General features: G+C 59.8%; 107 protein-coding genes (1 of these 107 running past the window's edge). 56 read left to right on the forward strand and 51 right to left on the reverse strand.

The window, feature by feature from the left end:
- Positions 1–374 precede the first annotated feature (374 nt).
- The 3 genes from GIW48_RS10415 to GIW48_RS10425 all read left to right on the forward strand — a co-directional run bounded on the left by GIW48_RS10415 (position 375) and on the right by GIW48_RS10425 (position 3274).
- Positions 375–1784, forward strand: a complete 1410-nt coding sequence (locus tag GIW48_RS10415; protein WP_017135520.1) for a circularly permuted type 2 ATP-grasp protein — start codon at positions 375–377, stop codon at positions 1782–1784.
- 2 nt (positions 1785–1786) lie between these two features.
- On the forward strand, positions 1787–2737 hold the full coding sequence (locus tag GIW48_RS10420; RefSeq protein WP_017135519.1) for an alpha-E domain-containing protein: 951 nt from the start codon (positions 1787–1789) through the stop codon (positions 2735–2737).
- Positions 2738–2845: 108 nt separating this feature from the next.
- Complete coding sequence (locus GIW48_RS10425) at positions 2846–3274, forward strand: nuclear transport factor 2 family protein (protein ID WP_017135518.1); 429 nt, start codon at positions 2846–2848, stop codon at positions 3272–3274.
- Between the two features lie 122 nt (positions 3275–3396).
- Here GIW48_RS10425 and msrA read toward each other — a convergent pair whose 3' ends face one another.
- The 3 genes from msrA to msrB form a co-directional block, all read right to left on the reverse strand.
- Positions 3397–4092, reverse strand: coding sequence for a peptide-methionine (S)-S-oxide reductase MsrA (gene msrA, locus GIW48_RS10430; RefSeq protein ID WP_170038333.1), 696 nt, complete (start codon positions 4090–4092; stop codon positions 3397–3399).
- Between the two features lie 148 nt (positions 4093–4240).
- Complete coding sequence (locus tag GIW48_RS10435; protein ID WP_186616950.1) at positions 4241–6001, reverse strand: cytochrome c biogenesis protein DipZ; 1761 nt, start codon at positions 5999–6001, stop codon at positions 4241–4243.
- 38 nt (positions 6002–6039) lie between these two features.
- Positions 6040–6540 carry a peptide-methionine (R)-S-oxide reductase MsrB gene (gene msrB / locus GIW48_RS10440; protein ID WP_236460704.1) on the reverse strand — a complete coding sequence of 167 codons (501 nt, stop codon included), beginning with the start codon at positions 6538–6540 and terminating at the stop codon, positions 6040–6042.
- A 281-nt stretch (positions 6541–6821) separates the two neighbouring features.
- Here msrB and GIW48_RS10445 point away from each other — a divergent pair, with 281 nt between their 5' ends.
- Together GIW48_RS10445 and GIW48_RS10450 are read left to right on the forward strand one after the other, a co-directional pair.
- The gene (locus tag GIW48_RS10445) at positions 6822–7532 is read left to right on the forward strand and encodes a response regulator transcription factor (protein ID WP_017135515.1); all 711 of its coding nucleotides are present in this window, start codon (positions 6822–6824) and stop codon (positions 7530–7532) included.
- Complete coding sequence (locus tag GIW48_RS10450) at positions 7529–8995, forward strand: sensor histidine kinase (protein ID WP_017135514.1); 1467 nt, start codon at positions 7529–7531, stop codon at positions 8993–8995. The genes GIW48_RS10445 and GIW48_RS10450 overlap by 4 nt, the downstream gene beginning before the upstream one ends.
- Before the next feature lie 94 nt (positions 8996–9089).
- Here the strand turns inward: GIW48_RS10450 and GIW48_RS10455 are convergent, their stop codons facing one another.
- Positions 9090–9794, reverse strand: a complete 705-nt coding sequence (locus GIW48_RS10455) for an SDR family oxidoreductase (protein WP_170038339.1) — start codon at positions 9792–9794, stop codon at positions 9090–9092.
- Positions 9795–9896: 102 nt separating this feature from the next.
- Here GIW48_RS10455 and GIW48_RS10460 point away from each other — a divergent pair, with 102 nt between their 5' ends.
- Positions 9897–10799, forward strand: coding sequence for a LysR family transcriptional regulator (locus GIW48_RS10460; RefSeq protein WP_236461599.1), 903 nt, complete (start codon positions 9897–9899; stop codon positions 10797–10799).
- 81 nt (positions 10800–10880) lie between these two features.
- The gene (locus GIW48_RS10465; RefSeq protein ID WP_017135511.1) at positions 10881–11888 is read left to right on the forward strand and encodes an aldo/keto reductase; all 1008 of its coding nucleotides are present in this window, start codon (positions 10881–10883) and stop codon (positions 11886–11888) included.
- A 50-nt stretch (positions 11889–11938) separates the two neighbouring features.
- On the opposite strand, the gene GIW48_RS10470 is transcribed toward GIW48_RS10465, so the two are convergent.
- Positions 11939–13183: a hypothetical protein gene (locus GIW48_RS10470; RefSeq protein WP_236461601.1), complete on the reverse strand. Its 1245-nt coding sequence runs from the start codon at positions 13181–13183 to the stop codon at positions 11939–11941.
- Positions 13184–13526: 343 nt separating this feature from the next.
- Here GIW48_RS10470 and rarD point away from each other — a divergent pair, with 343 nt between their 5' ends.
- Positions 13527–14408 (forward strand): EamA family transporter RarD, encoded by an 882-nt coding sequence (rarD, locus tag GIW48_RS10475; protein ID WP_017135509.1) that lies wholly within the window; start codon positions 13527–13529, stop codon positions 14406–14408.
- Positions 14409–14464: 56 nt separating this feature from the next.
- On the opposite strand, the gene hppD is transcribed toward rarD, so the two are convergent.
- Positions 14465–15541: a 4-hydroxyphenylpyruvate dioxygenase gene (gene hppD, locus GIW48_RS10480; protein WP_017135508.1), complete on the reverse strand. Its 1077-nt coding sequence runs from the start codon at positions 15539–15541 to the stop codon at positions 14465–14467.
- Positions 15542–15786: 245 nt separating this feature from the next.
- Positions 15787–16710 (reverse strand): DMT family transporter, encoded by a 924-nt coding sequence (locus GIW48_RS10485; protein WP_236461604.1) that lies wholly within the window; start codon positions 16708–16710, stop codon positions 15787–15789.
- Positions 16711–16787: 77 nt separating this feature from the next.
- Between GIW48_RS10485 and GIW48_RS10490 the strand changes: the two genes are divergently transcribed.
- On the forward strand, positions 16788–17687 hold the full coding sequence (locus tag GIW48_RS10490; protein ID WP_017135506.1) for a LysR family transcriptional regulator: 900 nt from the start codon (positions 16788–16790) through the stop codon (positions 17685–17687).
- On the opposite strand, the gene GIW48_RS10495 is transcribed toward GIW48_RS10490, so the two are convergent.
- The 4 genes from GIW48_RS10495 to GIW48_RS10510 are packed head-to-tail and all read right to left on the reverse strand — an operon-like array spanning position 17678 to position 22771.
- Positions 17678–18763: a fimbrial protein gene (locus GIW48_RS10495; protein ID WP_236461607.1), complete on the reverse strand. Its 1086-nt coding sequence runs from the start codon at positions 18761–18763 to the stop codon at positions 17678–17680. The genes GIW48_RS10490 and GIW48_RS10495 overlap by 10 nt on opposite strands.
- Entirely contained in the window at positions 18763–21369 is a 2607-nt protein-coding gene (locus GIW48_RS10500; protein ID WP_236461610.1) for a fimbria/pilus outer membrane usher protein, read from the reverse strand. Before GIW48_RS10500 ends, GIW48_RS10495 begins: the two co-directional genes overlap by 1 nt.
- A gap of 2 nt (positions 21370–21371) precedes the next feature.
- Positions 21372–22151 (reverse strand): fimbrial biogenesis chaperone, encoded by a 780-nt coding sequence (locus GIW48_RS10505; protein WP_236461613.1) that lies wholly within the window; start codon positions 22149–22151, stop codon positions 21372–21374.
- Between the two features lie 59 nt (positions 22152–22210).
- A complete protein-coding gene (locus GIW48_RS10510; RefSeq protein ID WP_236461616.1) occupies positions 22211–22771 on the reverse strand; it encodes a fimbrial protein in 561 nt (186 codons plus the stop codon).
- Positions 22772–23068: 297 nt separating this feature from the next.
- On the opposite strand from GIW48_RS10510, the gene GIW48_RS10515 reads away from it, so the two are divergent.
- Positions 23069–24610, forward strand: coding sequence for an EAL domain-containing protein (locus tag GIW48_RS10515; protein ID WP_236461619.1), 1542 nt, complete (start codon positions 23069–23071; stop codon positions 24608–24610).
- Between the two features lie 199 nt (positions 24611–24809).
- Complete coding sequence (locus tag GIW48_RS10520; RefSeq protein ID WP_017135500.1) at positions 24810–25172, forward strand: histone-like nucleoid-structuring protein, MvaT/MvaU family; 363 nt, start codon at positions 24810–24812, stop codon at positions 25170–25172.
- Between the two features lie 104 nt (positions 25173–25276).
- Here GIW48_RS10520 and GIW48_RS10525 read toward each other — a convergent pair whose 3' ends face one another.
- Positions 25277–25813, reverse strand: coding sequence for a DUF4946 domain-containing protein (locus tag GIW48_RS10525; RefSeq protein WP_017135499.1), 537 nt, complete (start codon positions 25811–25813; stop codon positions 25277–25279).
- A 193-nt stretch (positions 25814–26006) separates the two neighbouring features.
- Between GIW48_RS10525 and gloA the strand changes: the two genes are divergently transcribed.
- Positions 26007–26528 (forward strand): lactoylglutathione lyase, encoded by a 522-nt coding sequence (gloA, locus tag GIW48_RS10530; protein ID WP_017135498.1) that lies wholly within the window; start codon positions 26007–26009, stop codon positions 26526–26528.
- Positions 26529–26633: 105 nt separating this feature from the next.
- Here the strand turns inward: gloA and ahpF are convergent, their stop codons facing one another.
- The 3 genes from ahpF to GIW48_RS10545 form a co-directional block, all read right to left on the reverse strand.
- Entirely contained in the window at positions 26634–28199 is a 1566-nt protein-coding gene (ahpF, locus tag GIW48_RS10535) for an alkyl hydroperoxide reductase subunit F (protein ID WP_138452488.1), read from the reverse strand.
- A 127-nt stretch (positions 28200–28326) separates the two neighbouring features.
- Positions 28327–28890 (reverse strand): alkyl hydroperoxide reductase subunit C, encoded by a 564-nt coding sequence (gene ahpC / locus GIW48_RS10540; RefSeq protein ID WP_010210361.1) that lies wholly within the window; start codon positions 28888–28890, stop codon positions 28327–28329.
- Between the two features lie 133 nt (positions 28891–29023).
- Positions 29024–29956 carry a site-specific integrase gene (locus GIW48_RS10545; RefSeq protein WP_017135496.1) on the reverse strand — a complete coding sequence of 311 codons (933 nt, stop codon included), beginning with the start codon at positions 29954–29956 and terminating at the stop codon, positions 29024–29026.
- A gap of 170 nt (positions 29957–30126) precedes the next feature.
- Here GIW48_RS10545 and GIW48_RS10550 point away from each other — a divergent pair, with 170 nt between their 5' ends.
- Positions 30127–31134 (forward strand): DNA-binding protein, encoded by a 1008-nt coding sequence (locus GIW48_RS10550; RefSeq protein WP_099549864.1) that lies wholly within the window; start codon positions 30127–30129, stop codon positions 31132–31134.
- On the opposite strand, the gene gorA is transcribed toward GIW48_RS10550, so the two are convergent.
- Both gorA and galU read right to left on the reverse strand, forming a co-directional pair.
- Positions 31135–32493, reverse strand: a complete 1359-nt coding sequence (gene gorA, locus GIW48_RS10555) for a glutathione-disulfide reductase (protein WP_236461626.1) — start codon at positions 32491–32493, stop codon at positions 31135–31137.
- 97 nt (positions 32494–32590) lie between these two features.
- Positions 32591–33430 carry a UTP--glucose-1-phosphate uridylyltransferase GalU gene (gene galU / locus GIW48_RS10560; RefSeq protein ID WP_003212579.1) on the reverse strand — a complete coding sequence of 280 codons (840 nt, stop codon included), beginning with the start codon at positions 33428–33430 and terminating at the stop codon, positions 32591–32593.
- 308 nt (positions 33431–33738) lie between these two features.
- Between galU and GIW48_RS10565 the strand changes: the two genes are divergently transcribed.
- Complete coding sequence (locus GIW48_RS10565; protein ID WP_017135493.1) at positions 33739–33927, forward strand: hypothetical protein; 189 nt, start codon at positions 33739–33741, stop codon at positions 33925–33927.
- 144 nt (positions 33928–34071) lie between these two features.
- Complete coding sequence (locus GIW48_RS10570) at positions 34072–34356, forward strand: hypothetical protein (RefSeq protein WP_017135492.1); 285 nt, start codon at positions 34072–34074, stop codon at positions 34354–34356.
- A gap of 9 nt (positions 34357–34365) precedes the next feature.
- Here the strand turns inward: GIW48_RS10570 and GIW48_RS10575 are convergent, their stop codons facing one another.
- The gene (locus GIW48_RS10575; protein WP_017135491.1) at positions 34366–34596 is read right to left on the reverse strand and encodes a hypothetical protein; all 231 of its coding nucleotides are present in this window, start codon (positions 34594–34596) and stop codon (positions 34366–34368) included.
- A 210-nt stretch (positions 34597–34806) separates the two neighbouring features.
- The gene (locus GIW48_RS10580) at positions 34807–35157 is read right to left on the reverse strand and encodes a hypothetical protein (protein WP_065929976.1); all 351 of its coding nucleotides are present in this window, start codon (positions 35155–35157) and stop codon (positions 34807–34809) included.
- 213 nt (positions 35158–35370) lie between these two features.
- Here GIW48_RS10580 and GIW48_RS10585 point away from each other — a divergent pair, with 213 nt between their 5' ends.
- From GIW48_RS10585 to GIW48_RS10635, 11 genes are all read left to right on the forward strand, one after another.
- Positions 35371–35673 carry a DUF1883 domain-containing protein gene (locus GIW48_RS10585; protein WP_003173824.1) on the forward strand — a complete coding sequence of 101 codons (303 nt, stop codon included), beginning with the start codon at positions 35371–35373 and terminating at the stop codon, positions 35671–35673.
- Between the two features lie 26 nt (positions 35674–35699).
- The gene (locus tag GIW48_RS10590; protein ID WP_017135489.1) at positions 35700–35858 is read left to right on the forward strand and encodes a hypothetical protein; all 159 of its coding nucleotides are present in this window, start codon (positions 35700–35702) and stop codon (positions 35856–35858) included.
- Positions 35859–35861: 3 nt separating this feature from the next.
- Positions 35862–36527 (forward strand): DNA oxidative demethylase AlkB, encoded by a 666-nt coding sequence (gene alkB, locus GIW48_RS10595; RefSeq protein WP_176992268.1) that lies wholly within the window; start codon positions 35862–35864, stop codon positions 36525–36527.
- 75 nt (positions 36528–36602) lie between these two features.
- Positions 36603–37655, forward strand: a complete 1053-nt coding sequence (ada, locus tag GIW48_RS10600) for a bifunctional DNA-binding transcriptional regulator/O6-methylguanine-DNA methyltransferase Ada (RefSeq protein ID WP_169985897.1) — start codon at positions 36603–36605, stop codon at positions 37653–37655.
- Between the two features lie 280 nt (positions 37656–37935).
- Positions 37936–39000, forward strand: coding sequence for an NAD(P)H-dependent flavin oxidoreductase (locus GIW48_RS10605; RefSeq protein ID WP_176992270.1), 1065 nt, complete (start codon positions 37936–37938; stop codon positions 38998–39000).
- Positions 39001–39113: 113 nt separating this feature from the next.
- Positions 39114–39887 carry a molybdate ABC transporter substrate-binding protein gene (modA, locus tag GIW48_RS10610; protein ID WP_236461630.1) on the forward strand — a complete coding sequence of 258 codons (774 nt, stop codon included), beginning with the start codon at positions 39114–39116 and terminating at the stop codon, positions 39885–39887.
- Positions 39884–40570, forward strand: a complete 687-nt coding sequence (gene modB, locus GIW48_RS10615; RefSeq protein ID WP_169986425.1) for a molybdate ABC transporter permease subunit — start codon at positions 39884–39886, stop codon at positions 40568–40570. Before modA ends, modB begins: the two co-directional genes overlap by 4 nt.
- Positions 40571–40575: 5 nt before the next feature.
- Complete coding sequence (gene modC, locus GIW48_RS10620; RefSeq protein WP_236461633.1) at positions 40576–41655, forward strand: molybdenum ABC transporter ATP-binding protein; 1080 nt, start codon at positions 40576–40578, stop codon at positions 41653–41655.
- A 74-nt stretch (positions 41656–41729) separates the two neighbouring features.
- Positions 41730–42770: a DNA topoisomerase IB gene (locus tag GIW48_RS10625; protein ID WP_099549872.1), complete on the forward strand. Its 1041-nt coding sequence runs from the start codon at positions 41730–41732 to the stop codon at positions 42768–42770.
- Between the two features lie 133 nt (positions 42771–42903).
- On the forward strand, positions 42904–44538 hold the full coding sequence (locus tag GIW48_RS10630; protein ID WP_236462717.1) for an ABC-F family ATP-binding cassette domain-containing protein: 1635 nt from the start codon (positions 42904–42906) through the stop codon (positions 44536–44538).
- A 69-nt stretch (positions 44539–44607) separates the two neighbouring features.
- Complete coding sequence (locus GIW48_RS10635; protein ID WP_017135480.1) at positions 44608–45312, forward strand: YoaK family protein; 705 nt, start codon at positions 44608–44610, stop codon at positions 45310–45312.
- A gap of 145 nt (positions 45313–45457) precedes the next feature.
- Here the strand turns inward: GIW48_RS10635 and GIW48_RS10640 are convergent, their stop codons facing one another.
- The 5 genes from GIW48_RS10640 to GIW48_RS10660 all read right to left on the reverse strand — a co-directional run bounded on the left by GIW48_RS10640 (position 45458) and on the right by GIW48_RS10660 (position 51955).
- On the reverse strand, positions 45458–45811 hold the full coding sequence (locus tag GIW48_RS10640; protein WP_017135479.1) for a hypothetical protein: 354 nt from the start codon (positions 45809–45811) through the stop codon (positions 45458–45460).
- Positions 45812–46125: 314 nt separating this feature from the next.
- Positions 46126–49647: a molybdopterin cofactor-binding domain-containing protein gene (locus GIW48_RS10645; RefSeq protein WP_236462714.1), complete on the reverse strand. Its 3522-nt coding sequence runs from the start codon at positions 49645–49647 to the stop codon at positions 46126–46128.
- Positions 49644–50135, reverse strand: a complete 492-nt coding sequence (locus GIW48_RS10650; protein ID WP_017135477.1) for a (2Fe-2S)-binding protein — start codon at positions 50133–50135, stop codon at positions 49644–49646. Before GIW48_RS10650 ends, GIW48_RS10645 begins: the two co-directional genes overlap by 4 nt.
- A 143-nt stretch (positions 50136–50278) precedes the next feature.
- Positions 50279–50713 carry a MarR family winged helix-turn-helix transcriptional regulator gene (locus tag GIW48_RS10655; RefSeq protein WP_026013564.1) on the reverse strand — a complete coding sequence of 145 codons (435 nt, stop codon included), beginning with the start codon at positions 50711–50713 and terminating at the stop codon, positions 50279–50281.
- 189 nt (positions 50714–50902) lie between these two features.
- Positions 50903–51955, reverse strand: coding sequence for a 2,5-dihydroxypyridine 5,6-dioxygenase (locus GIW48_RS10660; RefSeq protein WP_170038372.1), 1053 nt, complete (start codon positions 51953–51955; stop codon positions 50903–50905).
- A gap of 307 nt (positions 51956–52262) precedes the next feature.
- On the opposite strand from GIW48_RS10660, the gene GIW48_RS10665 reads away from it, so the two are divergent.
- The 6 genes from GIW48_RS10665 (at position 52263) to GIW48_RS10690 (ending at position 58467) form a co-directional block, all read left to right on the forward strand.
- Positions 52263–53396 carry an FAD-dependent monooxygenase gene (locus tag GIW48_RS10665; RefSeq protein WP_017135474.1) on the forward strand — a complete coding sequence of 378 codons (1134 nt, stop codon included), beginning with the start codon at positions 52263–52265 and terminating at the stop codon, positions 53394–53396.
- A complete protein-coding gene (locus GIW48_RS10670) occupies positions 53393–54193 on the forward strand; it encodes an alpha/beta fold hydrolase (protein ID WP_236462710.1) in 801 nt (266 codons plus the stop codon). The genes GIW48_RS10665 and GIW48_RS10670 overlap by 4 nt, the downstream gene beginning before the upstream one ends.
- A 10-nt stretch (positions 54194–54203) precedes the next feature.
- Positions 54204–54956 (forward strand): maleate cis-trans isomerase family protein, encoded by a 753-nt coding sequence (locus GIW48_RS10675; RefSeq protein WP_017135472.1) that lies wholly within the window; start codon positions 54204–54206, stop codon positions 54954–54956.
- 171 nt (positions 54957–55127) lie between these two features.
- The gene (locus tag GIW48_RS10680; protein WP_138454287.1) at positions 55128–55760 is read left to right on the forward strand and encodes an N-carbamoylsarcosine amidohydrolase; all 633 of its coding nucleotides are present in this window, start codon (positions 55128–55130) and stop codon (positions 55758–55760) included.
- 278 nt (positions 55761–56038) lie between these two features.
- Complete coding sequence (locus GIW48_RS10685) at positions 56039–57349, forward strand: MFS transporter (RefSeq protein ID WP_177034646.1); 1311 nt, start codon at positions 56039–56041, stop codon at positions 57347–57349.
- A 29-nt stretch (positions 57350–57378) separates the two neighbouring features.
- Positions 57379–58467, forward strand: a complete 1089-nt coding sequence (locus GIW48_RS10690; RefSeq protein ID WP_236462326.1) for a nucleoside hydrolase — start codon at positions 57379–57381, stop codon at positions 58465–58467.
- A gap of 107 nt (positions 58468–58574) precedes the next feature.
- On the opposite strand, the gene pdxR is transcribed toward GIW48_RS10690, so the two are convergent.
- Positions 58575–59942 carry a MocR-like pyridoxine biosynthesis transcription factor PdxR gene (gene pdxR / locus GIW48_RS10695; RefSeq protein WP_236462323.1) on the reverse strand — a complete coding sequence of 456 codons (1368 nt, stop codon included), beginning with the start codon at positions 59940–59942 and terminating at the stop codon, positions 58575–58577.
- Between the two features lie 133 nt (positions 59943–60075).
- Between pdxR and GIW48_RS10700 the strand changes: the two genes are divergently transcribed.
- The 5 genes from GIW48_RS10700 (at position 60076) to GIW48_RS10720 (ending at position 66225) form a co-directional block, all read left to right on the forward strand.
- Positions 60076–60552, forward strand: coding sequence for a carboxymuconolactone decarboxylase family protein (locus GIW48_RS10700; protein ID WP_017135467.1), 477 nt, complete (start codon positions 60076–60078; stop codon positions 60550–60552).
- On the forward strand, positions 60542–60985 hold the full coding sequence (locus tag GIW48_RS10705) for a GNAT family N-acetyltransferase (RefSeq protein WP_236462320.1): 444 nt from the start codon (positions 60542–60544) through the stop codon (positions 60983–60985). The genes GIW48_RS10700 and GIW48_RS10705 overlap by 11 nt, the downstream gene beginning before the upstream one ends.
- Positions 60982–61575: an FMN-dependent NADH-azoreductase gene (locus tag GIW48_RS10710; RefSeq protein WP_099549886.1), complete on the forward strand. Its 594-nt coding sequence runs from the start codon at positions 60982–60984 to the stop codon at positions 61573–61575. The genes GIW48_RS10705 and GIW48_RS10710 overlap by 4 nt, the downstream gene beginning before the upstream one ends.
- A gap of 59 nt (positions 61576–61634) precedes the next feature.
- Positions 61635–62780: a MalY/PatB family protein gene (locus GIW48_RS10715; protein WP_236446509.1), complete on the forward strand. Its 1146-nt coding sequence runs from the start codon at positions 61635–61637 to the stop codon at positions 62778–62780.
- 94 nt (positions 62781–62874) lie between these two features.
- Positions 62875–66225: a hypothetical protein gene (locus tag GIW48_RS10720; protein WP_236462317.1), complete on the forward strand. Its 3351-nt coding sequence runs from the start codon at positions 62875–62877 to the stop codon at positions 66223–66225.
- Positions 66226–66700: 475 nt separating this feature from the next.
- Here GIW48_RS10720 and GIW48_RS10725 read toward each other — a convergent pair whose 3' ends face one another.
- Positions 66701–66916, reverse strand: coding sequence for a TOBE domain-containing protein (locus tag GIW48_RS10725; protein ID WP_003173733.1), 216 nt, complete (start codon positions 66914–66916; stop codon positions 66701–66703).
- Between the two features lie 318 nt (positions 66917–67234).
- Here GIW48_RS10725 and GIW48_RS10730 point away from each other — a divergent pair, with 318 nt between their 5' ends.
- Genes GIW48_RS10730 through GIW48_RS10740 form a run of 3 tightly spaced genes read left to right on the forward strand, consistent with a single transcriptional unit; the run spans position 67235 to position 69751 of the window.
- Entirely contained in the window at positions 67235–68200 is a 966-nt protein-coding gene (locus GIW48_RS10730) for an aliphatic sulfonate ABC transporter substrate-binding protein (protein ID WP_236462314.1), read from the forward strand.
- 10 nt (positions 68201–68210) lie between these two features.
- Positions 68211–69038 (forward strand): ABC transporter permease, encoded by an 828-nt coding sequence (locus GIW48_RS10735; RefSeq protein ID WP_017135461.1) that lies wholly within the window; start codon positions 68211–68213, stop codon positions 69036–69038.
- The gene (locus GIW48_RS10740) at positions 69035–69751 is read left to right on the forward strand and encodes an ABC transporter ATP-binding protein (protein ID WP_017135460.1); all 717 of its coding nucleotides are present in this window, start codon (positions 69035–69037) and stop codon (positions 69749–69751) included. Before GIW48_RS10735 ends, GIW48_RS10740 begins: the two co-directional genes overlap by 4 nt.
- 231 nt (positions 69752–69982) lie before the next feature.
- Here the strand turns inward: GIW48_RS10740 and GIW48_RS10745 are convergent, their stop codons facing one another.
- Complete coding sequence (locus tag GIW48_RS10745; protein WP_017135459.1) at positions 69983–70903, reverse strand: FecR domain-containing protein; 921 nt, start codon at positions 70901–70903, stop codon at positions 69983–69985.
- Positions 70900–71418 (reverse strand): sigma-70 family RNA polymerase sigma factor, encoded by a 519-nt coding sequence (locus tag GIW48_RS10750; RefSeq protein WP_138453395.1) that lies wholly within the window; start codon positions 71416–71418, stop codon positions 70900–70902. The genes GIW48_RS10745 and GIW48_RS10750 overlap by 4 nt, the downstream gene beginning before the upstream one ends.
- A 173-nt stretch (positions 71419–71591) precedes the next feature.
- Here GIW48_RS10750 and GIW48_RS10755 point away from each other — a divergent pair, with 173 nt between their 5' ends.
- Together GIW48_RS10755 and GIW48_RS10760 are read left to right on the forward strand one after the other, a co-directional pair.
- Positions 71592–72557 (forward strand): threo-3-hydroxy-L-aspartate ammonia-lyase, encoded by a 966-nt coding sequence (locus GIW48_RS10755; protein ID WP_236462311.1) that lies wholly within the window; start codon positions 71592–71594, stop codon positions 72555–72557.
- Entirely contained in the window at positions 72554–72934 is a 381-nt protein-coding gene (locus GIW48_RS10760) for a RidA family protein (protein ID WP_236462310.1), read from the forward strand. Before GIW48_RS10755 ends, GIW48_RS10760 begins: the two co-directional genes overlap by 4 nt.
- On the opposite strand, the gene GIW48_RS10765 is transcribed toward GIW48_RS10760, so the two are convergent.
- Positions 72922–73548 (reverse strand): helix-turn-helix transcriptional regulator, encoded by a 627-nt coding sequence (locus tag GIW48_RS10765; protein WP_017135455.1) that lies wholly within the window; start codon positions 73546–73548, stop codon positions 72922–72924. The genes GIW48_RS10760 and GIW48_RS10765 overlap by 13 nt on opposite strands.
- A 70-nt stretch (positions 73549–73618) precedes the next feature.
- Between GIW48_RS10765 and GIW48_RS10770 the strand changes: the two genes are divergently transcribed.
- The gene (locus GIW48_RS10770; protein ID WP_236462309.1) at positions 73619–74722 is read left to right on the forward strand and encodes a DSD1 family PLP-dependent enzyme; all 1104 of its coding nucleotides are present in this window, start codon (positions 73619–73621) and stop codon (positions 74720–74722) included.
- A gap of 357 nt (positions 74723–75079) precedes the next feature.
- Here the strand turns inward: GIW48_RS10770 and GIW48_RS10775 are convergent, their stop codons facing one another.
- From GIW48_RS10775 to GIW48_RS10830, 12 genes are all read right to left on the reverse strand, one after another.
- The gene (locus tag GIW48_RS10775; protein WP_099549894.1) at positions 75080–76690 is read right to left on the reverse strand and encodes a GMC family oxidoreductase; all 1611 of its coding nucleotides are present in this window, start codon (positions 76688–76690) and stop codon (positions 75080–75082) included.
- Between the two features lie 27 nt (positions 76691–76717).
- Entirely contained in the window at positions 76718–77935 is a 1218-nt protein-coding gene (locus GIW48_RS10780) for a mandelate racemase/muconate lactonizing enzyme family protein (RefSeq protein WP_099549895.1), read from the reverse strand.
- Between the two features lies 1 nt (position 77936).
- The gene (locus GIW48_RS10785; RefSeq protein WP_056860322.1) at positions 77937–79244 is read right to left on the reverse strand and encodes an MFS transporter; all 1308 of its coding nucleotides are present in this window, start codon (positions 79242–79244) and stop codon (positions 77937–77939) included.
- Between the two features lie 76 nt (positions 79245–79320).
- Positions 79321–80745 carry an aldehyde dehydrogenase gene (gene aldA / locus GIW48_RS10790; protein WP_236472900.1) on the reverse strand — a complete coding sequence of 475 codons (1425 nt, stop codon included), beginning with the start codon at positions 80743–80745 and terminating at the stop codon, positions 79321–79323.
- Between the two features lie 174 nt (positions 80746–80919).
- On the reverse strand, positions 80920–82335 hold the full coding sequence (locus tag GIW48_RS10795; protein ID WP_138452807.1) for a TolC family protein: 1416 nt from the start codon (positions 82333–82335) through the stop codon (positions 80920–80922).
- Positions 82332–84506, reverse strand: a complete 2175-nt coding sequence (locus GIW48_RS10800; protein ID WP_138452804.1) for a peptidase domain-containing ABC transporter — start codon at positions 84504–84506, stop codon at positions 82332–82334. Before GIW48_RS10800 ends, GIW48_RS10795 begins: the two co-directional genes overlap by 4 nt.
- 11 nt (positions 84507–84517) lie before the next feature.
- Complete coding sequence (locus GIW48_RS10805; protein WP_236460962.1) at positions 84518–85774, reverse strand: HlyD family secretion protein; 1257 nt, start codon at positions 85772–85774, stop codon at positions 84518–84520.
- A 73-nt stretch (positions 85775–85847) separates the two neighbouring features.
- Complete coding sequence (locus GIW48_RS10810; protein WP_236460937.1) at positions 85848–86834, reverse strand: tetratricopeptide repeat protein; 987 nt, start codon at positions 86832–86834, stop codon at positions 85848–85850.
- Positions 86791–88020: a retropepsin-like aspartic protease gene (locus GIW48_RS10815; RefSeq protein WP_138453462.1), complete on the reverse strand. Its 1230-nt coding sequence runs from the start codon at positions 88018–88020 to the stop codon at positions 86791–86793. The genes GIW48_RS10810 and GIW48_RS10815 overlap by 44 nt, the downstream gene beginning before the upstream one ends.
- The gene (locus GIW48_RS10820; protein WP_138453463.1) at positions 88007–88399 is read right to left on the reverse strand and encodes a hypothetical protein; all 393 of its coding nucleotides are present in this window, start codon (positions 88397–88399) and stop codon (positions 88007–88009) included. Before GIW48_RS10820 ends, GIW48_RS10815 begins: the two co-directional genes overlap by 14 nt.
- Positions 88400–88446: 47 nt before the next feature.
- Positions 88447–88665 (reverse strand): bacteriocin, encoded by a 219-nt coding sequence (locus GIW48_RS10825; protein WP_138453464.1) that lies wholly within the window; start codon positions 88663–88665, stop codon positions 88447–88449.
- 94 nt (positions 88666–88759) lie between these two features.
- Positions 88760–89647 (reverse strand): Fic family protein, encoded by an 888-nt coding sequence (locus GIW48_RS10830; RefSeq protein WP_138453465.1) that lies wholly within the window; start codon positions 89645–89647, stop codon positions 88760–88762.
- Positions 89648–89825: 178 nt separating this feature from the next.
- On the opposite strand from GIW48_RS10830, the gene GIW48_RS10835 reads away from it, so the two are divergent.
- On the forward strand, positions 89826–90338 hold the full coding sequence (locus GIW48_RS10835) for a DUF6932 family protein (protein WP_138453466.1): 513 nt from the start codon (positions 89826–89828) through the stop codon (positions 90336–90338).
- Between the two features lie 408 nt (positions 90339–90746).
- Here the strand turns inward: GIW48_RS10835 and GIW48_RS10840 are convergent, their stop codons facing one another.
- Both GIW48_RS10840 and GIW48_RS10845 read right to left on the reverse strand, forming a co-directional pair.
- A complete protein-coding gene (locus GIW48_RS10840) occupies positions 90747–91097 on the reverse strand; it encodes a hypothetical protein (protein ID WP_138453467.1) in 351 nt (116 codons plus the stop codon).
- Between the two features lie 69 nt (positions 91098–91166).
- A complete protein-coding gene (locus tag GIW48_RS10845; protein ID WP_176992280.1) occupies positions 91167–92096 on the reverse strand; it encodes a LysR substrate-binding domain-containing protein in 930 nt (309 codons plus the stop codon).
- Between the two features lie 285 nt (positions 92097–92381).
- On the opposite strand from GIW48_RS10845, the gene GIW48_RS10850 reads away from it, so the two are divergent.
- The gene (locus tag GIW48_RS10850; RefSeq protein ID WP_236460938.1) at positions 92382–93614 is read left to right on the forward strand and encodes an MFS transporter; all 1233 of its coding nucleotides are present in this window, start codon (positions 92382–92384) and stop codon (positions 93612–93614) included.
- Here GIW48_RS10850 and GIW48_RS10855 read toward each other — a convergent pair.
- Positions 93552–94466: a LysR family transcriptional regulator gene (locus GIW48_RS10855; protein WP_236460940.1), complete on the reverse strand. Its 915-nt coding sequence runs from the start codon at positions 94464–94466 to the stop codon at positions 93552–93554. The genes GIW48_RS10850 and GIW48_RS10855 overlap by 63 nt on opposite strands.
- A 105-nt stretch (positions 94467–94571) precedes the next feature.
- Here GIW48_RS10855 and GIW48_RS10860 point away from each other — a divergent pair, with 105 nt between their 5' ends.
- The 8 genes from GIW48_RS10860 (at position 94572) to GIW48_RS10895 (ending at position 104404) form a co-directional block, all read left to right on the forward strand.
- Complete coding sequence (locus tag GIW48_RS10860; RefSeq protein ID WP_200434183.1) at positions 94572–95453, forward strand: HalD/BesD family halogenase; 882 nt, start codon at positions 94572–94574, stop codon at positions 95451–95453.
- Positions 95454–95504: 51 nt separating this feature from the next.
- Entirely contained in the window at positions 95505–96731 is a 1227-nt protein-coding gene (locus GIW48_RS10865; RefSeq protein WP_099550108.1) for a M24 family metallopeptidase, read from the forward strand.
- Between the two features lie 294 nt (positions 96732–97025).
- On the forward strand, positions 97026–98660 hold the full coding sequence (locus GIW48_RS10870) for an ABC transporter substrate-binding protein (protein ID WP_236460942.1): 1635 nt from the start codon (positions 97026–97028) through the stop codon (positions 98658–98660).
- Positions 98661–98723: 63 nt separating this feature from the next.
- Complete coding sequence (locus tag GIW48_RS10875; protein WP_236460943.1) at positions 98724–99677, forward strand: ABC transporter permease; 954 nt, start codon at positions 98724–98726, stop codon at positions 99675–99677.
- Positions 99674–100510: an ABC transporter permease gene (locus tag GIW48_RS10880; RefSeq protein WP_099550110.1), complete on the forward strand. Its 837-nt coding sequence runs from the start codon at positions 99674–99676 to the stop codon at positions 100508–100510. Before GIW48_RS10875 ends, GIW48_RS10880 begins: the two co-directional genes overlap by 4 nt.
- Positions 100511–100512: 2 nt before the next feature.
- Positions 100513–102150 (forward strand): dipeptide ABC transporter ATP-binding protein, encoded by a 1638-nt coding sequence (locus GIW48_RS10885; protein WP_236460945.1) that lies wholly within the window; start codon positions 100513–100515, stop codon positions 102148–102150.
- Positions 102151–102232: 82 nt separating this feature from the next.
- Positions 102233–103402, forward strand: coding sequence for a hypothetical protein (locus tag GIW48_RS10890; RefSeq protein WP_017135439.1), 1170 nt, complete (start codon positions 102233–102235; stop codon positions 103400–103402).
- Positions 103403–103528: 126 nt separating this feature from the next.
- Positions 103529–104404 (forward strand): LysR substrate-binding domain-containing protein, encoded by an 876-nt coding sequence (locus GIW48_RS10895; protein WP_017135438.1) that lies wholly within the window; start codon positions 103529–103531, stop codon positions 104402–104404.
- Here the strand turns inward: GIW48_RS10895 and GIW48_RS10900 are convergent.
- From GIW48_RS10900 to GIW48_RS10920, 5 genes are all read right to left on the reverse strand, one after another.
- Positions 104351–105727 carry an MFS transporter gene (locus tag GIW48_RS10900; protein ID WP_138454051.1) on the reverse strand — a complete coding sequence of 459 codons (1377 nt, stop codon included), beginning with the start codon at positions 105725–105727 and terminating at the stop codon, positions 104351–104353. The two genes, GIW48_RS10895 and GIW48_RS10900, sit on opposite strands and share 54 nt — an antisense overlap.
- Before the next feature lie 168 nt (positions 105728–105895).
- Complete coding sequence (locus tag GIW48_RS10905; protein ID WP_236460947.1) at positions 105896–107329, reverse strand: NAD-dependent succinate-semialdehyde dehydrogenase; 1434 nt, start codon at positions 107327–107329, stop codon at positions 105896–105898.
- Positions 107326–108360 (reverse strand): aldo/keto reductase, encoded by a 1035-nt coding sequence (locus GIW48_RS10910; protein ID WP_017138436.1) that lies wholly within the window; start codon positions 108358–108360, stop codon positions 107326–107328. Before GIW48_RS10910 ends, GIW48_RS10905 begins: the two co-directional genes overlap by 4 nt.
- Positions 108361–108370: 10 nt before the next feature.
- Entirely contained in the window at positions 108371–108883 is a 513-nt protein-coding gene (gene fae, locus GIW48_RS10915) for a formaldehyde-activating enzyme (RefSeq protein WP_017138437.1), read from the reverse strand.
- 116 nt (positions 108884–108999) lie between these two features.
- Positions 109000–109467, reverse strand: a complete 468-nt coding sequence (locus GIW48_RS10920; protein WP_017138438.1) for a GNAT family N-acetyltransferase — start codon at positions 109465–109467, stop codon at positions 109000–109002.
- A 248-nt stretch (positions 109468–109715) separates the two neighbouring features.
- On the opposite strand from GIW48_RS10920, the gene GIW48_RS10925 reads away from it, so the two are divergent.
- Together GIW48_RS10925 and GIW48_RS10930 are read left to right on the forward strand one after the other, a co-directional pair.
- Positions 109716–110966: a ribonucleotide-diphosphate reductase subunit beta gene (locus GIW48_RS10925; RefSeq protein WP_005788524.1), complete on the forward strand. Its 1251-nt coding sequence runs from the start codon at positions 109716–109718 to the stop codon at positions 110964–110966.
- A gap of 130 nt (positions 110967–111096) precedes the next feature.
- Complete coding sequence (locus GIW48_RS10930; RefSeq protein ID WP_170038392.1) at positions 111097–111585, forward strand: DUF1289 domain-containing protein; 489 nt, start codon at positions 111097–111099, stop codon at positions 111583–111585.
- 8 nt (positions 111586–111593) lie between these two features.
- On the opposite strand, the gene GIW48_RS10935 is transcribed toward GIW48_RS10930, so the two are convergent.
- Entirely contained in the window at positions 111594–112202 is a 609-nt protein-coding gene (locus GIW48_RS10935; protein WP_236460948.1) for a LysE family translocator, read from the reverse strand.
- Between the two features lie 112 nt (positions 112203–112314).
- On the opposite strand from GIW48_RS10935, the gene GIW48_RS10940 reads away from it, so the two are divergent.
- Positions 112315–113178 (forward strand): LysR family transcriptional regulator, encoded by an 864-nt coding sequence (locus GIW48_RS10940; protein ID WP_236460949.1) that lies wholly within the window; start codon positions 112315–112317, stop codon positions 113176–113178.
- Positions 113179–113185: 7 nt separating this feature from the next.
- Here GIW48_RS10940 and mdeB read toward each other — a convergent pair whose 3' ends face one another.
- A protein-coding gene (gene mdeB, locus GIW48_RS10945) for an alpha-ketoglutarate dehydrogenase (RefSeq protein WP_236460950.1) crosses the window boundary here: on the reverse strand, positions 113186–113954 show its 3' portion. Its footprint extends 1910 nt past the window's final position; 769 of the gene's 2679 nt are visible here — the last part of the coding sequence; the start codon falls outside the window, past its right edge; its stop codon occupies positions 113186–113188.

Raw genomic sequence — 113954 nt, forward strand, 5'->3', positions numbered from 1 at the left:
CCCCACCTTGGGGGGGGGGGGTTTTTGGGGCCACCCGTTTTTGGGGGGGGGGGGGTTTCCCGGGTTGGGGCCGCGAGCCGCCCAAAAAAAAGGCGGGGCCGCTGCGCGCCCCAGCGCGAGCAAGCTCGCTCGCCACAAAAGCTCGCTCGCCACAGGGGAATAACTGCCTTGAACACCGTTCCGGCACAAGCATTGCTTAATGCATTCATCTGCCCGGATACAGGAGCATTCGTTACCCCCCGACCCAGAGCCGACCCCATAAGAAAGTAAGGACCAGGCCCGTTGGCACCCTCAGCCACAGGCTCATAAAAATATGCGTTTTTTTAAGCGGCAGTGCCACCCAAGGCAACCCTGGGCACTGACAAGGTACTGGAATGGCTCGATCTTTCTTTGATGAAATGAATGACGCAAACGGCGCCTGCCGTGCGCACTATCAGGACTTCTCCCGCTGGCTGGCCAATACGCCGCCGGAACTGTTGGCCCAACGGCGTCGCGAAGCCGATTTGCTCTTCCACCGCGCCGGGATCACCTTCACCCTCTACGGCGATGAACAAGACACCGAGCGCTTGATCCCCTTCGATATCATCCCGCGCAGCATCCCCGCCAGTGAATGGGCCATGATCGAACGCGGCTGCATCCAGCGCGTCAATGCGTTGAACATGTTCCTTGCCGATATCTATCACGACCAGCGCATCATCAAGGCCGGGATCATCCCGGCGGACCAGGTGCTGGGCAACGAGGGTTATCAAAAGGCGATGGTCGGGCTGGACCTGCACCGTGACATCTACTCACATATTTCCGGCGTGGACCTGGTACGCGACGGCGACGGCACCTACTACGTGCTTGAAGACAACCTGCGCACCCCCAGCGGCGTGAGCTACATGCTCGAAGACCGCAAGATGATGATGCGCCTGTTCCCGGAAGTGTTCGCCAAGCAGCGCATCGCGCCGGTGGACCACTACCCCAACCTGCTGCTCAAGACCCTGAAAAGCTCGAGCCGGCTCGACAACCCCAATGTGGTGGTGCTGACGCCGGGGCGTTTTAACAGCGCGTTCTTCGAGCATGCGTTCCTGGCCCGGGAAATGGGCGTGGAGCTGGTGGAAGGCGCCGATCTGTTCGTGCACGACCTGAAAGTGTTCATGCGCACCACCGACGGTCCTAAACCAGTGGACGTGATCTACCGGCGTATCGACGACGCATTCCTTGACCCCCATGCCTTCAACCCGGACTCCATGCTTGGCGTGCCCGGCCTGGTCGCCGCTTACTGCGCCGGCAATGTGGTGCTGGCCAACGCCATCGGCACCGGCGTGGCCGATGACAAGTCCATCTACCCTTACGTGCCGGAAATGATCCGCTTCTATCTGGACGAAGAGCCGGTGCTGCAAAACGTACCGACCTTCCAGTGCCGCAAACCGGATGAACTGTCCCATGTGCTGGCGCATTTGCCGGAACTGGTGGTCAAGGAAACCCAAGGCTCCGGCGGCTACGGCATGCTGGTTGGCCCGGCTTCAACGGCTGCCGAAATCGAGGACTTCCGCCAACGCATCAAGGCGCGCCCTCACGCCTACATCGCCCAGCCGACGCTGAGCCTGTCCACCTGCCCCACCTTCGTCGAAAACGGCATCGCGCCACGGCACATCGACCTGCGCCCGTTTGTGCTCTCGGGCAAGGAAACCCGCCTGGTGCCTGGCGGGCTGACCCGTGTAGCGTTGAAGGAAGGCTCGTTGATCGTCAACTCGTCGCAAGGCGGCGGAACCAAGGACACCTGGGTGGTGGAGGGCTGAGTATGTTGAGTAGAACCGCCGCAGATCTGTACTGGATGTCCCGTTACCTGGAACGTGCCGAGAACCTGGCGCGCATGCTGGAAGTCAGTTATTCGCTGTCGTTGATGCCCCAGGCCGGGCGCAGTGACGGGCTGGATGAATTGGCCATGTCGCTGCTCAGCAGCGGCACACTGGACAGCTACCTCGAACGCCATAAACAACTGGACGCCGAACGCATGCTGCACTTCTTCGCCCTCGACGAAGAAAACCCGGCCAGCATCTACAACTGCCTGCGCGCCGCCCGTGGCAATGCCCACGCCGTGCGCGGGCGCATTACCGCCGACATGTGGGAAAACCTCAACGCCACCTGGCTGGAAATGCGCAGCATCGCCGCCGGCGGCCTGGCGCGCCATGGCATCAGCCACTTTTGTGACTGGGTCAAACAGCGCTCGCACCTGTTTCGCGGGGCCACCTCCGGCACCATCATGCGCAATGACGCCTACCGGTTTATTCGCCTGGGCACTTTTGTCGAGCGTGCGGACAACACGTTGCGTCTGCTGGACGCGCGTTATGAAATGTTCGGCGAAGAATCCGAAGAGGTCAGCGACCTTTCGGCACGCGGCTATTACCAGTGGAGCGCCCTGCTCCGTGCGTTGTCGTCATTTGAGGCTTACACCGAGCTGTACCCGAATGCGCTGAATGCGCGCTCGGTCTCGGAGTTGCTGCTGTTGCGCAGTGATGTACCGCGCTCACTGCACGCGTGCATCGAGGAGTTGAGCCATATCCTCGCCGACCTGCCCGGCAGTTACGGGCGCGAGGCTCAACGCCTGGCGGCCGAGTTCGAAGCGCGGCTGCGTTATACCGGCATCGATGAAATCCTGGAGGACGGCTTGCACAGCCGGCTCACGGACTTTATCGACACGGTGCGCGAACTGGCGCGGGCAATTCACAGCTCGTACCTGGAAGTGGTGTGAGTGCATTCGGGTTACTTATCTGTCAATTCGGGTGATTGACCCTGCTTGAGTGCCGCTCTTATGTTGGGCAGGTGAACGACCTTCCCAACATAAGAACAGGTACAGCCCATGTCCGAACTCCACCTTAACCCCGCCGCCGCCCACACCCTGCAACGCTGGCACGCCATGCTGGCCGCACGCGACCTCAACGCCCTGCCCGAACTGCTCGCACCTGACGCGGTGTTCCGCTCGCCCATGGCCCACACGCCCTACCCCGGCGCGCCGGTGGTGTCGATGATCCTCAACACGGTGATCAAGGTGTTCGAAGACTTCGCCTATCACCGTGAACTGGCGAGTGCCGATGGGCTTAACGTGGTGCTGGAGTTCAGCGCGCGCGTGGGTGAAAAACAGCTCAAGGGTATCGATATGATTCGCTTCAATGAACAGGGGCAGATCGTCGAGTTTGAAGTGATGGTGCGCCCGTTGAGTGGGTTGCAGGCGCTGGGTGAGGAAATGGGCCGCCGGCTGGCGCCGTACCTGGCCAAGGCCAAATCCTGAAGACGATCGTTCCCACGCTCCGCGTGGGAATGCCTCTTGTGACGCTCTGCGTCACGTCTTGGGACGCGGAGCGTCCTGGGCTGCATTCCCACGCAGAGCGTGGGAACGATCAGTCCGGGTGGTTATTGGTTTTTGACTAACACCGGCTCTGCGCGGTACTGGTCAGGGAACAATTTTTTGAGCTGCGCCACCTTGGGCAAATCATTGATCACGATGTACGGGTAAGACGGGTTCTCGGTCAGAAAATCCTGGTGATAGGACTCCGCCGGGTAGAACGTCTTGCCCATCTCGACCTTGGTAACGATCGGCTTGTCGAACGCTTTGGCGGCGTCCAACTGGGCGATATAGGCCTGTGCGACTTTTTGCTGTTCGGCATTTTGCGCAAAGATTTCCGAACGGTACTGGGTGCCGCTGTCCGGGCCCTGGCGGTTCAGTTCAGTGGGGTTGTGGGCCACCGAGAAGTAGATCTGCAACAGCTTGCCGTAGCTGACTTTGCTCGGGTCGTAAGTCACCGACACCGATTCGGCGTGGCCGGTATCGCCGTCGCTGACCGACTCGTACTGGGCCGTGTTTGCAGCGCCGCCGTCATAGCCGGATACGGCGTTTTTCACGCCTCGCACATGCTGGAACACACCTTGGACACCCCAGAAGCACCCCCCGGCGAACACCGCGGTTTGCAGGTTGCCGGGCTCGGCGGGCAGGTCCATGGCCGGTGGTGCGATCATCACCGCGTCGTCGGCACCACCGAAGGAGAACGCCGAGCTTTGGCCGACGAAAGCGGCGAAGGCCAGTGCGGGTAAAATCTTGAGAAGCTTCATAGAACTCACTCCAGTACGCGGTCAAGTGTGGGAGCTGGCTTGCCTGCGATGGCACCGGCAGATCCAACATCATCGTCGGCAGGTACACCGCTATCGCAGCGATGCGGCGACCCGACAAGCCAGCTCCCACATGGATCAGGTTTTCACTTCAACCGAAGGTGAAGGCATACGCCGACACATGCGGGTCGAGAAATTCGATGCTGAAGGTGCGGTCCTGCACGGCGCCGCTCTGACGCACCAGTTGGTAAAGGCGCTGCTCGGTCACCGTACCGCTGCCATCCGGCGCCACATCGGTGCCATGAGCATCGCCTGGCGCCTGGCCATCAATCGTCACCTTGAAGCGCACCGGCTTGCCATCGGCGCCAGGCCCCAGCACCAGGTGCAGGTCACGGGCATGAAAGCGGTAAACCACACGCCCGCCGGCCTGGTCGAGGGTGGCTTGCTGACCGCCGACATTCCATGGGCCTTCCAGGGTCCAGTTGTTCAGGGCCAGGTGGCCGGCCGCCGGGTAATTCACCACTTTGTCGGTGCCCAACGTGCCGGTGGTGACGAAGTTTTCTGCACGCTGGAAGCCCAGGTAGGTTTCCGGCGATTGCACCTCGTTCATGTCCGGCGCTTGCTGCACACCCTTGGCATCGGCCTCGATCAAACCACCGGCGACGGTGGTCGCGCCGGCCTCACGCAGCAGTTGCTGAATCACCCGCTCCGACTCGGCGTAGTCGCCTTCACCGAAGTGGTGATAACGAATCTGGCCCTTGGCATCGGCAAAGTAATGCGCCGGCCAGTATTGGTTGTTGAAGGCGCGCCAGATCTTGTAGTTGTTGTCGATCGCCACCGGGTAGGTGATGCCCAGGTCTTTCATGGCCTTGGTGACGTTGTTCACGTCGCGTTCAAAGGCAAACTCCGGGGCGTGTACGCCGATCACTACCAAGCCCTGGTCTTTGTATTTCTCGGCCCAGGCTTTGACGTAAGGCAAGGTGCGCAGGCAGTTGATGCAGGAGTAGGTCCAGAAATCCACCAGCACCACTTTGCCCTTGAGTGCTTCGGCGGTCAGCGGCGGGCTGTTGAGCCATTGCACCGCGCCCTCCAGCGGCGGCAGCGTGCCTTCGATAGGCAGTGTGTCGCTGTGGTTGGCCGCCGCCATCATGGCGCCACCGGCCATCATCGCCCCGCTCTTCTGTGCAGGTTTGGCGCTCAGTGTGTCGACCAGGCTTTGTTCAAGGCCACCGGTTGAGGCGGTCGACAAGCGCGACAACACGCCCGTGTCCAGGCCCAAGGCGATGGCGGCCACACCGGCCAGCATCAGCGCACCCAGGCCACGGCGCAGCCATTCGCCGGCGCCCAGGGATTTTTTCATCAAGCCAAAGACTTTACCGCCGACCAGCAAGGCCAAGGCCAGGGAGGTGGCAGCCCCGGCGGCGTAGGCCAGCAAGAGCAAGGTAGTGCCGATGCTGGCCCCTTGCAGCGCGGCGCCGGTCAGCACCAGCCCCAGGATTGGCCCGGCGCAAGGCGCCCAGAGTAAACCGGTGGCCACGCCGATCAGGAACGACGCGCCCGGACGCGGTTTGGCATCGGCCCCGGCGGCCTCCGACAAACGACTGCCGGCGGCCACCAATGGCCGCGTCAGTCGCTCCGAGAGTTTCGGCAGCAACAGCGTGAGCCCGAACAGGGCAACGCACAGCAACGCGAGCCAACGCCCGTATTGATTGACTTGCACCACCCAGCCGCCGCCCACCGCAGCCAGAGAGGCCACCAGGGCGAACGTCACCGCCATCCCCGCTAACAGCGGCAAGCCACTGCGCATAAACGGCTGCCCGGTGCGAGCGAAGACAAAAGGCAGAACAGGCAGGATGCACGGGCTGACAATTGTCAGCACGCCGCCCAGATACGCGAGAACCAGCAGCCACATGGAATCGACCCTTATACGAATTAAAAATGGACATCGGCTTAAGCCGCCGTGAACGTCATGGCGACGCCATTCATGCAGTAGCGCAGGCCTGTGGGCGCCGGGCCATCGTCAAAAACGTGCCCTTGGTGACCACCGCAACGGCGACAATGAATTTCCTTGCGTACCACGCCATACGAAGTGTCGACGTGGCTGGCGACCGCGTTGTCCAGCGGCTGCCAGAAGCTTGGCCAGCCGGTGTGGCTGTCAAACTTGGTGGTCGAGGAGAACAGCGGCAATGCGCAACCGGCACAGGCAAAGGTGCCAGCACGGTGTTCATCATTGAGTGTGCTGCTGTAGGGGCGTTCGGTGCCCTCCTCGCGCAGCACGTCAAATTGCTCAGACGTCAGCAGGCTGCGCCACTGAGCCTCGGTATGGCTGACCTCAAAGGCCTCGGCCGCTTCGACTTCGGTGACCATGTTGAGCTGTTTCAGCAGGCCACCGGCCAGGACGGCGACACCCAGGCCACCACCGGCCAGCAGCATTTGTCGACGTGAGTACATACGATTCTCCTCAACCCATAGGCATTCATGGCGAGCGTGCTTGTTGTGGCGAGCGGGCTTGCCCCGCGTTGGAGTGCGCAGCGCTCCCGCTTTTTTGGGGCCGCTACGCAGCCCAACGCGGGGCAAGCCCGCTCGCCACATAAAACCCATCCGCAGCAACAATGTCGCCATCCTGAGCCTTGGGCGGTCGCGAAATCCTCACGCAGAGTTAAACAATTCGTGATAACTACACTGTGGCAAAAGCCGCACAATGCGCGGACTACAAGCGAAGGTTTTCTTATATGGATCAGCCCAAACGCGTCCTGGTGGTCGAGGACGATGCCCATATTGCCGACTTGATCTGCCTGCACCTGCGCGACGAGCAGTTCGAGGTGGTGCACAGCGCCGATGGCACCGAAGGCCTGGGCCTGCTCGAACAAGGTGGCTGGGATGCACTGATCCTCGACCTGATGCTGCCCGGCGTCGACGGCCTGGAGATCTGCCGCCGTGCCCGTGCCATGGCGCGCTACACACCGATCATCATCACCAGCGCGCGTTCCAGCGAACTGCACCGCATCCTCGGCCTGGAGTTGGGTGCTGACGACTATTTGGCCAAGCCGTTCTCGATGCCGGAGTTGGTGGCGCGGGTCAAGGCACTGTTGCGCCGGGTGGACGCGATGGCGCGCAACCTGAAGATGGACGCCGGCAGCCTTGAGCTGGGCGCGTTGTTCATCAACCCGCTGACCCGTGACGCCACCCTGCAAGGCCAGCGCCTGGACCTCACGCCGCGCGAATTTGACCTGCTGTACTTCTTTGCCCGTCAGCCGGGTAAAGTCTTCTCGCGCATGGACCTGCTCAACGCCGTGTGGGGCTACAGCCACGAGGGCTACGAGCACACCGTGAACACCCATATCAACCGGCTGCGCGCCAAGGTCGAGGTCGACCCGGCCAACCCGGCGCGCATCCTCACGGTGTGGGGCCGTGGCTACAAATTCGCCGAGAGCGCCGCATGAAGTTGACCCTGACCCAACGCCTGTCGGTGGTGTTTGCCGTGTTGCTGGTGATCTGCAGCGGCACGTCGGCCTGGCTGCAGGTACGTTCCAACCACATGCATGAACTGGAAGTGGTGCAAGGCCTGTCCCGCGACCTGGCGGCGCACATTGCCCGCGATACCCAACTGATGGACGCCGACGGCCTCAAGCCGGATGCCGTGCGCAACCTGTTCAACCAACTGATGCTGGTTAACCCGAGTGTCGAGGTGTACCTGCTCGATATTGACGGCCGTGTGGTGGGTAACGCCGCACCCAGCGGGCATTTGCTGCGTGACCATGTGGACCTCGCGCCGGTCCGACGCTTTCTCAGCGGGGCCATGCTGCCGATCCTTGGCGATGACCCGCGCAGCGTCGACGGGCGCAAAGTATTCAGCGCTGCGCCGCTCAAGGCCAACGGCCAGCAAACCGGCTTTCTGTACGTGGTGCTGCTGGGCGAAGCCCATGATGTGTACGACGCCAAGGACGCCACCGGCATGGCCTTGAAGATCGCCCTGTGGTCCATCGGCCTGGTCGCCCTGCTCTGCCTGATGGCGGGCCTGATCGCCTTTGCCTGGATCACCCGGCCACTGCGTCAACTGACCGACAAGGTCGGCCAGTTCGACATTAACGGCGCGCCGAAAGCCGCCGAAACGGCTGTTCCCGAACTCAACAGCGGCGATGAAATCGCCGTGCTCGACCACGCCTTCGTGCAGATGGAAAACCGTTTGGGCGAGCAATGGCGCGCCATCACCCATCAAGACCAGGAACGGCGGGAGATGGTCGCCAATATTTCCCACGACCTGCGCACGCCATTGGCGTCGTTGCATGGCTACCTGGAAACCCTGTCGCTCAAGGATGCGAGCCTGAGCCCCGAAGAACGCCGGCGCTACCTGGGCATTGCGCTGGACCAGAGCCGTAAAGTCGGCGGCCTGGCCCAGTCCCTGCTGGAACTGGTGCGCCTGGAGCACGGTTTTGTGCAGCCGGTGATAGAAGGCTTCTCGCTGCCGGACCTGGTGCAAGATATCTTTCAGAAATTCGAACTGACCGCTGAAGCCCGTGCCATCACCCTCATCGCCACCCTGCCGCCCCAGGTGCCGACGGTGATGGCCGACCTGGGCCTGATCGAACGGGTGCTCACCAACCTGCTGGACAACGCGTTGCGCCATACGCCGGTGAATGGAGAAGTCGAGGTGATCCTGGCGCCCGAGGCCGGTGCCGTAGCAGTCATGGTCAGCGACAGCGGCCCCGGAATCGATGCCCAATTGCGCGAAGGCTTGTTCCTGCGCGCCTTCACCATCGGCGGCGCGCGCCGCGATGGCGGCCTGGGCTTGCGCATCGTGCACCGCATTCTGCAACTGCATGGGCGCAGTATCGAACTGGTGGAGCGCCCAGGGCATGGCGCGACGTTCAGGTTCTCCCTGGAAACCCGAGCCTCAACGCGTTGACTTGCGACTAGGCTGGCATGGCGGCCTGTGCCGCCATACCTTTTTTGCACTGCCTGCGCCCTTTGCGAACCAGCCCTACACTTTTGCTCAGTGTTTACAGCAGGCCTCCGCCGTCGATATCAATTACCGCGCCGGTGACAAAGCCATTTTCCATGGCCAGTACATAACCCGCCGCCACTTCATCCGCCTGCCCGACTCGCCCCACTGGCAACGCCGTGCCGGCCTTGGCGAACATCGCCAGGCGTTGCTCTTCTGCCAACCCCGCATACGCCGGAGTGTCGATCACACCTGGGCTGATCACGTTGACGCGCCGTGGTGCCAACTCTTTTGCGAGCTGCTTGCCCAGCGCTTCAGTCGCAGCATTGATACCCGTCTTGATGAACTGCCCCGCCATCAACTTACGGCCCAGTTGGCCCGAGGTCAGGCTGATGCTGCCGTGCTCTGCCAAAAATGGCAGCGCTTGCTGAATCGCACGCAATGCACCCCAGAGTTTCACGCTGAAATTGTCCTGGGCCTCGTCCAGATCGGTCTCGACCAGCGGTTTTGCCCGCACTGACGGGCCGGAGGTAAACACCAAGTGGTCAAAACGCCCGACCGTCTCGAACAAACGTTGCAAGGAGGCGCTGTCGGTGACGTCGACCGGTTCGCTGCGCACAGCGTTTTCGACACCCGAGGTCAAACGCCGCCCGGCCAGCACCACGTGTGCACCACGGGCGCTGGCGGCCTTGGCCACGGCGGCACCGATGCCGCTGCTGCCGCCGATCACGATAACGGTTTTACCGCTGAGGGAAGATGTCATTGGGGTTACTACCTGGCTAAAAAAGTGAGCGTTGATCTTCTCAGCTTGGCAATCGGCGAAAAATCCCGGTAAAACGACAAGATCTTTAAAGGATTTTTACAAATGAGCTCGACCCTGGACCTTGAAGTGTTCGTGCGCACCGCCGACACCGGCAGCCTGTCGGCGGCGGCGCGCAGCCTCAACCTCACCCCGGCGGCGGCAAGTATTGCGCTCAAGCGCCTGGAAACCCGGCTGGGCATCCGCTTGCTCGCCCGCTCGACGCGTAGCATGCGCCTGACCGAAGAAGGCCGGCGCTACCTCGACAGCGTGCGCGTAGCCCTCGAAGCGCTGGCCGAAGGCGAGCAGGCGATCAAGCAACAAGGCCAGAGCTTGAGTGGGTTATTGCAACTGGCAGCACCTTCGGACTTCGGCCGCAATGTACTGCTCGGCTGGCTGGATGAGTTCAAGCTTGCGCACCCGACGATCCGCCTGCAGCTACTGCTCAACGACAGTAACGCGGATCTGTTCCGCGACACCGTCGACATTGCCCTGCGCTTTGGTGTGCCGAGGGATTCCAGCCTGGTGGCGCTGCCCGTGGTACCCGGCCACCATCGTATCCCCTGCGCCAGCCCCGACTACCTGGCGCGCCATGGCACACCGCGCACGCCAGCCGACCTGGCGCAGCACAGTACATTGCGCTACATGCGCCGTGGACAGGCAAATAGCACCTGGTACTTTCGCCAAGGCGCCTTGCTGCAGGAGGTCGAGGTGTCGGGTGATTACCTGAGCGATGACGGTGAAATCGTGCGGCGCTGGGCGCTGGCGGGCCACGGAATCGCCTATAAGGCCAACCTGGATATTGCCGGCGATATCAAGGCTGGGCGGTTGGTGCCGCTGCTGCCCGACTGGCAAGGCGAGCCCACGCCGTTCAACCTGATGTGCCCACATCGCCTGCAAGTGTCGGAACGGGTGAAAGTGCTGCATGGTTTTTTACAGCAGCGCTGCCAGACCTTGCTGAGTGCATGAAGAAACGCGCGCAGGGCTTGTTCCAGAGCCGCCGAGTCTGGTATTGCATGGGTAACGTTTCCCTGCCATGAGGAGCTTTGCATGATTTACCGCACATTGGGCCAGTCCGGGTTGAAGGTCAGCGCACTAACCCTGGGCACCATGATGTTTGGCGAGCAGACCAACACGGAAGACTCGCTGCGCATCATCGACAAGGCCTGGGACCAGGGCATCAATTTCATTGACACGGCCGACGTCTACACCGGTGGGCGCTCCGAGGAAATCGTCGGCGAGGCCATTGCCCGCCACCGTTCGGATTGGGTGCTGGCCACCAAAGTCGGCTTTGGCCCGGTGGACGGCCTGCCAAACCGCAGCGGCTTGAGCCGCAAGCGCATGTTCAATGCACTGGAAGCCAGCCTTAAGCGCCTGGACACCGACTACCTGGACATTTATTACCTGCACCGCGAGGACCACGACACGCCGCTGGAAGTCACCGTGTCGGCGATTGGCGACCTGATCCGCCAAGGCAAGATCCGCTATTGGGGCCTGTCCAACTACCGTGGTTGGCGTATCGCCGAAGTGATTCGCGTGGCCGAGCGTCTGGGGGTCGACCAGCCGATCATCAGCCAGCCGCTGTACAACATCGTCAACCGCCAGGCCGAGGTCGAGCAACTTACCGCTGCAGCCGCCTATGGCTTGGGCGTGGTGCCTTACAGCCCACTGGCCCGTGGCGTACTCAGTGGCAAATACGCCCCCGACGTGACGCCCGAAGCCGGCAGCCGTGCGGCGCGCCAGGACAAGCGTATCCTGGAAACCGAATGGCGGGTGGAGTCATTGCGCATTGCCCAGCAGATTCAGCAATACACCCAAGGACGGAGTGTGGGAATGGTCGAGTTTGCAATTGCCTGGGTGCTGAACAACTCCGCGGTCAGTTCGGCGATTGTCGGGCCGCGTACCGAGGCGCAGTGGGATGCGTATACCGGGGCGCTGGCGGTGAAGATCACGGCAGAAGATGAGGCGTTTATTGACTCGCTGGTGACGCCAGGGCATTCGTCTACGCCGGGGTTTAATGACGTGAGCCATTTTGTGTCAGGGCGTATTAGTCGGTAGTCATACCCCGCCCACCGTCGCCAGTGTGGGCGGGTTTGTTGGTTACCGAGTTATAGTTTTATATCCGCTTTTACACCTAACCCATGGGCGGCTTCCCTGGCCTCTTCTTGTGTCACAGGTTGTTGTTTTAATATCTTCGCCAGCACGGCGGCGACAGATCTGTAAGTACCATAGCCAGGCACAAACCCCTGAGCGGCAGTCGCAAAGTTGGTAAGTATCGCGTTCATTTCACTTTTTGGCAGACCGAATACCCTGCCGATATCGTTGTTCTTATTCAAGAAAAGCAACACGGCATTGACGGGGTTATCCAGGCCGCGTTCGACGGTATCGGCAGTTGCTTTGTCGACTCCAAGCGCTTGCAGGAGCGTTGAGACCCCGGAAAATGGACTTTCTAGAAAATTGGCGAAGGCGTTGACCACAGAGTTCAGGTCACCATTGCCCCTGAAGACGAGCTCTCTTAGTTGTGGCAATGTGATGGGAACCAGTGGCAATTGACTATGGGCGCCATTTTTAAGGAAGTAAAAACTCCCCTTGTCACCCGAACCCAGCAAGTTGCCGTGAAAGTCGTACCGATAGACCACTTTCTCTCCATTGGGCCGCACGCCGCTAAAGGTCGGCCTGCCGTGATCGACCGATTCCAATTGCTGATTGACAAGCCCGTTGACAAACCTGATCGTCGTAGGGTTTTCACTGGTTCGATCCAAGTGCTCAAACACATTCCCTACGATCTGCTGGCCTGGTCCTATCAGCATATTGGGTGCGCTGCCTTGCGTTGCGGATGCACGCGCCTGTACTGCTGTTCTGACAGGGGAAGTCGCTGTCTTGTCGACAAAATGGGCAAGAAACGCGTTAAAGGCGTCAGTCTTTTTCGGTAAACTTTTCAGAAAATCGTCGATTGCCTGATAACTGTTAAACTCATAACTTGATTTAAAGTCCTTCTCCGGCATCCACAATACAAAATTCACGGCGCCCTGCACGATCGGTTCGCGTTTGACAATAAAACTGTCCCTGGCCGAATAAGGACCCACGTTGAAGCAATAAGCACTGACGCGAGGTTGTTTAGAAGTATCTGGAGAGGCAACCGCGTCCAGTAATTCCTTACCGTCCGCCGTGAGTACGCCGCTGTTGTTATCCCTGGCGACCGACTCGAAAAAAGTCTTATAGGTTTCAAGTTTTTTCCAGGACGGTGTGTCACCTTTCGGAAACGCAACGCTTTCGCCGAACCTGCCTATAATGCCGGGCAAACCGTTGAAGGTAGCAGGTGAAGAGCCATAATAGGGGGAAATGCCATGCATAGAGTGGACCTCATTATCTAATGTCTTAGTCTGCAACCCTCTGAACCACTCCTTGCCAGAGCCATGGTTATCATCACGCAATGATGACGCCCACCAAAGTCGCGCTTACTAACTTATTTCCATTAGTTGATGTTTTTTGCAGAGCATTAATAAGCCATGCAAAACTTTCCATGCAAAACCAAGCGCAGTCATGCTAGCCGCGAAAAGTCATACTTGTGTGGCACGGGGGTAGGAAGGTGTTCCATTAAAATGTTGTAATCGGCGTGACAAAGAGTGTCACGAACCCTATATTCCCCACCTAAGTTCCCCTTCTTCTGTAAAAATCAGCTTTCGCGAGGACAGTGTGTCTAAAGGTGTTGTTTTATCGGTCTTGGCCTCGGTGTTGTTTGCCGTGATGTATTACTTCACCTCGCTGCTCACGCCCTTGAGCGGCCTGGAGATTTTTGGTTGGCGCATGCTGCTGACCGTGCCGTGCATGACGGTGTTCATGATCGTCAGCGGTGAATGGCGGCGCGTGTGGGAGTTGCTGCGAATGCTGGCGGCCAGGCCGCGGCTGATCGGCGGCGTGGTGCTGTCGTCCGCCCTGCTGGGCGTACAGTTATGGCTGTTTATGTGGGCACCGTTGAACGGGCGCAGCCTGGATGTGTCGGTGGGGTATTTCCTGCTGCCACTGACCATGGTGCTGACCGGGCGCCTGGTCTACGGCGAACGCTTGTCGCGCTTGCAGCAGATCGCGGTATTTTTTGCCGCGCTCGGGGTGCTTAATGAGTTGTACCAGGCCGGTGGTTTTTCCTGGGCCACGCTGGTGGTAATCATTGGGTACCCGATCTACTTCGTGGTACGCAAATACCTGAGCACCGATCACCTGGGTGGCTTGTGGCTAGACATGGCGCTGATGCTGCCGGTGGCCTGGTGGTTTGTGCAGCATGGCGAACAAGGTTTTGCCGTGCTCGAGCTGCACCCCAAGCTCTATGCGTTGATTCCAATGCTGGGTTTGATCAGTGCCTCGGCGCTGGTGAGCTACATCATCGCCAGCCGCTTATTGGCCTTCAGCCTGTTCGGCTTGCTCAGCTATGTGGAGCCTGTGTTGCTACTGTTCGTGGCCTTGTTGCTGGGCGAAGGCATCAAGGGCGGCCAGTGGCTGACGTATATCCCGATCTGGCTGGCGGTGATGGTGCTGGTGTATGAAGGTTTCAAGCATCTGCTGCGTCAGCGCAAAGCCTGATGCGCAGGCAATAAAAAGCCCGGCCGGGGGTTAACCTCGGCCGGGCTTTTTTGTGCTTAGTCGGTGGTCAGTACACCACGACGCACCTGGTCACGCTCGATCGACTCGAACAGTGCCTTGAAGTTGCCCTCGCCAAACCCATCGTCGCCTTTGCGCTGGATGAATTCGAAGAACACCGGCCCCATCAGGGTTTCCGAGAAAATCTGTAGCAGCAGGCGTTTGTCGCCCTCGATCGAGGAGCCGTCCAGCAGAATACCGCGCGCCTGCAGTTGGTCCACCGGCTCGCCGTGGTTTGGCAGGCGGCCTTCGAGCATTTCGTAGTAGGTGTCCGGCGGCGCAGTCATGAAGCGCATGCCGATCTTCTTCAGCGCATCCCAGGTCTTGACCAGGTCTTCGGTGAGGAACGCCACGTGCTGGATGCCCTCGCCGTTGAACTGCATCAGGAACTCTTCGATCTGGCCGGCGCCTTTGGACGATTCCTCGTTCAGCGGGATGCGGATCATGCCGTCCGGGGCACTCATGGCCTTGGACGTGAGGCCGGTGTATTCACCCTTGATATCGAAGTAGCGTGCTTCACGGAAGTTGAACAGTTTCTCGTAGAAGTTGGCCCAGTAGACCATGCGGCCGCGATACACGTTGTGGGTCAGGTGGTCGATGACCTTGAGGCCTGCTCCTACCGGATTGCGGTCGACACCTTCGAGGTACACGAAGTCGATGTCATAAATCGAGCTGCCTTCACCGAAACGGTCGATCAGGTACAGCGGCGCACCGCCAATGCCTTTAATGGCTGGCAGGTTGAGCTCCATCGGGCCGGTTTCGATATGAATCGGCTGGGCGCCCAGTTCCAGCGCGCGGTTGTAGGCTTGCTGCGAGTCTTTGACGCGGAACGCCATGCCACACACCGACGGGCCGTGTTCGGCGGCAAAGTACGACGCCAGGCTGTCGGGCTGGTTGTTGAGGATCAGATTGATCTCGCCCTGGCGATACAGGTGCACATTCTTGGAGCGGTGGGTCGCGACTTTGGTGAAGCCCATGATCTCGAAGATCGGCTCCAGGGTGCCTGGAGTCGGCGATGCGAATTCAATAAATTCAAAGCCCATCAGGCCCATCGGGTTTTCGTATTGGTCGGCCATTTCGGCACCTCATCATTCTTGTAAGTAGCAAGCAGTCAATTACAGGCAAGGATGAGGTTGCAGGGTGGCGCGCACGAGAGACCCCGCACGCTGCGGGCGAGGAAGTCACCAAAGATCAGGGGGGAGCCGAGTAGCTTCATGATTACATCAGTCTCTGACGGCCGAGGCTTGCGTGAGCGCAAGTCCATATTCTTGTATGCGTAAATCGATTCTACACAGCGTAACAGTATTTGTCCGCACTCTCATCAAATCCCTATTGCCCTGGGCTGCGCAAGGGGTTTGTTGCACAGATAGATGCCCAACAGGATCACCGCGCCACCCAGCGCCATGGGTAACGTCAGTTGTTCGCCGAGCAGCAGCGCGCCGCAGATCACCGCCGTCAGCGGGTTAAGCGCGATGAACACGCCCGCGCGGGTCGCGCCGATACGCCGGATGCCATCGTAATAGCCGATGTACGCCAGCGCGGAGCCGAGCACACCCAAATACAACAGGCTCACAACCTGCGGCCAGTGCAGGCTGACGACCCCTTGTACGGTGAAACGCCCGGTGAGCGCGGTGGCCAGTGTCAGCATCAGGGTGCCGAGCAATACTGACCACGTGACGGTTTGCAACGGCCCCAGGCTTTGATTCAACGCGCGGGAAAACAACGAGTAAATCCCCCACCCCAGCACACAGCCAAACACCAGCACGTCGCCCTGCCAGGTATTCGATACACCTTGCAGCAGTTGCGGGTTACGACTGACGATCACCGCCGCAGCGCCGGCCAGGCACAACGCCATGCCCAGCACCTTGGCAGCGCCGAGGCGCTCTTTGAACAACCACCAGGAAGCCAGGCCGATCACGGCCGGATTCAACGCCACGATCAACGAAGCGCGCGAGGCATTGATGTACTGCAGGCCGTAGAAAAAACACAGGTTGTAGAAAAAGATCCCGAAAAAACCCAGCACTGCCAGACGTAGCAGTTGCCGGGGACGTGGCCGCGCCAGCGGGATGCGTGCACACAGCATAAACAGCAGCAGCGCCAGGCTGGCCAGGATAAACCGCAGGCTGGCGGCCAGCAGCGGGTCTACTTGATGGGCCAGGTAGCGTCCGGCGACAAAGGTGCCACCCCAGATCATGGTCACAGCGGCGAGCTTCAGGTAGGTGAGGCGATCAGACGAATGATGCATTAGCAGTTGCTCGACAGGTGGCAGGGTTGGCATATTCTTCGACTAATGTTCAGTAATCGTAAAATGAGCCTTTACTCATGACCTTGACCCAACTGGAAATTTTTTCACTGGTGGCCGAGCTGCAAGGTTTCACCAGTGCGGCTCACCGCCTGGGCATCAGCCAGTCGGCGGTGTCCCATGCGGTCAAGGCCTTGGAGCAGGAGCTGGGCGTGGAATTGTTTCGGCGCCACCAGACGTTGGTGGAGCTGAGCGATATCGGCGCGCAATTACTCGGGCGCGCCCGTGCCATGCTCGGCCTGGCCGCGACCTTACAGCAGGAAGCCGCCGACGCCCGTGGCATGAAGCGCGGCACCTTGCGCATCGGCTCCTTCGGCCCCACTGCGTCGGTGCGCTTGTTGCCAACAATCCTCAGCCATTTTCGGCAGGCCTACCCGGGCATTGAAGTGCATGTGGACGAGGGGCCAGACCGGCAAGTCATCCAGTGGCTGGACGAGCGGCGTGTCGACGTGGGTTTTGTGGTGCTCGCCGACACGCCAACAGACAGTGAGCGTTTCGACACCGTGGCGTTGTTCGAGGATCAGCTTGTCGTGTTGTTGCCGGCCACCCATGCGCTGGTTGCCAGCACATCAGTACCTTTGCAAGCGCTGTGTGACGATCCGTTCATTCTCACCGAAGCCGGCTCATCGGAGCTGGTGATGCGCTTGTTCAGCGACGCGCGTTTGCGGCCCAACGTGCGGTATCGCTGTGCCCAATTGCTCAGTACGCTGGAAGCCGTCAGCCGTGGCGACGGGCTGAGCATCGTGGCGCAGGCATCGTTGCCCGAACGTGTCGACAGTCGTTATGTGGCACGGCCATTATCACCGCCGGTGCCGCGCCGGATCGGCCTGGCGGTGTTGGACCGGCGCCAGGCCTCACCTGCTGCCCTTGCGTTCCTCACACTCGCGCAAGGGCTGCAACACACCGGCACTCACCGATAACTCATGGTGAACGAGGCCAACCCGTTGGCCGTACCGGGTCGGATCATTTTTTCGGTTTGCACATAACGAGCAGTCAAAGGGATCGTGATGGTGCCGTTGCTCGTACTTGTCACCCGCCATTGGTTCAGGTTGTCGACGGCCGAAGAGTCGGCGCCATAGTTGAGCACTGAGGCGCCACTCAACAGCTGTATTGCCACACCCTTGGCTGTCGAAGTACGCGTCAGCGACAACTGATTGCCGCGATTTGCGGGGTTAGTCTGGTCGGTCACCGTGACCCAGATATCCAGGCTGCCACCAGTTCCCCCGGCACAGTCCAGCCTGATGTTATGGCTCACGCTTGCAGCGTAGCTGCCTACACCCCTGAAATCACGGCTGGCCACAGGCCCCATCGGCATAACAACCGAAGGTGTCGAAACATGGCAGGTAGGCCGCAGCGGCGGCGCTATGACCGCGTTGCTGAGGCTTACCGAAGCGTAGCCCGGGCCTGAGGTCGTGACATTGGTCAGCGTGTAGTTGGCAAACGTGCGCGCAGTGATCGTGCCGGCCGAGACAGGGCCGGTAGCCACCAGGTAGATCCGCCCCTGGAGCCCCCACCCATTGGGCTTGTTGTGTTTGACGGTTAATAACGCCGTGGTGCCGTGATGGAGTGGGTGAAAAGGCTGGCCGGGGTCCCTGGCCATCACCGCGAATCCCACTCCGGGCAGGTTGGTGGCGTAGACCGGCATCGAGAGGCCGGACGCACTGAACGTGATCCCCGTAGCCGGCGAATTGACTATGCTTATGTTCGCTGTCACGGGTTGTTCGATAGGCCAATCCTTGTATTGACAGCGCATTACATAGCCATTGCCACTATCGAAGTTGTAGCCGTTTGCCGCGCCCAGGGCCTGCCCGATCTGTACGTTGCCCTGCAAGGTGATGGGCGCAATCGAGACATTCAGGTTTGCCTGGGGCGAACAATCGCCAGCATTACCAAAGTGCGCTTGGGCAGGCATTGCGAAAGCCCAGCCGCTCAGCAGTGCGACGACGCCAGAAAACCTGATCGTGAAGCGTTGAGCACCGTTCATCGTGTGATTCATCAGGTGCTCTCCTCGTAGCGACACTGGCTGACCAATTGATCTGTATTTTCCTGGCGGCGACCGGGTTCACGGGCAGGTAGATGGTAACGAATGAAACACCGTTCGCCCGCCGCCTCAGCCCACTGCACGGTCAGCCTGCCGTGGTCGGCAACCCCGCGTACAAAAGCCTTGCCCGCCTGGCCAACCACCCCGACTTCGTTGCCCTGCTCGTCAAATACCTGGGCTGCGAACGGCAGGGGTCTGCCGTTCGGGTGGGTGGCTTTGATCACTACCGCCCGGCCGCTGACGGTCTCGAATTTGACCAGCGATATTGCGCCCAGGGTCGGTACCACGGAACGGTTCGACTCCTTTAATTCCACGTCCATGGGCATGCCTTGCGGGTCGATGTCCACGGCGTTGGGCTGGTACGCCCGCAAAGAAGGCATGACCCCGTAACCCTGCTTGTCGATACGCACCCCGGAACCGCCGAGCTGCGCTCCCTGGGCATCCGGCGCATACACCAGCGCCGAAGCTTCACCGAGGTTTTGCGCCAGGGTGACGCCACCGCTGTGGGCGATCAGGCCGCCGTCGACGCTCATGGACACTTGCGCATTGCCCTGGCGCTGGCCATAACCGCCGCGCAGGTTGGCTGCGTTACTGCGATAGCCCGCGTAAGCGTTGAAGCTTGAGCCGCCGTGATCGCCGGTGCCGCGACTGCCGACCAACCCGTAATGGGTGTGCGCCGTATCCCCCAACAAACCATTGATGCCGACTTGTTGCTGACTGCCGCGCGACTCACCTGCATCCCGCGACAGTGAACTGCTCAGGGTCGGTGCGCGCGTGCCCTCGCCCAATGGCATGGAGAGGCTCAGCACCCAGTGATTCTCAACGCGTTCGGTTCGCGTCGAGCGGCCGAAGAAAATATCCTCACCGCGTTCGCGGTCGCTCGCCCGATACAGCTCGCTGACTCTCGAACGCTGCGCCGAGAGGTTCCAACTCAGCGACTTCCAACTGGCCCCATAACTGGCGGTGAACGACGTCTGGCGCCCTTGCTGCCCGGCCCAGTAGTCAGTGGAGCTGCCATACAAACTCAGGGTGCCCTCCCCCAGCTGCTGGCTGATCGTCAGGTCCAGGCGGCTCTTTTGCCGGGCATAGCTGTCCAGGTTCCCGCCGTGACGGCCCAGGTCGCGCACATTCAATGCGTCCGGCAGGTTCAGGTAGCCATCGGTCGAGAAGCGATAGGCGCCGAGTGCAAAATGCGTTCCCGAAAACGGCACATTCTTGTTGTAGGCCAGGCCAAGGCTTTGTCCGCGGGCCAGGGCTTGCCCCTGCACCTGTGTGCGCGAGTGGGTAGTGTCCAAGGCGAATGCACCAACAGGCGTACTCATCGCCAGGCCCGCCTTGCCTTGGCTATAGCCCTGGGAAAGCGTGGCGCCGCCATAAACGGTGAGGTTATCGACTAGCCCATGTTGCAGCGTGCCTTGAAACACTGAAGCGTTGGCATCACGCACACCATGCTGCTGCACCTGACCCACCGTTGCGCTGTAGTGTGTGGCGCGGTAACGCAACAGTTGCGGGGCCACCGAATAAGGCACGACAAAGGTGCTGCGTCGCCCGTCTACCTCGGTGACACTGACGTCGAGGTCGCCTCCGTAGCCCGTGGGGTAGAGATCATCGATCACAAAAGGCCCAGGCGCCACAGTGGTTTCGTAAAGGGTGTAGCCGTTCTGGCGCACCGTCACCGTGGCATTGCTGTCGGCAACGCCGCGCACCTGAGGCGCATAGCCTTGTTGCGACGGCGCAAGCATACGGTTATCAGTGGCCAGCGTAACGCCACGCACGCGCACGCCATCAAGGATCTGACCGCTGCTGAAACTGTCACCTACGGTCAGTTGCGACTGCCAGGCTGAAACGGCGCGTTGCAAGTAGGTGGCCGTGGCTTGATAAGGCAAGTGGCTGCTTCGCGAAGCCCAGGCTTGCCCGCCCTGGTGGCGCAACCGCCAGTCACCCAGGTTGACCCCGCCGTCCAGGCCAAGATAACTGCGGTCTTCACCCGCACCTGATGTCACCGCAGCGGCGCTGTAGGTGTAATTGAGCAGTGCGGCATCAACGCCCGCGTCCCATTGGGCGGGGTCAATGTAGTCGCGTGCGGAGCCATTGATGTAGACCTGCGGGATGCTGACATCCAGGGTCAGGGACTCGACATCGACATGGCTGCTGGCCATGGGCATCCATGCGGTGAAATCGCGACAATCCTCCTCGGCGCCTGCCTCGAAGTTGCGCAGTACTACTCCGAGTTCGGCCAGTTGTTGCGCGCTCACACAGGGTTGCGCAGCGTCCTGTTTGTCTAGGTTTACGAAGGTGATCGGGCGACGGCCCAGCGATTGCCCGTTGAGTATCACGTCAACGCGATAAACCCCTGGCGTCAACACATTGCTGGTATTGAAGCGTGAGAGATCCGCCGGGCTGGACACACCGCTGGTAAAGGCCTCCAGGTCAAACAATAACGGGGCAGCCTCGGCCGATAACACGAGCGTGCTCAGCAGGCCGAACAACAGCACCAGCCGAGGGTGGGAAAACAGCCAGGCAGTGCCTTGGCAAAACGTGAATGGCAACAAGGCAGGCATAGTCAGAACTTCAGAGGAGCACGCTGCGGCGCGGAAAACGTGCCGTAGTCATTGATGTATTTGAAATGCACCCGGGCATCCGCAGGGATGGGCCGCACGGCCTTGTGCACCCTCAGGGTCAGGTTGCCGCCTGGCGGCACCATGCCCTCTTCCGCCGGCAGCAGCGGCGCGTCTTGCTGCGGGCCCATGGCCAACGCCACCTCGTTGAATGTCACGTGATAGGCCGATGGGTTGTGCACGTCCAGCAGCGCCCCCTGGGTACTGCGGCGCAAGGACCAGCGTAATTGCGTGTGCGCTTCGTTCGGGCTGCCAGGCAGATCGGCGGGGCGAAAAAACACTTTGGTACGGATACGAAAGGCGAATTGCAGGTGATTCGCCGGGCCAACCTCTGCATCGGCCTCGGTGTTGACCTTGGGCGGGATCTCCAGCGCATTCAGCCAAAACAACGATTCCCGATCAGCCGGCAGTGGCTCTTGGGTGTAGACCAGGCGCACGGCCTGGCTTTTCTGCGGGTTCAGGCGAAACACCGGGGGCGAAAGGCTGAAAGGCACCTCGCTGTTAGAAGGGTCTGACGCCGGGTCACCCTGATCCAGCCATACCTGGACCAGGCGCGGAGCCCGTTCGTCGTCGTTGGTCAGGCGCAAGGTGATTTCGCGGCGCTGTTGCGGGTAAATGTGCCGCGTGCCATCGATCACTACGCCGGCATGGGCAACGGATGGCCATCCGCTAACCATCGAAATGGCGAGCAGCAAGGCAATTGCGAACATGAGTCGGGCAAGCATGGGGCGGTCCTCCAAGGCGCTGTCCAGTGCCTGGCGAACCGCCAGGCTCCGGGCCTTGATCAGGGAAACGTGACGGAATACAGCACCTGCGTACTTACCGGGCCTGGGGTTGCGGCGCCGGTGGCGAAGTACTGCGCGGCGAACGGCAGCGACACCTCACCGTTGTCGGGGACTTTTGCACTGCTCGAATTGAGTGCCAGGCGCAGGTCCATAGGCTTTTGGGTAGTGCCGTCGACAATCTGCACCTCAACCAGGCCGGCAGGCACTGGTTTGGCCGGCGCTTGATTCTTCAAGTTGCCGGTAGCCGGGTTGATCGCCGGGCTGCTGCTCTCGAACAACACCGCCACCGTCGTATCCTTGGGGCACGCACCCACACGCACAACAAATGGGGTGGTGCCGGCCGTCTGGCCTTTTGCCTTGAGCGCGCTGGCCTGGACCTTGTTGAGCACAACGGCGAAGTTCGGGCTGGCGCCAGGCGCGGAGCCTGCCCCGCCACTGATACTGCAGGTGGTGCCGGTGATTTCACCGGTCAGGCTGATGGTACCGTCTGCGGCAAAAGCAGGCAGCGCGGCGACGCCGGTAGCAGCCAGGAAAGCAGCGGCCAATCGGATGTTGTTCATTGCAGGTAATTCCTTATCAAGTAGCGTTAACGGGTTACGAAACGAATTTCAACAATTGAAAGACGAGGGTCGACCGTCCCGCCAGAAGTGGGCTGAAACGGCTGAGAGAGAGGCTGGAAGGGTCGGTGCTCCGAAGTCTCTTACTTTTTGCAACGATGTTTATCTTGCCAAGTTGAGACAATCGCAACAACTGACCGAACGGCTAGGTCAATTCGCGCCAAACAAGTGAGCGGCACTGCGCAATGCCAACTATCATCGGCACACACCCGTCTTTTTATTCTGTTATTGGCTGCCTCTATGCCCCTCAATGCCAAAGGCCCCCGAAGCCGAACTGCACGCGCGCTCATCAGCAGTGTCTGCGGCCTGGTTCCCGTTTTATTGGGGGTTGTGATTCTTCATTGGCAAGCCGAACGCACCCTTGAGCAAAGCACCGCCCAAACCGCGCTGGAGGCTGTGCGCCAATTCGATTTAATGCTCGACAACACCGCCCTCGCCGCCCAGGCATTGCTGCCGCTGGCCGGCCAACCGTGCGACAACGGCGCGCAACTGGCACTGCGCGAACAGGTCACGCGGCGCCCCTTTGTGCGGGCAACGACCTTGTCCTGGCAAAAAAACATCTATTGCAGCTCGTTGTTCGGCGGCAGCTACCAGTCACCGGTCAACCCGGACGATTACGTAGCGGGCACGCTGTGGTTGATGAACGGCAACCCGGTAACGCCCGATACCGCGTTGTTGGTTTACCGCCTGGTCGATGGCGATAAAGCCGCGTTTGCCTCGGTTGACGGCTATCACCTGACCAACGCCTTGCGCCTGATCAGCCGCTACGCACACCTGATCCTGCAAGTGGGAGCCAACTGGCTGGACGCTGACGGCAAGGTGCACACCACTGCAATGCCGCAGTTTGCAGTGGCCCATCAGCACCTGAACTCTGAGCGTTACCCGTACAGCGTCGATGCCGGCATGCCTGTCGGTGAGGTCTGGCGGTACATGGAGGCGCGCTACCCGGCGCTGTTCAGTCTGCTGGTGTTCTTTGGTGTGCTGGCGGGCGTGTTGGCGCACTGGCTGCAAAAGCGCTCGTCCGCGCCGACCCATGAGTTGCAGCGGGCATTGGGGGCCAATGAATTCATTCCGTATTTCCAGCCAGTGGTGCGTGGCGACACCCGCGAATGGGCCGGCTGTGAAGTATTGATGCGCTGGCGGCACCCGAAGGAAGGCTTGGTTCGCCCTGACCTGTTTATACCGTTGGCCGAACATTCTGGCCTGATCGTGCCGATGACCCGCTCGTTGCTACGCCAGACCGCTGCGCAACTGGCCCCGCATGCCGGGCGCTTCACCCCGGGCTTCCATATCGGCGTGAACATCACCGCCAGTCACTGCCAGGACCTCGACCTGGTGCAGGACTGCCGGGAGTTTCTCGCTGCGTTCGCCCCCGGCCAGGTGACGCTGGTACTGGAGTTGACCGAACGTGAACTGATTCAGCCTACCGACACCACCGCCCGCCTGTTCGACGCCCTGCATCAACTGGGGGTGATGATCGCGATTGATGACTTCGGAACCGGCCACTCCAGCCTGGGTTACTTACGCAACTTCAACGTCGACTACTTGAAAATCGATCAAAGTTTTGTCGCCATGATTGGCGCCGATGCACTCTCACGGCATATTCTGGACAGCATCATAGAACTCAGCGGCAAGCTGGACCTGGGTATTGTCGCCGAGGGCGTGGAAACAGCAGAGCAATGCGAATACCTGGCGGCCCAAGGTGTGGATTTCCTGCAGGGCTACCTGTTCGGCCGGCCGTTGCCCTGTGAGGAATTCATTAAGTCGCTGAGCAGCCATTGAATAGCCATCTAGTGCGCTGGATGAAATAATCTTATTTAGGTAACGCCGTGATTTACTCGCGCGGCATTAACTACTACAATTTTTCCTGCCTGTGCTGAACTCGCAGAAAGGCCTCTTTCTTTGAGTTACCTTAAAGCTCCTGGCTTACACGCTTTATCTGCAGTTGATATCAGCCAACTACACTATTGGAGTACAGATTTTGTCCAGACTCGCCGAATTTCGCGCAGCAGAAAAAGCCCTTCAAGAACAGCTGGCTCAGCTGGAATCCTTGAAGAACGACGCCGGCCTGAAAAAAGAAATCGAATTCGAAGAAAAGCTGCAAGGGCTGATGAAGCACTACGGCAAAAGCCTGCGCGACATCATCTCGATCCTTGATCCTAACCCTGGCAAAGCCAGCGCTGCTGCCGCCGCACCAAAACAGCGCCGCGCACGTGTGGTCAAGGTTTACCACAACCCACACACCGGCGAACTGATCGAAACCAAAGGCGGCAACCACCGCGGCCTGAAAGCCTGGAAAGAACAGTATGGCGCTGCCACAGTAGATTCCTGGTTGCGCGGCTGATCAAAAGACGCTGCAAAAACCCCGCTGATGCGGGGTTTTTTTTTGCTTCGAAAACGAACTTAATCAAGTGTTCACTTTGTTCAAAAACGAGTGAGATAACCCGTTCAAAGTTTAAGGCTATCACGCACTGAACTGACTTCAGCCTTACTGGCTTCATAGGCCTCGGCCTGACCGGCGAAGGAAAAGACATAGGCTTTATCGCTATCAACTGCGCCGACCAATGTTTGTGACAATATGTGCCGACCGTTCTCGGTAATCACGCAAGTAGTTTCCAGCGCTTCAAGACGGCTCAATGTGCTGGTGTGCATTTTGGTGCACACGCTTTGATAACCGCTGCCGGCAAAATCCTTCTGGATGGATTTGCGCATTTCCAGCAGTACGCCTTGAAGATTAACTTTATGGCCCGCCTCAATCGGTGTACCGGTCAACTCCATGACCATCAAGGTGTTGCCGTTTTCATCATTCTTGATTGCGCGTTGGCGGGACACCGCCTGAGGTTTTACCGGCGCTTCGTCGTCGGGCACTACTTCCTCGACTTGCCAGCCGCTGGGCCAATGAATTTCCGGGTCGGCCGCCAACACAAAGGGGCTGCCCAGCAACACACATACAGCGCTCAACAACGGCTTACGAAATTCAATCATCAAGAAAACACCCAAGGTTCAAGCGTCGAAGTTTGAGCCTGACACCCTTGGCTCGCAAGGGCTGAGTAACCTTTTTCATTTGGCTCGGCCGGCAACGCTTGCGTATCATGGCGGTGCGGCACGGATGCCGGCCGCAAGCCAAGGGACCACTCAAGTCACGAGTCGCGTTTGCCCCATTTTTTCTGGAGGGCCCATGAGCCTGCACGATCTGAACACTTTCCCGGGCGTCACCGCCCAACCTGACACCGCCACGTCGAACTTCGTGTTCAACCACACCATGCTGCGGGTCAAGGACATCACCAAATCGCTGGACTTCTACACCCGCGTATTGGGCTTTTCCCTGGTTGAAAAGCGTGACTTCCCGGAAGCCGAATTCAGCCTCTACTTTCTGGCCCTGGTGGACAAGGCCCAGATTCCAGCCGACGCCGCCGCGCGCACGCAGTGGATGAAGTCGATCCCTGGCATCCTCGAACTGACCCACAACCACGGCACCGAAAACGACGCCGACTTTGCTTACCACAACGGCAATACTGACCCGCGTGGCTTTGGCCATATCTGCATTTCGGTGCCGGATATTGTCGCCGCTTGCGAGCGTTTTGAAGCCTTGGGCTGTGATTTCCAGAAGCGCCTGAGCGATGGCCGCATGAAAAGCCTGGCGTTCATCAAAGACCCGGATGCTTACTGGGTTGAGATTATTCAGCCGGCGCCGCTGTAAGCGTTCTGCGTGACGCGGAGCGTCACCGGATGCATTCCCACGTAGAACGTGGGAACGAGAAAACCCCATGATCACTCATGGGGTTTTTTATTTTCGCAGCCGGATTTAAGCGGGTGCCGAGGTACGGATCAGGTGATCAAAAGCACTCAGCGAAGCCTTCGCGCCCTCGCCTACCGCAATCACGATCTGCTTGTACGGCACGGTCGTCACGTCACCGGCAGCAAACACGCCCGGCAGTGAAGTTTCGCCACGCGCATCGACGATGATCTCGCCGCGCGGGGTCAATTCCACCGTGCCCTTGAGCCAGTCGGTGTTGGGCAACAAGCCGATCTGAACAAAGATGCCTTCCAGGTCGATGGTCTTGAACTCGCCGCTGTCACGATCCTTGTACGCCAGACCGGTGACCTTCTGGCCATCGCCTTTGACTTCACTGGTCAATGCGCTGGTGATCACATCCACGTTCGGCAGGCTGTAGAGCTTGCGCTGCAACACGGCATCGGCGCGCAACTTGCTGTCGAACTCGAGCAAGGTCACGTGGCTGACGATACCGGCCAGGTCAATGGCTGCTTCAACGCCGGAGTTACCACCGCCGATCACTGCCACACGCTTGCCTTTGAACAACGGGCCGTCGCAATGCGGGCAGAAGCACACGCCGCGGGCCTTGTATTCCTGCTCGCCCGGCACACCCATCTCGCGCCAGCGGGCACCGGTGGCCAGAATCACGGTTTTGGACTTGAGGGTCGCACCGCTTTCAAAGCGAATTTCGTGCAAGTCACCGGTATTTTTTGCCGGGATCAGGCGGCTGGCACGCTGCAGGTTCATAATGTCTACGTCGTACTGACGCACATGCGCCTCCAGGGCGCTGGCCAGTTTCGGCCCTTCGGTCTCCTGCACGGAGATGAAGTTCTCGATGGACATAGTGTCCAGCACCTGGCCGCCGAAACGCTCAGCTGCCACGCCGGTGCGAATACCTTTGCGTGCGGCGTAGATAGCTGCGGCAGAACCGGCTGGGCCACCACCGACCACCAACACATCAAAAGCCTCTTTGGCGCTGATTTTCTCGGCGGCCTTTTCGATACCGCTGGTGTCGAGCTTGGCGAGGATCTCTTCCAGGCCCATGCGGCCCTGGCCAAAGTTCACACCATTGAGGTACACACTGGGCACTGCCATGACCTGGCGTTCATCGACTTCAGCCTGAAACAGCGCGCCGTCGATGGCGACGTGGTGGATGTTCGGGTTAAGCACGGCCATCAGGTTCAGCGCCTGAACCACGTCAGGGCAGTTCTGGCACGACAGCGAGAAGTAGGTCTCGAAGCTGAACTCGCCTTTCAAGGCACGAATCTGTTCAATCACTTCGACACTGGCCTTCGACGGGTGGCCACCGACTTGCAGCAGGGCCAGCACCAGCGAAGTGAATTCATGGCCCATGGGGATGCCGGCAAAACGCAGGCTGATATCGGCACCCGGGCGGTTGATGGAGAACGACGGCTTGCGCGCATCATTGCCATCGGTTTTGAGGGTAATCAGCGTGGTGAGGCTGGTTACGTCCTGTAACAGGGCAAGCATTTCCTGGGATTTCGCACCGTCGTCGAGGGAGGCGACGATCTCGATCGGCTGGGTGACCCGTTCCAGGTATGACTTCAACTGAGCTTTAAGATTGGCGTCCAACATACGGGCGATTTCCTGTTAATTCGGTTTATTGCAGACAAAAAAACGCCCGAGCGAATCTCGCCCGGGCGTTTTGAGGGCGGTGCAGCTTACTTAAGGTGCGGCAACCCGCCCTTGATGTTTCACAGACTTAGATCTTGCCGACCAGGTCCAGGGACGGAGCCAGAGTAGCCTCGCCTTCTTTCCACTTGGCTGGGCAGACTTCGCCCGGGTGAGCAGCGACGTACTGAGCGGCCTTGATTTTGCGCAGCAGCTCGGAAGCGTCACGGCCAACACCGCCGTCGTTCAGTTCAACGATCTTGATTTGACCTTCCGGGTTGATCACGAAGGTGCCGCGGTCTGCCAGGCCAGCTTCTTCGATCAGCACGTCGAAGTTGCGCGAGATGGTCAGGGTTGGGTCGCCGATCATGGTGTACTGGATTTTGCCGATGGCTGGCGAAGTGTTGTGCCAGGCAGCGTGGGCAAAGTGGGTATCGGTGGACACGCTGTAGATTTCGACGCCCAGTTTCTGGAATTCGGCGTAGTTGTCAGCCAGGTCTTCCAGTTCGGTTGGGCAAACGAAGGTGAAGTCGGCTGGGTAGAAGAAGACTACGGACCATTTGCCTTTCAGGTCAGCGTCCGATACGTCTACGAAGTTGCCGTTTTTGTAGGCGGTCGCTTTGAACGGTTTTACTTGGCTGTTGATGATAGGCATCGGTGACTCTCCGTCAGTGGTTGAAAAGTTGATGAGATGAATCCTACTCACTCTTTCCGTCGGTGGCTCATTGGCAAACCTGATGCTGACGATTGGTTTTCCCTATCAGGTATCTGTATTAATAGAAGAAATCTCAAAGCAGCGGTGGAGTCGCCAAGGTCATGCCCAAAAAGGGTGTCGCTTCAACATAGCGCATGGCGGATTTCATGTCGCTCCAGCCGACGTAACTCATCAGCGACTTGATGTCCCAGCCACTGCGATGGGCCCAGGTGGCGAAACCGCGGCGCAGCGAGTGACTGGTGTATTGATCAGCCGGAATGCCCGCACGCTCCAGAGCCTGGCGCAGCAGCGGGATCACGCTGTTGGGGTGCAGCCCCTCCTCGCCCAGGTTGCCCCAGCGATCAATCCCCCGAAACACCGGCCCCCGCACCAGGGCCGAGGCACTTAGCCAGTCGCTGTAGGCCTGCACCGGGCACAAGCGCAGCAGCGCCGGCGTCTGGTAGGTTTTGCCGAGGTTGTCGCGGTCACTTTTGCTGCGCGGCAGGTACAGACTGATGCCGGCGCCGGGCACCGCTTGCACGTGTTCGATGCTCAGGCGACATAACTCGTCGCTGCGAAAGCCGCGCCAGAAGCCCAGCAGGATCAACGCAGTGTCGCGCTTGGCGCGCAGCAAGCGCGGCTGATCCCGCGCTTCAATGGCCTGCCTGGCTTCAACCTCAAGTGATGCCACCACCTGTTCAAGGTGCTTGAGCTGCAAAGGTTCGGCCTGCTTCTCCCGTGCCGGGTGCACCGCCCGAATGCCCTTGAGCACCTTGCGCACCACCGGCGCCTTGGTCGGGTCCGGGAAACCCTGGCTGGTGTGCCACTGCGCCAGCGCCGAGAGCCGCAGCTTCAAGGTGTTGACCGCCAGCACCCCGGCATGGGCCACCAGGTAGCGCGCCACGCTGTCGCTGGTGGCTGGCAGGAACCCGCCCCAACTCACTTCGAAATGCTCGAGGGCTGCGCGATAGCTGCGCCGCGTGTTGTCGCGGGTGGCGGCGTTGAGGTAACGGTCCAGGTCGCTCATGAAAGGCCTATTCGTACTGCTGGCGGGTGTATTAACGGTTAAAACGGCTCTGACACGGGATAATACGCCAATATCCCATCTGTTAAATCATGAATTTAAACGGGTTTTTATTCATGATAAAGTATGTATCTACATACCATGTACCACAGTACTAAATCGACGGAGACTTCATGGCGCGCGGCGGCATAAACAAAGCAGTGGTTCAAACGGCACGCCTGGCGATCCTGGCCCGTGGCGAAAACCCGAGCATCGACGCGGTGCGCATCGAGATGGGCAATACCGGCTCGAAAACCACGATTCATCGCTATTTGAAGGAACTCGATGACAGCGAAACCCGGCTGACCATTACCCAGGCGCCCATCGACGATGAACTGGGCGAGTTGGTAGCACGGCTGGCTCAACGCCTTAAAGACAAGGCCCAGGAGCCGATTGACGCGGCACTGGCGCAGTTCGAGCAGCAAAAAGCCGCCCTGCTCGCCCAGGTGCAAACGCTTGAAGAAGCCCATGGCCAGCTCAAGCAGCAATTGGATATCCAGGCCGCCGCACTGGCCGAAGAAAGCGCCGCCTTGCAGACCGCCAGCACCAGCCTGCAAACCGAACAAACTCGCAATGCGGGGCTCAGCCAAGCGTGCAGCGATTACGAGTTGCGCATGAATGACAAGGACGAGCAGATTCGCTCGCTGGAAGACAAACACTTGCACGCCCGCGACGCGCTTGAGCACTACCGCAATGCGGTGAAGGAGCAACGCGAGCAAGAGCAACGGCGCCATGAAGGCCAGCTGCAGCAGGTGCAGGCCGAGCTGCGCCAGGCGCAACAAAGCGCCATGGTGCGCCAGGATGAGATCACCCAGCTGCATCGCGATAATGAGCGGCTACTGATCGAGCACCGCGTGACCAGCAAGGAACTGACCGCCCTGCAGGAGCAATCACGCAAGGAACAGGCGCAGCAGCAAACACTCAGCGAACAGCTGGGCCGCATGGAAAGCGAACGCACCCTGCTTCAGGAGCGCTTGCGGGTTGCGGTAGAGGAAAGTCAAGCGCGCCAGGCAGCGCTGAGTGAGCAACAGCAGGTGAGCAAAACCCTGGAACTGGACCTGATCAAGGCCCAGGCCAGTATCGAGGCATTGCGCCTGGCGGCCGTCGTTGCAACGCCGCCAGAGGCAACCGCCGACGCCTGATCAGCCCGCTACAGGCGTGCGCATGGTGACGAACTCTTCCGCCGCCGTAGGGTGCACGCCGATGGTTTCATCGAAATGCTGCTTGGTCGCGCCGGCCTTGAGCGCGATCGCCAGGCCCTGGACGATCTCACCCGCATCCGGCCCGACCATGTGGCAGCCCAGGACCTTGTCGGTGTCGGCGTCGACCACCAGCTTCATCAGGGTTTTTTCCTGGCAATCGGTCAACGTCAGCTTCATCGGCCGGAAGCGGCTTTCGAAGATCTGCACGTTATGGCCGTTTTGCTTCGCATCTTCTTCGCTCAGGCCCACGGTGCCGATATTCGGCAGGCTGAACACCGCGGTCGGGATCATCGCGTAATCCACCGGGCGGTATTGCTCAGGCTTGAACAGCCGACGCGCAACCGCCATGCCTTCGGCCAGCGCGACGGGCGTCAATTGCACCCGCCCGATCACATCGCCGATGGCCAGGATCGAGGCTTCGGCGGTCTGGTACAGGTCGTCGACTTCGACAAAGCCACGCTCATCCAATTTGACGCCGGTGTTTTCCAGCCCCAGGTTGTCGAGCATCGGGCGGCGGCCGGTGGCGTAGAACACGCAATCGGCTTCGAGCACGCGGCCGTCTTTTAGGGTGGCCTTGAGGCTGCCGTCAGCCTGTTTGTCGATGCGCTCGATATCGGCATTGAATTGCAGGTCGAGGCCGCGCTTGGTCAGCTCTTCCTTCAGGTGCGTGCGCACTGCGCCGTCAAACCCGCGCAGAAACAGGTCGCCGCGATACAGCAAGGTTGTGCGCGCGCCCAAGCCATGGAAGATGCCCGCAAACTCGACGGCAATGTAGCCGCCGCCCACTACCAGCACGCGCTTGGGCAGCTCTTTGAGGAAGAACGCCTCGTTGGAGCCTATGGCGTGCTCACGGCCCGGGATTTCCGGGATCTGCGGCCAGCCGCCCGTCGCGATCAGGATGTGCCTGGCCGTAAAGCGCTCGCCATTGATCTCCACCTGGTGCGGATCAACCAAACGCGCATGCCCTTCGTGCAGGGTCACGCCACTGTTAACCAGCAGGTTGCGGTAGATGCCATTGAGGCGGTTGATTTCGCGGTCTTTGTTGGCGATCAGGGTCGCCCAGTCAAAGTTCGCTTCACCCAACGACCAGCCGAAACCGCTGGCCTGCTCAAAGTCTTCGGCGAAATGCGCGCCGTACACCAGCAGCTTTTTAGGCACGCAGCCAACGTTCACGCACGTACCACCCAGGTAACGGCTTTCAGCTACCGCCACCCTGGCGCCAAAACCCGCAGCAAAACGCGCCGCGCGAACACCGCCGGAACCGGCGCCAATTACATACAGATCAAAATCGTAGGCCATTTCACTCTCCTCGGCAGGGCACCAGCATACCGACTTACATGGGGCTGAAAAACGAAAAAGCCACCCGAAGGTGGCTTTTTGGGCGGGCTACCGTGAATCAGTAAGCCTTACCGGTCTTGTAGAAGTGCTCGTAGCAGAAGTTGGTGGCCTCAATGTAGCCTTCAGCGCCACCGCAGTCGAAGCGACGGCCTTTGAATTTGTAGGCGATCACGCAGCCATCTTTGGCTTGCTTGAGCAGGGCGTCAGTGATTTGAATCTCGCCGCCTTTGCCTGGCTCGGTTTCTTCGATCAGCTTGAAGATGTCCGGCGTCAGGATGTAACGACCGATAATCGCCAGGTTCGACGGCGCATCTTCCGGCGCTGGTTTTTCAACCATGTCACGCACGCGAATCAGGCCATCACCAATATCGTCGCCGGCGATCACGCCGTACTTGTTGGTTTCCTGAGGGTCGACCTCTTGAACAGCAACGATGGTGCAGCGGTATTTCTGGTACAGCTTGACCATCTGGGTCAGTACGCCGTCGCCTTCCAGGTTGACGCACAGGTCATCAGCCAGCACCACGGCGAACGGTTCGTCACCGATCAGCGGGCGGCCAGTGAGGATGGCGTGGCCAAGGCCTTTCATCTGGGTTTGACGGGTGTAGGAGAACGAGCACTCGTCGAGCAGTTTACGGATGCCGACCAGGTATTTTTCCTTGTCGGTGCCCTTGATCTGGTTTTCCAGCTCGTAGCTGATATCGAAGTGGTCTTCCAGCGCGCGCTTACCGCGGCCGGTAACAATGGAAATTTCGTTCAAGCCGGCATCCAGTGCCTCTTCGACGCCGTACTGAATCAGTGGCTTGTTCACCACCGGCAGCATCTCTTTGGGCATGGCTTTGGTCGCTGGCAAGAAGCGAGTGCCGTAACCGGCTGCTGGGAACAAGCATTTCTTGATCATATAAGTCCTTACAAAGGGCTGTGCGTACGGAATTCGGCGCAGTCTAATCAGGCCGCAGTCACCTTACAATGGGTCCTGCTGGCGTTGCGATGTCAACATAGAGAAAAAATGTGCGCGTAAGTTCCGCTGATCCTACGAAGAGCATTCACTCAGGGCGCGACATAACCAGCCATCGCCCCTTTGCTTACGAGCGCCTCAATGGTTTTAGCACGCTTTTCGCGGCAGGGCACTGACCTGCAACAACTTGCGCGCCTCGGGGCCAATTGGCGCTATCATTACTGGCTTGAACCAGACTACGAGATTGATAGATGTCAGAACCAAAAGGCGTAAACGGCTACCTGATCACCAAGCGTGCGGACGGCTGGCACCTGATCAACTTCCACGGCGACAGCGTCGCCGGGGTATTCGCGAGCGAAAGCATGGCCGTTGCGGTGGCTGAAGTGTTTGTGGACGAAGCCGGCCACGCATCGAGCAAGCGCCCCAAGGACAAAAAGTAAGCGTCATTGCTTGCGCACAAAGCCCCGGTCAACGGGGCTTTTTTGTGTTTGTCTGTACCTTGATGGCCGTTCGCTATAATCTTGCTACGAACGCCCCACGACAGTGTCTGCGCCCCTCCTACACCCTCGACGACGACCCAACACATGAACAAGATTCTGGCACTGACTGCGGCCCTGGCGCTGATGACCGGCTGCACCACCACGTCCGACACCTACCTGAAAAACGGCGAGCAAGGCCTGACCATCGACTGCTCGGGCGAGGCCAATTCATGGGCCAGTTGCTACGAAAAAGCTGACGCTTCGTGTGCGGGCACCGGTTACCGCATCGTCGGCACCGAAGGTACGCCGGCACTCAAGGAGAGCGACAAGACCCTGGGCAAAGACGTAGGCAACTTCAAGAGCCGCAGCGTCGTCGTGGTGTGCAAGTAATACTGCGTACTACAGATGAACCTCGGCGAACTTGAGCCCCAGGCCACGCAAGGTCTCGATCAGGTCATCCAGGCGCGGGAATGACTCAACCTCATCCTGATCGTCGACCAGAAAGTAACTGCGGCCGCCGCTCTTCTTGAAAAATACGATCCACTCGCCCAGGTCGGCGGGGTTCTGGATAACATGGGTGGCCGATATTTGGCCTTCGGCATGTCGGGCTTTGACGTGTTCTCGTTTCATGACGGGCTTTCCAGGAAGGACTAATGCCGCGCAAACTCAAAGTTTGAGCGGCATCTTTGCATTGAATGGCCGACAGTTTAACGGATGCCCTGCCCGATCAGCACTCCCTCTACAAGCGACAACACCCGAATAAACGCAAAAAAAAGCCTGACGCTGCAACGGCAGGGTCAGGCTTTTTTATCGGGTTCAGTACGCGGATAAACCAAAGGCTCAGCCGGAGATGCAATCCTCCCCGGCTTTCTTGATGTCGCCTGGGCGAATCGGCACATTTGACATGCTTTCATAGAGCTTGATACTGCTGCCGCTGGAGCGTTCTTCGATCTCGAAGATCGCCGAAGGGTCGGCCGAGAATTTCTGCGGAACAATCACCTGTACACCGTCCTTATGCGGCTCAATCTGCGGCGGCCGACGCGTCGCCTCCAGTTTTCGGACCACACAGGCAGCATATTCAGGCGGTTTTTTGCCTGAAATAACCACCAGGGTTGGCGGGGTCTGCTTGATATCTGCAACCGAAGCACATCCACCTAACGCCAAGGCCAGAACCAACACACTCCACTTCATACTTAAACCTCCGATAAAGACCCTACGACCGCGAAGAGAGGAAATTTCTCCCGCCCATGTGGGATTTATCTCTGAAAACTTGGGAAATAACTGTTTTAAATTGTCGAAGTCGTCGACGACGACCCGATAATAATCGCGTCAGGGCTGATAAACTCTATCTTAACCTACGTATCATTCTGATTTTTCAGAAAAAGCCCTTCTGGAGACACCCCCATGAAATTCATCCACCAGCGCGAGCACCTCAACGAGGGCGACATCGTTGTCATCGAATGCTCGCAGACCTGCAACATTCGCCTGATGAGCGATGCCAATTTCCGCAGTTTCAAGAACGGTGGCCGCCACACTTACCACGGCGGCGCGTTCGACAAATTCCCGGCAAAAATCACCGCACCCAGCACCGGGTTCTGGAACATTACCCTGGATGTGGTCACGCGCCGCGCCATCAGCGTGACCCGCAAACCTGCGTTGTCCCACAAGATTCGCATTGTTCGCCGCACCAGCACCAAACTGAGCTGAGCCGAACCCTCGACAGGAAAACCGCTGTGACTAAATACGTTATGAAGTACAAGCTCAATGGCGAACGTCGCTTTGAATTCGCCCTGCTGCAATCGGGAAGCGTTGAAGAAGCCAAAGAAGCCCTGGCAAAAATCCACGATGCCACCGATGAAATCACCGACATCACCGTGAGCAAGGCCCTGTAACCCATGCCAGGCCCGACGACTGATCTGTTCGCTGAGGATGCCTTGCAGCAACCGGCGGGGCGCGAGCAGATTGGCGAAGAGTCCTACGTACTCAGGGGCTTCGCCCTGCCCTGGATTGAACGCCTGCTGCCTGAACTGCGACGGGTGTTGGCCCAATCGCCGTTTCGACAAATGGTCACACCCGGCGGCTTCACCATGTCGGCCGCACTCAGCAGTTGCGGCACATTGGGTTGGACCACCGACAGCACCGGCTACCGCTACAGCCCGATTGACCCCCGCAATCAGCAGCCCTGGCCGGCTATGCCCGAAACGTTGCGTGAACTGGCCACGCTTGCCGCAGCCGAAGCTGGCTTCAGCGCATTTGCCCCGGATGCCTGCCTGATCAACCGCTATGTGCCGGGCGCCAAGATGTCCCTGCATCAGGATAAAAACGAACGCGCCTATAGCGCCCCTGTGGTTTCAGTCTCTCTGGGCCTGCCGGCGATCTTCCTGTTTGGCGGCCATGAGCGCAGCAGCAAAACTCAAAAAGTTTCACTGTTCCACGGCGACGTGGTGGTCTGGGGCGGCGTTGATCGCTTGCGTTTTCATGGGGTGATGCCGATTAAAGAGGGCGTGCATCCGGTCATGGGCCCGCAGCGCATCAACCTGACCTTTCGCACCGCTGGCTAATTTGACCGCAAGCTTCAGAGTGCCGGCCATCTGCAACGCGGTTAATCTGGCCGTGATCCGTCAAGAGTGCAGGCCATGACCACCGAACAAGACCCCCGCTGGGCCGCCATCGTCGCCCGTGATGCCAAGGCTGACGCCGTGTTTGTCTACGGCGTTAAAACCACCGGCGTGTATTGCCGCCCCAGCAGCGCCTCGCGATTGCCACGCCCGGAGAACATCGAATTCTTCGACACCCCTGCCCAGGCTGAAGCGGCGGGTTATCGCCCAAGCAAACGCGCGGCCGGCGACCAGACTCAATTGGCGGCCCTCCACGCCCAACGGGTGGCCGAGGCGTGCCGGCAGATCGAGCAGGCCGAAACCGCGCCCAGCCTGGAAGCACTCGCCAGTGGCGCCGGGCTGAGTTCATTCCATTTTCATCGCATATTCAAAGCGGTGACCGGCCTGACGCCCAAGGGATATGCCAGCGCCCTGCGTTCGCGCAAAGTTCGCCACGGCCTCAAGGGCGAGCATTCAGTGACCGATGCGTTGTATGACGCGGGCTTTAATTCCAACAGCCGCTTTTATGAATCAGCCAACCGACTGCTCGGCATGAAGCCCAGCGACTACAAAGCCGGCGGCACCAACAGCACGATTTTGTTTGCCGTGGGCCAATGTTCACTTGGGGCGATTCTGGTGGCGCAAAGCCAACGCGGCGTGTGTGCGATTTTATTGGGCGATGACCCGGACACCTTACTGCGCGACCTGCAAGACCAGTTCCCCAAAGCCGAACTGGTCGGCGCAGATCATGAGTTCGAACAATTGATCGCTCAGGTCGTGGGTTTTATCGAAGCCCCTGCCCTGGGGTTGAATTTACCCCTGGACCTGCGCGGCACCGCCTTTCAGGAACGGGTGTGGCAGGCACTGCGCGACATCCCGGTGGGCAGCACCGCCAGCTACGCGCAGATTGCTGTGCAGATCGGCGCACCCAAATCGTTTCGCGCGGTGGCCCAGGCCTGTGGCGCCAACAGCCTGGCGGTGGCGATTCCCTGCCACCGCGTGGTGCGCAGTGACGGGGCGTTGTCGGGCTACCGCTGGGGCGTAGAACGCAAGCGGCAACTGCTGGAGCGCGAACAGTCGGTGAAACGCTAGCGAACACCGATACACACCAGCGCCACATCGTCAGCCTGATACATTTCGAATGTCAGTCACAAAGACAGCCTCACGCTGTACCCGGCGTTCCAGGCGTTTTTTCAAGGCCACGCAGGCGACAACGCGAACGCCGGGCGCATCCATGCGGTGTTGGGGCACGCCATCGACGCATGGCAGCGCACGAAATTACCCCCTCGTCCAGTGAATAAAACAGACTGGCCGGGTGCCAATGGCCCTGTTAAAACAGCGCAAAGTCTTATTCACGCTGGAGACGCATCCCATGAGCACCTGGCCAGACACCCGAATTCTCGACCTGCTGGGCATCGACGTGCCTATCATCCAGGCCCCGATGGCCGGCGCCACCACCACAGCGATGGTCATCGCCGCCAATCAAGCCGGCGCCTTGGGCTCGATGCCCGCCGCAGCGCTGAGCATCGAGCAACTGCGCGACGCCTTGAACACCATTCGCCAGGCCAGCGCGAGCCCGATCAACGTCAATTTCTTCTGCCATCAACCGCCAGCAGCTGATAACGCGCGTGACCACCGTTGGAAAACGTTGCTGGAGCCCTACTACCGCGAGCTGGGCGCTGATTTTGATGCACCAACACCGGTGTCCAACCGTGCGCCGTTCGACGAAGCCGCCTGCAAAGTCGTCGAAGAATTTCGCCCCGAGGTGGTGAGTTTTCACTTTGGGCTACCGGAAAAAGCCTTGCTCGACCGGGTAAAAGCCACCGGCGCCAAGGTGCTGTCCTCGGCCACCACCGTTGAAGAAGCCATTTGGCTCGAACAGCATGGCTGCGATGCAATCATCGCGATGGGCATTGAAGCCGGTGGGCACCGAGGGATTTTCCTCAGTGACGACCTCGACACCCAAATCGGCTTGATGGCGCTGGTGCCGCAAATTGTCGACGCGGTGAAGGTGCCGGTGATCGCCGCAGGCGGCGTTGGCGATGCACGCGGCATCGTCGCGGCATTGGCCCTGGGTGCCTCGGCCGTGCAAATCGGCACTGCGTACCTGTTTACTCCCGAAGCCAATGTCAGCGTGTCCCACCACTATGCCTTGCGCCATGCCCAGGCCAGCGAAACCGCGCTGACCAACCTGTTCACCGGCCGCCCGGCGCGCGGCATCGTCAACCGGGTGATGCGCGAACTCGGTGCGATCAACCCGTCTGCCCCCGCATTCCCCACTGCCGGCGGCGCCTTGATGCCGCTCAAGGCCAAGGATGAAGCCGGCTTCAGCAACCTGTGGGCAGGCCAGGCGCTGCGTCTGGGTAGAGATATTTCTACGTATGACTTGACCCGCCAGTTGGCCGAACAGGTGCTGGCCAAGCTCAAGCGCCACTGACACTTGGGGCAACTTTGCACTGTACCGGCAATGGCCAACCGCTATATATTCCCATACATAGCGGTAAGTCCTTCTACCTATAACAAGCCGTACAACCCCCAAGGAGCTGCTTCATGACGATCCGCGCCTCACGCCTGGCCCCTACTGCCCTGGCCACCCTGATTGCCGCTTTTACTTTTGGCTCAGCCCACGCCGATGAAGTCCAGGTGGCTGTCGCCGCCAACTTCACCGCGCCGATCCAGGTGATTGCTGCCGATTTCGAAAAAGACACCGGCCACAAACTGGTCGCCGCCTACGGCGCTACCGGCCAGTTCTATACCCAGATCAAGAACGGTGCGCCGTTCGAAGTGTTCCTCAGCGCCGATGACACCACCCCGCAAAAACTTGAAACCGAAGGCGATACGGTCAAAGGTTCGCGCTTCACCTACGCAGTCGGCACCCTGGCGCTGTGGTCGGCCAAAGAAGGTTACGTGGATGCCAAAGGCGAGATGCTGAAGAAAAACGACTTCAAACACCTGTCCATCGCCAACCCGAAAGCGGCACCTTATGGCCTGGCGGCCACTCAAGTGCTGGCTAAAGAAGGCTTGACCGAGCAGGTCAAGGACAAGCTGGTCGAAGGCCAGAACATCACCCAGGCGTATCAGTTCGTGTCCACCGGCAACGCCGAGCTGGGCTTTGTGGCGCTGTCGCAGATCTACAAGGACGGCAAGGTCACCAGCGGCTCGGCGTGGATCGTCCCGGCGGCCATGCACGACCCGATCAAACAAGACGCGGTCATCCTCAACAAGGGCAAGGACAGCGCTGCCGCCAAAGCCTTGGTTGAATACCTCAAGGGGCCAAAAGCCGCTGCCGTGATCAAGTCCTACGGTTACGAGCTGGCTAACTGAATATGCCGCTGTCGAGTGCCGATTTTTCCGCCATCTGGTTGACCATCAAACTGGCGTCACTGACGACTGTGATCCTGCTGATCATCGGCACTCCGATCGCCCTGTGGCTGTCGCGCACCCACTCCTGGTGGCGCGGCCCCATAGGCGCGATTGTCGCGTTGCCGTTGGTGTTGCCACCGACGGTCATCGGCTTTTACCTGTTGTTGACCATGGGTCCCAACGGCTACTTCGGCCAGTTGACCCAATGGCTGGGCCTGGGCACCCTGACCTTTAGCTTCGCCGGGCTGGTGATCGGCTCGGTGATCTATTCCATGCCGTTTGTGGTGCAGCCGTTGCAAAATGCCTTCTCCGCTATCGGCACGCGCCCATTGGAAGTGGCGGCGACGCTGCGTGCCAACCCATGGGACACGTTTTTCACGGTGATCCTGCCCCTGGCCCGCCCCGGCTTTATCACCGCCTCGATTCTTGGCTTTGCCCACACCGTCGGTGAGTTCGGCGTGGTGCTGATGATCGGCGGCAATATCCCCAACAAAACCCGCGTGGTCTCAGTGCAGATCTACGACCACGTCGAAGCCATGGAATATGCCCAGGCGCACTGGCTGGCCGGCTCCATGGTGGTGTTCGCTTTTCTCGTATTGCTGGCGCTCTATTCCAGCCGTAAAACCAAGATGGGCTGGAGCTGACCGCCATGATTGATGTACGCCTGAACGTGAAGTACCCAGGCTTCGCCCTGGACGTGGACCTGCACCTGCCCGGCCGTGGCGTGACCGCGCTCTACGGGCATTCCGGCTCAGGCAAGACCACTTGCCTGCGCTGTATCGCCGGGCTTGAGCGCGCTGAAGACGGGTTTATCCAGGTCAACGAAGAGGTCTGGCAAGACAGCCGTAACGGCGTGTTTGTGCCGCCGCATAAGCGCGCACTGGGGTATGTGTTCCAGGAAGCGAGTCTGTTTCCCCACCTGTCGGTGCGTGCCAACCTGGAGTTCGGCCTCAAGCGTATTGCCCGCCCGCTTCGCCGTGTGGACATGGCCCAGGCCGCCGAACTGCTGGGCATTGGCCACTTGCTTGAACGCCACCCGCAGCACTTGTCCGGCGGCGAACGTCAGCGCGTCGGCATCGCCCGCGCATTGCTCACCAGCCCGCAGTTGTTGTTGATGGATGAGCCGCTCGCGGCCCTGGACAGCAAGCGCAAAAGCGAGATCCTGCCCTACCTCGAACGCCTGCACGATGAGTTGGATATTCCGGTGCTGTACGTCAGCCATGCCCAGGATGAAGTGGCGCGCCTGGCCGATCACATCGTGCTATTAAGCGACGGCAAGGCGCTGGCCAGCGGCCCCATCGGCGAAACCCTGGCTCGCCTGGACTTGCCGATGGCGCTGGGCGATGACGCCGGCGTGGTCATCAATGGCAGCGTGATTGCCTACGATGAACACTATCAACTGCTCACCCTGCAATTGCCCGACAGCCCGTTGCAAATGCGCGTGGCTCACGCTCCGCTGGCGTTGGGCAAACCGTTGCGGGTCAAGGTGCAAGCACGCGACGTCAGCCTCAGCCTGCACGCCGAAGAAGCCAGCAGCATCCTCAACCGCCTGCCGGTGACGGTCACCCAGGAAATAGCGGCGGACAACAGCGCCCACGTGCTAGTGCGCCTGGATGCCGGCGGTACGCCACTGCTGGCGAGGATTACCCGCTTCTCCCGCGATCAGTTGCAACTGCATTCGGGCCAGGTGTTGTGGGCGCAAATCAAGGCGGTGGCCGTACTGGCGTAAGTATTTGGCACGCGCGTAAAACCCTGCGGTCAATCAGGTATACCGGCCTGATCTGTTGCCAAGGAACTTGCACCATGCCCGACTCTGCGCTGCCTGCCGACCTGCCCCGCGACCTGCATTATGTTGACGACACCCAACCCGGCATCCGCCGTAAAAAACTGCGCGGCACGTTTCAGTATGTCGACCCCAAAGGCCAGCGCATCACCGATGCCGATGAAATCAAGCGCCTGAATGCGTTGGCCGTACCACCGGCCTACACCGACGTGTGGATCTGCGCCGACCCGCGCGGCCACCTGCAAGCCACCGGCCGTGATGCGCGGGGCCGCAAGCAGTACCGCTATCACAGCCGCTGGCGCGAAGTGCGCGACACCGACAAATACTCGCGCCTGCAAGAGTTCGGCAAGGCCTTGCCCAAATTACGCAAACAATTGGAAGCGCAAATCGCCGCGCCTGGGTTCACCCGTGAAAAAGTCCTGGCCACCGTGGTGATGCTGCTGGACGCCACATTGATCCGCGTCGGCAACACCCAATATGCCCGCGACAACAAATCCTACGGGCTGACCACCCTGCGCAACCGCCATGTGGACATCAAGGGCAGCGAAATCCAGTTCCAGTTTCGCGGCAAGAGTGGCGTCGAGCACCAGGTCAGCGTCAAGGACCGGCGCCTGGCCACGGTGGTCAAGCGTTGCCTTGAACTCCCGGGCCAGAATCTGTTTCAGTACCTGGACGAAGACGGCGAGCGCCACACCGTCAGTTCCCACGACGTGAATGCCTATTTGCACAGCCTCACCGGCGCCGATTTTACCGCCAAGGACTACCGCACCTGGGCCGGCACGGCGATGGCCCTGGCGGTGTTGCGCGAATTGGAATGGCAGCCCGAATCCGATGCCAAGCGGCATGTGGTGGCGATGGTCAAGGATGTTGCCAAGCAGTTGGGCAATACGCCAGCAGTGTGCCGCAAGTGCTATATCCACCCGGCGGTGTTGGAGCATTTCAGCCTGGGCGAGCTGTCCAAGCTGCCCAAGCCACGGATGCGCAAAGGCCTTAAAGCCGAAGAAGTCGCGCTGGCGATGTTCCTGGAGCAATTGGCCGCCGACTTGCCCAAGCACGCCTAGCTGAGTTAGCCTGCGGGTCCTTTCTGACTCACGGGATGAGCGCCGACGTGAACAACTAAGCCTTCCAGAATGTATTTGCAACGAGCCGCCTGGCGCGCTTGTTGGCCTGTTCGACATTTTTTTGGAGGTGCTGATGACTGACGTCAAACGCCTGCCCGTATTGGTTTCCCTGCAACACGTGTCGTTCCAGTTCGCCAATGGCGAAACCTTGCTGGACGACCTCACCCTGTCCATTGATTACACACCCACCGGGATTGTCGGCCGTAATGGTCGCGGCAAAAGTATCCTGGCGCGCTTGCTGGCCGGCGTACTTGCGCCCTCTTGCGGTACGCTCGATGGCAAGGCCCGCGTAGCCTACGTCGCACAGAGCCTGACGCTGCAACCGGGAGCAAGCCTTGCGCAGATCACCGGTACTGCCCAGGCATTGGCCGCGCTTGAGCGCATGGCCCGCGGCGAGGCCTGGGCCGGTGACCTTGAGCTGATTGACGATCGCTGGGACCTTGCCGAACGCTTGCGTGCCGCACTTGATGACGCGGGTTTACACGCACTCGGTTTTGAAGCCCCAGCCACTCAACTGAGTGGCGGCCAACTGGCCAGGGTTGTCGTAATCGGTGCGCTATTGGCCGCGCCGGATCTGCTGGTACTGGATGAGCCCACCAACCACCTCGACAGCCATGGGCGCGAGTGGCTGCTGCGGGTTTTGAGCAACTGGCGCGGCGGCTTGGTGGTGGTCAGCCATGATCGACAGCTGCTCAATACCCTGGCGCGTATCGTCGAACTGTCGCCCCTTGGCATGCGTGTGTATGGCGGCAATTACGCTGCCTATCGCCAGCAGCGCGATACCGAACAACACGCTGCCGCCATGGCACTTGAGCATGCTCGCCTGCAACGCAACCGCGAGCGCAAGCGCCTGCAAAAGGATCACGACAGCCTGCAACGCAATGCCGCACGCTCACGCAAGCATGCCGAAACCGCCAACGTTGATCGCTTTACCAAAGCCCGCTGGAAAGGCGCCGCCACGGAAATCGTCAGCACGGTGCGCAGCGCTCACCACGCCTATAAAAATGAGCTGGATGGGCAGGTGCGCCAAGCCTATGCGCGTGTCGTCGATGAAACCCCCACGTTGCTCGCCCTGCCCGGCTCGGCCTTGCCCAACGGCCGCCACGTACTCACCCTGGAAAATGCCCAACTGCCGTGGCTCGACCCACACCAGCCAGCCACTTACCTGACGCTCAACTTGAACGGCCCGGTACGCGTGGCCGTGCGTGGGCCAAACGGTTGCGGCAAGTCCACGCTGCTCAAGCTGCTGGCCGGCCAATGGCAAGCGGTCAGCGGCGCCTGCACGGTGTCGATACCCGCCGCGTATATCGATCAGCACCTGGCGCTGCTGATGGATGAGCGCTCCATCGTCGAACAACTCAACCTGCTCGACACGCCCCTGGCCGAAGCCGAGCTGCGCACGCGCCTGGCCTTGTTGCAACTGGACGCCCTGCGCGTCACCCAGCCCACCGGCCAACTGAGCGGTGGCGAACGCTTGAAAGCCGCCATGGCGATCGCCTTGTGGCGCGATGCCCCGGCGCAACTGCTATTGCTGGACGAGCCCACCAACCATCTGGACCTGGAATCGGTACTGGCCTTTGAACAGGCGCTGCGCGGGTTTAGCGGGGCCATTGTTGCGGTGTCCCATGACGAGGCGTTCATTAACGCGATCCGGCCGACCCACCACTTGATCTGGCAGCACACCGGCTGGCGACTGGAAAGTGCCTGAGGTCATTGCATGCACCGCCAAAGCGTCCTACGGTAGTGGCCGAATAATCTCACCGCGGAGCCCGATCCTATGTTGCCTTCGTCCCAAAGGCTTTATGCCAATGCAGCGCTTGCCCATCGCCAACGCTGGCGCGGGCGGGTCGGCTTGATGCTGGTGGCCAGCCTGTCGGTGCTGGCGGGCATGACCGATGCGATTGGCTTTATGGCCAGCGGGGATTTTGTTTCATTCATGAGCGGCAACACCACGCGCCTGGCGGTGGCAATCAGCGCCGGTGACCTGGGCCTGACCGGGCGCCTGCTGTTGCTGGTGGCGGTATTTGTGCTGGGCAACGCCTTGGGGGTGGTGGTCAGCCGCTTCAGCCGCCGGCATGCGCTGCCTTTGCTGCTGTGCATCGCCGCCTTGTTGTGCGGCGCGGCGCTGTGGCCCTTCGACGATACGTTGCCGGCGCTGCTGGCGGCGATCCTGGCCATGGGCATGCTCAATGCGGCCGTGGAAGAGGTCAACGGTTTGCCGGTGGGCCTGACCTATGTGACCGGCGCGCTCTCACGTTTTGGTCGCGGGTTGGGGCGCTGGATAATGGGGGAGCGGCGTAACGGTTGGCGGGTGCAACTGGTGCCGTGGGTCGGCATGTTCGTGGGCGCCGTGATCGGCGCGGTGCTGGAGCACCAGCTCGGGCTCAAGGCGCTGCTGGTGAGTGGCGCATTGGCCGCCGTGCTGGGGCTGGTGTCACTGAAGATTCCCCGGCGCTGGCACTTGGGCTACATGCCGCGATAGGAAGGAAACGAGGCCCGCTCGACGATCAGGCCTCGACGTCCGTGTACTGGTAAAGAGCCATCGCGTCGAGCGAGCGGGAGGAATAATAAGCCAATGTCCGGCGGCTGTCCCGCCGGGCATTTCCGAAAAATGCTAAGGAGACAGCCTACAGACAGGTGGCCAGTGCGGCCAACCGCCGCTTGGCCGGCATCGTGTCCTGGGCGGCATAGTATTTGACGCTGGAGCCGCCACCGGCTACGCGCACATCGGCAAAGTAGTCACCGCCCGTGGTGTAGACGGTAAAACCGCCTGTTTCGAGCGGCTCTTTGAAGCCACCGGCATCCACGCCGAACACGGCCTCGTCCTGCCAGCCGAACTGGATGCATTGGGCAACCACCAATGTGGCCTTGTCCGACGCAAGGGTCTTGTAGGGCTGGCCGCTGCGCGCGTCCTTCATCTTCGAGCCCGCACAGCCAGACAGTGCGGCCACTGTCAATGCGCCAATTACCAGCTTTCGCATGCCATCGCTTCCTTGAAAAAAATGCGACTCTACCACTCTCCGGTGATTGTCTGATGCCTGCATGAATTTTGTTTCACTGTAAAAGGGGCGCCTGGCACCTATAGTCGGCAGGCTCATTTTTAAGAAGTATCCCTTCTGCCCGCTCTCCCGCGGGCTTTTTTTTGCCTGGTTATTTTTAGTGATTTGTGGGGGCGATTTCAGATCAAGATCAAAAACGCAGATCAAGAGACCGCTGACTTCGCCGGCGAAAAGGATGCAAGGGCCAGAGCAACAGCAACAGCAGAGCCAGCTCCCACAGTTTTAACCGCGTTCTGTCAGTGCGTGCCGGGGTTAGCGCGCAAGTGCGCTACCTTTTGTTCCAGGCCTTTCCACGCCGGCGCATTCGGCGCAAATTGCCCGCGCAGGTAGTCGACCAGATCCGCCACCTGGCCATTCGACAGGCTGTCCTTGAAGCCCGGCATATACCCCAAGTCCTGGGTCGCCGGGCTGCTGATCCCTTGCAAAATCACCTTGATCAAATTATCCGGCTGGTCGCTGAACACATTGGTATTGGTCGCCAATGACGGGCTCACCCCGAACAGCTTCGGCCCCAGGCCATCGGCATGACAGGCTTTGCATGAGCCTTCGAATACACGTCGGCCATTGGGGTTGGGCAGCGACACCGTCGCCACCGTTTGCGCCTCGGCAGTGGCCTCGCCATTAAGTGACGCCAGGTACACCGCCATCGCACGAATATCGGCCTTGGGCAGCTTTGACAACTCACTCACCACCGGCCCCATCGGGCCAGCCGCCACGCCATGGGCATCGGAATAGCCAGTGCTCAGGTAGTTGAACAACTGGTCCTCGGTCCACGGCGTCGGTGCCTTGGACAAGCCCGTCAACGCGGGCGCCTCCCAGCCATCGACCATGCCCCCGGCCAGAAAGGATTTGCCGCCCTTCTGCGCGCCCATCAGGTTGCGCGGCGAGTGGCACGCGGCGCAGTGCCCGAGGCCATTGACCAAGTAATTGCCGCGATTCCATTGCTCGCTGCGCTCAGGCTGCGGGGTGATTTCACCACGCCGCAGGTTCAGTGCATTCCAGCCGGCCATCAATGGTCGGATATTGAACGGAAAGCGCATGGCATTCGGCGTCGGCGCCTGGCTGACCGGCGCCTGGGACATCAGGTAGGCATACAACGCCTGCAGGTCGGCATCATTGATATTGCGAAACGCCGTGTAGGGAAATGCCGGGTACAGGTTGCGTCCATCGCGGCCAATGCCGTCACGCATCGCCCGCTCGAATGCCGGGTAGGACCAGGCGCCGATGCCGGTTTTTACGTCTGGGGTGATATTGCTGCTGTACAGCGTGCCGAACGGCGTTTGCATCGCCAGGCCGCCGGCATTGGTCGCGCCACCCGGCGCGGTATGGCACACCGCGCAATCGCCGACAGCCGCCAGCAAGCGCCCGCGTTCCAGGGTGGCCTTGGACCAGGTGCCCGCGCCGGGCGGCGCAATCGGTGCGATTTCAGGGTGAAACGGCCAAGCGGTGGCCAGCGCTGCGCCCAAGGTGGCAAACAGTGCACCGAACCACCACTTTCTGCGTTTTTCCGGCGACTTGGCAGGCTCGCCAAGGCTGCCTGCATTCAGCGCCGCCAATACCCGTTCGGGCGTTATCGGCAGCTCGCGAAAACGAATGCCGGTGGCGTCATAGATCGCATTGGCAATCGCCGCCGCACTCGGCACCGAAGCCGACTCACCGGCGCCCATGGGCGGCTGGTCCTGGCGCGGCATCATCAGCACGTCGATCCTGGGCACTTCGGGGAAGGTCAGGATCGGGTAGCCGCCCCACTCCTTGCTCGCCACCGTCGACTCCTCAAAGGTCACCCGCTCCTTGAGCACACGGCTGGTGGACTGGATCACATTGCCGTGGATCTGATGCTGCACGCCCGCCGGGTTGATCATCATCCCCGAGTCATGGCCGATCACCACCCGCGTCACCGACACATCGCCGGTGTGTTTGTCGATCGCCACGTCCGCCACCCACGCCGCCCACGCCGCGCCGAAACCGGGGAACTTGCTGTGGATATAGCGCGCATAGGCAAAACCGCGACCGCGTAACAGGTGGTCTTCGTTGGCGGTTTGCATCGGCGCCGTGCGCGGTGACCAGTTGGCACGTTCGGCGGTGGATTTGACCAGCTCGATGGCGCGCTCGTCCTTGAGGTAACGCAGGCGGTATTCCACCGGGTCGACGCCCGCGGCAAACGCGAGTTCGTCGATATAGGATTCATGCGCAAAGGTGTTGGGCAGCGCCGATACGCCGCGCATCCACGAGGCGCGCACGATGGGTGCCATGTCGTTGATAGTCACGCGCATATCGTCGATGGCATAGGGCGGGATCGAGGTGCGGTCGCCCATCTCGAACATCGCCGCCACCGGCTCCACCCGGCCAGTCAGCAACAGCGCCAGGGTCGGCGCGCCGTTGGACGGGTAGCTGGTTTCAAAGTCATAGGCGGCAATGCTGCCGTCGGCATTGAGCCCGCCGTCAACATCCATCAACTGCGCGGTGCCCTTGGGTTCCCACAGGTGTTCCTGTTCGCGGGTCAGTTGCACGCGCACCGGCTTGCCCACCGCGCGCGACAGCAGCAAGGCATCGGCGCACACATCGTCCGCACAGTTGCGCCCGTAACAGCCGGCGGCTTCCATGCGGATCACGTCGATCAGCGCTTCGTCGCATTCCAGCAACCACGCAAGGTCTGCGCGCAGCAGGTGCGGGTTCTGGCTGCCCGACCACACGCGGCTGCCGGTTGCTTGATAGTCCGCCACGCCGCACGAAGGCCCGATCGAACCATGCATCTGGTACGGCCACAAATAGCTGCGCGGCATGCGCTGGCTGGCGCCCGCCAAGGCTTCGTCGACGTTGCCCTGATCGAGCACCGTGCGGCGTACCCGTGGGTTGTCGCGGATGGCCTGCTCGACATCGCTCATGTCCGGCAAGGCGTTGTTCCACGGTTTCCAGTGCACCTGGAGTTCGTGGGCGGCCTTGATCGCCTGTTCTTCGCGCATCGCCACTACACCGACAAAATCGCGAATCACCACCACCGCGACAATGCCGGGGATATGCGCGATGGACGCCTCATCCACACTCAGCAGGCTGTTGCCGACAAACTCACCGCAGTCGAGCCCCGCATACGGCGGGCGTACCACGCGGCCATGGAGCATGTCCGGCACGCGCATGTCGTGCACATAGGTCAACTCGCCGGTGGCCTTGCCGGGAATATCCACGCGCGCGGCGCCCTTGCCGACCAGGCGGTAGTCCTCAACAGGTTTTAACGGCGCGTCACCGCTGATGCGCAACTGGTCATGCTGGCCGCTGACCAACTCTGCGTAGGTCGTGGTGCGCCCGTCGGCAGCGTGGACAACCCCGGCTTCAACCTTGAGGCTGCCCGTGCTCACGCCCCAGCGTCCCGCTGCGCGCGCGAGCAAAAAGCGCCGGGCTTCGGCGGCCGCGTTACGCAGCGGGATCGCCGAAATCTGCAAGGTCGCGCTGGCGATGGTTGCACCCTGGTTGGGCGCACGCTCGGTATCGCCCAGAACCATCTTGACCTGCTCCATGCTCAGGTCCAGCTCTTCGGCCACAATCTGCGCCAGCGACGTGCGAATGCCGGTGCCCAGGTCCACATGGCCGTTAAAGGCATACACCAGGCCGTCATCGTTTACCGCAATGAACAACCCCAGTTCCTTGGGTTTCACGGTCGGTGTGCCGCCCTTGGCCACCGGGCCTGAAGGTGGCAGTACATCATCGACAATCAATAAGACGCCCGACTTGGCCAGCCATTGGTCACGGGAAATATCAGTCATGGTCGGCCTTCCACGCTCAAGAGGTGCGCAGCACGCAGTACGGCGCGCAGGATTTCGATATGGGTGCCGCAGCGGCACAGGTTGCCCGACAACTCATTGCGCACCTGGGCTTCGCTGGGGTTGGGGTTGCGGTCGAGCAACGCCTTGGCAGTCATGATCATGCCGTTGAGGCAATAACCGCATTGTGCCGCCTGCTCCTCGATAAAGGCTTGCTGCACGGGGTGCGGCGCCTGGCGTGTGCCGAGCCCTTCAAGGGTGACAATCTCGCGCCCGGTTGCACCCGCCAGCGGAAACACGCACGAGCGCGCCGCCACACCATCGATGATCACGGTGCACGCACCGCACTCGCCCAGGCCGCAGCCGTACTTGGGGCCGTTAAGCTGCAAGTCATTGCGCAACACCAGCAGCAGCGGCGTATCCGCCATCGCACTGACTTCGCGGATGTGGCCGTTGACCTTGAGGGCAACAGTGATGGGTGGGCTGATCATTCGCTTCGCCTGTATCAGTTGATGAAGCAATCACTACACGAAACAGCCAAAAAAAAGCGCCGCGGAGTTGGGGCCTCGCGACACACTTGGCACGTGAAGTGACTACTACATGAACTCAGAGCAAAAACGATGCCAGCGCCGGTTTATTCCTGCGGGTCGTCGATCATCTTGCGCAGCAGAAACAGCACCGCCACGCGCTCGGCGGGGTTGAGGTTGCTCATGGTCAGCTCGCTGATCTGCGCGGCACGCGGCGCGGTTTGCGCGACCAGTTCGGCGCCGGCTGGCGACAGGTCAACCACCACCTTGCGCTTGTCCTGGGGATCTGGTTCCAGGGTAATCAGCGCCTTGGCCTTGAGCCGCTCGACGATACCGCGAATGGTCGCCTGGTCGACGGCCGTGGCCTTGACCAGTTCGGTGAGGGAACTTGCACCGTGATCGCGCAGCGCACACAGGGTGACGAACTGCACGGCGGTGAGTTGTGAGTCGCCGACATTCTGCTGAAAAATCGCCAGGTGGCGCTGGTAGGCCTTGCGCAGCAGGTGGCCAACTTGTTCAGAGAAAACGTAGGAATCAGGCACGGCGTGGCTCGGTGGGTGATTAGCGATGGTCGGCATGATGGCGGGGATAGTGAACGGACTCAAGCCTCAAACTAAAGGAGCACGCTCAAACTGTGGGAGCTGGCTTGCCTGCGATAGCGCCGGATCAGCTAGCCGTGATGTGCCTGCCAGACCGTTATCGCAGGCAAGCCAGCTCCCACACTTGAAAACTCAGCGTGCCAGGGACGCTTGCGGTGCAACGACATCGCCGCCGATCACCACCGCCTCATCATCCAGGTACACATCACAATTACGCAGCGGAATATCCATATGGCATGGCGTCTTGCGCGTGCCGCCCACTTCGGTATTCGGCCCGGTGGAGAACAGGAAGTTGCCGTAGAACGCCCGCGCATCCATGCACATGCCATCGTTTTTGTCGTGCAAGCCCATGGCCGTCCACTGCGCCTTTGGCTGCAAGCCCCAGCCGATATGAGAGATGCCATACACCTCCGGGTCATTGAAATACTTCATGTAATCGCGCAGGTACTCGGCCTCGAAACCGCCGTGGATCTTGGTGATAAAGCCCTTCTCGATCTCCAGGGTGATCTTCTCGCGGGTGTAGGTCTTGAACGGCAGCAGGATGTCACCGATATCCAGCACCAGCACGCCCTCGGCGGTTTCTTCGTTGGGCCAGGAGAACAGGAAACCACTCGGCCAGTGGTCCCAGCGCCCAGGCTCGTCGGCAAAACCGTACTCGGTGACCGACGGGTATTGGCCCAGCGCTGCACGGAAATCACTGCCTGCGCGGGATTTGACGTGGATCGAGCGCGCCTTCTTCAGCAACTGCTCGGCCGCCAGCACACGCACCTTGTCGGCTTCGGTGGGCAGCATGCGCGCCAGCACTTCCGGCGGTTCCACCGCCAGCAGGATACGCGTGCCGGTCTTGAGGATCTGCTCCTGCTCCGGCGAGTGCAGCAGCATCATGGTGTCGACGATCAGGTCGGCGGCCTCCAACGCGCGCTGGGCAGCGATATTGCCGGTGAGTGCGGTGTCGCCGCAGTAGGCGGTCATGTCGTTGCCCATCGCTTTGGGATGGTTGAACGACGGCAGTTCCACCGCATACACCTTGGCCCCCAGGCGCTGCGCCGCGTCCATCGCAGCACGCACGGTACGCGGGTCCGAGTAATGGCTCTTGAGCACGGCGACGCTCTGGGTCGGGTCGACCTTCGACAGTTTCAACACGTGTTCAAACATCTGGGTCAGTTCGCAATCGCTTACCGGCATTTTCCTGTCTCCTGTGGGGCTGCACCAAGTTCAAGCACCGCGCTTCACCCTAGTGCATTTTTATAGTGTGTACGCCAATTAATAACGATAAGACCCGAATTAAAGACGAACTGCAAGTAGCACACCAAAACGTTACCAAACCACACAAACACTACAGATAAAGGCAAAAACCCGTTACACAGGATAAATACGGCCAAAAAATAAAATTATGAACGTAGGCTTCCCATTTCAAAAAATGAGCGTATACACTTTAAAAACCTTGCGGACAGATGCCGCCAAAAATCAAAAAGAGAGAGGTTCACGCCCCATGGGAAGCACACAAAAAATCGCCATCGTCGGTGCCGGCCTGGGCGGCGCGGCGGCGGCCACACTGCTGCAGCAAGCCGGTTTCGATGTCGATATCTATGAACAGGCGCCGGAGTTTTCCCGCTTGGGTGCAGGCATCCACATGGGGCCTAACATCATGAAAATCTTCCGCCGCATGGGCATCGAAAAACAGCTGGACCTGATGGGCTCGCACCCCGAGCACTGGTTCAGCCGTTGCGGCGAAAGCGGTGACTACCTCTCGCGTATTCCACTCACCGGCTACGGCGCTTCCTACATCACCGTGCACCGTGGCGACTTGCATGCATTGCAGATGTCGACCCTCAAACCTGGCACCCTGCACTTCAACAAGCGCCTGGAAAACCTCGAAGAAACCGATACCCAAGTGCGCCTGACCTTTGCCGACGGCGAAGTGACCTACGCCGATATCGTGATCGGCGCCGATGGCATCAACTCCAGGATCCGTGAAGAGCTGCTCGGCGTGGAAAAACCGCTGTACAGCGGCTGGGTCGCGCACCGTGCGCTGATCCGTGGCGACCAGTTGGCCAAGTACGACTTGAAGTTCGAAGACTGCATCAAGTGGTGGACCGAGGACCGCCACATGATGGTCTACTACACCACCGGCAAGCGTGACGAGTACTACTACGTGACCGGCGTGCCCCATGCCGAATGGGACTTCCAGGGCGCGTTTGTCGACAGCAGCCGCGAAGAGATGTTTGACGCCTTCAAAGGCTACCACCCCACCGTGCAGGCGCTGATCGAGTCCACCGAAAGCGTGACCAAATGGCCGCTGCGCAACCGTAACCCGTTGCCGCTGTGGAGCCGTGGCCGCCTGGTGTTGCTGGGTGACGCCTGCCACCCGATGAAACCGCATATGGCCCAGGGTGCCGGCATGGCCATCGAAGACGCGGCCATGCTCACCCGCTGCTTGCAGGAAACCGGTATCAGCGACTACCGCACGGCGTTCCAGCTCTACGAAGCCAACCGCAAGGAACGTGCGTCCCGCGTACAAGCGGTGTCCAACGCCAACACCTGGCTGCGCACCCAGGAAGACCCGGCCTGGGTGTACGGTTATGACCTGTACGCCCAGGAACTGAAATCGGGGGTGGCCGCGTGAGTACCTTCCTGTATGGCGCCAATGTGCAAGCCAATGGTATTCGCCAGCACTACCTGCGCTACGGCGGCAAAGGCCCGGCGCTAATTTTGATCCCGGGCATCACCAGCCCGGCGATTACCTGGGGTTTTGTGGCTGAGCGTCTTGGCACCCGGTTCGACACTTACGTGCTGGATGTGCGCGGGCGCGGCTTGTCGTCCACAGGGCCGCAATTGGACTACAGCGCAGACACCTGCGCCGAGGACATTGGCGCGTTTGCCGATGCGCTTGAGCTGGATAGCTACCACCTGGTCGGCCACTCCATGGGCGCGCGGTTTGCCGTGCACAGCGCGGTCATGCGCCCCCAGGGTGTAAACCGCGTGGTGCTGATCGACCCGCCAGTGTCCGGGCCTGGCCGCCGTGAATACCCGAGCAAGCTGCCATGGTACGTCGACTCGATCCGCCAATCGCTGGTCGGCATGGACGCTGACGCGATGCGCGCCTTCTGCGCCACCTGGACCGTCGAGCAACTGCAGCTGCGCGCCGAATGGCTGCACACCTGTTATGAGCCCGCCATCGTGCGTGCTTTCGATGACTTCCACACGGTCGACTTCCACCAGCACCTGCCCAAGCTCAAGGCCCCAGCCCTGTTGATGGTGGCCGGGCGCGGCGGCGTGATCCTGGATGAAGACATCGCCGAAATCCAGGACCTGCAGCCCGCTATCCAGGTCGCCCGTGTACCGAACGCCGGGCACATGATTCCGTGGGATGACCTTGAGGGCTTTTTTGCCGCACTCGACGGCTTCCTCACACAACAATAAGGGAACCACCATGCTCAAGCCTTACCGTATCGGCCAGATCGTGCCGAGTTCGAACACCACCATGGAAACCGAGATCCCGGCGATGCTTAACGCGCGCCAGGCGATCCGCCCCGAACGCTTTACCTTTCACTCCAGCCGCATGCGCATGAAGCAGGTGCGCAAGGAAGAACTGGCGGCCATGGACGGCGAGTCCGACCGCTGCGCCATCGAGCTGTCCGACGCCAAGGTCGACGTGTTGGGCTATGCGTGCCTGGTGGCGATCATGGCCATGGGCCTGGGTTATCACCGCAATTCCGAACAACGTTTGCGTAAAGCCACCGCCGATAACGATGCCAACGCCCCGGTGATCACCAGCGCTGGCGCCTTGATCGAAGGCTTGAAAGTGATGGGCGCCAAGCGCATTGCCATCGTCGCGCCGTACATGAAGCCGCTGACCGAACTGGTGGTGAACTACATCCGCGAAGAAGGCTTTGACGTGGTGGACTGGCGCGCCCTGGAGATCCCCGACAACCTCGAAGTGGCGCGCCACGACCCGGCCAACCTGCCGGCCATCGTCGCCGGCATGAACCTGGAAGGGGTGGACGTGATAGTGCTCTCTGCCTGCGTGCAGATGCAGTCGCTGCCGGTGGTGGCCAAGGTTGAAGCGCAAACCGGCAAACCGGTGCTCACCGCCGCCATCGCCACCACCTACGCGATGCTCAAGGCCTTGGACCTGGAACCTATCGTGCCCGGTGCCGGCGCCTTGCTGTCCGGCGCTTACTGACACTCGTGGTGAATGAGCTTATGTGGCGAATGAGCTTGTTGTGGCGAGCGAGCTTGCTCGCGCTGGAGTGCGCAGCGCTCCCGCTTTTTTGGGGCCGCTTCGCAGCCCAGCGCGAGCAAGCTCGCTCGCCACATAAGCTCGCTCGCCACACAAAAATGAGGGGTTGAGAAGATGAACAACCAATCCGCCGACGCCAACTACCAGGGCGTCTGGGGCAATCGCATCGGCTTCGGCAAAAAATCTGCGCTGCTGATGATTGACTTCATGCAGGGCTACACCACCGAAGGCGCGCCGCTGTATGCCCCCGAAGTGGTGGTGGCCGTAGCTGAAAGTGTCGAATTGCTGGCCACCGCTCGCCGACACGCAATTACGGTGGTGCACACTAATATCCGCTACCATCCCGGCCATTTCGCCGACGGCGGTATCTGGGTCAAGAAGGCGCCGGTGATGAAGGACATGGTCGAGGGCAACCCGCTCGCAGCGTTCTGCCTCGAGGTATTGCCCCAGGCGGATGAAGTGGTGATCACCAAACAGTACGCCAGCGCCTTCTTCGGCAGCAGCCTGGCCCCGATGCTGCACGCCCAGGGCATCGACACTGTGGTGCTGGCCGGCTGTTCCACCAGCGGCTGCATCCGCGCCACGGCCGTGGATGCGGTGCAGCATGGGTTTCGCACCATTGTCGTGCGCGAATGCGTCGGCGACCGACACCCGGCGCCCCATGCAGCCAACCTGTTCGACATCGACAGCAAGTATGGCGATGTAGTGAGCAAGCAGGAGGCGATGAGCAAGTTCAGGGAGCAATAAAGGTTACGAAGAACTGCGCCATAGAGCGCGGTCTTGCACAAAACTGTGAGCCGCCCCCGCCCAACGGTGGGAGCTGGCTTGCCTGCGATGACGGAGTGTCATGCAGCATAATTGTTGCTGATCCACCGCTATCGCAGGCAAGCCAGCTCCCACATTAAAAAGCCGGTGCAGCTTTCAGTCTTCTGACACTGCCTTTGGATGTCGCTTTTACAGCACTCCGAAGTGCTGGAAAAAAGCGGCTGTATAAAAACCATAAGTCACCGCCAGGAGACACCCCAATGCCCATTGCGAATGCAGCGCCCGCGACCACGGTCGCCGACCCCGTTACCACGCTCTACCACAAGATCACCTGGAAGCTGATTCCGTTCCTGTGTTTCTGCTACCTGGCCGCCTACCTGGACCGCATCAACATCGGCTTCGCCAAGTTGCAGATGCTCGACCAGTTACACTTCAGCGAAACCGCGTTCGGCCTCGGTGCCGGCTTGTTTTTCGTTGGCTACATCATCTTCGAAGTCCCCAGTAACCTGGTACTCGAACGAGTGGGCGCGAAGATCTGGATCGCGCGCATCATGATCACCTGGGGCCTGCTCTCGGCCTGCACCATGCTGGTCACCTCCACCACCCAGTTCTACATCCTGCGCTTTCTGCTCGGCGCCGCCGAAGCCGGGTTTTTGCCGGGGGTTTTGTATTACCTGACCACTTGGTTCCCGACGCACCGACGCGGGCGCATCATCGCGCTGTTCATGATCGGCCTGCCGCTGTCGAGCGTCATCGGCGGCCCGCTGTCAGGCTGGATCATGGGCCACTTCGACAACATGGGCGGCCTGCGTGGCTGGCAGTGGCTGTTCCTGATCGAAGCGGTGCCCAGCGTTTTGCTCGGCGTGCTGACTTTCTGGGCGCTGCCCAACACCTTCCAACAGGCCAAATGGCTGTCGGACGAAGAAAAGGCCCTGCTGGAAAGCGAACTGCGCAAGGACGAAGCCGACGCCACCGGCAGCAAGCACAGCTTCCGTGACGGCTTCTTCAACCTCAAAGTGTGGATGCTCGGCGGTATCGACTTCTCGATCCTGCTCAGCGCCTATGCCATGGGGTTCTGGATGCCGACCTTCATCCGCAATGCCGGAGTGACCGACACCTTCCATATCGGCGTGCTGACTGCATTGCCCAGCGTTGCGGCGCTGCTGGGCATGCTGCTGATCGGCGCCAGCTCCGACAAACACCGCGAACGCCGCTGGCACATCATCGTGCCGTTCTTCATCGGTGCGGCGGCCATGGCCACCAGCACGTTCTTTACCCACAGCGTGGTCGCCACCGTGTTGCTGTTCGCCATTGCCTCAGCCGCGATCATCGGCGCCGTGCCGGTGTTTTTCAGCCTGCCGGCAACCTTCCTCAAAGGCACCGCAGCGGCGACCGGCTTTGCCCTGGCCTGTTCGGTGGCGAATATCGCAGGCTTAGTGAGCAACTCGTTGATGGGAGTTGCCATCGACGTCACCGGCAGCAGTGCGGGTGCCTTGTGGTTTTTCGCCGGCTGCCTGATCCTCAGCAGCTTCCTGGTCATCGCCTTGCCGGCGAAACTGGTGAACCGTTAATAACAACAATTTTTTGCGGATGAATCACCATGCAAGGTTTTCTTAAAAGCTGCGCGTTGCTTGTCGCCGTCGGCCTGTGTGCCGGCACGGCACAGGCAGCGCAAACCGCGCCTGAAAAAGTCATCTTCGACACCGACTTCAACGTGCTCAATGATGACGGCCAAGCCTTTATCATGCTCGCGCAGTTGCACGCGCAAAAACGCATCGACCTGCTGGGCATGACCCTGGTCAGCGGCAATGCCTGGGTCGACCAGGAACAGGTCGACGCCCTCAAGGCCGTAGAGCGCATGGGTGTGGAAAAACAGGTCGGCGTCTACTCCGGCGCCGCCTACCCGTTGCTGCATGACTACGCCACCTACGAGGCAGAAAAAGCCCTGTTTGGTTCAGGCTGGCCGGGCGCGTTCAAAAACCCGCGCCCGACTTCACCCGCGCAGCTGGTCGCGCCACCGGATGGCCTGGCCACCCACACCCAGCTGCGCAGTGAAACCGCCGCGCAGTTCATTGTGCAAAGCGTGCGGGCCAACCCGCACCAGGTGACCATTCTGGCCGTCGGCCCGCTGACCAACATCGCCCTGGCGATTCGCTCGGCGCCGGATATCGTGCCGCTGATCAAGCGCATCGTGTACATGGGCGGAGCCCTGGAGATTCCGGGCAACACCACGCCGGCGGCGGAGTTCAACTGGTGGTTCGACCCGGAGGCCGCGAAGATTGTGTTGCGCTCACCCATCGAACACGTGATTTTCCCCAACGATGTGTGTGAGAAAGTCACCTTCGACACGTCGGTGTACCAGCGCGTGATAGCCCACAAAGGTGCGATTGCCGATCTCTACAAGCACGAGTTCGGGCCGCTGTTCGACAATGACCCGAGCTACCACAGCTTTACCTGGGACAGCTTGCCGGCGCTGTTTCTGGTGAGCCCGGAGATTGTCACTGAGTCTCGCGACCTGTGGGTGGATGTGGACGCCACGTTTGGCGCCGACTACGGCCGGGCGCTGGGCTACAAAAAAGGCGCGCCGGTGGGCACGCAAAAAGCCAAGGTGGTGTTTGGTGTCGACCAGCAGAAATTCTGGGATGGCTACGTCAACCTTGTAACCTTGCCAACACCCGTAAAACCCTGACGTTTTAAAGCTGAACACGATCTAAATGTGTGGGCGGGCTTGCCGTGGCGAGCAAGCTTGCTTGCGCTGGGGTGCGAAGCGCCCCCAAAAAAGCCGGCTCCCACACTTTACGGGTGACATGCCCGCAGTATCTGCAACAGCCTCAATCCCAGCTCATTAGCCTGTGCGGCCGTCGCCACATTGGTAAAGCCCATCAACAACCCCTGCCCACCTCTCGGCTCAAGGGTCCACGCTGACAATGCGTTAACCGCCAACCCCGCCTCATTGGCTGCCATGGCAACTACCTGATCCGGAACAGGCACCCGCAACCGCGCCAACAGGTTAATCCCCCCGGCCTGTTCATCCACGCGTAAAAAATCCGCGCAATGGGCCTGTAACGCGGCGACCAAAAAACCCCTTCGCAGCGCATACAACTGACGCATCTTTTTCAAGTGCCGGGTGAAATGGCCCTGCTCGAGAAAATCCGCCGCGGTCAGTTGCAACAACTGCGCACCGCGCTGCTGCAAGGCCTCGGCGCTGCGCCCAAACACCTCCACCAAGGCTGCCGGCACCACCAGATAGCCCAGGCGCAAGCCCGGAAACAGCATTTTGCTGAAGCTCCCGGCATGGATCACCCGGTCGTGCACATCCTGGCTCTTGAGCGCCGCCAATGGCTGGCCCTGGTAGCGAAACTCACTGTCGTAATCATCCTCCAGCACCCAACTGCCCTGCTTCTGCGCCCAGGCCAGCAAGGCCTGGCGGCGCGTCAGGCTCAACGCCACACCCAGCGGGCTCTGGTGGGCCGGCGTCACAATCGCCAGCCGTGCTTGCCGATCACGCTGGATGCCCTGCTCAACATCCAGCCCTTCACGGTCGACCGGTACCGGCACCAGCTCAACCCCTTGATGACTCAATAACTGCCGCGCATGCACATAGCCCGGGTCTTCGTACCAGCAACGTTGCCCGGCCATTTGCAGTGCATCGCACAACAGCGTCAGGGAGCCGGCATACCCCGAACAGATAAATACCTGCTGGGGCGTACACTCCACGCCTCGGTACAACGCGAGATAGCTGGCAATCGCCACGCGCAACGCCTGGGCGCCGCGCACATCGCCCATGGCCAGGCTGTCGGCGTCGGTGCGGCGCACTTGCTGGGTGACCAGCCGCGCCCATAGCTTGCGCGGGAAGGCATCCAGCGCCGGCTGGCCCATTTGCAAGGCTGGCGGCGCCGATGTCGGCGGTGGTGCGACGGGCTGGGGCTTCATCGCCACCTGCGGCAATGTCCGCGCAATCACGGTGCCCGCCTGCCCACGCGCCTCAAAAAAACCCTCACTGACCAGCAACTGGTAAGCCGCCTCCACGGTCCCGCGGGCGATCTTGAGTTCCAGCGCCAGGCTGCGCACCGACGGCACCCGATCACCGGGGCCGAGTTGGCCCTGGTCGATGGCCAGCCGGAAGCGGCGGTAGATTTCCTGATATTTGGGCAATGAAGACATCACAAGGGGGCTCGGCAGGACGACAAGGTGGAGTCTGATCATGTCCCAACCCACTTGTCCAATCATGCCCCTGTCGAGCAACCCGGCCACCACCGAAAATGGCGCATCTCTTAACGCAACCCAAGGATCACCCATGAAACACCGTCTCGATTACGGCAACGCCGCCCCCGCTGGTTACAAGGCCCTGGGCACCGTGCACAGCTATGTGCATGGCTGTGGCCTGGAGAAAGAACTGATTGAACTGGTGTACCTGCGGGTTTCGCAGCTCAACGGCTGCGCCTATTGCCTGGACTCCCATTCCCGCGGCCTGCTCAAGCAAGGCGCAAGCCTGGAAAAGATCATGCTGCTGGCCGCCTGGCGTGAAGCCTTGCCGTTGTTCACTGTGCGTGAACAAGCCGCCCTGGCCTGGGCCGAAGTGGTCACCCAGGTGGCGCAAACCCACGTGCCGGATGCCGACTACGCCGCCGTGGCAGCGGTGTTCAACGAGAAGGCAGTCGCCGACCTGACCCTGGCCATTTCCTTGATGAACGCCTTGAACCGCGTGGCCATCAGTTTTCGTAAAGTACCGGAGGCGATCAAGGCCCATCTGGAGAACCTTGATGACCAATGAACCCATTGAGTTCGCCCTGATGGAAACCGAGACCGACTGCCTCGCAAGCTTTGCCGTGATGCAGCAACTGCGCCCGCACCTGACCGACGTCGCCAGTTTCGCCGCGCAGGTTCAACGCCAGCGCCAGAACGGCTATCATCTGCTGGCCGCACGCGAACACGGCAAAGTCATTGGCCTGGCCGGCTACCGCCTGACGGAAAACACCCTGTACGGCAAGTTCATCTACGTCGATGACCTGGTGGTAGACGCCACCTTGCAGCGCCGACGCCTGGGCGAGCAGTTGCTCGACCGCGTCCGCGAAGAAACCCGCGCACGCGGTTATCGTTACCTGGTGCTGGACACCGGCCTGCATATGGCCCTGGCCCAGCGTTTCTATTTCCGCCAAGGCCTGCTGCCGCGAGGCATGCACTTTTCCCAGGACCTGAGCCAATGACCCGCGCCCTGCTCCTTAGCTTCAGCCCCCACGGCAAGGCCGCGCAGACCTTCAAGCTGGCCCGTGCCTTGCTCAACGACCTGGTGCCTGGCGCAGAGGTCATCGAACGCGACTACGGCAGCCAGGCGCTGGCGCCGCTGACCCGTGAATACGCGAATGCACTCACTACGCCTGGCGGCTTGAGTGGCAGCGCCACGGCGTTGTCGGAACAGCTGATCGTCGAACTGGAAGCCTGCGACCTGTTGATCCTCTGCACGCCGGTGCACAACTTCACCGTACCGGCGGCGCTCAAGGTCTGGATCGACCATGTGGTGCGCATCCATCGCAGCTTTACCATCAATGCGCAGTTCGAAAAAGTCGGCCTGCTCAAGGACCGCCGCACCTTCGTGCTGGTCAGCAGCGGCAATGCGCGCAAGGGGCATGAACCGGACTTTCTCACGCCTTACATGACCACCATCCTGTCTACGGTGGGCATCCACTCGGTGGATTTCGTCTACCTGGGCGCCATGGTGCGCGGTGAAGAAGCGGTCGCTCGGGCCGTGGAACAGGCACACCTGCAGCTATCGGCGGCAATCAGCACTGGCCTATAAAATTAATGGCGCTAGAATCAGCGCCATTCCTGCACCTGCCTCCCTGATACGAGCCACCCATGAGCTTTGATTTCGACACGATCCACCCCCGCCAAGGCACCGGCAGCACCAAGTGGAACCGTTACCCGCAAGACGTTCTGCCGATGTGGATCGCCGACATGGATATCGCCGCGCCACCCGCCGTCCTGCAAGCCCTGCACGCACGCCTCGACCAGCAGGTGCTCGGCTACAGCGTGGCTGGCGCGGATGTGCGCGAAGCCATCATCGCGGACCTGTGGGCCAAGTACGCCTGGCGCGTACAACCTGAAGAGTTGCTGTTCCTGCCCGGTGTCGAGCCTGGTTTCAATATGGCCCTGCATGCGTTCGTACAGCCGGGCCAGCCCGTGGTGCTGCAAACCCCCAACTACCGGCCGATTCGCCTGGCACCGGGCCACTGGAACCTGCCGCGTATCGAAGTGCCGTTCGAGTTGATCAACGGCGAGTACATGACGCCCATGCCCGCCATGCGCCAGGCGCTGAAGGGCGCCGGTGCGCTGCTGCTGAGCAACCCGCACAACCCAGTGGGCAAGGTCTTTGCGCGTGAAGAACTGTTGGCCGTGGCCAACGCCTGCGTGGAGAACGGTGCACTGATCATCAGTGACGAAATCCATGCCGAGCTGTGCTTTGACGGCCGTCGCCATATTCCCACCGCCAGCCTCAGCCCCGAGATCGCCCAACGCACCATCACCCTGATGTCGGCGAGCAAGGCCTATAACGTCGCCGGCCTGAAGACTTGCTTTGCCGTGGTGCAAAATGCCGAGGTGCGCGAGCGCTTTAACAATGCCCGCTGCGGCATGGTCGACAGCGTCAGCCCGTTGGGCCTGGAAGCCACCCGCGCCGCCTACAGCCAGTGCAGCGAATGGCTGGATGCGCTGGTGCAGTACCTGCAAGCCAACCGCGACTACCTGCTGCACGCCGTGCAAACCCGTTTGCCCGGCGTGGTGATGCACGCGCCACAAGGCACCTACCTGGCCTGGCTGGATTGCAGCGCCCTGGGCCTTGCCGACCCGCAGCAGTTCTTCCTGGAGCAGGCCAGGGTCGGCATGAGCGCAGGCATCGAATTCGGCGATGACAGCCAGCAATTCGTGCGCCTGAACTTCGGTTGCCCACGATCGATGCTCGAAGAGGGTTTGCAGCGCATGGAACGTGCACTGCGTCACCGCTAAAACGCATTTCACAACGTTTCGCAACGAGTGCCGAACCCCTGCTGTTACTGTTTTTGCCGACCCGTCCCACCGGCAACAGCAGGAGTTCCATGGCATGTCGACCCAGCCGCTTGATCGCTCGTCCGAGCCCAAAAGCCTTCCGCGCACCCTATCAACATCGGGCGAAGCATTTGCTGTGCTGCTCAAGAACAGCGCCCATAAAAAAGTCGAACCCCATGACAAGTCGCCATCGGGGCTCGATGCGAGCAAAAAAGACGGTTATGAACTCGCGGCCAAAGACGCCACGCCGCCTGCTGCCCTGGCCGACTACAAGGCCATCGGCCCGCCCGATGAAGTGGGTCCTGGGCTGATTCGTTATGAAACCCAGGACGGCAAGAAGATCATCGTCAGCGAGCACGACAGCCCGGAGCTGTTCAAGCAGGTCAGCCAGGACTTCAAGTCACTCTCTGGCGTGGTCGCCAGCCAGAACGCCGGTTATCAGAGCCTGGGCGCCGAGGGCACAGCGCCTGGTGCATTGGCCGATTACAAAGCCCTCGGCCCGCCCGATGAAACCGGCCCTGGCGTGATCCGCTACGAGACCCAGGACGGCAGCAAGTTCGTGATCAGCCAGCGTGACAACCCCGAGGCTTTCCAAAAGGCCAAGGAAGCTTATGAAAGTTTCTCCGGCCTCTCCAGCAGTGAAGATGCCGGTTACCGTCGCGCCACCGACAACGAAGTATGGCCACCCTACGGCGGCACTGCGGTAGGCCCGGTGGACGAAGTGGGTCCCGGGCTGATCCGCTACGAAAGCAACGGCGAAAAAGTCGTCGTCGCCCGTGAAGACAACCCCAAGTTGTTCGACTACCTGGCGGGCCTTAATACGGTGTACTCCGACCCCGGCAAAAAAGCCGTGATTGAAGGCGAACTGAACAACGGTGCAGCACTGGCCGACGCCAACACGCCCGTGCCCGGGCTCAACGACTACAAGAACTTCAGCTGGAACAACGACCAGAAAGACAGCGTCCTCACCTACGAATTGCAGGACGGCACCAAGGTGGTGGTGTCTGCCGACATCAGCCCCGACCTGTTCAAAAGCGTGGCCACGGCCAACGACACCTGGGCCAAGATCCACACCAGTGAAGACGCCGGCTATAAGCTGGCCGGGCCGAATGACTTCCTGAAAAACACCGACATCACCTTCGGCTCTCCCGATGAACTGGGCGACGGCCTGATCCGCTATGAAACCAGCGAAGGCAAGGTCATCGTCTCCAAGGAACTGAGCCCACAGCTCTATGATGACGTGCTGGCCAAATGGGAAGCCTTCAGCGCCAGTTCCATCGACGACACCCGCACCAAGCACAACCTGCCCAAGGCTGGTGACCTGGATGTGTTGAACATGGACACCGGCGTGCATTCGGACCCCAAGGACGACAAGTCGCCGACTATGAGCGTCAGTGAGTTGGCCACCACCCAACTGATCGACACCTACCGCGCTGGCGTCAAGGACGGCTCGATCCCCAAGGATGACCCACGGGCCAAGCTGGTGCGCGCCCTGGAAGCCCAGGCCGCGTACCAGAATGGCCATGGCATCACCGGCTATGAAGAAGCCAAACGCCCGTTCAACACCACCTGGCGCGAGTCGGATGACAAGCAAACCGAGCTGAGCGCGGCCGACATGCACGACATCATCGACGGCAAGGCCGTGCAAAAGCAGATCGGCGAGCTGTTCAACGACCCGACCATCCAGGCTGACTACAAGTCGAAAATGGACGACGCGCTCAACAAGTTGCCCAACAAGGATGAGGTCAAGCAGAAGCTGCTCGATCTCACCGCCAACCCCGACTACGTGCTGTACCTCAAAGACCTGCAAAACCAGGGCAAGTCCAGCGACGCGCAAAAGGACTTGAGTGACACCCTCACCTCGCTGTCGCTGTTCGACCCCGAAGCCGCCAGCAAGGCCGCGCAAAATATCCAGGCCGACGGCTTGACCACCGACCTTAATGCGATCCTCTCGGACCCGAGCAAAATCTCCGACGACAACAAGGAGCTGGCGACCAAAGACTTGTTCGGCCTGCTCAAGGGCGTGCTCAAAGGCAACCTGCTCGACCTGCCGCGCCGCACCCAGGAAACCCTGGAGAAGTTCCTCAACGAGGGGCTGCAAGGCAAGGAGAAATCGGCCGGTGTCACCAAGGCCCTGGAAGAACTCGGCGAGGTCTACAAGAACAGCGGCACCATCAGCGAAGCCGACGTCAAAAAGGCCCTGAGCAAACCCTATATTGCGGTAGCGGATCGCGGCATGCTCGGTGAGGTGTTCAACACCCTTAACAGCAAAGGCATCCTGGGCTCCCTTGGCGCGGGTGTGACGCTGTTTTCGGCGATTTACCAACTGGTGGGCAAAGGCGGCAAACTCGGCGAAACCCCGGCGCAGCGCATGAGCATCGCCAAGGACTTCCTGAGTTTTGCCGGTGGTTCCAGCCACTTCGTGCGCCTGGGTGACAAGATCGGCGAGACCCTGGGCAAGGGCGGCCTGGTGGACTTCCTGGGCCTGGACAAAACCTTGCCGGAAATCTGGGGCAAGGAAGGCGTGACCGGCAAAATGCTGGATTTTGGCCCCGGCGGCGAGATCGACGCCAAGGTCAGCAAGGAAATCTCCGCGGCGCTGGATGCGGTGCCTGACAGTCAGTACGACGGCATCAGCAAGTTGTTTGGCGAAGGCGATACGGCGGTCAAGCAAGCCACCGATGGCCTGGCCACGCACCTGGATGACGGCCTGGCTGCCGCCGGTGCGGCCAAGTTGGGCGCGTCCAAGTCTGCGAAAATCGCCGGTTCCGTGATCAAGGTGCTCGGCCCGGCCACGGACATCGTCGGAGGGTTTGCCGATATCGTGCTCGGCGCCTTGGCGATCAAGAGCGGCGTCGACAGCAAAGACCCGCTGGCTCAGGCCGCCGGTGGCCTGCAAGTAGCCGGGGGCGCGTTCGGTGCCTCGGCCGGGGTCCTCGGGGCGGCGGCACTGTTTGGCGCAGGCACCGCAGCGGCATTGACCGGGCCGCTGTTTCTGGTCGGCGTGGTGCTGGCGGTGGTGGGCGGGATCATCGGCTACTTTGTCGACCACAACAAAAAGCAGAAGGCCACCAACGCGGAAAACGATTGGTATCGCGGCTTGGCCAACGACGGTCTATTGCAAAACGACTGGGCGGAAAAAGTCGAGTACGCCCACTACGAAATCCACCACTATCACGGCCGCGACACGCCGACCGATGACAGCATCTTTCGCTTCCAGCAATCGGAATGGCAGCACTTTGAGGAGACGCCGAGCAAAGGCGGCTCCTCGAGCAATCGGCTGGATGGGGATTTGCACAAGCACTACGAAGACCCAAACACACCGCCAAAGAACCTGCCCAGCGATGCGCCACCGGACAAACCGCAGCCGCACCCGCCGGGCGGTGGTGGGCCGCACATCAACTGATGCATTGGGCAGGCTCCCACACATCGATGTGGGAGCTGGTTAATGTGGGAGCTGGCTTGCCTGCGATGCAGACACCTCGGTGTGTCAGGTACACAGAGTTGATGGCATCGCAGCGGTGCGACGATTCGACAAGCCAGCTCCCACATTAGTCCGAGTATGGCTTTGCTGTTGCAGTGGCCCTTACATCCTTTTCGATGACGAAGTCAGCGGTCTTTTGATCTGTGCTTTTGATCTTGATCTGAAATCGCCCCCCCCAAATCACTGGCGGATTGCGGGCATGCCGAGCCATAGCGAGGCACCGAGTGTTGGGGCGAAGACTTTTTGGTTACTTTTGACTGGGCCGGCATTCCGGTCCTTGCAAAAGTGACCCGCTGTAAGAGCTGAACCATAGGCAGCCGTTACCGCAGCAACAGATATGTACCCCGCCAAAAGCCCCCCATCACAGGCACCCCAGCTCTCACACTTGCGAACACATTTACAGCTTGGCAATCGACACTTCAGTCGACTTCACAAAGGCAATCACTTCACTGCCCACTTTCAATTCCAGGTCACGCACCGAGCGGGTGGTGATCACTGATGTGACGATGCCGGACGCGGTTTGCACATCAATTTCGGACACCACTTCCCCCAGCAAAATTTCCTTGATCACGCCCTTGAACTGGTTGCGCACGTTGATCGCTTTAATGGTCATGTCGGCTTTCCTTTTGGCTGTTGGGTCAATCCGCACGAATGCGCAGGCCCTCAAAATGCGTTATCGGCACCAACATTAAAAGGAATATATAAGTCTTTATTTATACGATACAGATATATATGAGGTGTTCGCCTGCCAACAGCCATTCAACACTTTGCCCTCTCCCGCCACAGCCGCCCCCATAGAAACCCGCGTAAAGACGCTGCGCACAAGGTGGCACAGAGACTGCATATTCCTTTAAAGCATGATGGAACATGCCGTTTCAATTTTCTGAATATAAGAAAAGCCTTCTCTCAACGCCTTGTCTGGAGCTGTTCCATGAAACCCTTTGCTTTATTGAGTGCCTGCGCCCTCGCCCTGTGCCTGCAACCCCAGGCCTTTGCCGCCGAAACCGACCCCGCCCAGGTCAACCTCGATTACGCCTACTATTCGCCCGTGAGCCTGGTGCTCAAGCATTTTGGCTGGCTCGAACAGGCGCTTCCCAACACCAAGGTCGGCTGGGTGCTGAGCCAGGGCAGCAACCGCTCGCTGGAATACCTCAACAGTGGCGGCGTCGACTTTGCCTCGTCTGCCAGCTTGTCGGCGGTGTTGAGCCGCGCCAATGGCAGCCCGATCAAATCGGTGTACGTCTACAGTCGTGCTGAATGGACCGCACTGGTGGTGCGCAAAGACTCGCCGCTCAAAACCGTCACAGACCTCAAAGGCAAAAAAATCGCCGCCACCAAAGGCACCGACCCGTACCTGTTCACCCTGCGCAGCCTGCAACTGGCGGGGCTGAAAAAGGATGATGTGGAGCTGGTGCATTTGCAACATCCCGACGGCCGCACTGCCTTGGAGAAAGGCGACGTAGACGCCTGGGCCGGCCTTGATCCACACATGGCTGCGAGTGAAATCCAGGCCGGTTCGCGCTTGCTGTATCGCAATAAAGACTTCAACAGCTACGGCGTAATCAGCGTCACCGAGCAATACGCCAAACAGCACCCACAAACCATCACCAAGGTCCTCGGGGCCTATGAGAAGGCGCGTGATTGGGCCGTGAAGCACCCGGATGAATTCGCTAAATTGCTCGTAGACGAAGCCGGCTTGCCGCTGGAAGTGGCCAAGCTGCAATTGTCGCGCACCGACTTGAGCAACCCGCTGCTGAGCGCCAGGGACGTGGCGTCATCCAAGGCCGCCGCGCCGATCCTGGTGTCTGAGGAATTAGTCCGTCGTGGCGTGGATGTCGACCCCGTGATCGATCAGTTGATCGACACTTCGTTTGGCCAAACCCTGCCCAAGCCTTAAGGGAGGCGTGATGACCGATAAAAGCCAAGCACTGCCGCTGCCGGCACCCGTGGTGATCAACCGAAGCGCCTGGCCAAAACGGCTCAAAGGCCTGGTGCTGCCGGTACTGATCCTGCTGGTACTGGAGGGCGTGGTACGCATCGGCTGGCTGCCGTCCTACCAGATGCCGGCCCCCAGCGACATCGCAGTGACCCTCACCGACCTGGCCGAAGGCGCGTTGTGGAAACACATCAGCGCCAGCCTGCTGCGGGTACTGGCGGGGTTTGCCATCGGTGCCAGCCTGGCGCTGGTGTTTGCCGCCTGGGTGGGGTTGAGCCGTGAAGCCGAAGCGTATCTGGAGCCGACCTTCGCCGGGCTGCGCTCGATTCCGAGCCTGGCCTGGGTGCCGCTGTTGCTGCTGTGGCTGGGTATCGATGAAACCTCCAAGGTCGTGCTGATCGCGATTGGCGCGTTCTTTCCGGTGTACCTCAACGGTGTCGCGGCGATTCGCGATATTGATCGCAAGCTGGTGGAAGTCGGGCAAATGTACGGTTTCAGCCGAGCACGCCTGGTGCGCCGGATTCTGCTGCCTGCCGCCCTGCCCGGCCTGTTCACGGGGCTGCGCAGCGGCTTGAGCCTGGCGTGGATGTTCCTGGTGGCGGCCGAACTGATCGCGGCCACCAAGGGTCTCGGTTACTTGCTCAGCGATGGTCGGGAAACCTCACGGCCAGACATCGTGCTGGCCGCCATTACCGTGTTGGCACTGCTGGGCAAGCTCAGCGATGGCCTGCTCGCAGCCTTGGAGAAACGCTGCCTGGCCTGGCGCGACACCTTCACAGGCGAAGGCGCGGAGCAATGAGTATGAAAGCGTTATTGGAGCTTCGCGTGGCGCGCAAAAGCTTTGCCGGCATTACGGTGCTGAACAACGTGCAGTTGGCGCTGCAACCGCGCGAAACCGTAAGCCTGCTCGGGCCCAGCGGTTGTGGCAAAAGCACGTTGTTGCGCATCGTCGCCGGCCTGGAGACCGACTTCCAGGGCGAACTGCGCAGCCCCGAAGGCGAAGTTGCCTTTGTGTTCCAGGAACCACGGCTGATGCCCTGGCTGACGGTGGAACAGAACATCGGTTTGCGCGATGACAACCACTATGACAAGGCCTGGGTTACCCAGTTGATCGCAGAAGTCGGCCTCACCGGCTTCGCCCAGGCGCTGCCCAAAGCCTTGTCCGGCGGCATGGCGCAACGCGTGGCCATTGCACGCGGGCTGTATTCACGCCCGCAGGTGTTATTGCTTGATGAGCCGTTCAGCGCAGTGGATGCCTTTACCCGCATGAAACTGCAGGACTTGCTGCTGCAACTGGCCGAGCACCATGGGATTGCCTTGCTGCTGGTGACCCACGATGTCGACGAGGCGCTGTACTTGAGTGACCGGGTGCTGGTAATGGACAACCGGCCGAGCAGTATTCGCCGGGAACTGGCAGTCGACCTGCCACACCCAAGGGACCGGCGTGACCCGGCGCTGGCTCAGCTCAAGGCACAGTCATTGACCGAGTTGCAGCGCGCGCATGTGATTTAGGCACTGAGCATTGAGTTGCCTTCCTGAGGCCAGTGGGACTGTTATGCCAGGCCCGCCTGTTGTGGCGAGCAGGCTTGCCCTGCGTTGGGTCGCGCAGCGGCCCCTTGGGTTCGCAAAGCAGAACATCTGGAAAATTGCGGTGACTGTTTTGGGGCTGCTTCGCAGCCCAACGCAGGGCAAGCCTGCTCGCCACAATAAGCCTGCTCACCGCTACGAACCTGGTGGCCAGCGTCAAGCCAGGGTTCGGCTGAGTGTCACCCAATACCGCGTGCGCGCTCGCACCTCAAACCCCAGGGTCTGGGCCAGCAGTGTGAGGATGCGGTCGGTGTCATCCAGGCGAAAGCTGCCGGTGACCCGCAGCGTTTCCAGGCTAGGGTCCCAGCGCAACACGCCAGGGCGGTAACGCTCCAGCTCACGCAGGAAATCCCCAAAGGGTTGGTTCTGTGCGGTCAATACACCGTCACGCCAGCCCAGTTGCTGCACATCAAACGCCGCCCTGGCACTCAGCCCGTGAGGCTTTAACGAGGCTTGCTGACCGCTGTTCAACGTCGTCAATTGCCCGGCCAGATCACGCACCTGCACCGCGCCCTTGAACACCGACACGCGGCAGCCGGACGCCAATTGCCGTACGCACACTTCAGCCTGGCTCACCTCTACCTGGCCGTAGCGCGTGTGCACACTGATCGCTGCCGCGCCCGGCACCGTCAGCGCCAACTCGCCGTCCACCAGCGTGATGCGCCGCTGTGCCAGGTCAACATCCACCGCCGTCGCCGTGTTGAGTTGCAAGCTGCTGCCATCGGCCAACGGCAGGCGTTTGCGCTCGCCGGTGGCGGTGTGCAAATCAGCCCGCCATGCCTCGATGGGCAACTGACGGCTGATCAGCCAGGCGGTCGGCACCAGCGCCGCTACGCCCAAGGCCCGCTTGAGCAACGCACGTCGCCCCGGTTGCGGGCGGTCGAGGCTGGCCATCGCCACGGCCTGGGGCAAGTCACGCAAGCGCTGGCGCAGCGACTGGGCTTTCTGCCAGGTCTGTTCGTGCTGAGGGTGGCTGTCGCGCCAAGCCTGCAAATTGGCGTGGTCACGCTCGGTGGCCGCTCCGGACTCCAACAACGCCAACCACTGCGCCGCAGCACGCGCAACCTCGTGACTCATAGGGCCACCAACAGGCAATGTTCATAGGCCTGGGCCATGTAGCGCTTGACCGTGCGCTCAGAGACGTCGAGCCGCTCGGCAATTTCGCGATAACCCAGGCCTTCCAACTGGCTCCACAGAAACGCGCGCCGCACCACCCGCGGCAAACCGTCGAGCAACTCATCCAGAGCGTGCAAGGTCTCCAGCACCAGCCAGCGTTGCTCGGGCGACGGCACGCAGGTTTCGGGCAAATTCGCCAGCGCCTTCAGATAGGCTTGCTCAAGGCTGCGGCGCTGATGAAAGTTGGCCAGCAAACGCTTGCCGACCGTCACCAGATACGCCCGTGGCTCCTGCATCTGCGCAATCGGCTGGGCACTGGCCAGCACCCGCACAAAGGTGTCCTGGCTCAGGTCCGCCGCATCCCAGGCATTGCCCAGGCGCCGCCGCAACCAGCTTTCGAGCCAGCTGCGATGGTCGCGGTACAAACGCGACAGGGTCATTTCGCCAGTATGGGTCGGGGCAACAGCATCAGTCATGAAAAGCAACCTGCGCAGCGCGAGTGAGTCTCAAATGAGATTCATTCTATTTAATATCGCTGCTGATCACCACGCTCTTTTCAACATTGCGTTTATGCACTGGGTGCCAAGCCATCCTTTACTATTTGTCTTGATATGGATATTTTATCCATATCCGCCCACGAGGTCCGCCCATGCAATTGCCTGACTATTCAGATGTCGTCGCCGCCGCCCAACGCCTGCAAGGCTTTGCCCATCAAACGCCGGTGTTTACCTCACGCACCCTCGACGCTGAAACCGGTGCCCAGGTATTCATCAAGTGTGAAAACCTGCAACGCGCTGGCTCGTTCAAGTTTCGCGGTGCGTTTAATGCCCTGTCGCAGTTTGACGCACACCAGCGCAAGGCCGGGGTGGTGGCGTTCTCCTCCGGCAACCATGCCCAGGGCATTGCGTTGGCCGCCCAATTGCTCGGCATGCCGGCGACCATCGTGATGCCCGCCGACGCGCCCGCCGCCAAGGTCGCCGCCACCCGGGAATATGGCGCCAGCGTGGTGCTGTATGACCGCTTCAACGAGGACCGTGAGCAAATCGGCCGCACCTTGGCGGTTGAGCATGGCATGACGTTGATCCCGCCTTACGACCACCCACACATCCTCGCCGGCCAAGGCACGGCCGCCAAGGAACTGCTGGAATTCACCGGCCCTCTGGACGCCCTGTTCGTCGGCCTGGGCGGTGGCGGCATGCTCTCGGGCACCGCGTTGTCGACCCGTGCGCTGGCACCCGATTGCCAACTGTTTGGCGTTGAGCCCGAAGCAGGCAATGACGGCCAGCGTTCATTCCAGACCGGCAGCATCGTGCACATCGACACCCCGGCGACCATCGCCGACGGTGCGCAAACCCAACACCTGGGCAACTACACCTTCCCGATCATCCGCGACAAGGTGACCGACATCCTCACCGTCTCCGACGCGCAATTGGTGGCCTCGATGAAGTTCTTTATGCAACGCATGAAAATGGTGGTCGAACCCACCGGCTGCCTGGGCCTGGCGGCGTTGCGCCAGCTGGGCGAGCGGTTCAAGGGCCAGCGCGTGGGCATTATCGTCACCGGCGGCAACGTCGACATCGCGCGCTATGCCGCGCTGCTCAGCGAGGCACCATGAATATCATCCACACCGAGAACGCCTCGGCGCCTGCCGGGCATTACTCCCAGGCCATCAGCCACGGCGACACGCTGTATATCTCCGGGCAATTGCCGGTCAGCCCGGATGGGCGCCACAACCTTGAAGCATCGTTTGCCGAACAGGCCCAGCTTGCGCTGGCTAATCTGCTGGCCATCCTGAAAGCCGCCGGTGGCTCGCCGCAGGATCTGGTGAAAGTCACGGTGTATGTGGCCGGGGTGCAGCATTGGGCGCAATTCGACCGTATTTACGCCGCCGCGCTGGGCGAGCATCGCCCTGCCCGCGCGGTGGTGCCGGTGCCCGAGTTGCACCACGGTTATCTGGTGGAGATTGAAGCTGTGGCGCGCTACTTGGCGTAGGTGTAGACCGCCGCCCGTGACACGCCCAGGTGCGCGGCCACGGTCTCCATGGCCCGGCGAATGTCCATGCAGCCCGAGTCCTTGAGCTCTTGCAGCAACAGCCGTCGATCCGCCGCCTTGAGCGCGCGCGGGGTGGTGGCCAGGCGTGCGGCGAACTGGTCGATGCGGGTGCGAATCACATCGGCGCCGGACGGCTCCAGGGATTCGATAAGGGTGTCGCCAGTGACCGAGCCAAATTGCTCAAGCATGCCCTGCAGGCCACGAAACAATGAGAGATCGACGTTCATGCACAAGGCCGCGACGTACTTGCCACTGGTGTCCTTGATGCCGATCGAGGTGCTTTTGACCTGGCGCCCATCGCTGAATTGGTTGCGGTAGTTGGCAATGATCTGCGGGTAGTCGGGGTCGGCAATCCGCGCCAGGCCCAACTCGGTGGTCGGGTCGCCCGGCGAGCGCCCGGAGAGGTTGTTATGGATCGCCAGGATCGCCTGCTGCGGGTCGCGCAAATCGTGCAGCACGACCTCACAGAACGGGCTGAAGGTTTTGCTCAAGCCTTCGGCAATCTGTTCGAGCTGGCTGATCAGGGTGGTTTCTTCGGGAGAGGTCTTTTTCATGCAAGACAACATATCCAGTCCTGGACAGGCCGTCAATTTGGCCGCTGTCCGCCCTTGTGGAGCGTTAACCATGGACACCCCAGCAGCATTGCTAGACAGCGTGAAAATGCAGCGCAACATCCAGCGCATGCAACAGCGTGCCGACAGCCTGGGTGTGCATTTGCGCCCCCATGTCAAAACCCACAAGTGCGCCGAAGTGGTGGCCGCGCAGATAGCGGCCGGTGCCCGTGGCATCACCGTATCGACGCTCAAGGAAGCCGAATATTTCTTTGAGCTGGGCATCCAGGACATCCTCTACGCCGTCGCCATGGCCCCGCACAAACTGCCCCAGGCCCTGGCGCTGCGCCGCCGGGGTTGCGCGCTGACGCTGATCACCGACAGCCTCGCCGGCGCCCGGGCCATCGTCGATTTCGGCGCCGCGCAGGGTGAAACCTTTGCCGTGATGATCGAGATTGATTGCGACGGCCACCGTTCCGGGGTCAAGCCGCAGGACGCGTTATTGCTCGACATCGCCCGATTGCTCGGAGACAGCCTCGTCGGCGTATTGACCCACGCAGGGGAAAGCTACGGCCTGGATACGCCTGAAGCGTTGCAGGCCATCGCCGAACAGGAACGCGCACGCTGCGTTGAAGCGGCGCAACGTATCCGTGCCGCCGGGATGGCTTGCGATCAGGTCAGTGTCGGCTCCACGCCTACCGCGTTGTCGGCCGTAAGCCTTGAAGGCGTGACCGAACTGCGCGCGGGTGTGTATACGTTTTTTGACCTGGTGATGCACAACATCGGCGTATGCCGCACCGAGGAACTGGCCTTGAGCGTGCTGACCACAGTGATCGGCCATCAAGCGGAAAAAGGCTGGATCATCACCGATGCCGGCTGGATGGCCATGAGCCGGGATCGCGGCACGCAAGCGCAAAAACGCGACTTTGGTTATGGCCAGGTGTGCAATGAGCACGGGGAGTTGATCGACGGTTTGCTGTTGAGCAGCGCCAATCAGGAACATGGCGTGGCGCGGTTCGAAGCGGGCGGCGTGGATGTGGTGACGCAATTTCCGCTCGGTACGCGCCTGCGTATTCTGCCCAATCATGCGTGCGCCACGGGGGCGCAGTTCGGCAACTATAACGCCGTGTTGCACAACGGTGAAGTGCAACGCTGGGAACGCTTGCGCGGCTGGTAGCCGACCTTCAAGGGCTGCCACAGACCCTGTGGGAGCTGGCTGTATTTCAATTCAAACTCTGCGAGGCTGCCACAGACCTTGTGGGAGCTGGCTTGCCTGCGATCGCGGTCTCCCAGTAGCAAATGGGCCAGCTGACCCGACGCTATCGCAGGCAAGCCAGATCCCACAATTCTGGCTGTATTTCAAATCAAGCTCGATGCGGCTGTCACAGACCCTGTAGGAGCTGGCTGTATTTCAATTCAAACTCTGCGAGTCTGCCACAGACACTGTGGGAGCTGGCTTGCCTGCGATGGCGGTCTCCCAGTAACAAATGGGCCAACTGACCCGCCGCTATCGCAGGCAAGCCAGCTCCCACATTCAGGCATCCTCAAGTATGAGGTCGGCGCCCTTCTCCGCCACCATCAACACCGCCGCATGGGTATTACCCGAGGTCACATTCGGGAAAATCGACGCGTCCACAATGCGCAAGCCGTGCAACCCGTGCACCTTCAAGCGCTTGTCCACCACCGACACCTGCGGGTCCGAGCCCATCGCACAGGAGCCGCACAGGTGGTAGATCGAGCCGCTGTTTTCGCGGAAGTATTGCAGCATCTGCTCGTCGCTCTGCACGGCCGCGCCGGGCAACACCTCGGCCACCGTGATGCCTTTGAGCGCAGGTGCCTGCATGATCTTGCGCATCAAGCGGCTGCCCTGGATGACTTCGTCAATGTCCTTTTGCGTACTCAGATAGTTCGGATCGATCAACGCCGCATCCCGCGGGTTGTTCGAGGCGATGCGGATGGTGCCACGACTGGTCGGCCGGCACGGGTTGAAGCACAGCAGGAAACCGGAATACGGCTCGGGCTTGAGGCTGGCCTTGTTGTTTTTCGGAATCTGGTACGACAGCGGGTTAAAGTACAACTGCAGGTTCGGGTCCGCCTGCTGGTCGTTGCCGCGAAAGAAACCACCGGCCTGGTTGACGCTCATCGCCAACGCGCCCTTGCGAGTGAACAGGTATTTCAGGCCCAGTTTCAGCTGGCCGAACAAAGAGCTGAGTTCGTCATTGAGGGTGGGAATATTGGCCTTGTAGTAGTAGCTGGCGCACAAGTGGTCCTGCAGGTTTTCACCTACGGCCGGCAGGTGCTTGACCAGTGGGATGCCGTGTTCAGCCAGCAGTTGCTGATCGGCCACGCCGGACAGTTGCAGGATCTTCGGCGTGTCGACGGCACCCGCGCAAAGGATCACTTCCTTGCGTGCCTTAAAGGTGCGCACCACGCCCTTTTGGGACACGCGAATCCCGCTGGCGCGTTGCTGGTCATCAAACAGCACACGATCAACCAGTGCATGCAACTCCACGGTCAGGTTCGTGCGACTGAGCGCCGGATGCAAATGCGCAAAGCTGCTTGAGCAGCGCTCGCCATTGCGGGTGTTGACGTCATACAGGCCCGCGCCTTCGAAATGGGGGCCGTTGAAGTCATCACTGAGGCCGTAGCCGAGCTGTTCGCAGCCCTTGAGAAACACGTCACAAATCGGGTGGGTCTGGCCCTTCATCGGTGTGATGCTGATGGGGCCGCTGCCGCCGTGGTACTCGGTGTCGCCCAGCGGGTGATTTTCCAGTTTGCGGAAGTACGGCAGTACATCCTTGAAACCCCAACCGTCGTTACCATTGGCCGCCCAGTCATTGAAGTCATGGGCCTGACCGCGCACGTAGATCATGGCGTTGATCGAACCCGAACCGCCCTGCACCTTGCCGCGCGGCGCATAGATTTCCCGGCCAGCCAAGTGTTTTTGCGGCTGGCTGTAGTACATCCAGTTAAAGGTCGGGTTGTAATACATCTTGGCGAATCCGACCGGGATCTTGAACCACCAGGAACTGTCTTTGCCACCGGCTTCCAGCAGCAACACCGAGTATTCGCCCGAAGCGGAAAGCCGGTTGGCCAGAACGCAGCCGGCAGCACCCGCGCCGGCGATGATGTAGTCATATGTCATTCACGGTTACCGCGTAAGTCGTTTTTATCAGCCCTTGGCGGGCGAAGTGTCTTTGACGTCAGCTGGCGTCGGCGCCATCTGCAGGTGCAAACGCTCGCCGGTGTACGGCGTGTGTTTGCGCACCACGTCCATGTTCAGCTCCACGCCCAGGCCCGGTTCGGTGGACGGGATGATGTAGCCGTCCTCCCATTGCAGCGGCGTGGTCAGCACTTCGGCGTGGAAACCGCCCCAGGTCATGATGCTTTCCTGGATCAGGAAGTTCGGCGTGCACGTGGCCAGCTGGAAACTCGCCGCCGCGCCGATCGGCCCGTTGTACAAGTGCGGCGCGATTTGCGCGTAATAGGCTTCTGCCATGCTCGCGATCTTCTTCGCCTCCAGCAGCCCGCCGCAACGCGCCACGTTCATTTGCAGGATCGACGCGCCGCCGGCCTGCAGCAGTTTGAAAAACTCGTACTTGGTGGTCAGGCGCTCGCCGGTGGCAATCGGGATGCTGGTCTTGGCCGCGACCTGGGCCATCGCGTCTTCCTGGCCAGGCGGCACCGGTTCTTCGAACCACAGCGGGTCGTATTTCTCCAGGCGCTTGGCCAGGCGGATCGCCGATGACGGCACCATCTGCCCATGGGTGCCGAACAACAGGTCGCACTTGTCGCCCACCGCCTCGCGGATCTTGCGGCAGAAAGTCTCGCAACGCTCCAGCACTTCCAGCGAAATCTGGTGGCCGGAGTACGCGGTGTACGGGCCGGCCGGGTCGAACTTCACGGCGGTGAAGCCTTTGTTCATATTCTCGATGGCGCACTCGGCGGCCAGGTCCGGGTCGTCGTAGTCGTACTCGCCCTTGCTGTTGACCGGGTACAGGTAGGTGTAGGAACGCAGGCGCTCGTTGACCTTGCCACCCAGCAGCTCATAGACCGGCTTGTTGGCGGCTTTGCCGATGATGTCCCAGCACGCCATTTCCAGGCCGCTGACCACGCCCATCATGGTCAGGTCCGGGCGCTGGGTGAAACCGCTCGAATAAGCCTGGCGGAAAAACCGCTCGATGTGGTGCGGGTCGTGGTTGAGCAGGTAGCGCTCGAACACATCCTCGATGATCGGCAGCATGGCCTTGGGACCAAAGGTGGCGGCGTAAATCTCACCGACACCTTCAATGCCGCAGTCGGTCTTGAGTTTGACGAACAGCCAATACATGCCACCGATATGCGGTGGTGGGACGGCAACGATATGGGTTTCAAGGGCGACGATTTTCATCTCAGGCACCTGTCTGGTTGAATTTTTTACGGTTGATTCGAGCGCGCAGCGTCAGGGCCGCAAGCGTCCCGAGCACGCCGATAAAGGCGATGTAGCCGAAATACAGGTTGTAACCGGCCTTGCCTGGGTAGGTATCGGTCAGGTAGCCATTGATCAGCGGGATAAAGGTGTCGGGCAGGTAACCCACCACCGAGACGATGCCGATGGCCAGGCCGGTGATGCGCAGCGGAATGTCGCAGCTGTCGAGAATCGCCCAGTACAGACCGCGAATCGCATAGGTCATCAGGCCGATAAAGATCACCGTGCCGATCAGCAGGCCGAGGCTGTTGAGCGCCGGGAACACGATCAGCCCGACCATCGCCAGGGTCACCAGCACCAGCGCGACGATCAGCACCGAGATGTTCGAGAACTTGTCGCCCAGCCAGCCGCCGCCGATGCCGCCGATGGGGCGCATCCACAGTTTGATGGTGGTGATGGTGCCGGCCATCACCGCAGTCATGCCGCTGCCTTGCAAGTAGTCGGAGAAGCTGTAGGTAGCCCAGAACATGTGATAACCGCAGAACACGATGGCGGTCACCAGCCACAGCTCGGGGATTTTCACCAGGGTGGTCAGGTCGGCGATCAGGTTGAACTTGCCCTTCTCTACCGCTGGCGTCTCGGCCAGAGACTTGGGATCTTTGAGCAGTACCAGCCCGCAGCCAATGGCTATACAGATAAACGAGTACAGGTACACCACGTGCTTGAAGCCTTGGGCCGCCGACTGGCTTTGAGTTTCGGTGGCATAGGCAAACAGGCCCAGGGCCACGGTCGCCAGCAAGGCTTCCACCAGCCCGCGACCGCCATCGAGAATGCCGAAGAACCGCCCCTGCTCACTCTGATGAGCAATCATCTTCACGCGCTTGAGCACCGAGGCCCAGAACGTCAGGCCAGTGGTCAGGCCCCAGCAACCGAAAATGATCATCAGGCCGGTCATTGACGGCACGCTGGCGTACCACAGGCCCAGTGCGCCGGTGGCGACCAGCGAGAAGAAGATCAAAAAGCGTGGCGGCAAACGGTCGGCCAGCCAGCCGCTGGGCAGGTAGCTAAGCAAAAAGATCGTGCCGAGCATGGAGTACAGGTAGCCCAGTTGACTGTGGTTGATCTGGAACACGTCGAGCATGGTGGTCTGGTAGACCTGGCGCAGGTAGAGGATCGGGTAGATCGCGCCGGCGGCGAGTACCAGCAACAGCAATTGGAAATAACGGCTGGCAGTGTCGTTTGCCGCGGGCACGGCAACGGAAACCTGGGCAACGGGTGCAGGCTTGGACATCATGTGGACCTCAGGCACCCGCTGCGCGGGCGCCCTGATAATTGTTTTTATTAAAGGTGCAACAGGTGCGCGTGGATCAGTACTTCATGACCACCAGGCGGGTCTGGGTAAACTCAAGCATCCCGTGCTTACCGTCATCGCCGCCCAGCCCTGAGCGTTTCCAGCCGGCGTGGAAACCCTGATACGGGTCTGCCGGCGTGCGATTGACGTACAACTCTCCGGCTTCGATGGCATTCGCCACTTTCATTGCCGTGCGGTAGTTCTCGGTGTAGAGCACCGATGACAGGCCGAACTGATGGTCGTTGGCCATGGCCAGCGCTTCGTCGATGTCGCGGTACTTGAGCACCGGCAACACCGGGCCGAAGATTTCTTCCTGAATGATTTCCATGTCCTGGCGGCAACCGCTGAGCAAGGTCGGCGGATAGAAATGGCCCGGCCCGGCTGGCAGCACACCACCTGTTTCCAGTACAGCACCGGCAGCGACGGCGCGCTCGACCATGGCGTGGATATTCTTTTGCGAGCTGGCGTTGACCAACGGGCCCATCAGGCTTTCGTCCGTGGAACGGTCACCGAACTTCACCGCGCTGATCTTGGCTTTCAGCAAAGCGAGGAATGGCTCATAAATACTTTCGTGCACATACACGCGTTCCACCGCCGTACACAGCTGACCGCAGTGGGTGATCTTGGACGCAACGATAGCGCTGGCGGCTGTTTCCAGGTCGGCATCCGGTTCGATGATTGCCGGGGTCTTGCCGCCCAATTCCAGGGATGGTTTGGCGATATTGGCCTTGCAGTAATCCAGCACGATACGCCCGGCGTTCACGCTGCCGGTGAGGGTGATCAGGCCGACGGCCTTGTGCGTGCAGACGCTGGCGGCGGTGGCGTGGTCCATGGTCAGGATGTTGATCACACCGGCTGGAATACCGGCTGTCACCACTGCCTTGGCAATTTCAAACGCCGACAGTGGCGTGTTGTTGCTGGGCCGCACCACCACGGTATTACCCGCGATCAGCGCCGGGGCAATCTTGCGCAACAGCGTGTAGACCGGGTAGTTGAACGGGATCAGACAGGCCACCACACCAATCGGCTCGCGGTGCAGGAACAGGTTTTCGTCCGAGGTATCGCTGGGGATGATCTCGCCTTCGATGCGGCGGGCCCATTCGGCGTGGTAACGGGTAATTTGCGCGGCGTAGCGGGCTTCGTTGCTGGCGTCAGTGACGCTCTTGCCGGACTCGCTGGCCAAAGCCGTGCCGATGGCTTCGGCGTGGCTGTCCAGGGCATCAGCGAAGGCACGCAGGTGCTCGGCGCGTTCGATGCTGGTGAGCGTGCCCCAGGTTTTCTGGGCGCGGGCGGCGGCGTCGACGGCGGCGATGGCCTCACCGGCGGTGGCGGCGCTGACATGGCCGACCAGGGATTCATTGGCAGGGTTGTAGACGGCGATCAGGGCGTCGCTGGCGGGTTCGACGAACTGACCGTTATAGAAATTGCGCTCGAATTGCATGTGGTTTGCCCAACGTTGTTGTTTTGCGAGTGACATGCAGTTTTGTATTTGCTTGGGGGGCGTGCAAACGACTTATTGGGTGGGGTAACGTGAGGAAAATGCAGGTTAGCAGTGATGAGTGTGGATTTGAGCGGCGTGCAGATGACTACTGTTCAAGTCAACACTCAACACGGGTTACAAAGCCCAAAACCCCAGACGACCAAGACTGGCCGCCAACCTCAGGCGTGACGTCTGCCAGCGGCTGAGGGTTTGAATATGCTCTTGCTCGGCACCGGAATACGCGGTCAGGGCATTGAGCAACTCAATCATGCTGCCCACCCCGGCGTGATAACGGCCCTGGATGACCTCCAGCGACTGGCGTGATTGATCGACCAACTCGCTGGTGCGCTGCAGACTTTGGGTCTCAATATTCAACGTCTGATAACTGGCCCATAGGTCTAGCGCGACCTCTTGCTCAACCTCAGCCAGTTCTGCTCGGCCCGCGTCGACACGAGCTTGTGCTTGGCGGATCTGGTAGGTCCGGCCAAAACCGTCAAAGATCGGGATGCTCAACTGCAAACCGATACTGCGGTCCCGCTCACGCTCATCGCCATTGAATATCTTCGATTGCTGGCTACGTGCGTACGTCAGGTCGGCGGTCAGTGCCAGGCTCGGAAGGTTGGCAGCGCGTCGCTCATCAACGGCCGCCTGAGCGGCCCTGAGCCTAGCATGTGCGGCGAGTACTGCCGGGTGATCCTGACGCGCCTGGGTCAACAACTCATCGACCGCCTGCAGGAACTGAGTGTCCGGCAGTGGAGTGAGGTCACCCGCCAACTGCAGAGGCGTTTGGGGTGATAGCCCCATGCGCAAGGCAATCACACCCAAAGCGTTATGCAATGCTCCACGGTCGCGGATCTGGCGCAAATTAGCCTGGGAAAACGCTGTTTGCGCCTGCAAGCGATCAGAAAGTGCGGCCGCACCGGCTTTGTATTTGGCATCCGCCGCTTCCAGGTTGCGAGCCGCCAATTCGGTGATCTGCACCGAGGCGGCCAAGCTGCGCTGAGATGACAAGGCATCGTAATAAGCCTGCGCTGCCTCAACAAAAGTACGCTGCAACATGGCGTCCTGGGTAGCGTTGGCAGCCACCAGCAACTGGCGGGCATTGCGCAAGGCGGCCCCGCGTCGACCGAAGTCCACCAACACCCAACTGAGCTCAAGACTGGCGCTGTCGCGCCGCCGGTGCCCTTCACCAGAACGTAAGGCCGGTTCATCGTAGTCAACCCGACCATTGCCGCGATTACTGCCAACGCGCCCATCCAGGCGCGGCAGATACGCCGACTGGCTGAGCCCAACCTGGGCAGCCTGAGCCTTGGCATTGGCCCAACTGATACGCGTCTGTGGGTCGTGGCACAAAATCCGTTCGACCACCTGCTCTAACGGCAAACGTTCAGGTAACCGGCCAAAACTACACGACAGCTCGCCACGTGCATCGTCATACACCGCTTGCCGGGAAACGTTGCGTGCAGTGTCAAAAACGTCTGGCTCAAAGGCCCATGCAGAACGTGAACAACACAACAAGGCCATCATCAAGATCGAGGATAATTGCTTCATACCTGGCCCTGTTTCATCTCTGGCGAAGTGTTCGCGGTATGTGCGCTATTCGTTGGTCCGTCAGCATCGCCATGTACCACCCTACCGGCCAGAATCCGGATGACACGGTCCGCAGAGGCGATGGTTTCAGGGCGGTGGGCAACCATGATGCGCGTAATTCGCAACCCCTGAATGGCCTGATTCACACGCTGTTCACACGCGACATCCAAGTGACTGGTGGCCTCGTCCAGAAAGAGTATTCGCGGTTTCTTATACAGGGCCCTGGCCAGCAGCACGCGCTGCTTTTGCCCACCGGAGAGCACCGTGCCCATGTCTCCCACCAAAGTGTTGTAACCCATCGGCATGGCTTGGATATCACTGTGAATCGACGCGATCCGGGCACATTCGATCAACCAGGACTGATCCACGTTGAGGTCGAAGAAACTGATGTTATCGCGCAAAGATCCCGCAAACAGCACATCGTCCTGCGTCACAGTACCTACCAGTTGCCGCAAACCATCCAGGCCCAGTTGCGCCAATTCAATACCGGCGATACGAATCTGCCCCCGAGTGGCCGGCAGGATACCGAGCATGACGTTCATCAGCGTGCTTTTGCCGCAACCCGACGGACCAACGATAGCCACCGATTCACCCGCCGCAATGTGCAGGTCGAGGTTGTCCAGCACCCAGGGCTCCTGCTCGGCATAACGGTAGTGCAATCCCTGGATTTCAATGCTCGCATCACAATCCATGAGTGTCTGCAGGTCGACACTGGAAGCGGTTGCTTCCGGTGGGTGCAGAACAATATCTGCCAGCCGTTCGCCCTGCAGTTGCAACATACGCAGCTCGAAAAACTTGTCTATCAAGTTACCTACTCGGGTATCAAACTGCGTTTTATAGGCGATAAACGCGATCAACAGCCCGACGCTGAACTGGCCATCCATCACCATGCTTGCGCCAAACCAAATCACCAACAAGTTCTCAATGCCAAACAGCAACCCATTCAATTGTTGATAGAGCAACCGCAGCTTTTGCGTGCGCAATCCAGCGTTGATCTGCTCCACCAACAAACCAAGCCAGGCTGAACGACGCTCTTCCTGGCGCTGAAACAGTTTCAAGGGGCGAATGCCACGCACCGTTTCCAGAAAATGGCTTTGCTGACGTGCGGCATGGATGATTTGCTCTTCGGTCGCATTGCGCAGCGGTCGATACCAAAGGCAGCGTCCAACGGCATACAGCAGCATAGTGGCGATCGCAATAGCGGCCAGGGCCGGACTGTAGAGCAGCATCATTGCAAGGGTCGCGACGGACATAAGACCGTCGAGAATCGCCGATAGGAACGCCGCCGTCAGCGTCTGCTGAATAGTGTCTACGGCGCCGAAACGCGACACCACATCTCCCAAGTAGCGCTTCTCAAAGTATTGGCTGGGCAACCGTAACAAGTGGCTGAAGACATTCGCACGCCACTGCACGGAAAGCAGCGTACTCAAATGCATCATGACCCAGGCACGCACGCCGCTGACCGCTTGTTGCATCAACAATAACAAGGTAAAGCCCAGTACCAGTGTACTGAGCAGATCGTGGTCGGCGCTGATAATGACGTTGTCGATCGTCCACTGAAGCAAGAACGGGGTGATCAGGGAAAAGACCTCGAGCGTCAGTGCCAGCAGCAGTACTTGCACCAACGAGCGATACAGCCCGCTAATACGCCCCATCATGTTCAGGAGTTTGATTCTTGGTTTGTCTTCTTGCAGCTCGAAACCGCTGTCCGGCCACAATTCCAGTGCTACGCCGGTGAAGCTTTGAGATAAACCTTCATGATTGATCCGGCGCAACCCTCGCGCAGGATCATGTACAACCACGCCTTGCCGATCGACGGACTTGAGTACGACAAAGTGGTTGAAGTTCCAGTGCAGAATACAAGGCAGCTTGAGCTGGCCGAGGCCGTCCACATCCAACGTGACAGCACGAGCACCCAGTTGCAGTTGCTGAGCACTGTTGATCAGTTGTTTGAGGGCAATACCTTTGAGGGAGACGCTGCAACGGCGGCGCAAATCCAGCATATCGACCCGATGCCCGTGGTATCCAGCAATCATCGCCAGGCAAGCCAGGCCGCATTCAGTCGCTTCGGTCTGCAATACCACGGGCAGACGACGCCCGGGACGCAAGGCTATGGCGTCAAGAAAAGTCATGGGAGGGGTTCCTAGAATTTGCCGGTGAGGCTGTAGAGAGGCTCCAGCACCCATTCATAAAGGCGGCGGCTTTCCTGCAGGATGTCGGCATCCAACAGCATTCCGCTTTGCAGCAACTGAGGCTTGCCATAGGCCATAACGGTCTGCTCGTCGAGTTGTACACGCAAGCGGTAGAGCTGTTCGCCGTTGCGCGAAAGCCCCGGTACCTCACCCGTCATAATGGCAAGATCCGCAGAGGGCACGGCAGTGCGCGAAATAGACACCACTTGAGCGTGATATTGGCCAAACTTCTGATAGGGATAGGCCTGATAGCGGATCAGCACGGCGTCCCCCGGCCTGATAAACCCCACCGCTTTGCTCGGGGCGTAGAGCTCAGCCTGCAGTTGGGCGTCACGGGGCATGATGCTCAACAACGTACGCGACGGGTCCACTGTCTGGCCGACTTCCGTCAGAACTGCCGTTGCCACACCGTTTCCTGGAGCGGTGATCAATACCGTACGCTTGGCTTCACTCTCTGCCAGCTCTTGTTCGATACCCGACAGTTGTCGATGTATCGGCGCCAGTGCATTGGCTTGGCGTGTTTCAAGCCCCGCCAACTCGTTGTTGCGCTCGGTGAATTGTTGGGTGATTGAACTGCGCTCGCGATCCAGGCCCTGTAGGGCTTGACGCTGTCCCAAAAGCTCGGCTTGCCGCTGCTGGAACTGGTCCATAGAGATATAGCCCTTTTGCATCAATCCCTGATAGCGATTTGACGCATCCCCCGCCAGCGCCACGCGCTCGCGCTGGCTGACCAATTGCGCAGCCAGGTTGGCTTGCTCATCACGCAGTGTGCTCACCTTACTGGTCAAACTGTCGCGCTCGGCCTGTTGCAGTTGCCGGGTTTTATCGAGTTCCTGCTCCAGTGACTCCCTCCGTTGCTTGAGCTGATAACTCACGCGTGCCTGCACCGGGTCGGCGCCGGCATCATAACGTTCACTGGAAATAGTCAGCAGAGGATCACCCATGACAACGGACTGCCCTTCGACGACAAACTTTTGCAGCACCACTCCGGTTTGCGGCGTCCGGACCTTTATCTGGCCGTTGGCTGGAACCAGTTGACCACTCACCGTGCTGCGCTTGGTGTAAGAGCCCCAGATAAAAAAGCTGCTTACCAAGACCAGCATTCCCAAGGCGAACATAATGAGAAAAGTGAAGGATGTCGGCCGGATCAGCACAATCTCCCCCAGCCATTTGACGCGCTGCGCTTCAGACGCGGCCCTGCGAAATATCCTGTCGCCCACAAATCACTCCTGACACCCCTGCACGCCCGATGCTTTACTCAGCATCCGTTCATGGTTGCTTTCACTTATTGATCATTAGCCCGCGCCGGTTATTGTTATCGTTGATGAACATTTGTATTTGCTTTCGCCATGCAGCTTTGGTCTGCTCGTCGGCAGCATCACTGAGAGTGGGCATTTGTTTCTCGATAACTTCCAGGCGCTTGCCGGCTTCGGGAACCCGTGCACTGGCTAGCCAATACCACTTGTAGGCTTCGGGTAAATTGACTGCCTGACCAAGCCCTTTCTCGAAGATATAGCCAAGATTCGCTTGCGCCTGAGGCACGTCAAGCATCGCTGCCTCTGTGTACCATTGGGTGGCCATGGGCAGGTTTTTGGGCATGCCAACACCCGTGGCGAAACATTTACCAGTTAGAAAAGCGCCTTCACCAAGTCCGGCTTTCGCTGCCTTTTCATAGTATTGACAAGCCGACTCAGGGCTAGCGTCCGCGATCAGGTGGTTAGCACTCAAGGAGCCCAAGCGAAATAATGCTTTTGAATAATTTAGTTGTGCCGATTTTTTATAGTACTCAATGGCTTGGGGCATGGACTTGCTTACCCCCAGACCGGACTCATACATAAAACCTAAATTGTAGATAGAGGTCGGGTCTTCATGTGCTGCCGAAAGTTCCAGATAATGCTTGGCCTTAACATAGTCAGTTGCGCCAATCGCCTGTCCGTCCAGATACAAGGCGCCCAAAGTCGCTTGTGCAGCGGCATAGTTTTGCTGGGCCAAGTCAGTCCATAAGTTTAGGGCGGCGTTGACATCGCGGTTGTGCCCCTTTCCCGTGAACAGCAATCCGGCGAGCATATTTCTAGCATCAGGATCGTTAGCTTGCTTGGCTAGCGTAGAAGCCAGAGAATAGGCACTTGCATAGTCATCACGGTTATAGGCCGCCCGCGCGTCATCTATATTTGCCGCGTGCGCGACTGAAAGAAACAGGGCACAGCAGGCAGCCATCAGCCGCTTATTGAACTGGGATTTTTTGTTTGTAGCAAGCTCTTGATTCATGTGTATTCCATATCAATTCGTAGTCTTGAAACGCTGGCCATCCCAAGACATAGGGCGTCAGGTACTTTTGCTCGGCCAGTGTCGTATAGGAAACATCTTTCGCCCCCCCTCCAATGTTCAGATTGATTGTGGCCTGGGTGATGGTTCGGGGAGAGGTACCACTCACATCGGTCATTATTTTGCTTTGCTGATCATTCCCCGCTGAACCGACCTTGGCTTCGCCACCACTTAAGTAGTAAAGATTACCGGTATCAAGGGAAGCAGCGGTTTGTTGACCGTCCACATTAGCGAGCACATATAAAAACTGAGTTTGTCGTGAATAAGAGCTGCCTAGAAATACGCTGCCCACGCACTGTTTTTCAAGTGCCTCTATTTCCGCTGGGGTTACGTTCAGTGTGATATGCTCACTTCCAACAATGACATTGTCGAAGCCAGACATCAGGTCCAAACCAAACAAACTGAGCGACCCGCCCACTACAACCAGAACGTTCCTGAGTTCAATGCCCGAAAGGTTAATCTCCCTGATCAAGCCGTACTGGGCATTCACCGATTGCCGGCTGTAATAACTATTGATTTCCACCGGCAACTTAATCAATTCAACGCCATATCGGAGGGCATCAGACTCGCTGATAACTGTCACGCTCGCGCCCGTATCAAACAAGACCTTTGCCGCGTGGCCATTGACTTCAACTTCAAGCAAAGGGTCGGTAGCGCTTTTGAGATAATCATTTTCTTCACTACTTAATACTATTTGAGTGCGCTTCAATAAGCCGGCTTGCCGATCGCCCACACGTTTGAGCGTATCGACATCCAACTGAGCAATAAACTGTTCGGCTCGGCGACGCTGTTCAGCAGTCATGGACGCCAGGACCTGCGCATAAGCCGCGAAGTGCCCATCATTCAAGTGATTACCGAGCAGTATGAGTTTGCAGGCGGTCGCCGTATTTTCCACATTGAGGACTGCGCAATCAGCAAGGCTGACTTGCGTCGCGGGCTTCTTGGACTGGGCCCTGGCCAGAACGGCGGAAAGCAGCGTATTAGCGTCTATTCTTGATGCTTCCAGACCGCGTAATGGAATAGAACTCGGGGCATACAGTTTGGCTTGTATGTCCTGCAACTCGACAGCACTCACTGGGTTCGACAGCAAGAGTGCGACCACGCATAGAGTGAGGCTATTGCGGCACATTCTTTAGTCCAAATGATCGCTCGAGCCTTTTAATTTCGTCTTCCGACAGCAGCGGCTTCGGTGGCACGGTGAACGCCTTTTCCGGCGACGGCAGCGGGTTGACCAGAGTGGTCTTTTTTACTTTTGATGCAATTTCTCCGCTGCTCACGGGGTACAAGGCCTCATCCAAACACTTATCCCGCATAGTCTGGCTGGACAAGCCATAGCAACCCTTTCCATTTGACAGTGCCCTGGCTTCACAGGTACTGCGGCCATCAGGATCCTCCTGCTCCACACAGCTCAAAGAACCGAATGCGTGGCCTAGCACACTGGCCGGGTCAGCAGCATGAGCGACGGTGTAAAACAGCAACGGCGCCAAGGCGAATAAGGTATTTTTCATATTCGGTCACTCATAGAAAGTGTGCCAATCAAGGCACACTTTTTAACTTAGAACTTAACAGTTACACCTACTCCCCCCGACAGCTCGCCTCCCGAAGCAGAGCCGCCTACGGTGACGCTGGTATTACCCGAAGTCCAGGTCGGTCCTGTGTAACCGCCATTTGATCCCAACCACTCAAACTCTCCTGGGTCCCAATCAGTAACAGGCTCAACCGTCGTCTGGCCGCCCGATACAAGCGCCAATTCTTTTTCCGTCAGTACACGCATTTGATAACTCCCTGGTGACGGAAAGAGCCTTCCATGACCCGCCCGTTGGTTATTTGCCCTGATGGGCGCCTCAACTCCCTCTGAGGAAATAAACCTAGTGCCCGGCCATAAAGCCAATGATGTCGCAATGGAAGCGCACCCAATCATCCCACTCACCAAATAGCTCAGCCTGCCGGATACGCAATACATGAGCGCCGGGCGAACAGTTATAAAAGTCATATAAGGGAATGTAGTTTTGCGATGTACGCCCCATCAGGGCATTGAACAACACGCGTGCCAACCGCCCATTACCATCCAAGAATGGATGACAATTCATCAACCCTACGGTAGCAACGGATGCACCCAATAAGTCTTGGCGACTGCTCGGTAAATCGGCCATATACTTCCAAAGCGCCATAAGTGCCGCTGGTATATCAGATGGCTGAACAAACTCTACTGTGCAGCCACGCTTATCAGGCCTGACACCCACTCGCGTCGCTCTGATTGTCACAATGGTGCCTGTGAGTGCGCAGGCAGCGGCTTCCAACATTTTACAAATCGTCGAGTACTTCAGAGTGACCAGAGACTGTTCAAGTGCTGATGAAAACACCTCAACATACTGTTGTTCAGTAGGCGTTCTATTGCTCAAGGGCTCCAACGCATTATTCGTTGCATAATGCTCGAACAGCGGATGTTGGAAGCACCGCGATTTACTTTCGCGCGCCAACACAACCGATACCGATCCGGGCGAAACAGGCCATGGCTTATGCTTATACATCTCAAGCCTAGCCTGAGCGTTAAACACCGATTTAACCGTTTCCTCAGTCAGCACCGCTCCAACTGGATAAATCAGGGACTTTCTAAAATGTGCTTTTACTTTTGCCATGACAAAATCCATTTCATTTCCGCCCCTGTGCCTCATGCACAAATAACGCTTGCGACAACGCCACTTGGAAATAGCTATTTCCTCAGGAACGATCACGCTACCAACGAAATGTGACATTTTGCCAAAATCCGTGTGAAGCTTTTATTGATCCGTTACTTTGTTAGCCTCCCCGGTTTAACACGTTGCGCCCTTCAGCAGACACGTAATACATTGTCCACTCCCGCAGCCCCACCCAATTAAAACAAAAACAGTCTTCACCTCACACAGCGTCTTTTATTAAATGGGAAAATTCAGAATGACCCACACCGACTTAGACTCGATTTTTTCACAGCATTACGCCAACGCCAAGACCCTGGAGTTCCCAGCGTTCATAGGCAATAAGTCCACCTGCAACCCAATCAATTCAACACCTTATATAACGTCCCTTTCACGCTTTTTTGCAGAGCCTAAAGATCCTAAAAGGCGCTTGCTCTGCGCACGGCTTAAGGCTGCTATAGCAGAGTTGGCGATGGCTGATATCAGCGTTGAAATCATACTGATAGGTGGAAGTTTTCTGGACTCAACAGTCATCCCAGGCGATTTGGATTGCGTACTGTTCTACTCGATGAACGCCGAAACAAGCGTGCTTGACCTTCAACAATGGCAACGGCAGATGAAAGCGCAGGACCTGGATGCCAGATTGATCCCCATGGATACTCACCCACTCATCATGTGGAAATCCGCGTTGTTTTTTTCGGTGCTGTATACCCAGAGGAAAAATGGCGACGGCGTACCGACCGGTTTGATTCTACTCGACTGTAAGCACTGAGAACGCACCCGAGCTATTTTAAATAAACTGTAACTCCCATCGCACATTTCAGAAATAGAAATGTATTTAAATCTCAATAGCCCGCCCTCAAAAGCAGGTTTAGTCGCTCGTACCGTGCATACTTAATCTTAAACGTTCAACTTGACTGCACATAAAATACCTGCGATCAGACACCATGAAAGTCTATAAAACGGAGTGAACAATGCGAGAATTGACAGCGAAAGAACTTTTGCTCGTTTCAGGCGGTTCCAACACCGACCCGATATCACATGACCCAGGCCCTCATCCTGATGACGGTTCGGCCCATGACCCCGACGATGTGCATTCTCCAGAGTCATGGACGATGTAATTAACACTGCCCGGCTCACCGCGTGAGCCGGGTGACAACGTTCTCTACAGTTATCCAATTCAAAACTCTTTTGCGGAGGGCATCGGCGTGGGTGCCCGTTTAAAATTCGCCATCACATCCCACGCCGCCAAGTGTGCTGATTTAGTGCGCAAGGAATATAAACATAGCTCTGCCCCCAATTGATTTTTCATCGAAGGTGGCGGCTTCATACCCTGAATCAGAAAGGCGACAACTTCGTCAGGCGCAGGAAAATAAGCGGATGATTTCAGTATTGAAGGACTCACCAGGCTTGTGACCAGCCGGCATGCCGTTATAGCCTCCTCGTCCACCTGTTCTCTACTCGCGGAGCCTGCGTTCACCAGGCTGCTGGAAATACTCAAAACCACAAACGCCAACCCTAACGATTTCAATAGCAGGCTCCTTATCCTTAGCAGCGATCAACAGTACTCTAATACACTATTGTGACTGTTCTTCAGGCGCTAAACCGCCGCCGTAGAAGGCTCCAACTGCCGCTGCGCTAACCAGATCTCCTCCTGCAACCACCGCCCGAAGACCTGCAACTGCGGCATATCCGTCTGCTCCGGCCGGGTCACCAGCCAATAGGACTGATGCCCTTCCACATGCACATTCAGCACCTGCGTCAACTGCCCACTGGCCAGTTCCGCTGCGACCATGTGCCAGTCGGCAATGGTAATCCCCAACCCATCCGTTGCCGCCCGAATCGCCAGGTCCAGCAAGTCGAATTCATAGCCGCCCTGGGTATCCACCCCATGAATCCGCGCCGCGTCCAGCCAATGCTTCCACGTCAAGTAACGCTGATCTTCACTGGCCAACACATGCAACAAGGTCATGCGATTCAGATCCACGCCATCGCTGCATTCCCGGGCATACAGCGACGGCGCGCACACCGCGATGTGCCGCTCCTGAATCAGCAACGAACTGTCCAGGCCATCCCACTCGCCATTGCCGAACCGAATGGCGCAATCGAGCGTGCTGGTCTGCGCCAGGCTGTCTTGCAGGCACGTGGTGATGCTCAGCTCCAACTCCGGATGCGCCTCGCGCAAACGCCCCAAACGCGGCATCAACCAGCGGCTGGTAAACGTCGGCGGCGCGTTGATGTGCAACCGGTTGGAATGGGTTTTCTGCTGGATGCTGCGCACTGTCAGCTCGATCTTGTCGAACGACTGGTGCAACGCCCGCAACAACACGCGCCCGGCGCTGGTGAGCTCGAGGTGATGGTGGCGCCGTTCCAGCAGGCTCTCCCCCAATTGTTCTTCCAACTGGCGTACCTGGCGACTGACCGCGCTCTGAGTCACGTTCAACAGCTCGGCAGCCCGGGTAAAGCTGCCGGTGCTGCCGGCGACTTCGAAGGCTTTGAGGGCATTGAGACCAGGCATTTTGCGTTTCATGGAGAGCACTCGACAACGATCAACAAGGAAGATTGAGCAGAGAAATACCCGTACAACATACCTTTTTGTATTGGGCCAGCGGTAGCACTCCCCCCACAGAGAAAAATACTCGACCGAAATCAATCATGTCGTTTTTGGACTAAACACGTCGCTGACGAATAAATAGCACGCGTATAACGCATGCACACTAAGACAATTAAGCATTGGCTACCCGCGCACTACAAAAGTTAGTCTTCCCTCCAACTAAGTCTATTGGCTCTTCGCCAACTAAATCGAGGCCGCGCCATGTCTAGCACCCCTATTTCAACGCGACGAAGTATCGGTTTACTGGCATTGGTATTTACCGCCTGTAACGCGACCACCCACGGTTTCAGTATTTTTCTGTACTCCGCCTTATTGCCGCAGATCCGTGGGGTATTTGAACTGAACTACAGCCAGGCCGCCTTGATTGCAGCCGTGCTACAGCTGTTCTACATGGGTGCCTCGATTGCCAGCGGCATCGCCGCGGCCTGGGTGAGCCCACGCAATATGGTGCGCCTGACCATCGTGTTAAGCCCGGTGTTGCTGGCACTGGCCGTCGCCACGCCTTGGGTAGTGCCGTTTGCGCTATGCCTGGCGCTGGTGTCGGCCTGTGCGGTGTCGAACTGGAACGCGATTGCCGCATTGGCCCGAGAAGTGATCCCGGCGACTCATCGCAGCCGCGTGCTGGGGTTGGCGTCGTCGGGGGCCGCTTTTGCCATTTGCTTGAATGGGCTATTGATCGCACTGTTGCAAGGTCTGTCATTGCGCCAGTTTTGGTTGATCTGTGCAGGCCTGACGCTGCTGGTCACGCTGCTGACCTTGTGGACCTTGGCTGCGCACGTCGAACAAGCGCCCCGCTCTGTCCAGCCGCCCGCATTCACCCAAGTGCTCAAACAATGGCTGCAACTGTGCGTCGACCAGCCAGTGGCCTTGCACATTGTGTTACTCAGCGGATTTATCGGCGCAATCAGTGGACCGTTCCTCAACTTTTTATCGGCCTTTGTCAGTGACCGCCTGCACGCCGGTGCGGCGGTTACGGGCTCGATGTGGACGTTGATCGGCATTGGCGGCGCCATCGGCGGGCTGCTATTGGGCTCGCTGGCGGATCGCTGGGGCGCACTGCGGGTGCTGGCGCTGAGCATTAGCGCATTCGGCCTCGCCATGCTCGGCCTGCTGGGGCATCCCAGCCTATTACTGAGCTGGTGCGCTGCCGGATTGTTCGCGCTGTTCTATTTCCCTTCATGGGGTTTGATGGCCGCCTACCTCAGTGCACGCCTCGATCCGGTGCAAAGCCTGCAAGTGGTGAGCCTGAGCATGGTCAGCTACGGGCTGGCCAGTGCTTCGGCCAATGGGCTGTGCGGTTGGCTGTTGCAGGTCAGTGGCGAATTTACCGTGGTACATGCCTGGATTGCCGGCTGGGTACTGGCAAGTTTGCTATTGCTCAAGCGCATGGCCCATCGGCAGTCCGTGGACGCGTTGGCCGTGCAAATACCCTGAACGTCCCAACTGGCGCTGCAAAATTTCCACCAGCGCCTCCACCTCCGGAACCTGGCAACCCACTGAGCGCCAAAACATCAGGCGCGCCGGGGCAATGGCTGGGAAGCCTTGCTGCTCATCCAGAATCTGCCAGCCCTCCGGCACCAGCCGCCGTGCCATCACGCCCACTGACAAGCCTTGCTCAATGGCAATCGCAATGCCGCGCGGGCTCTGACTCGTATAAACCACCTGCCACGAACGCCCGGCCTGGGCCAGCGCTTGCACGGCATTGGCACGGAACGCACACCCTTCGGCGTACACCGCCAGCGGCACCGACTGGCGCCCTACGCCACTCCAACTCGGCGCCGCCACCCACACCAACGGCTCATCACACAGGTATTCCCCCGGTTGCAGGCCCGCATGTTCAACACCCAGCACCAAGTCCAGCTCGCCGCGATGCAAGCGGCTGACCAGCGCCGTAGACATCTCACAGCAAATATCCGGGCGCACCTGGGCAAACTGCGCCTGAAAATCCTTAAGCATCCCGCCCAGGCAGTATTGAGCGTAGTCCTCGGGCATACCCACATGGATACACACCTGCTCATTGGGTAATTGAGCCGCGCTGACCGCCTCAAGGTGCAGCTTGAGGATCTGCCGCGCATAGATCAGAAAGGTTTCGCCGCTCGGCGTGAGGCCGATGGAGCGGCTGGTGCGGTGAATAAGCGGCGTTCCCACGATCTCCTCCAGGCGCTGCAAGCTCTGGCTGACGGTGGACTGGGTTTTATGCAAACGCTCAGCAGCCGCCGAAAACCCCTGGCATTCGATAATTGCCACAAACACTTTAAGTAAGCCCCCATCCAGTTCGCCTGACATAACTATCGCCCCTGCCGATGGATTCGATCACAACTTGTAATTTCCACTTCAAACCGGTTTACGCAACTATCGACTCAACACAACAGCCTACTTCAGGAGCCGTGTATGAGTCTTAAACTTGCCGATGCCGAAACCGGTGATATCAGCGATATCATTAATACAGCGCTGTATCCCATACATGATTCGGGCCATGTTCAACTGCGCGCATTAATTGAACATGCGCGTGCCGAACTGGCCGAAGACGGTTGCTGCCTGCTGAAGAACTTCCTGCGCCCCGAAGTGCTGGAACAGGCGCGCCTGGAAGGCCAGGCGCTGTCGGGCAAGACGTTCTATTCAGTACGCAAGGTCAACGCCTACTTCACCGAAGACGACCCCAGCCTGCCCCAGGATGACCCGCGCCGCACGTTCATGGAGCGCACCAGTGGATTCGTGACCCGCGACATGATCGCCCCCGACGCGATCATCCATCGCCTGTACGTGTCGCCAATGATGAAGCGCTTTATCGGCGCCTGCCTCGACGAACCGGAGATTTTCGAATACGCCGACCCTTTCGCCGGCCTGGTGATCAACGTGATGCCCGAGGGCACCGAGCAGCCTTGGCACTTCGACACCAACGAATTCATCGTCAGCATGATGACCCAGAAGCCCGAGGCCGGTGGCCTGTTCGAGTACGCGCCGATGATCCGCTCGCGCAGCCAGGAGAACCTCGGCGCAGTCGGCAAAGTGGTGCGTGGCGAAGACCGCTCACGGGTGCAGAATCTGGAACTCAACCCCGGTGATTTGCAGATCTTCAAGGGCCGGTTCTCAGTGCACCGCGTCACCCGCGTGGAAGGCTCAACCGAGCGCAACACCGCGATCTTCGCCTACTCCGAGAAACCCGGAATCATTGGCCGCGCCCAACGCACCAAACAGCTTTACGGACGCCTGTCCGAAGCCCACCTGCAAGCCGAACGCAACCTGGTGCGCAGCGACCAGTTGCTCGACTGATTCACGCCCATAAAAAACCAAAAAACCGTCTTTGCCCTGCGAGGAACACCCATGAGTCTGTCAGGCCCCAACCGCAACCCCGCCGACTGCGAGCCCACTTATGACGAAATCCAGCAAATCCAGCTGGACCGCCTGCAACGGGTACGCAACGAACTGAAAAAACGTGACTACGCCGCTTGTGTGCTGTTTGACCCCACCCATATGCGCTACGCCACCGGCTCACGCAACATGCAGGTGTACTCGGCACGCAACCCGGCGCGTTATGCCTTTATACCGGCAGAAGGCCCGGTGGTGATCTTCGAGTTCGGCGGCTGTCTGCACCTGGCCGAAAGCCTGAATACCGTGAATGAAGTGCGCCCGGCCAAAGCCATTTCCTACTACTTCTGCGACAGCTTCTTGAACAATGTGACGGCCGACTGGGCCGCCGAGATAGATGAACTGGTGCGCCAGTGCGGCGGCGGTAAACGCATTGCCATCGAAAGCGCCACCTCGGCCGCCGCGTTCGAACTGCAACGGCTGGGTTACCAAGTGTTTGACGCCCAGGAACCGCTGGAGCGTGCGCGCTGCATCAAGGTGCCCAACGAACTGAAAATGATCCGCGCCAGCCTGCGCGCCACTGAAACGGGTGTGCGCCTGATGGAAAGTAAACTGGTGCCGGGCATCAGCGAGAACGAACTGTGGTCGCATCTGCACCAGCATGTGATCGCCACCGATGGTGATTACGTCGAGACTCGCCTGCTGTCCTCCGGCCCACGCACTAACCCGTGGTTCCAAGAGTGCAGCACGCGGCCTATTGAAGCCGGTGATCTGGTCGCGCTGGACACCGACGTGGTCGGGCGCTTCGGCTACTACGCCGACTTTTCGCGCACCTTTCTCTGTGGCGACCAGGCCGCCACCGCCAAGCAACAGGAACTGTACAAACTCGCCTACGAGCAAGTGCAGACCAACGTAGAAATGCTCAAGGCCGGGCGCAGCTTCAAGGAGTACGCCGAGATGGCCTGGAAAATTCCCGAACATTACAAAAACAACCGCTACTTCGCCCTGGCGCACGGGGTTGGCATGACCGGTGAATACCCTTACGTGGTACACCGCGAAGACATCGACGCGCTGGGCTATGACGGCGTGTTCGAAGCCGGCATGACCATCTGCGTGGAAAGCTACATCGGCCACGATGACGGCGGCGAAGGCGTGAAGCTCGAAGAACAGATCTATATCCACGAACACGGTATCGAGTTGCTCTCTGATTACCCGTTCGACCCGCGCCTGTTGCCACGCTGAACACGTCTAGCTCGAGAGGTGGCCTTGGGAAGGATCCGTAACATGCATTTATAGAAGGTTACTGCGCAGAATTTGTCGTTTGTCCATCTTTGCGCAAATGACAAAACTGCGGGCATCTCTAATAAAAACAACATGAGAGCTGCCCCTATGTCCTATCCCATTGCCCGCCTTCTGACTTCGTTGCGCCTTGTTCTTCTGCCGGTTTCACAGCGGTTCGTGCTGCGCCGTTGCTGCGCTTGCCACTGACCCTTGCGGTTCAACAAAAACGCATATTCGCAAGTACCGGAGAGGCTTATGAAAGACTTGACTACCCTGGACGGCGCCCCGCCGCATCCAGCCATCAATGACCTGTGTGTGCAAGTTAAAAGCGCTGAAATCAACCGCCGCCAGTTCCTGCGCACCGCCGCGCTATTGGGCGTCACCGTCGCCAGCGCCAACACCTTTCTGGGCTCTGCTTTACTGGGCAGCGACGCCCAGGCCGCCGACGCCACACCGGCCCGCCAGGGCGGCAGCCTGCGCTTTGCCTGCGCGATCCAGGAAATCCAGGACCCGATGCTGATCACCTGGATCGAAGCCTCGAACCTGTTGCGCAATTCGCTGGAGTACCTGACCTGGGTCGACGCCGACAACATCACCCACCCGTACCTGGCAGAAAGCTGGAGCCCGTCCGACGACCTCACCACCTGGACCTTCAACCTGCGCCAGGACGTGAAATGGAGCAACGGTGACAGCTTCAACGTCGACGACGTGCAGCACAACATCGAACGCTGGATCGCTGCCGACTCCAAGTCGGTCAACCGCACCGCGTTCCAGGACATCAAAGCCTTCGAAAAAGTCAGCGACTACCAGTTCCGCCTGCAACTGAAACGGCCGATCCTGGCGATTCCGGAAATGCTCAACGCCTTCACGTGCGCCATCGTGCACCGCAGCTTCAAGGCCGGCGACGACTGGTCCAAGAACCCGCTGGCCACCGGGCCGTTCAAGCTGGTGGCGTTCGCAGTGAACAAGCAGGCGACCTTCGCCAAGCGCGCCGATTATTGGGGCAAACCCGCCAACCTCGACGAGCTGCGTTACATCGACATGGGCACCGACGTGTCTACCCACCTTGCCGCACTGCAAGCCGGGCAAGTCGACGTGCTGTACCGGGTGACGGTGGCCGAGCTGGACCTGGCCAAGCGCCTGCCGGGCGCGCAGTTGCTGACCTGCAAATCCGCGCAAACCGTGGTGATGCGCATGGCCTGCGACCAGAAGCCCTTCACCGACCTGCGCATCCGCAAAGCCGTGGTGCTGTGCGCTGATAACGCGCAGATGCTCAAGATCGCCTATCGCGGCATGGGCACCTTGGGCGAAGACCACCATGTGGCCCCCTCTCACCCCGAATATTTCCCGTTGCCCAAGCGCGAGCGCGACGTGGCGGCGGCAAAAAAGCTGCTGGCCGACGCCGGTTTCCCCAACGGTCTGGACATCGACTTGATCGTCGGCAACACCCAGGGCCGTTATGAGCAGGACTGCGCGCAGATCCTGCAACAGAACTGCCTGGAAGCCGGGATTCGCCTCAACCTCAAGGTGATACCTGCCGCTCAATACTGGCCAATCTGGGACAAAGCCGCGTTCAGTCTCACCTACTGGGCCCATCGCCCACTGGGCGTGATGTCCCTGGAGCTGGCCTATCGTGGCGGCGGCGCCTGGAACGAAAGCCACTACAGCGACCCGGCGTTCGACGCCGCGCTGGACAAGGCCATGGGCATCATCGACCCCAAGCAACGCGCGGTGGCGATGCAAAGCGTCGAGCAGATTTTGCAGGACGCCTGCGTGATCGTGCAGCCGTTCTGGGGCGACAAGTTCACCGCCGTGAGCAAAAAAGTCCAGGGCTTTGAGGTGCATCCTTCCGACTTTTACCCCATGGGGAACGTGTGGCTGAGCGCCTGAGTCAAGGCGCGCGTTTCCTGCCCACATGGGCAGGCATTCCAACCTTCGTCGGAGCATGCACCCATGGCTCATTTTCTATTGCGCAAACTACTGGCGCTGCTGGCGACCTTGCTGTCAGTGTCCTTGATCGTGTTCCTGGCCCTGGAACTTAACATCGAGGACGTCGCCATCAACGTCCTCGGCCCCTACTCCGCCGCAGACCAGCGTGCGGCGTGGCTGGTGGAACATGGCTACACCCAACCCTTTGTGTGGCGTTATCTGTTGTGGCTCAAGGACTTTGTCAGCGGCGACTGGGGCACCTCGGTGTATTTTCGCGAATCGGTGATCAAACTGCTGCTGCCCAACCTGGCGCAAACCCTCACCCTGGCCGGCCTGGCCCTGCTGGTGATGGTGCCCGTGGCGTTGACCTTAGGCATTCTCGCCGGCATTCGCCAGGGTTCGCTGCTGGACCGGCTGGTGTCGTTCCTGTCGATCGTCACCACCTCGATCCCCGACTTTGCCAGTGCAGTGTTCGTCTCGGCGATCTTTGTGTTCTGGCTCAACTGGCTGCCAGGCGTGAGCAGCATGAGCGATGGTTTCAGCGCCGTGCAACTGGTGTTGCCGTTGATGGTGCTGTGCCTGTTCGGCATCGGCTACCTGGCGCGGATCACCCGGGCGTCGATGGTCGAAGTGATGCAGTCGCCCTACATCCGCACCGCGCGGCTCAAAGGCGCCTCCACCGCGCGCATCGTGGTACGCCATGCCCTGCGTAACGTACTGATCGCGCCGATCACGGTGATCATGCTCTACATCCCGTGGCTGCTGTCCAACGTGATCGTGGTCGAGGTGTTCTTCGCCTACAAGGGCTTCGGTTCGCTGCTCTACACCGCATCGCTGAACCATGACGTGTACCTGATCGAAGCCTGCGCGATGGTCAGCGCCGTGGTGGTGGGCATCACCAAGATCTTCTCGGATCTGGCCTACACCTGGCTCAACCCGCGCATCACCCTGCGCAGCCTTGGGGGAGCAGCCCAATGAATCGTCTGCAAGCGTTTAAGCATCCCTTGGCCTTGCTCGGCCTGTTGCTGGTCGGCGGCTGGGTGCTCATCGCAGTGTTCGCGCCTTGGCTCGCGCCCCATGACCCACTGGAAAGCTTCACCCCATTGCTCACGCCAATGACCACCGGCGACAACGGCCAGAGCTTCCTGCTGGGCACTGACATGATCGGTCGCGACATCCTCTCGCGGCTGATCTGGGGCACCCGCACGGTGCTGTTCTGGTCGATCCTGGCCACGCTCACGGCGTTCGCCGTCGGTATCGCCATGGGCCTGTGTGCCGGTTACTTCAACGGCTGGGTCGACGCGCTGCTGTCGTATGTGGCCGACACCGTGCTGTCGTTCCCGGTGCTGGTGTTGTACATCGTGATCATCATTGCCCTCGGCGCCTCGGCGCTGAACATCCTGATTGCGGTGACGTTTACCAGTGCGCCAGCGATCTTTCGCATCATGCGTGCGCTGACCATCGATATTCGCTCGCGCGACTACGTGCTCAGTGCAATCACCCAGGGCGAAGGCTCGCTGCGCATCATGCTGGTGGAGATTTTGCCCAACTGCGGTGGCCCGTTGATCGTGGATTTTTGCCTGCGCATCGGTTACACCGCGATCATGATCGGCGCCCTGGGTTTTCTCGGCCTCGGCCTGCCGCCGCCCACACCCGACTGGGGCGGCATGATCAACGACGGCCGCGCCATGGCCATCGCCTTCCCGCACCTGGTGATCTTCCCGTGCATTGCCATCTCCACCCTGATGCTGGGCTTGAGCCTGCTGGCGGACGGCCTGGATGAAAACGCCCAGCAAGGCGCAAGGAATTGAGCATGAACCCACAACCTGTATTGCGCGTGCAAAACCTCTCGATTGAACTGCCTGTCGGCGCAGACCGCAGCCATGCCGTGCAAGGCATCAGCCTGGAGGTACGCAAGGGCGAAATCCTCTGTGTGATCGGCGAATCCGGCTCCGGCAAATCGGTGCTGTCGGCGGCGATTATGGGCGACTACGCCAAAGGCTTGCGCCACGCCGGTGGGGTGATCGACTTTCTTGGCGATGATATTTGCAGCCTCGACGAAACCCGCCTGCGCCAGCTGCGCGGCAACCGTATCGCGATGATTTTCCAGGAGCCCATGGCAGCGTTGAACCCGGCGATCCGGATCGGCAAGCAAGTCGAAGAAATCTTCGATATCCATGCGCCGCAGATGCCCCAGCGCGAACGCCGCGAACGCATGCTCGCACTGCTGGAATCCACCCAGTTGCCCGACCCGCCGCGCATCGCCAACAGCTTTCCCCATCAACTCTCCGGCGGCCAATGCCAGCGGGTAGTGATCGCCATGGCCTTGGCGATGAACCCCGACTTACTGATCGCCGACGAACCGACCACCGCCCTCGACGTCACCACCCAGGCTCAGGTGTTAAAGCTGGTGCGCGACCTGCGCGGGCGCGGCCAGCATGGCATTTTGTTTATCACCCACGACTTCGGGGTGGTAGCGCAGATTGCCGACCGTATTGCGGTGATGGAAGGCGGCCGCCTGGTGGAAATCGGCGAGCGCGACCAGGTGCTCAACGCCCCGGCCCACGCCTACACCCGCAAGTTGATCGCGGCGGTGCCGGCGCTGCATCCTGAACTGCACACACCCAGTGCCGACGGCGAGCTGGCGCTGCGCATCGAGAACCTGACCAAGACCTACACCGTCGGCGGCAGCTCGGTCGCGGCCTTGCGTAACGTATCGCTGAACCTGCCACGCGGCAAAACACTGGCGATTGTCGGCGAGTCCGGCTCGGGGAAAAGCACGCTGGTCAAGGCTGCAATCCGCCTGGTGGACAGCGACAGCGGGCATGTATGGGTCGGTGATACGGACTTCCTGGCCTTGCGCGGCTCAGCGTTGGCGGCCAATCGGCGGCGCATCCAAATGATCTTCCAGGACCCGTATGGGTCGCTCAACCCGCGCCATCGAGTCGGCGACATCATTGCCCGTGCTGCGCAACTGCGTGGTTTATCGGCCAAGGACGCCTGGGCCGAGGCCGGTGATTTGCTTGAACAAGTGGGCCTCAAGCGCGATGCGCTCAAGCGCAAACCCCGGCAGTTTTCCGGTGGCCAGCGCCAGCGCATCGGCATCGCCCGCGCTCTGGCCATGCGCCCGGAAGTGTTGATCGCCGATGAAAGCGTCTCGGCGCTGGATGTGTCGGTGCAAAAGCAGGTGCTGGAGCTGCTGGCCGATCTGCAAAAGCAACTCAACCTGAGCATCCTGTTTATTACCCACGACCTGCGCGTGGCGGCGCAGATCAGCGACCACATCGCCGTAATGCGCCAGGGTGAGGTGGTCGAATACGGCAGCGCCGAACAGGTGCTGTTGCGGCCCCAGAACAGCTACACCCAGGCGCTGCTTGCCGCCGCACCGGGCGCCACGCAATTACCGGCTGCCGGGCCGCCATTGAGGTTGATCCGCCCCGCGGCTCACTGAGTTTTCCCTTTCCCTGCGTCGCAGCGTCCGCTGCGGCAACGGGCTGCTGTTGCCAAAAATAACTAATAACGAGAGTAAAACCATGCGACCAACCCTACGTTTTATTGCCCTGGTCCCCGTGCTCGGCACCCTCGCGGCGCCTGCCATGGCCATCCAGGTCACCGACAACCTCGACCTCGGGGGCGCCGTACGCGCGCGCTGGGACTATGACCCGGATCGTGGCATCCAGAAGTTCGGCCTCGACACCGCGTTCCTCAGCGCCAAGTACAACTCCGACACCTGGATCGGTGAAGCGCAGTACCGCTTCTACGGGCGTTCGTACCCGTACCAGTACACCAAGAACTACGGTGATATCCAGTTCGCCAAATTCGCGTGGGTGGGCTACAAGTTCAATCCCGACCAGCAAGTGCAAGTGGGTCTGAACACCGTGCCGTTCGGCTTGCAGCCCTATTTCGGCAGCACCTTCTACGAAACCCTGGGCAATGTGATTGGTCTGGAAGACGTGCAACAGGTCGGCGCCAAATACATCCAGCAAAGCGGTGACTGGAATATTCAGGCCGGTTACTACCTGCGGCCGGCGTGGCAAGGTAAAGGCACCAGCAAAGGCGTGACCTATTCCAGCGTGGTCTCCGAAGCCGACAGCTACGTGGCCGACGGCAGCAACAACCAGGAACGCAACACCGTGGTGGTACGCGTGGCCAAGGCTATGGACCTGGGTAACTGGAAATCCGAAGTCGGCCTCTCCGGCTTGACCTCGACCCTGGAGAACAAAGACACCGGCAACGACGGCCGCCGCAACGCCGTGGCCATTCACTACCTGGGCAAGAACGGCCCGTGGGGTGTGCAACTGCAGGCGGCACGCCAGCAAATGTCGCCGCGCAACGAAGGCACCGACGGCGTGGTGACGCTGGGCGGGTATGACGGCACCTTCAACGTCGCCAGTCGCGGCAACTTGTATGTGGCGGATTTGAGTTACGACGTGGGCGGCAAGTACCTGTTCGATCAGATCAGCGGTGTGAAGCTGTATGCCAACTACAGTGCCTTTGACAAGTCTGACAATGACTTCAAAACCTCACAGCGACTGATCCTGGGTACATCGTTTTCGGTCAGTAAATTATGGGTAGCGACGGAGTGGCTGATCGGCAAGAACGACCCGTACATTGGCGGCAGCAGCTACACCCAGAGTTTGGGCGCAGGCGGCAGTAATCAGTTGGAAAATCAGCTGTACATGAACATCGGTTACTACTTCTAATAGGCCACTGACGCTATCGCAGGCAAGCCAGCTCCCACATTGAAATGCGTTGCCAGCTTGGGAGTGGGCTTGCCTGTGATGAGGCCAGCAAAGACACCATAAAAATAACAAGTATGGACTCCACCCATGCGCCACCTACCTGCCCTCAACATGCTACGCGTCTTCGAAGAAGTCGCCCGCCATCGCAGCTTCAGCCAGGCCGCCGTGGGCCTCAACGTTACCCAGGGCGCGGTCAGCCGCCAGATCAAGCAACTGGAAGACTACCTCGGCGTTGCCCTGTTCATTCGCACGCCCCAGGGCCTGTCCCTGACCGAAGCCGGCTTTGCCCTCTCGCCGCACCTGAGCGACGCCTTCGACCATATCGAGCGCGCCCTGCAAGCCGTACGCGTGCCCAACCTGCGCCAGCGCCTGCGCGTGGTCGCACCGCCTACCTGGGCCACGCGCTGGTTGTCGGCGCACTTGCGGCGCTTTTGCGAGCGCTACCCGGATATCAACCTCAGTGTCACCCACCAAAACACCCACGACAGCCTCGCGGAGATTGACTGCCGGATTCGTTTCGGCCTGCATGCGGACCCGCATTGCAGCAGTGAGCTGTTGGTGATGGAGCGGCATATCGCCGTAGCCAGCCCGGAGTTGTTCGAAGGTGACCAGCCGCCGGATCTGCGGCGTTTCCCACTGCTGCATATCCTGCACGACGGTAAGCGTTTGAAGGTTTGGGAGAACTGGCTGGCGGCCATGGGCCGAGACGACATCGATGCGGGCCAGGGCCTGGAATTCAGCACTCTGGACCAGGTGATCCATACCGCCCTGGCCGGCGGTGGCCTGGCGGTGATCGACCGGCAGATGATCGAACGTGAATTGGCCAATGGCAGTTTAGTGCCGATCACTCCCGTGGAAGTGATCGGCCCCTATGGTTATTGGCTGGATGTGGCGGCAGACAAGCAGGGCTTATCCAAGGTTCGCTTGTTTACGCAGTGGCTGGGCCAGGTCAGCAATCCCTGACACCGACGGCGCTTGGGCTTTGCACGCCTGGCTCAAGGTCAACGCCTTGGTCTCTGGCGCCCAGGCCCAAGAGATGATCGCACCCAACATCAGGATAGCCGCGAGAATCCCCATGGTCGGGCTCAAGCCAATGCCCGCCACACTCACCGGCAGCAAAAACGTGCTGATCGCCGACCCCAACCGGCTTACCGCTGTCGCCAGGCCAATCCCGCTGGCACGCACTTCGGTAGGAAAGCTTTCGGCCGGGAACACGCCAACCAAGTTGCTCACCGCCGACAACACCAGCGTGAACACACCAAAGGTCAGCACCATCAACCACGCCATACTCCCTGGCAACACAGCGAGTAAAAACAACGCCGCCGCGAGGATGATGAATGAGTTGATAAGGAAGCCCCGCCGCGAAAACTTCACCGTGCACCAAATACCTATCAATGCACCGACAATCAGCAACAGGTTAAGCAGCAACTCAGTACCGAACCCCTGGGACAACCCCATCTTCTGCAAGATCGATGGCAGAAACGTATAGATCGCGAAATACGGCATCACGATGCAGACAAAAAACAGGCAATTGAACGCGGTGCGCTTACGGTACTCACGACTGAACAACACGCCATAACCGGAACGGGTCTGCGTCGGCGGTTCTTCATCCAACACCACATGCTCGCCCAAGTGCTTTTTGACGATGGCACGGGCCTCGGCGATGCGCCCACGGTTGACCAGCCAACGCGGTGATTCCGGTGTGCCGATTCGGGCGATCAGGATCAACCCGGCCGGAATCGCCGACGACGCCAGCATCCAGCGCCAGGCGTCGTCGCCGAGGCTGAGCATCGCGGTACCGACAAAGGTTGCCGCCACATAACCAACGGTCCAGACCACGCTGAAGGAGCCGAGCAACACGCCGCGATGCTTCTTCGGCGCGAACTCGGCGAGCATGGCGTGACCCACGCTGAAATCACCGCCCAGGCCAATGCCGATGAGGATGCGGCACAGCAACAGGCCCATGGCCGTTTCAGCGTAGAACTGCATCACTGACGCGACGGTAATCAGTACAAAGCTGACCAGGAAGATTTTCTGCCGGCCGAGGCTGTCGGAAATCCAGCCGAAAAACAGGCTGCCCACAAACAGCCCGATCAGCGCCGAAGCGCCGATGAGGCCTTGCCAGAAGGCATCCAATTGCATCTGTGGGCTGAGCAGGGTGAAAGCGATACCGATCAGGCCAAGGATATAGCCGTCGGTGAAATGCGCGCCGAAGGTGAGGCCGGCGATTTTCAGGTGAAAACGGCCGATGGGCAGGTCGTCGATTTTGACGGGTTGAGCGGTCATGGTGTTCTCCATTTTGTTGTTCTTGACGGAGTAACAGCGGGCTTATGCCGAATAATTGCTCTATGTGGGAGCTGGCTTGCCTGCGATAGCGGTGGATCAGCTAAATGATCGGGAACTGACCCACCGCTATCGCAGGCAAGCCAGCTCCCACATTTGGACTGCGTGGTCTTACAGCCCTCCCATCAACAGGTATTTGATCTCCAGGTAATCATCCAGCCCATACTTGGAGCCTTCACGGCCCAGGCCTGATTCCTTGATCCCACCAAACGGCGCAACCTCGGTGGAGATGATCCCTTCGTTGATGCCGACCATGCCCGCTTCCAGGCCTTCGGCCATGCGCCACACGCGGCCGATATCGCGACTGTAGAAGTAGGCGGACAAGCCGAACGGCGTGTCATTGGCGCGTTGCAGCACTTCGGCTTCATCCTTGAAACGGAAGCACGCGGCCACCGGGCCAAAGGTCTCTTCCTGGGCGATCAGCATGTCGCCATGGGCTTCGGTGAGAATGGTCGGTTCGAAAAAGGTGCCGCCCAATGCATGGCGACGGCCGCCGCAGAGCAGTTTGGCGCCCTTCTCCAGCGCATCGCCCACATGCGCTTCAACCTTGGCCAAGGCCGCCGCATTGATCAGCGGGCCTTGCTCGGTGTCGCCGTCCAGCGCACTGCCCACACGCATGGTGCTGACGGCTTCGGCCAGTTTGCGCGTGAAGGCGTCGTAAACGCTGTCCTGGATAAAGAAACGGTTGACGCACACGCAGGTCTGCCCGGTGTTGCGGAACTTGGACGCCATGGCGCCTTTGACGGCAGCGTCCAGATCGACGTCGTCGAACACGATAAACGGCGCGTTGCCGCCCAGTTCCAGCGAGACTTTTTTCAGCGTGTCGGCGGCCTGGCGCATCAGCAGTTTGCCGATGCGCGTGGAGCCGGTGAATGACAGCTTGCGCACTACGCTGGAAGCTTGCAGCGCGCCGCCGATGGCCACCGCATCGCCGGAGACAATATTGAACACCCCGGCCGGAATGCCCGCCTGCTCGGCCAGTACCGCGAGGGCAAACGCCGACAGCGGCGTTTCTTCCGATGGTTTGAGAATCATCGTGCAACCGGCCGCCAACGCCGGGCCGACCTTGCGGGTGACCATGGCCAGCGGGAAGTTCCACGGCGTGATCGCCGCGACCACGCCAATGGCTTCCTTGGTCACGATAATGCGCGCGTCGGCCTTGTGGGTCGGTATCACATCACCATAGGCACGCTTGGCCTCTTCACCAAACCACTCCAGAAAGCTGGCGGCGTAGACCACTTCGCCCATGGCTTCGGCCAAAGGTTTACCCTGCTCCAGACTCAGCAGCCGGGCCAGGTCTTTCTGATTGCTGAGCATCAACTCGCTCCAGCGCTTGAGGCGCTGGCTGCGTTCCTTGGCGGTGAGCTTGCGCCAGGCCGGCAGTGCGCGGTTGGCGGCGTCGATGGCCAGGTTGGTTTCTTCAGCGCCAGCGCGTTGCACCTCAACGATCAGCGCGCCATTGGCCGGGTTGACCACCGGATAACTCGGCCCACCGCTGGACCATTGGCCATCGATGTAGTTGCCAGTACGGATCAGCGGGTTCATGCCACGGCCTCGATCAGGTTGAAACGGTCCAGGCCCGGGCGGGCCGCGCGCAGGATGCGCTTGCCGGCGGTGTAATCATTGATCACGTCGCACGGCGTGTAATTGCGTTCCAGCTCGTGCAGTTCTTCGGCGTCGAGCTGGGTGTCCAAGGCCGCCAGCGCGCTGTCGAACTGCGCGGTGGTGTCGGCGCCCACCAGCATCACGTCGACGCCTGGGTGGTTGGCGACCCAGGCCTGGGCGATCTGTGCATTGGACACACCACGGGCACGTGCCACACGCTGAACCGAATGGGCGATGTCGAACGAGGCCTGGTCGCTGTACATCTGCTGGGTGAAAAAGTCGGTCTGGTTGCGCGTCGACTGCACTTCGCCGGTCAACAGGCCACGGGCCAGCGGGCTGAACACCGAGACGCCCAGGCCCTGGTCGCGGCAGAACGGGATCATCTCGCGCTCTTCTTCGCGGTAGGCGCAGTTCAGTTGCAGCTGCATATTGATCGGCTTGACCCAACCATTGCGTTCGCAGGCCATGAGGATTTTCGCCAGTTGACCGGTGAGCATGGTCGACACGCCGATGTAGCGAGCCTTGCCGGAACGCACGATGTCGTTCATCGCCGCCATGGTTTCTTCGACCGGGGTGTTCACATCGAAGTAATGCAGCATGAACACGTCGACGTAATCCATGCCCAGACGGCTGAGGGATGCGTCAATGCTGTCCATGATGTGCTTGCGCGAGTGGCCGCTGGCATTGATGCCACTGCGGGTGCCGTAGCCGACCTTGGTGGTGACCACAATGTCTTCACGCCGTGCCACGCGCTTGAGGATGCGCCCCACCACTTCTTCGCCGACGCCTGCGGAATAGAAGTCGGCCAGATCGATGAAGTTAACCCCGTTGTCCAGGGCGTGGGCGACGATCGGCTCGCTTTGCTTTTCATCGAAAATCCACGGTTTCCAGTCCGGGGTGCCCATGTTCATGGTGCCCAGGCACAGACGCGAGACTTGCAAGCCGGAGTTGCCCAAACGAATGTATTGCATGGCAGTCTCCTCAGGCCTTTGGCGTGTAGAAAGGGTTGCTGATGTGGTTGACCACATCAGCCAGTTGCGCGGTGTACGGCGTGCCATTGAGGGCCGCGCGGATGGCGGTGCGGCAGGCGTTGTAGTTGTTCAGGTAGACCGCATCGAGGTCGTCGCAGCCCGGGTTGACCCAGTTGGCAGTGACAATTGCCCACTCGTCTTCGGCTTCCGGCGGCAAGGTGCCATCCAGCAAGGCTTCGAGCACCGCCTTGGCGATGCCGGCCTGGGACGCGCCCCAGGTGGCGTTGCCGTGCAGGTCGCTGCCGATCGCGGCTTTGTTGACGTAGAGGGTCATGGGTTTGACCGGGATATTCGGCTGGGCAATCACCATAAATGGGCAATGGCCCTGGCTTGGGGACGCCAGGCTGTTGGCGAACGCTTGGCCGGCAGGGCCGTTGCGGGGGCCGATCAGAATATTGATGTGGGCAGCATTGACGCCTGGGCCTTCGAAGCCTTCGCCGATGTACAGATCAAGTGCTTTCATTTTCGCAAACGCTCATTGTTGTTATGGGGAGCTGGTTGGCGAATTTTTAGCACTGACGGCAAAAGCGCCCGTAACCATTAAAAGTCATGGGGCTGTGAGTTTTTATCATGCCCCCGCTACAGCGCGAGCTCCATCTTGATAATCTCGATGGACACCGGGCTGTTGCCCCGACTGAAGGTGCCCTCGCCGACCTTGCGAAACCCGAAGGCGGCATAGAAGTTTTCGGCGTTGAGGGTCGCTTCCAGGCAGGCCTTGGCATGGCCGGCGTTCTTGATGCGCTGCAAGGCCTCATTGAGCAGGCGCGCACCAATGCCCTGCCCGGCGGCATCGCCGCGCACAAACAGTTTGCTGATTTCATGGCCGTCGATTTCGATAAAACCCTGCAGCCTGTCGGTGTGTGCCAGCCACAGGTTGCCGGCAGCAATGGCCTCGCGGTAGGTGGCGGGTGAGCGGCCGTTGAGCCACATGGCGATCTGCTCGGGGCCGTAGTCGCCCGTGCAGAGGTTTTCGACGGAATGCTTATGCACCTCGAAGATGCTTTGCGCGTCGTCCAGCAGGGCGGATCGGATCAGTACGTTTTTCATTCCCTTGAAATTCCACCGGCAGCCAATGAACCCAGGTTTTATAGCTCAACCGGCGATGTGCCGCGACCCAAGACCGCACATCTTGTGCGTTGACCTGTTTTGTTACACACCATATAGTGTGCCCACAAACACAAATCACCACTACATAGTGTGCAGTATCGGTATTTACCGACCACACTCTGCGCAGTATTTCAATGCCTTGAAGCCTGCAAAAACCTATTTTTCGAGTACCAGGAAGGAGAATTTCAATGTTGAGTTGGGATGAAGTCGACAACGAAGACACCGGTGCAGCGGTGATCAAAGGCGCCAACGCCGGCCACGCCAGCGAAGCCAACATGGACCGCCTTGACGGTGCCGGCGCCGCTGCTGCTCTGGAAGCGCGCAACGTGACCGCCAACGACTCGGCCGCGATCATCCGCGCCAAGGCCGCCCTGGACAAACTCGACGTCGCCGAAGGCCTCGCCGAGCTGGAAGGCTCCGCCGCCCGCGTCGCCGTTGACGAAAAGCGCATGATCAACTGCCGCGCCGACCTCAACCAACTCGTACCCTTCAAGTACGACTGGGCCTGGCAAAAGTACCTCGACGGCTGCGCCAACCACTGGATGCCGCAAGAGGTCAACATGACCGCCGACATCGCCCTGTGGAAAAACCCCGAAGGCCTCACCGACGATGAACGCCGCATCGTCATGCGCAACCTCGGCTTCTTCTCCACTGCTGATTCGTTGGTCGCGAACAACCTGGTCCTGGCCGTGTACCGCCTGATCACCAACCCGGAGTGCCGCCAGTACATCCTGCGCCAGGCCTTCGAAGAAGCGATCCACACCCACGCCTACCAGTACTGCATCGAATCCCTGGCCATGGATGAAGGCGAGATCTTCAACATGTACCACGAGATCCCATCGGTCGCCAAAAAAGCCGCCTGGGGCCTGAAATACACCCGTTCGATCTCCGATCCGAAGTTCGAAACCGGCACCGTCGAAACCGACAAAGAACTGCTGCGCAACCTGGTCGCCTACTACTGCGTCCTGGAAGGCATCTTCTTCTACTGCGGTTTCACCCAGATCCTGTCCATGGGCCGTCGCAACAAAATGACCGGCGTGGCCGAGCAGTTCCAGTACATCCTGCGCGATGAGTCGATGCACCTGAACTTCGGTATCGATGTGATCAACCAGATCAAAATCGAAAACCCGCATTTGTGGGATGCCGAGATGAAGGAAGAAGCGACCCAGATGATTTTGCAGGGGACGCAGCTGGAGATTGAATATGCGCGGGATACCATGCCGCGTGGGGTGTTGGGCATGAATGCGGCGATGATGGAGGATTACCTTAAGTTCATCGCGAATCGTCGTCTGTCGCAGATCGGCCTGAAAGAAGAGTACCCAGGGACGACTAACCCGTTCCCGTGGATGAGCGAGATCATGGACTTGAAGAAAGAGAAAAACTTCTTCGAAACCCGTGTGATCGAGTACCAGACTGGCGGCGCGCTGAGCTGGGATTAAAAATGTAGGAGCGGGCTTGCCCGCGATGGCGGCGGGTCAGTTAAGCATATATTGGCTGACACTCAGCTATCGCGGGCAAGCCCGCTCCCACATGGGTTAGCGGTATTTTTTAGACTTGCGTACAAACTTTATGCCCAACCAAACCATCAAAACGCCCTGCGTCGGCCTGTGCTCCACCGTTTACGGCGACCTGGTCTGCCGGGGCTGCAAGCGTTATCACCATGAAGTCATCCAGTGGAATGGCTACAACGCCGACGAAAAGCAGGCGGTGTGGCTGCGCCTGGAGCAGTTGCTGGTGCAGGTGATGGCCAGCAAGTTGGAAGTGTTTGACCCCAAGCTTTTGCGCCAGCAACTTGAAACCCGCAAAATTCGCTTTATGCCACACCAGTCGCCGTACTGCTGGGCGTACCAGTTGATTGCCCGGGGCGCGCGGGTGATTTCCAAGCTGGACGCGTATGGGCTGGCGTTGCTGCCGGAGTTTCGCGAGCGTCACCTGGCGGATTTGCGTGATGCGATTGACCGCGAGTTTTTCCTGCTGTCCGAGGCGCATTACGAACGCTATATCGCGCCGGGCTTTTTGAAAGAAGCCTTTGGGCCAGCACTGATCGCCACCTTCTAGACTTGCCGTCAGCTATGGACAGGCAGCGCTAACCCGAACAGCACAAAAAAACCACCGCAGACTTTATTGAATCGGCGTCCGGTTCGGGCTAACCAGGGCCTGACCCGATGTGCTGCGCTGGCCACCAGATATTCAACAACAAACTCCACCACGGCGTAGGTCAGCGCAATAGCTGCCGTCTGCGCGATGAGGCTTCGGTGTGGGTCCAGAAAAGGTGGAATGAAGGCGGTGAACAGCAGCAGCGCCTTGGGGTTTGAAATCGCCGATACCAGCGCTTGGGGAAACAGCGACCAGCTTCGCAGGCTGGTCGTAACGGCTGCCTCAAGACTCACAGGCGCCGAGCGCCACAACCCAAACCCCAGCCAGATCAGGTACAGCCCGCCAACCACCTTCAGTGCCGTGAACCAGGTGGCAGACGCCTGGATCAGTGCCCCCAAGCCTAAAGCGCAAAACGACAACACCACGGCAAAACCGAGCACGCCGCCCGAAATCGTGAAGAGTGTTTTGCGACGCCCGTGAATGGCGCCATGGGTCAGCACTAATAACGCATTGGGCCCTGGCACTATAGCGATGCCGCAGCAGGTAACCAGGTAGAGCAACCAGGTGTCGAATGGCATGGTCAAATCCAGCAGGCAGGGGTTGAGGCGAGGATTTTGCGGGTGAACAAACCTCTTGAAAAGCGCATAATTTACGTCACAGCCATTCGATTAACGAATAGAGGTCACCTGGATGCCTGCCAGCAATTTGCAGATCGATTGGCTCAAATGCTTTGTGGCCGTGGTGGATGCCGGCTCGCTCTCTGGCGCGGCCCATGAGGTCAACCGCTCGCAGTCCGCCGTCAGCATGCAAATGAAAAAACTGGAGACAGCGCTGGGGCGGCAGTTGTTGAGCCGTGGCCCGCGTCACCTTCAACTGACGGCGGACGGTCAGTTACTGCTGGGCTACGCCCGGCGCCTGCTCGCACTGCACGCCGAGACCCAAGCGGCCTTTCACGGTGAAGAATTGACCGGACGCATCCGCCTTGGCGTTGCGGAAGACTACGCGGCGATGTATCTCACGCCGGTGCTCAAGCGTTTTTTGCCGCGCTATTCGGGTGTGGAAATAGAACTGACTTGCGAACAGTCGGCCGCACTCATCCCGCGTGTGCGCAACGGCGACCTTGATCTTGCACTCGTGTCGCGTGACGCCCCTCAAAGCGGCACTTTTCTGTTCAAGGAACCCATGGTATGGGTCGGTTCGCCCCAGTTCGAACTGTGGAGGCGCGATCCGCTACCTATCGCCGTCTACGAAAGTGCAAGCCTGGCCAGACGTTATGCGGTGAACTCACTGAGCCAAAAGGGACGTGAATTCAAGGTGGTTTACAACAGCTCCAGCCTTGCCGGCCAACTAGCCGCCGTTGAAGGTGGGCTGGCGATTGCCGCAATCACCCAATGTACCGTGCAGGCATCGCTTCAGGTTCTGGGCAGCGAGCACGGCTTGGGCAGGATTGAACCCATGGAGGTTTCAATCCTGCGAAGCCGGGCCTCGCGCGGGTCTGAAGCGGTTGATAGCCTGCATGCATTCATCATCAGCTCACTGAGGCAGCAGGCTTAACAGGGGTTCATGAGGTCCAGGAAGGCTCGCGCTCCGCCTGCACGCCATACCGCTCGATCGCCTGCTGACAAACCTCGGGTTCCAGACGGCCCTGCTCCACCAACGCCGTCAGCGCCGCCAGCACAATGTGATAGCGATCCACCTCAAAGAAATCACGCAACGCTGCCCGAGTATCGCTACGCCCAAAGCCGTCGGTGCCCAACACCGTGTAGCTGCTGTCCAGATACGAAGCAATCATCTGCGGCACCGCCCGTACATAGTCGGACACCGCAATCACCGGTACACCTTTAGGCAAACATGCATTTACATGACTGGAGCGCTTCATATCCTGAGGATGCAACCGATTCCAGCGCTCCACCTCTCGCGCATCCCGTGCCAGCTCGCTGAAACTGGTCACGCTGAACACCTCGCTCGCCACCTGCCAATCCTCCTCCAGTAACTGCGCGGCTGCCTGGGCCTCACGCACCAGCGTGCCGGAACCCAGCAGGCGTACCTTGGCATCCGCAGCACCTTGCAACCGATACATGCCCTTGATAATCGCCGCCTCCACGCCTGCCGGCAGCGTCGGTTGCGGGTAGTTTTCGTTCATCAGGGTCACGTAGTAGAACTCGTCCACATCGTGCTCCAGCATCTGACGCATACCGTGGTCGAGGATCACCGCGAACTCGCCGGCAAACGCCGGGTCGTAGGCGCGGCAGTTGGGCACCGTCGCGGCTGCCAAGTGGCTGCTGCCGTCCTGATGCTGCAAGCCTTCGCCGCCCAGGGTGGTGCGCCCG

Source organism: Pseudomonas sp. PA-6-3C (genome assembly GCF_021605825.1).
Classification (GTDB): domain Bacteria; phylum Pseudomonadota; class Gammaproteobacteria; order Pseudomonadales; family Pseudomonadaceae; genus Aquipseudomonas; species Aquipseudomonas edaphica.

Bases quoted from the DNA above. Each gene is read 5' to 3' on its own strand.
- GIW48_RS10800 (WP_138452804.1), bottom strand. From the start codon at position 84,506: ATGACTTTTCTTGACGCCATAGCCTTGCGTCCCGGGCGTCGTCTGCCC.
- GIW48_RS10550 (WP_099549864.1), top strand. From the start codon at position 30,127: ATGGCGCGCGGCGGCATAAACAAAGCAGTGGTTCAAACGGCACGCCTG.
- GIW48_RS10665 (WP_017135474.1), top strand. From the start codon at position 52,263: ATGGGAAGCACACAAAAAATCGCCATCGTCGGTGCCGGCCTGGGCGGC.
- GIW48_RS10865 (WP_099550108.1), top strand. From the start codon at position 95,505: ATGAGTCTGTCAGGCCCCAACCGCAACCCCGCCGACTGCGAGCCCACT.
- GIW48_RS10505 (WP_236461613.1), bottom strand. From the start codon at position 22,151: ATGCTTGCCCGACTCATGTTCGCAATTGCCTTGCTGCTCGCCATTTCG.
- GIW48_RS10830 (WP_138453465.1), bottom strand. From the start codon at position 89,647: ATGTCACATTTCGTTGGTAGCGTGATCGTTCCTGAGGAAATAGCTATT.
- gloA (WP_017135498.1), top strand. From the start codon at position 26,007: ATGAGCCTGCACGATCTGAACACTTTCCCGGGCGTCACCGCCCAACCT.
- GIW48_RS10880 (WP_099550110.1), top strand. From the start codon at position 99,674: ATGAATCGTCTGCAAGCGTTTAAGCATCCCTTGGCCTTGCTCGGCCTG.
- GIW48_RS10700 (WP_017135467.1), top strand. From the start codon at position 60,076: ATGAAACACCGTCTCGATTACGGCAACGCCGCCCCCGCTGGTTACAAG.
- msrB (WP_236460704.1), bottom strand. From the start codon at position 6,540: ATGTACTCACGTCGACAAATGCTGCTGGCCGGTGGTGGCCTGGGTGTC.
- GIW48_RS10565 (WP_017135493.1), top strand. From the start codon at position 33,739: ATGTCAGAACCAAAAGGCGTAAACGGCTACCTGATCACCAAGCGTGCG.
- GIW48_RS10465 (WP_017135511.1), top strand. From the start codon at position 10,881: ATGATTTACCGCACATTGGGCCAGTCCGGGTTGAAGGTCAGCGCACTA.
- GIW48_RS10780 (WP_099549895.1), bottom strand. From the start codon at position 77,935: ATGAAAATCGTCGCCCTTGAAACCCATATCGTTGCCGTCCCACCACCG.
- pdxR (WP_236462323.1), bottom strand. From the start codon at position 59,942: ATGTCTTCATTGCCCAAATATCAGGAAATCTACCGCCGCTTCCGGCTG.
- galU (WP_003212579.1), bottom strand. From the start codon at position 33,430: ATGATCAAGAAATGCTTGTTCCCAGCAGCCGGTTACGGCACTCGCTTC.
- GIW48_RS10650 (WP_017135477.1), bottom strand. From the start codon at position 50,135: ATGATCAGCCCACCCATCACTGTTGCCCTCAAGGTCAACGGCCACATC.
- GIW48_RS10680 (WP_138454287.1), top strand. From the start codon at position 55,128: ATGAACAACCAATCCGCCGACGCCAACTACCAGGGCGTCTGGGGCAAT.
- GIW48_RS10645 (WP_236462714.1), bottom strand. From the start codon at position 49,647: ATGACTGATATTTCCCGTGACCAATGGCTGGCCAAGTCGGGCGTCTTA.
- GIW48_RS10890 (WP_017135439.1), top strand. From the start codon at position 102,233: ATGCGACCAACCCTACGTTTTATTGCCCTGGTCCCCGTGCTCGGCACC.
- GIW48_RS10845 (WP_176992280.1), bottom strand. From the start codon at position 92,096: ATGAAACGCAAAATGCCTGGTCTCAATGCCCTCAAAGCCTTCGAAGTC.
- GIW48_RS10605 (WP_176992270.1), top strand. From the start codon at position 37,936: ATGAGCACCTGGCCAGACACCCGAATTCTCGACCTGCTGGGCATCGAC.
- GIW48_RS10925 (WP_005788524.1), top strand. From the start codon at position 109,716: ATGTTGAGTTGGGATGAAGTCGACAACGAAGACACCGGTGCAGCGGTG.
- GIW48_RS10495 (WP_236461607.1), bottom strand. From the start codon at position 18,763: ATGAATCACACGATGAACGGTGCTCAACGCTTCACGATCAGGTTTTCT.
- GIW48_RS10710 (WP_099549886.1), top strand. From the start codon at position 60,982: ATGACCCGCGCCCTGCTCCTTAGCTTCAGCCCCCACGGCAAGGCCGCG.
- GIW48_RS10735 (WP_017135461.1), top strand. From the start codon at position 68,211: ATGACCGATAAAAGCCAAGCACTGCCGCTGCCGGCACCCGTGGTGATC.
- GIW48_RS10635 (WP_017135480.1), top strand. From the start codon at position 44,608: ATGTTGCCTTCGTCCCAAAGGCTTTATGCCAATGCAGCGCTTGCCCAT.
- GIW48_RS10720 (WP_236462317.1), top strand. From the start codon at position 62,875: ATGTCGACCCAGCCGCTTGATCGCTCGTCCGAGCCCAAAAGCCTTCCG.
- GIW48_RS10425 (WP_017135518.1), top strand. From the start codon at position 2,846: ATGTCCGAACTCCACCTTAACCCCGCCGCCGCCCACACCCTGCAACGC.
- GIW48_RS10640 (WP_017135479.1), bottom strand. From the start codon at position 45,811: ATGCGAAAGCTGGTAATTGGCGCATTGACAGTGGCCGCACTGTCTGGC.
- GIW48_RS10705 (WP_236462320.1), top strand. From the start codon at position 60,542: ATGACCAATGAACCCATTGAGTTCGCCCTGATGGAAACCGAGACCGAC.
- GIW48_RS10920 (WP_017138438.1), bottom strand. From the start codon at position 109,467: ATGAAAAACGTACTGATCCGATCCGCCCTGCTGGACGACGCGCAAAGC.
- GIW48_RS10755 (WP_236462311.1), top strand. From the start codon at position 71,592: ATGCAATTGCCTGACTATTCAGATGTCGTCGCCGCCGCCCAACGCCTG.
- GIW48_RS10570 (WP_017135492.1), top strand. From the start codon at position 34,072: ATGAACAAGATTCTGGCACTGACTGCGGCCCTGGCGCTGATGACCGGC.
- GIW48_RS10715 (WP_236446509.1), top strand. From the start codon at position 61,635: ATGAGCTTTGATTTCGACACGATCCACCCCCGCCAAGGCACCGGCAGC.
- ada (WP_169985897.1), top strand. From the start codon at position 36,603: ATGACCACCGAACAAGACCCCCGCTGGGCCGCCATCGTCGCCCGTGAT.
- GIW48_RS10460 (WP_236461599.1), top strand. From the start codon at position 9,897: ATGAGCTCGACCCTGGACCTTGAAGTGTTCGTGCGCACCGCCGACACC.
- GIW48_RS10450 (WP_017135514.1), top strand. From the start codon at position 7,529: ATGAAGTTGACCCTGACCCAACGCCTGTCGGTGGTGTTTGCCGTGTTG.
- hppD (WP_017135508.1), bottom strand. From the start codon at position 15,541: ATGGCCGACCAATACGAAAACCCGATGGGCCTGATGGGCTTTGAATTT.
- GIW48_RS10855 (WP_236460940.1), bottom strand. From the start codon at position 94,466: ATGTCAGGCGAACTGGATGGGGGCTTACTTAAAGTGTTTGTGGCAATT.
- GIW48_RS10850 (WP_236460938.1), top strand. From the start codon at position 92,382: ATGTCTAGCACCCCTATTTCAACGCGACGAAGTATCGGTTTACTGGCA.
- GIW48_RS10765 (WP_017135455.1), bottom strand. From the start codon at position 73,548: ATGAAAAAGACCTCTCCCGAAGAAACCACCCTGATCAGCCAGCTCGAA.
- fae (WP_017138437.1), bottom strand. From the start codon at position 108,883: ATGAAAGCACTTGATCTGTACATCGGCGAAGGCTTCGAAGGCCCAGGC.
- GIW48_RS10810 (WP_236460937.1), bottom strand. From the start codon at position 86,834: ATGAATCAAGAGCTTGCTACAAACAAAAAATCCCAGTTCAATAAGCGG.
- modC (WP_236461633.1), top strand. From the start codon at position 40,576: ATGATTGATGTACGCCTGAACGTGAAGTACCCAGGCTTCGCCCTGGAC.
- aldA (WP_236472900.1), bottom strand. From the start codon at position 80,745: ATGCAATTCGAGCGCAATTTCTATAACGGTCAGTTCGTCGAACCCGCC.
- msrA (WP_170038333.1), bottom strand. From the start codon at position 4,092: ATGAAGCTTCTCAAGATTTTACCCGCACTGGCCTTCGCCGCTTTCGTC.
- GIW48_RS10415 (WP_017135520.1), top strand. From the start codon at position 375: ATGGCTCGATCTTTCTTTGATGAAATGAATGACGCAAACGGCGCCTGC.
- GIW48_RS10500 (WP_236461610.1), bottom strand. From the start codon at position 21,369: ATGCCTGCCTTGTTGCCATTCACGTTTTGCCAAGGCACTGCCTGGCTG.
- GIW48_RS10660 (WP_170038372.1), bottom strand. From the start codon at position 51,955: ATGCCGGTAAGCGATTGCGAACTGACCCAGATGTTTGAACACGTGTTG.
- GIW48_RS10455 (WP_170038339.1), bottom strand. From the start codon at position 9,794: ATGACATCTTCCCTCAGCGGTAAAACCGTTATCGTGATCGGCGGCAGC.
- GIW48_RS10835 (WP_138453466.1), top strand. From the start codon at position 89,826: ATGACCCACACCGACTTAGACTCGATTTTTTCACAGCATTACGCCAAC.
- GIW48_RS10510 (WP_236461616.1), bottom strand. From the start codon at position 22,771: ATGAACAACATCCGATTGGCCGCTGCTTTCCTGGCTGCTACCGGCGTC.
- GIW48_RS10775 (WP_099549894.1), bottom strand. From the start codon at position 76,690: ATGACATATGACTACATCATCGCCGGCGCGGGTGCTGCCGGCTGCGTT.
- GIW48_RS10860 (WP_200434183.1), top strand. From the start codon at position 94,572: ATGAGTCTTAAACTTGCCGATGCCGAAACCGGTGATATCAGCGATATC.
- GIW48_RS10825 (WP_138453464.1), bottom strand. From the start codon at position 88,665: ATGCGTGTACTGACGGAAAAAGAATTGGCGCTTGTATCGGGCGGCCAG.
- GIW48_RS10675 (WP_017135472.1), top strand. From the start codon at position 54,204: ATGCTCAAGCCTTACCGTATCGGCCAGATCGTGCCGAGTTCGAACACC.
- ahpF (WP_138452488.1), bottom strand. From the start codon at position 28,199: ATGTTGGACGCCAATCTTAAAGCTCAGTTGAAGTCATACCTGGAACGG.
- GIW48_RS10815 (WP_138453462.1), bottom strand. From the start codon at position 88,020: ATGTGCCGCAATAGCCTCACTCTATGCGTGGTCGCACTCTTGCTGTCG.
- GIW48_RS10580 (WP_065929976.1), bottom strand. From the start codon at position 35,157: ATGAAGTGGAGTGTGTTGGTTCTGGCCTTGGCGTTAGGTGGATGTGCT.
- GIW48_RS10435 (WP_186616950.1), bottom strand. From the start codon at position 6,001: ATGTGGCTGCTGGTTCTCGCGTATCTGGGCGGCGTGCTGACAATTGTC.
- GIW48_RS10515 (WP_236461619.1), top strand. From the start codon at position 23,069: ATGCCCCTCAATGCCAAAGGCCCCCGAAGCCGAACTGCACGCGCGCTC.
- alkB (WP_176992268.1), top strand. From the start codon at position 35,862: ATGCCAGGCCCGACGACTGATCTGTTCGCTGAGGATGCCTTGCAGCAA.
- GIW48_RS10785 (WP_056860322.1), bottom strand. From the start codon at position 79,244: ATGTCCAAGCCTGCACCCGTTGCCCAGGTTTCCGTTGCCGTGCCCGCG.
- GIW48_RS10770 (WP_236462309.1), top strand. From the start codon at position 73,619: ATGGACACCCCAGCAGCATTGCTAGACAGCGTGAAAATGCAGCGCAAC.
- GIW48_RS10725 (WP_003173733.1), bottom strand. From the start codon at position 66,916: ATGACCATTAAAGCGATCAACGTGCGCAACCAGTTCAAGGGCGTGATC.
- GIW48_RS10685 (WP_177034646.1), top strand. From the start codon at position 56,039: ATGCCCATTGCGAATGCAGCGCCCGCGACCACGGTCGCCGACCCCGTT.
- GIW48_RS10420 (WP_017135519.1), top strand. From the start codon at position 1,787: ATGTTGAGTAGAACCGCCGCAGATCTGTACTGGATGTCCCGTTACCTG.
- GIW48_RS10740 (WP_017135460.1), top strand. From the start codon at position 69,035: ATGAGTATGAAAGCGTTATTGGAGCTTCGCGTGGCGCGCAAAAGCTTT.
- GIW48_RS10750 (WP_138453395.1), bottom strand. From the start codon at position 71,418: ATGACTGATGCTGTTGCCCCGACCCATACTGGCGAAATGACCCTGTCG.
- GIW48_RS10690 (WP_236462326.1), top strand. From the start codon at position 57,379: ATGCAAGGTTTTCTTAAAAGCTGCGCGTTGCTTGTCGCCGTCGGCCTG.
- GIW48_RS10630 (WP_236462717.1), top strand. From the start codon at position 42,904: ATGACTGACGTCAAACGCCTGCCCGTATTGGTTTCCCTGCAACACGTG.
- GIW48_RS10820 (WP_138453463.1), bottom strand. From the start codon at position 88,399: ATGAAAAATACCTTATTCGCCTTGGCGCCGTTGCTGTTTTACACCGTC.
- GIW48_RS10470 (WP_236461601.1), bottom strand. From the start codon at position 13,183: ATGCATGGCATTTCCCCCTATTATGGCTCTTCACCTGCTACCTTCAAC.
- GIW48_RS10575 (WP_017135491.1), bottom strand. From the start codon at position 34,596: ATGAAACGAGAACACGTCAAAGCCCGACATGCCGAAGGCCAAATATCG.
- GIW48_RS10930 (WP_170038392.1), top strand. From the start codon at position 111,097: ATGCCCAACCAAACCATCAAAACGCCCTGCGTCGGCCTGTGCTCCACC.
- GIW48_RS10760 (WP_236462310.1), top strand. From the start codon at position 72,554: ATGAATATCATCCACACCGAGAACGCCTCGGCGCCTGCCGGGCATTAC.
- GIW48_RS10745 (WP_017135459.1), bottom strand. From the start codon at position 70,903: ATGAGTCACGAGGTTGCGCGTGCTGCGGCGCAGTGGTTGGCGTTGTTG.
- GIW48_RS10490 (WP_017135506.1), top strand. From the start codon at position 16,788: ATGACCTTGACCCAACTGGAAATTTTTTCACTGGTGGCCGAGCTGCAA.
- GIW48_RS10935 (WP_236460948.1), bottom strand. From the start codon at position 112,202: ATGCCATTCGACACCTGGTTGCTCTACCTGGTTACCTGCTGCGGCATC.
- GIW48_RS10485 (WP_236461604.1), bottom strand. From the start codon at position 16,710: ATGCATCATTCGTCTGATCGCCTCACCTACCTGAAGCTCGCCGCTGTG.
- GIW48_RS10730 (WP_236462314.1), top strand. From the start codon at position 67,235: ATGAAACCCTTTGCTTTATTGAGTGCCTGCGCCCTCGCCCTGTGCCTG.
- GIW48_RS10910 (WP_017138436.1), bottom strand. From the start codon at position 108,360: ATGCAATACATTCGTTTGGGCAACTCCGGCTTGCAAGTCTCGCGTCTG.
- GIW48_RS10795 (WP_138452807.1), bottom strand. From the start codon at position 82,335: ATGAAGCAATTATCCTCGATCTTGATGATGGCCTTGTTGTGTTGTTCA.
- GIW48_RS10870 (WP_236460942.1), top strand. From the start codon at position 97,026: ATGAAAGACTTGACTACCCTGGACGGCGCCCCGCCGCATCCAGCCATC.
- gorA (WP_236461626.1), bottom strand. From the start codon at position 32,493: ATGGCCTACGATTTTGATCTGTATGTAATTGGCGCCGGTTCCGGCGGT.
- GIW48_RS10625 (WP_099549872.1), top strand. From the start codon at position 41,730: ATGCCCGACTCTGCGCTGCCTGCCGACCTGCCCCGCGACCTGCATTAT.
- GIW48_RS10885 (WP_236460945.1), top strand. From the start codon at position 100,513: ATGAACCCACAACCTGTATTGCGCGTGCAAAACCTCTCGATTGAACTG.
- GIW48_RS10525 (WP_017135499.1), bottom strand. From the start codon at position 25,813: ATGATTGAATTTCGTAAGCCGTTGTTGAGCGCTGTATGTGTGTTGCTG.
- GIW48_RS10875 (WP_236460943.1), top strand. From the start codon at position 98,724: ATGGCTCATTTTCTATTGCGCAAACTACTGGCGCTGCTGGCGACCTTG.
- GIW48_RS10585 (WP_003173824.1), top strand. From the start codon at position 35,371: ATGAAATTCATCCACCAGCGCGAGCACCTCAACGAGGGCGACATCGTT.
- GIW48_RS10445 (WP_017135515.1), top strand. From the start codon at position 6,822: ATGGATCAGCCCAAACGCGTCCTGGTGGTCGAGGACGATGCCCATATT.
- GIW48_RS10905 (WP_236460947.1), bottom strand. From the start codon at position 107,329: ATGAACCCGCTGATCCGTACTGGCAACTACATCGATGGCCAATGGTCC.
- GIW48_RS10940 (WP_236460949.1), top strand. From the start codon at position 112,315: ATGCCTGCCAGCAATTTGCAGATCGATTGGCTCAAATGCTTTGTGGCC.
- GIW48_RS10900 (WP_138454051.1), bottom strand. From the start codon at position 105,727: ATGACCGCTCAACCCGTCAAAATCGACGACCTGCCCATCGGCCGTTTT.
- GIW48_RS10895 (WP_017135438.1), top strand. From the start codon at position 103,529: ATGCGCCACCTACCTGCCCTCAACATGCTACGCGTCTTCGAAGAAGTC.
- GIW48_RS10545 (WP_017135496.1), bottom strand. From the start codon at position 29,956: ATGAGCGACCTGGACCGTTACCTCAACGCCGCCACCCGCGACAACACG.
- ahpC (WP_010210361.1), bottom strand. From the start codon at position 28,890: ATGCCTATCATCAACAGCCAAGTAAAACCGTTCAAAGCGACCGCCTAC.
- modA (WP_236461630.1), top strand. From the start codon at position 39,114: ATGACGATCCGCGCCTCACGCCTGGCCCCTACTGCCCTGGCCACCCTG.